At 69.0% G+C, this 114992-nt stretch carries 110 protein-coding genes (2 of these 110 only partly in view); 47 read left to right on the top strand and 63 right to left on the bottom strand.

The features are described from left to right. Positions 1-985 carry the 3' portion of a hypothetical protein gene (locus AORI_RS81380; protein WP_016338312.1) on the top strand. 47 nt of this gene lie to the left of the window's left edge, so only the last 985 of its 1032 coding nucleotides appear in the window; its start codon lies off the left edge, out of view; the stop codon is at positions 983-985. A 1-nt stretch (position 986) separates the two neighbouring features. Here AORI_RS81380 and AORI_RS81375 read toward each other — a convergent pair whose 3' ends face one another. From AORI_RS81375 to AORI_RS81365, 3 genes are read right to left on the bottom strand one after another with little or no spacing between them, the layout of a single operon-like run. After that, on the bottom strand, positions 987-1646 hold the full coding sequence (locus AORI_RS81375) for a response regulator (RefSeq protein ID WP_016338311.1): 660 nt from the start codon (positions 1644-1646) through the stop codon (positions 987-989). After that, positions 1643-2809: a MacS family sensor histidine kinase gene (gene macS, locus AORI_RS81370; protein ID WP_016338310.1), complete on the bottom strand. Its 1167-nt coding sequence runs from the start codon at positions 2807-2809 to the stop codon at positions 1643-1645. Before macS ends, AORI_RS81375 begins: the two co-directional genes overlap by 4 nt. Continuing rightward, positions 2806-4002: an AI-2E family transporter gene (locus AORI_RS81365; RefSeq protein ID WP_016338309.1), complete on the bottom strand. Its 1197-nt coding sequence runs from the start codon at positions 4000-4002 to the stop codon at positions 2806-2808. Before AORI_RS81365 ends, macS begins: the two co-directional genes overlap by 4 nt. 271 nt (positions 4003-4273) lie before the next feature. Between AORI_RS81365 and AORI_RS81360 the strand changes: the two genes are divergently transcribed. Together AORI_RS81360 and AORI_RS81355 are read left to right on the top strand one after the other, a co-directional pair. Continuing rightward, positions 4274-5281 carry a hypothetical protein gene (locus AORI_RS81360; protein ID WP_016338308.1) on the top strand — a complete coding sequence of 336 codons (1008 nt, stop codon included), beginning with the start codon at positions 4274-4276 and terminating at the stop codon, positions 5279-5281. A 214-nt stretch (positions 5282-5495) separates the two neighbouring features. Continuing rightward, complete coding sequence (locus AORI_RS81355; RefSeq protein WP_016338307.1) at positions 5496-8705, top strand: beta strand repeat-containing protein; 3210 nt, start codon at positions 5496-5498, stop codon at positions 8703-8705. A 74-nt stretch (positions 8706-8779) separates the two neighbouring features. Here the strand turns inward: AORI_RS81355 and AORI_RS81350 are convergent, their stop codons facing one another. Next, positions 8780-9970: an ROK family transcriptional regulator gene (locus tag AORI_RS81350; protein WP_016338306.1), complete on the bottom strand. Its 1191-nt coding sequence runs from the start codon at positions 9968-9970 to the stop codon at positions 8780-8782. A gap of 90 nt (positions 9971-10060) precedes the next feature. Here AORI_RS81350 and AORI_RS81345 point away from each other — a divergent pair, with 90 nt between their 5' ends. Further along, a complete protein-coding gene (locus AORI_RS81345) occupies positions 10061-11227 on the top strand; it encodes an MFS transporter (RefSeq protein WP_016338305.1) in 1167 nt (388 codons plus the stop codon). Here AORI_RS81345 and AORI_RS81340 read toward each other — a convergent pair. Beyond that, complete coding sequence (locus tag AORI_RS81340) at positions 11224-11994, bottom strand: dioxygenase family protein (RefSeq protein ID WP_016338304.1); 771 nt, start codon at positions 11992-11994, stop codon at positions 11224-11226. The two genes, AORI_RS81345 and AORI_RS81340, sit on opposite strands and share 4 nt — an antisense overlap. A gap of 60 nt (positions 11995-12054) precedes the next feature. Beyond that, positions 12055-12411: a hypothetical protein gene (locus tag AORI_RS81335; RefSeq protein ID WP_016338303.1), complete on the bottom strand. Its 357-nt coding sequence runs from the start codon at positions 12409-12411 to the stop codon at positions 12055-12057. 62 nt (positions 12412-12473) lie between these two features. On the opposite strand from AORI_RS81335, the gene AORI_RS81330 reads away from it, so the two are divergent. Beyond that, the gene (locus AORI_RS81330; RefSeq protein WP_016338302.1) at positions 12474-12935 is read left to right on the top strand and encodes a MarR family winged helix-turn-helix transcriptional regulator; all 462 of its coding nucleotides are present in this window, start codon (positions 12474-12476) and stop codon (positions 12933-12935) included. Here AORI_RS81330 and AORI_RS81325 read toward each other — a convergent pair. Next, complete coding sequence (locus AORI_RS81325; RefSeq protein ID WP_016338301.1) at positions 12911-13282, bottom strand: VOC family protein; 372 nt, start codon at positions 13280-13282, stop codon at positions 12911-12913. The two genes, AORI_RS81330 and AORI_RS81325, sit on opposite strands and share 25 nt — an antisense overlap. Positions 13283-13368: 86 nt before the next feature. Between AORI_RS81325 and AORI_RS81320 the strand changes: the two genes are divergently transcribed. Then, positions 13369-14322 carry a helix-turn-helix transcriptional regulator gene (locus tag AORI_RS81320; RefSeq protein ID WP_016338300.1) on the top strand — a complete coding sequence of 318 codons (954 nt, stop codon included), beginning with the start codon at positions 13369-13371 and terminating at the stop codon, positions 14320-14322. Positions 14323-14331: 9 nt separating this feature from the next. Here AORI_RS81320 and AORI_RS81315 read toward each other — a convergent pair whose 3' ends face one another. After that, on the bottom strand, positions 14332-15507 hold the full coding sequence (locus AORI_RS81315; RefSeq protein ID WP_016338299.1) for a serine hydrolase domain-containing protein: 1176 nt from the start codon (positions 15505-15507) through the stop codon (positions 14332-14334). Positions 15508-15543: 36 nt separating this feature from the next. Further along, entirely contained in the window at positions 15544-16224 is a 681-nt protein-coding gene (locus AORI_RS81310) for a TetR/AcrR family transcriptional regulator (RefSeq protein WP_016338298.1), read from the bottom strand. Positions 16225-16294: 70 nt separating this feature from the next. Here AORI_RS81310 and AORI_RS81305 point away from each other — a divergent pair, with 70 nt between their 5' ends. Further along, positions 16295-17410 (top strand): FAD-dependent oxidoreductase, encoded by a 1116-nt coding sequence (locus tag AORI_RS81305; protein ID WP_016338297.1) that lies wholly within the window; start codon positions 16295-16297, stop codon positions 17408-17410. Between the two features lie 177 nt (positions 17411-17587). Next, entirely contained in the window at positions 17588-18367 is a 780-nt protein-coding gene (locus AORI_RS81300; RefSeq protein WP_016338296.1) for an alpha/beta fold hydrolase, read from the top strand. On the opposite strand, the gene dnaB is transcribed toward AORI_RS81300, so the two are convergent. From dnaB to AORI_RS81240, 12 genes are all read right to left on the bottom strand, one after another. Continuing rightward, positions 18364-19773, bottom strand: a complete 1410-nt coding sequence (dnaB, locus tag AORI_RS81295) for a replicative DNA helicase (RefSeq protein ID WP_016338295.1) — start codon at positions 19771-19773, stop codon at positions 18364-18366. The genes AORI_RS81300 and dnaB overlap by 4 nt on opposite strands. A gap of 476 nt (positions 19774-20249) precedes the next feature. Then, a complete protein-coding gene (locus tag AORI_RS81290) occupies positions 20250-21047 on the bottom strand; it encodes an ESX secretion-associated protein EspG (protein ID WP_016338293.1) in 798 nt (265 codons plus the stop codon). Between the two features lie 96 nt (positions 21048-21143). Further along, complete coding sequence (locus AORI_RS81285; RefSeq protein WP_016338292.1) at positions 21144-22478, bottom strand: PPE domain-containing protein; 1335 nt, start codon at positions 22476-22478, stop codon at positions 21144-21146. Positions 22479-22481: 3 nt separating this feature from the next. Then, the gene (locus AORI_RS81280; RefSeq protein WP_016338291.1) at positions 22482-23081 is read right to left on the bottom strand and encodes a DUF3558 domain-containing protein; all 600 of its coding nucleotides are present in this window, start codon (positions 23079-23081) and stop codon (positions 22482-22484) included. Further along, the gene (locus tag AORI_RS81275; RefSeq protein ID WP_016338290.1) at positions 23081-23485 is read right to left on the bottom strand and encodes a hypothetical protein; all 405 of its coding nucleotides are present in this window, start codon (positions 23483-23485) and stop codon (positions 23081-23083) included. The genes AORI_RS81280 and AORI_RS81275 overlap by 1 nt, the downstream gene beginning before the upstream one ends. A 155-nt stretch (positions 23486-23640) precedes the next feature. Then, positions 23641-24096, bottom strand: coding sequence for a 50S ribosomal protein L9 (rplI, locus tag AORI_RS81270; protein ID WP_005168124.1), 456 nt, complete (start codon positions 24094-24096; stop codon positions 23641-23643). 12 nt (positions 24097-24108) lie between these two features. Next, positions 24109-24357, bottom strand: coding sequence for a 30S ribosomal protein S18 (gene rpsR / locus AORI_RS81265; protein WP_005168122.1), 249 nt, complete (start codon positions 24355-24357; stop codon positions 24109-24111). 77 nt (positions 24358-24434) lie between these two features. Next, a complete protein-coding gene (locus tag AORI_RS81260; protein WP_016338289.1) occupies positions 24435-24935 on the bottom strand; it encodes a single-stranded DNA-binding protein in 501 nt (166 codons plus the stop codon). A gap of 17 nt (positions 24936-24952) precedes the next feature. Next, positions 24953-25273, bottom strand: coding sequence for a 30S ribosomal protein S6 (gene rpsF / locus AORI_RS81255; RefSeq protein WP_016338288.1), 321 nt, complete (start codon positions 25271-25273; stop codon positions 24953-24955). Positions 25274-25351: 78 nt separating this feature from the next. After that, a complete protein-coding gene (locus tag AORI_RS81250) occupies positions 25352-26236 on the bottom strand; it encodes a hypothetical protein (RefSeq protein WP_016338287.1) in 885 nt (294 codons plus the stop codon). A 102-nt stretch (positions 26237-26338) separates the two neighbouring features. After that, positions 26339-27226, bottom strand: coding sequence for a hypothetical protein (locus AORI_RS81245; RefSeq protein ID WP_016338286.1), 888 nt, complete (start codon positions 27224-27226; stop codon positions 26339-26341). Between the two features lie 123 nt (positions 27227-27349). After that, the gene (locus AORI_RS81240; protein WP_016338285.1) at positions 27350-28150 is read right to left on the bottom strand and encodes a hypothetical protein; all 801 of its coding nucleotides are present in this window, start codon (positions 28148-28150) and stop codon (positions 27350-27352) included. A 174-nt stretch (positions 28151-28324) separates the two neighbouring features. Between AORI_RS81240 and AORI_RS81235 the strand changes: the two genes are divergently transcribed. From AORI_RS81235 to AORI_RS81225, 3 genes are all read left to right on the top strand, one after another. Continuing rightward, positions 28325-29104, top strand: a complete 780-nt coding sequence (locus AORI_RS81235; protein ID WP_016338284.1) for a deoxyribonuclease IV — start codon at positions 28325-28327, stop codon at positions 29102-29104. Between the two features lie 106 nt (positions 29105-29210). Then, entirely contained in the window at positions 29211-29720 is a 510-nt protein-coding gene (locus AORI_RS81230; protein ID WP_016338283.1) for a hypothetical protein, read from the top strand. Positions 29721-29764: 44 nt separating this feature from the next. Beyond that, positions 29765-30100, top strand: a complete 336-nt coding sequence (locus AORI_RS81225; RefSeq protein ID WP_016338282.1) for a hypothetical protein — start codon at positions 29765-29767, stop codon at positions 30098-30100. Here AORI_RS81225 and AORI_RS81220 read toward each other — a convergent pair. The 3 genes from AORI_RS81220 to AORI_RS81210 form a co-directional block, all read right to left on the bottom strand. Further along, positions 30057-31604, bottom strand: coding sequence for a glycosyltransferase family 87 protein (locus tag AORI_RS81220; RefSeq protein WP_016338281.1), 1548 nt, complete (start codon positions 31602-31604; stop codon positions 30057-30059). The genes AORI_RS81225 and AORI_RS81220 overlap by 44 nt on opposite strands. A 72-nt stretch (positions 31605-31676) precedes the next feature. After that, complete coding sequence (locus AORI_RS81215) at positions 31677-32021, bottom strand: hypothetical protein (RefSeq protein WP_016338280.1); 345 nt, start codon at positions 32019-32021, stop codon at positions 31677-31679. A gap of 69 nt (positions 32022-32090) precedes the next feature. Continuing rightward, the gene (locus AORI_RS81210; protein ID WP_016338279.1) at positions 32091-33158 is read right to left on the bottom strand and encodes an ROK family transcriptional regulator; all 1068 of its coding nucleotides are present in this window, start codon (positions 33156-33158) and stop codon (positions 32091-32093) included. Between the two features lie 55 nt (positions 33159-33213). Between AORI_RS81210 and AORI_RS81205 the strand changes: the two genes are divergently transcribed. Further along, complete coding sequence (locus tag AORI_RS81205; RefSeq protein WP_123798702.1) at positions 33214-34263, top strand: Gfo/Idh/MocA family oxidoreductase; 1050 nt, start codon at positions 33214-33216, stop codon at positions 34261-34263. On the opposite strand, the gene AORI_RS81200 is transcribed toward AORI_RS81205, so the two are convergent. The 3 genes from AORI_RS81200 to AORI_RS81190 all read right to left on the bottom strand — a co-directional run bounded on the left by AORI_RS81200 (position 34264) and on the right by AORI_RS81190 (position 40215). After that, positions 34264-36774 (bottom strand): transglycosylase domain-containing protein, encoded by a 2511-nt coding sequence (locus tag AORI_RS81200; protein WP_016338277.1) that lies wholly within the window; start codon positions 36772-36774, stop codon positions 34264-34266. Between the two features lie 161 nt (positions 36775-36935). Beyond that, on the bottom strand, positions 36936-39314 hold the full coding sequence (locus AORI_RS81195) for a transglycosylase domain-containing protein (RefSeq protein ID WP_016338276.1): 2379 nt from the start codon (positions 39312-39314) through the stop codon (positions 36936-36938). Positions 39315-39801: 487 nt separating this feature from the next. Further along, a complete protein-coding gene (locus AORI_RS81190; protein WP_043848473.1) occupies positions 39802-40215 on the bottom strand; it encodes a DUF5318 domain-containing protein in 414 nt (137 codons plus the stop codon). Between the two features lie 247 nt (positions 40216-40462). On the opposite strand from AORI_RS81190, the gene AORI_RS81185 reads away from it, so the two are divergent. After that, positions 40463-41008 (top strand): PadR family transcriptional regulator, encoded by a 546-nt coding sequence (locus tag AORI_RS81185; RefSeq protein WP_005168208.1) that lies wholly within the window; start codon positions 40463-40465, stop codon positions 41006-41008. A gap of 63 nt (positions 41009-41071) precedes the next feature. Further along, positions 41072-42154 carry an inositol-3-phosphate synthase gene (locus tag AORI_RS81180; RefSeq protein ID WP_016338274.1) on the top strand — a complete coding sequence of 361 codons (1083 nt, stop codon included), beginning with the start codon at positions 41072-41074 and terminating at the stop codon, positions 42152-42154. Positions 42155-42241: 87 nt separating this feature from the next. On the opposite strand, the gene AORI_RS81175 is transcribed toward AORI_RS81180, so the two are convergent. Further along, the gene (locus AORI_RS81175) at positions 42242-42877 is read right to left on the bottom strand and encodes an HAD family hydrolase (protein WP_016338273.1); all 636 of its coding nucleotides are present in this window, start codon (positions 42875-42877) and stop codon (positions 42242-42244) included. Positions 42878-43117: 240 nt separating this feature from the next. Here AORI_RS81175 and AORI_RS81170 point away from each other — a divergent pair, with 240 nt between their 5' ends. The 8 genes from AORI_RS81170 to AORI_RS81135 all read left to right on the top strand — a co-directional run bounded on the left by AORI_RS81170 (position 43118) and on the right by AORI_RS81135 (position 54141). Next, positions 43118-43576, top strand: coding sequence for a MarR family winged helix-turn-helix transcriptional regulator (locus AORI_RS81170; RefSeq protein ID WP_016338272.1), 459 nt, complete (start codon positions 43118-43120; stop codon positions 43574-43576). Beyond that, on the top strand, positions 43566-44783 hold the full coding sequence (locus AORI_RS81165; RefSeq protein ID WP_016338271.1) for an MFS transporter: 1218 nt from the start codon (positions 43566-43568) through the stop codon (positions 44781-44783). Before AORI_RS81170 ends, AORI_RS81165 begins: the two co-directional genes overlap by 11 nt. Before the next feature lie 98 nt (positions 44784-44881). Next, positions 44882-46924, top strand: coding sequence for a PhoX family protein (locus tag AORI_RS81160; RefSeq protein ID WP_016338270.1), 2043 nt, complete (start codon positions 44882-44884; stop codon positions 46922-46924). 179 nt (positions 46925-47103) lie between these two features. Beyond that, on the top strand, positions 47104-49206 hold the full coding sequence (locus tag AORI_RS81155) for a PhoX family protein (protein ID WP_016338269.1): 2103 nt from the start codon (positions 47104-47106) through the stop codon (positions 49204-49206). Between the two features lie 112 nt (positions 49207-49318). Next, the gene (locus AORI_RS81150; RefSeq protein ID WP_228688274.1) at positions 49319-50929 is read left to right on the top strand and encodes a DUF7850 domain-containing protein; all 1611 of its coding nucleotides are present in this window, start codon (positions 49319-49321) and stop codon (positions 50927-50929) included. A gap of 32 nt (positions 50930-50961) precedes the next feature. Beyond that, positions 50962-51579 carry a class I SAM-dependent DNA methyltransferase gene (locus AORI_RS81145; RefSeq protein WP_016338267.1) on the top strand — a complete coding sequence of 206 codons (618 nt, stop codon included), beginning with the start codon at positions 50962-50964 and terminating at the stop codon, positions 51577-51579. A gap of 52 nt (positions 51580-51631) precedes the next feature. Further along, entirely contained in the window at positions 51632-53359 is a 1728-nt protein-coding gene (locus tag AORI_RS81140; RefSeq protein ID WP_016338266.1) for an arabinofuranosyltransferase AftB family protein, read from the top strand. A gap of 95 nt (positions 53360-53454) precedes the next feature. Then, a complete protein-coding gene (locus AORI_RS81135; RefSeq protein ID WP_016338265.1) occupies positions 53455-54141 on the top strand; it encodes an SDR family oxidoreductase in 687 nt (228 codons plus the stop codon). Between the two features lie 231 nt (positions 54142-54372). Here AORI_RS81135 and AORI_RS81130 read toward each other — a convergent pair whose 3' ends face one another. From AORI_RS81130 to AORI_RS81120, 3 genes are read right to left on the bottom strand one after another with little or no spacing between them, the layout of a single operon-like run. Beyond that, positions 54373-55680 (bottom strand): amidohydrolase family protein, encoded by a 1308-nt coding sequence (locus AORI_RS81130; RefSeq protein WP_016338264.1) that lies wholly within the window; start codon positions 55678-55680, stop codon positions 54373-54375. A gap of 15 nt (positions 55681-55695) precedes the next feature. Beyond that, the gene (locus tag AORI_RS81125; protein ID WP_016338263.1) at positions 55696-56346 is read right to left on the bottom strand and encodes a response regulator; all 651 of its coding nucleotides are present in this window, start codon (positions 56344-56346) and stop codon (positions 55696-55698) included. After that, positions 56343-58118 (bottom strand): sensor histidine kinase, encoded by a 1776-nt coding sequence (locus tag AORI_RS81120; RefSeq protein WP_043848472.1) that lies wholly within the window; start codon positions 58116-58118, stop codon positions 56343-56345. The genes AORI_RS81125 and AORI_RS81120 overlap by 4 nt, the downstream gene beginning before the upstream one ends. 181 nt (positions 58119-58299) lie before the next feature. Here AORI_RS81120 and AORI_RS81115 point away from each other — a divergent pair, with 181 nt between their 5' ends. Both AORI_RS81115 and AORI_RS81110 read left to right on the top strand, forming a co-directional pair. Continuing rightward, a complete protein-coding gene (locus tag AORI_RS81115) occupies positions 58300-58995 on the top strand; it encodes an ABC transporter ATP-binding protein (RefSeq protein WP_016338261.1) in 696 nt (231 codons plus the stop codon). Then, positions 58995-61244, top strand: coding sequence for an FtsX-like permease family protein (locus AORI_RS81110; RefSeq protein ID WP_016338260.1), 2250 nt, complete (start codon positions 58995-58997; stop codon positions 61242-61244). Before AORI_RS81115 ends, AORI_RS81110 begins: the two co-directional genes overlap by 1 nt. 222 nt (positions 61245-61466) lie before the next feature. Here AORI_RS81110 and trmB read toward each other — a convergent pair whose 3' ends face one another. The 6 genes from trmB to AORI_RS81080 form a co-directional block, all read right to left on the bottom strand. Beyond that, positions 61467-62150, bottom strand: coding sequence for a tRNA (guanosine(46)-N7)-methyltransferase TrmB (gene trmB / locus AORI_RS81105; RefSeq protein WP_016338259.1), 684 nt, complete (start codon positions 62148-62150; stop codon positions 61467-61469). 166 nt (positions 62151-62316) lie between these two features. Continuing rightward, positions 62317-62868, bottom strand: coding sequence for a hypothetical protein (locus AORI_RS81100; RefSeq protein ID WP_016338258.1), 552 nt, complete (start codon positions 62866-62868; stop codon positions 62317-62319). Positions 62869-63028: 160 nt separating this feature from the next. Continuing rightward, on the bottom strand, positions 63029-63781 hold the full coding sequence (locus AORI_RS81095; protein ID WP_016338257.1) for an ABC transporter permease: 753 nt from the start codon (positions 63779-63781) through the stop codon (positions 63029-63031). Then, positions 63778-64698, bottom strand: coding sequence for an ABC transporter ATP-binding protein (locus AORI_RS81090; RefSeq protein ID WP_016338256.1), 921 nt, complete (start codon positions 64696-64698; stop codon positions 63778-63780). The genes AORI_RS81095 and AORI_RS81090 overlap by 4 nt, the downstream gene beginning before the upstream one ends. Before the next feature lie 151 nt (positions 64699-64849). After that, entirely contained in the window at positions 64850-65578 is a 729-nt protein-coding gene (locus tag AORI_RS81085) for an ABC transporter permease (protein ID WP_016338255.1), read from the bottom strand. 28 nt (positions 65579-65606) lie between these two features. Then, positions 65607-66545: an ABC transporter ATP-binding protein gene (locus AORI_RS81080; protein ID WP_016338254.1), complete on the bottom strand. Its 939-nt coding sequence runs from the start codon at positions 66543-66545 to the stop codon at positions 65607-65609. A 190-nt stretch (positions 66546-66735) separates the two neighbouring features. Between AORI_RS81080 and AORI_RS81075 the strand changes: the two genes are divergently transcribed. Beyond that, a complete protein-coding gene (locus AORI_RS81075; protein ID WP_016338253.1) occupies positions 66736-67314 on the top strand; it encodes a TetR/AcrR family transcriptional regulator in 579 nt (192 codons plus the stop codon). Further along, on the top strand, positions 67315-68226 hold the full coding sequence (locus AORI_RS81070; RefSeq protein WP_016338252.1) for an SDR family NAD(P)-dependent oxidoreductase: 912 nt from the start codon (positions 67315-67317) through the stop codon (positions 68224-68226). Between the two features lie 18 nt (positions 68227-68244). Here the strand turns inward: AORI_RS81070 and AORI_RS81065 are convergent, their stop codons facing one another. From AORI_RS81065 to AORI_RS81055, 3 genes are all read right to left on the bottom strand, one after another. Beyond that, entirely contained in the window at positions 68245-68658 is a 414-nt protein-coding gene (locus AORI_RS81065) for a VOC family protein (protein ID WP_016338251.1), read from the bottom strand. A 409-nt stretch (positions 68659-69067) separates the two neighbouring features. Then, the gene (locus tag AORI_RS81060) at positions 69068-69724 is read right to left on the bottom strand and encodes a response regulator (protein ID WP_005167029.1); all 657 of its coding nucleotides are present in this window, start codon (positions 69722-69724) and stop codon (positions 69068-69070) included. Beyond that, entirely contained in the window at positions 69721-70923 is a 1203-nt protein-coding gene (locus tag AORI_RS81055) for a sensor histidine kinase (protein WP_420806994.1), read from the bottom strand. Before AORI_RS81055 ends, AORI_RS81060 begins: the two co-directional genes overlap by 4 nt. Before the next feature lie 194 nt (positions 70924-71117). Here AORI_RS81055 and AORI_RS81050 point away from each other — a divergent pair, with 194 nt between their 5' ends. The 11 genes from AORI_RS81050 to AORI_RS81000 all read left to right on the top strand — a co-directional run bounded on the left by AORI_RS81050 (position 71118) and on the right by AORI_RS81000 (position 82667). Then, a complete protein-coding gene (locus tag AORI_RS81050; RefSeq protein ID WP_123799217.1) occupies positions 71118-72641 on the top strand; it encodes a dynamin family protein in 1524 nt (507 codons plus the stop codon). A 44-nt stretch (positions 72642-72685) separates the two neighbouring features. Beyond that, on the top strand, positions 72686-73165 hold the full coding sequence (locus AORI_RS81045; protein WP_016338247.1) for a YqeB family protein: 480 nt from the start codon (positions 72686-72688) through the stop codon (positions 73163-73165). Next, entirely contained in the window at positions 73162-73818 is a 657-nt protein-coding gene (locus AORI_RS81040; RefSeq protein ID WP_016338246.1) for a TetR/AcrR family transcriptional regulator, read from the top strand. Before AORI_RS81045 ends, AORI_RS81040 begins: the two co-directional genes overlap by 4 nt. 38 nt (positions 73819-73856) lie before the next feature. Beyond that, the gene (gene grpE, locus AORI_RS81035) at positions 73857-74342 is read left to right on the top strand and encodes a nucleotide exchange factor GrpE (RefSeq protein ID WP_016338245.1); all 486 of its coding nucleotides are present in this window, start codon (positions 73857-73859) and stop codon (positions 74340-74342) included. Continuing rightward, complete coding sequence (locus AORI_RS81030) at positions 74339-76174, top strand: dynamin family protein (protein WP_016338244.1); 1836 nt, start codon at positions 74339-74341, stop codon at positions 76172-76174. The genes grpE and AORI_RS81030 overlap by 4 nt, the downstream gene beginning before the upstream one ends. 91 nt (positions 76175-76265) lie before the next feature. Continuing rightward, positions 76266-76997, top strand: a complete 732-nt coding sequence (locus AORI_RS81025; RefSeq protein ID WP_016338243.1) for a hypothetical protein — start codon at positions 76266-76268, stop codon at positions 76995-76997. Positions 76998-77391: 394 nt separating this feature from the next. Continuing rightward, the gene (locus tag AORI_RS81020) at positions 77392-79215 is read left to right on the top strand and encodes a phosphoenolpyruvate carboxykinase (GTP) (RefSeq protein ID WP_016338242.1); all 1824 of its coding nucleotides are present in this window, start codon (positions 77392-77394) and stop codon (positions 79213-79215) included. A gap of 85 nt (positions 79216-79300) precedes the next feature. Further along, positions 79301-80173: an LLM class F420-dependent oxidoreductase gene (locus AORI_RS81015; protein ID WP_016338241.1), complete on the top strand. Its 873-nt coding sequence runs from the start codon at positions 79301-79303 to the stop codon at positions 80171-80173. Then, positions 80170-80775, top strand: a complete 606-nt coding sequence (locus AORI_RS81010) for an ABC transporter ATP-binding protein (RefSeq protein ID WP_016338240.1) — start codon at positions 80170-80172, stop codon at positions 80773-80775. The genes AORI_RS81015 and AORI_RS81010 overlap by 4 nt, the downstream gene beginning before the upstream one ends. Then, positions 80769-82016, top strand: coding sequence for a DUF6297 family protein (locus tag AORI_RS81005; RefSeq protein WP_016338239.1), 1248 nt, complete (start codon positions 80769-80771; stop codon positions 82014-82016). Before AORI_RS81010 ends, AORI_RS81005 begins: the two co-directional genes overlap by 7 nt. Positions 82017-82091: 75 nt before the next feature. Further along, positions 82092-82667, top strand: coding sequence for an EndoU domain-containing protein (locus tag AORI_RS81000; RefSeq protein WP_016338238.1), 576 nt, complete (start codon positions 82092-82094; stop codon positions 82665-82667). A 250-nt stretch (positions 82668-82917) separates the two neighbouring features. Here AORI_RS81000 and AORI_RS80995 read toward each other — a convergent pair whose 3' ends face one another. Further along, positions 82918-83193, bottom strand: coding sequence for a helix-turn-helix domain-containing protein (locus AORI_RS80995; RefSeq protein WP_016338237.1), 276 nt, complete (start codon positions 83191-83193; stop codon positions 82918-82920). A 304-nt stretch (positions 83194-83497) separates the two neighbouring features. Further along, positions 83498-85114 carry an alpha/beta hydrolase gene (locus tag AORI_RS80990; protein ID WP_016338236.1) on the bottom strand — a complete coding sequence of 539 codons (1617 nt, stop codon included), beginning with the start codon at positions 85112-85114 and terminating at the stop codon, positions 83498-83500. 204 nt (positions 85115-85318) lie between these two features. Between AORI_RS80990 and AORI_RS80985 the strand changes: the two genes are divergently transcribed. Together AORI_RS80985 and mctP are read left to right on the top strand one after the other, a co-directional pair. Further along, the gene (locus AORI_RS80985) at positions 85319-85597 is read left to right on the top strand and encodes a DUF3311 domain-containing protein (RefSeq protein ID WP_037334291.1); all 279 of its coding nucleotides are present in this window, start codon (positions 85319-85321) and stop codon (positions 85595-85597) included. Beyond that, on the top strand, positions 85594-87237 hold the full coding sequence (mctP, locus tag AORI_RS80980; RefSeq protein ID WP_016338234.1) for a monocarboxylate uptake permease MctP: 1644 nt from the start codon (positions 85594-85596) through the stop codon (positions 87235-87237). The genes AORI_RS80985 and mctP overlap by 4 nt, the downstream gene beginning before the upstream one ends. Here the strand turns inward: mctP and AORI_RS80975 are convergent, their stop codons facing one another. From AORI_RS80975 to AORI_RS80945, 8 genes are all read right to left on the bottom strand, one after another. Continuing rightward, positions 87238-87858 carry a hypothetical protein gene (locus tag AORI_RS80975; protein ID WP_016338233.1) on the bottom strand — a complete coding sequence of 207 codons (621 nt, stop codon included), beginning with the start codon at positions 87856-87858 and terminating at the stop codon, positions 87238-87240. 288 nt (positions 87859-88146) lie between these two features. After that, entirely contained in the window at positions 88147-89361 is a 1215-nt protein-coding gene (locus tag AORI_RS80970) for an RNA polymerase sigma factor (protein ID WP_016338232.1), read from the bottom strand. A gap of 7 nt (positions 89362-89368) precedes the next feature. Next, positions 89369-89725 (bottom strand): YciI family protein, encoded by a 357-nt coding sequence (locus tag AORI_RS80965; protein WP_016338231.1) that lies wholly within the window; start codon positions 89723-89725, stop codon positions 89369-89371. A 58-nt stretch (positions 89726-89783) separates the two neighbouring features. Beyond that, positions 89784-90059, bottom strand: a complete 276-nt coding sequence (locus AORI_RS80960) for a hypothetical protein (protein WP_016338230.1) — start codon at positions 90057-90059, stop codon at positions 89784-89786. A 1-nt stretch (position 90060) separates the two neighbouring features. Further along, positions 90061-90984, bottom strand: coding sequence for a bifunctional helix-turn-helix transcriptional regulator/GNAT family N-acetyltransferase (locus AORI_RS80955; RefSeq protein ID WP_016338229.1), 924 nt, complete (start codon positions 90982-90984; stop codon positions 90061-90063). Positions 90985-91218: 234 nt separating this feature from the next. After that, complete coding sequence (locus tag AORI_RS83975) at positions 91219-91368, bottom strand: hypothetical protein (RefSeq protein WP_007032374.1); 150 nt, start codon at positions 91366-91368, stop codon at positions 91219-91221. Between the two features lie 255 nt (positions 91369-91623). Beyond that, the gene (locus tag AORI_RS80950) at positions 91624-92814 is read right to left on the bottom strand and encodes an ATP-binding protein (protein ID WP_007032375.1); all 1191 of its coding nucleotides are present in this window, start codon (positions 92812-92814) and stop codon (positions 91624-91626) included. Between the two features lie 112 nt (positions 92815-92926). Next, a complete protein-coding gene (locus AORI_RS80945) occupies positions 92927-93688 on the bottom strand; it encodes a MerR family transcriptional regulator (protein WP_043848471.1) in 762 nt (253 codons plus the stop codon). 71 nt (positions 93689-93759) lie between these two features. On the opposite strand from AORI_RS80945, the gene AORI_RS80940 reads away from it, so the two are divergent. Next, a complete protein-coding gene (locus tag AORI_RS80940) occupies positions 93760-94791 on the top strand; it encodes a glycerophosphodiester phosphodiesterase family protein (protein ID WP_016338227.1) in 1032 nt (343 codons plus the stop codon). Positions 94792-94922: 131 nt separating this feature from the next. Then, positions 94923-95429, top strand: coding sequence for a DoxX family membrane protein (locus tag AORI_RS80935; RefSeq protein WP_016338226.1), 507 nt, complete (start codon positions 94923-94925; stop codon positions 95427-95429). Between the two features lie 87 nt (positions 95430-95516). Here AORI_RS80935 and AORI_RS80930 read toward each other — a convergent pair whose 3' ends face one another. From AORI_RS80930 to AORI_RS80915, 4 genes are all read right to left on the bottom strand, one after another. Further along, the gene (locus tag AORI_RS80930) at positions 95517-95888 is read right to left on the bottom strand and encodes a YciI family protein (protein WP_016338225.1); all 372 of its coding nucleotides are present in this window, start codon (positions 95886-95888) and stop codon (positions 95517-95519) included. Positions 95889-95987: 99 nt separating this feature from the next. Next, entirely contained in the window at positions 95988-96791 is an 804-nt protein-coding gene (locus AORI_RS80925; RefSeq protein WP_016338224.1) for an ABC transporter permease, read from the bottom strand. Then, the gene (locus AORI_RS80920; RefSeq protein WP_016338223.1) at positions 96788-97741 is read right to left on the bottom strand and encodes a daunorubicin resistance protein DrrA family ABC transporter ATP-binding protein; all 954 of its coding nucleotides are present in this window, start codon (positions 97739-97741) and stop codon (positions 96788-96790) included. Before AORI_RS80920 ends, AORI_RS80925 begins: the two co-directional genes overlap by 4 nt. Before the next feature lie 70 nt (positions 97742-97811). Next, a complete protein-coding gene (locus AORI_RS80915; RefSeq protein ID WP_037334323.1) occupies positions 97812-99101 on the bottom strand; it encodes an acetyl-CoA C-acetyltransferase in 1290 nt (429 codons plus the stop codon). 92 nt (positions 99102-99193) lie between these two features. Here AORI_RS80915 and AORI_RS80910 point away from each other — a divergent pair, with 92 nt between their 5' ends. After that, positions 99194-100528, top strand: coding sequence for a 3-oxoacyl-ACP reductase (locus AORI_RS80910; protein WP_016338221.1), 1335 nt, complete (start codon positions 99194-99196; stop codon positions 100526-100528). A 2-nt stretch (positions 100529-100530) separates the two neighbouring features. Next, positions 100531-101376, top strand: coding sequence for a MaoC family dehydratase (locus tag AORI_RS80905; RefSeq protein WP_043848470.1), 846 nt, complete (start codon positions 100531-100533; stop codon positions 101374-101376). Here AORI_RS80905 and AORI_RS80900 read toward each other — a convergent pair. Beyond that, positions 101359-102024, bottom strand: a complete 666-nt coding sequence (locus tag AORI_RS80900; RefSeq protein WP_016338219.1) for a TetR/AcrR family transcriptional regulator — start codon at positions 102022-102024, stop codon at positions 101359-101361. The two genes, AORI_RS80905 and AORI_RS80900, sit on opposite strands and share 18 nt — an antisense overlap. 128 nt (positions 102025-102152) lie before the next feature. Between AORI_RS80900 and AORI_RS80895 the strand changes: the two genes are divergently transcribed. Both AORI_RS80895 and AORI_RS80890 read left to right on the top strand, forming a co-directional pair. Then, on the top strand, positions 102153-102788 hold the full coding sequence (locus AORI_RS80895) for an SCP2 sterol-binding domain-containing protein (RefSeq protein WP_016338218.1): 636 nt from the start codon (positions 102153-102155) through the stop codon (positions 102786-102788). Between the two features lie 86 nt (positions 102789-102874). Beyond that, complete coding sequence (locus tag AORI_RS80890) at positions 102875-103465, top strand: SCP2 sterol-binding domain-containing protein (RefSeq protein WP_016338217.1); 591 nt, start codon at positions 102875-102877, stop codon at positions 103463-103465. On the opposite strand, the gene AORI_RS80885 is transcribed toward AORI_RS80890, so the two are convergent. The 8 genes from AORI_RS80885 to pdhA form a co-directional block, all read right to left on the bottom strand. Beyond that, a complete protein-coding gene (locus AORI_RS80885; RefSeq protein WP_016338216.1) occupies positions 103462-105204 on the bottom strand; it encodes an ATP-binding protein in 1743 nt (580 codons plus the stop codon). The genes AORI_RS80890 and AORI_RS80885 overlap by 4 nt on opposite strands. A 76-nt stretch (positions 105205-105280) precedes the next feature. After that, positions 105281-105763, bottom strand: a complete 483-nt coding sequence (locus tag AORI_RS80880) for an FxsA family protein (RefSeq protein WP_016338215.1) — start codon at positions 105761-105763, stop codon at positions 105281-105283. A gap of 44 nt (positions 105764-105807) precedes the next feature. Further along, entirely contained in the window at positions 105808-106308 is a 501-nt protein-coding gene (locus AORI_RS80875) for a P-loop NTPase family protein (RefSeq protein ID WP_016338214.1), read from the bottom strand. A 2-nt stretch (positions 106309-106310) separates the two neighbouring features. Beyond that, positions 106311-108254 (bottom strand): ABC transporter ATP-binding protein, encoded by a 1944-nt coding sequence (locus tag AORI_RS80870; RefSeq protein ID WP_123799212.1) that lies wholly within the window; start codon positions 108252-108254, stop codon positions 106311-106313. Positions 108255-108280: 26 nt separating this feature from the next. Further along, positions 108281-108850 carry a TetR/AcrR family transcriptional regulator gene (locus AORI_RS80865; protein ID WP_016338212.1) on the bottom strand — a complete coding sequence of 190 codons (570 nt, stop codon included), beginning with the start codon at positions 108848-108850 and terminating at the stop codon, positions 108281-108283. Between the two features lie 149 nt (positions 108851-108999). Further along, entirely contained in the window at positions 109000-110331 is a 1332-nt protein-coding gene (locus tag AORI_RS80860; RefSeq protein ID WP_016338211.1) for a dihydrolipoamide acetyltransferase family protein, read from the bottom strand. 16 nt (positions 110332-110347) lie between these two features. Beyond that, entirely contained in the window at positions 110348-111340 is a 993-nt protein-coding gene (locus AORI_RS80855; protein ID WP_016338210.1) for an alpha-ketoacid dehydrogenase subunit beta, read from the bottom strand. A 1-nt stretch (position 111341) separates the two neighbouring features. Then, the gene (gene pdhA / locus AORI_RS80850) at positions 111342-112547 is read right to left on the bottom strand and encodes a pyruvate dehydrogenase (acetyl-transferring) E1 component subunit alpha (RefSeq protein WP_016338209.1); all 1206 of its coding nucleotides are present in this window, start codon (positions 112545-112547) and stop codon (positions 111342-111344) included. A gap of 373 nt (positions 112548-112920) precedes the next feature. Here pdhA and AORI_RS80845 point away from each other — a divergent pair, with 373 nt between their 5' ends. Beyond that, positions 112921-114333, top strand: coding sequence for a M20/M25/M40 family metallo-hydrolase (locus tag AORI_RS80845; RefSeq protein ID WP_016338208.1), 1413 nt, complete (start codon positions 112921-112923; stop codon positions 114331-114333). An 84-nt stretch (positions 114334-114417) separates the two neighbouring features. After that, positions 114418-114992 carry the 5' portion of an alpha/beta fold hydrolase gene (locus AORI_RS80840; RefSeq protein ID WP_016338207.1) on the top strand. 283 nt of this gene lie beyond the right edge of the window, so the window shows 575 of its 858 coding nt (coding positions 1-575); its start codon is at positions 114418-114420; its stop codon lies beyond the right edge, outside the window.

The following is a 114992-nucleotide window of genomic DNA, read 5'->3' as shown; positions in this document are numbered from 1 at the left end:
GCCGGAAGCCGCCCCGGTGCCGACGGCCCCGCCGGCGTCGAAACTCGAAGGCGTCCCGGTGGACTACAGCGGGTTCCGGCTCGTCATGGCGACCTCGCCGGCCTCGATGCTCGATCCCGCCACCGGCGCGACCACCCCGCTGCCCGGCGCCCCGGCCGGTGACCGGGTCAACGACGTCATCCGGGTCGGCAAGTTCCCGGTCGTGCTGTCGGCAGGCCGCTGCGGGCCGTCGTGCCTGGAGCCGTCCGAGGTGCTCGTCTACGGCGATCCCGAGAACCAGCCGTGGAAACTCGGCAAGGCCCGTAGTGTCGCCCCGGCCGCCGACGAGAGCGGTGTCTGGCTGATCCGTGACGACGGCAACGACCTCTGCCGCCTGCAGTACGTCTCGCTGCTCGGCGTCGAGCGCGGGCGCGGGCGTCCGGCGAGCTGCACGATGGCGGTGCGCCAGGAGGTGCCGCAGGGCCTGCTGATCACGGTGAACACCGGGACGACGACCGCCGAGGACGTGCTGATCGACCCCGCCACCGGCCGCGCCGTGCACCAGTTCCCCCGGGTGCTGGCGATCACCAAGGACCGGATGCTGCTGGCCGAGCTGACCGAGTTCTCCGTGCTCGACCTGCGGAACAACCAGCGCATGCCGGTCAAGCGGCCGGTGGCCAACGGCAAACCGGGCCCGGTGGTGCCGAGCCGCGACGGCTACAAGGTCGCCGTGCTGTTCGGCGACCCGGCCTGGGCCGGGACGGCCACGCAGACCGCCGACGTCTGGGTGCTCGCCCTCGACACCCTGACCTGGACACACGCGCCCTCGACCCCGATCGCCACCGAGCTCAAACGGGCCGCGGTCGAGTGGACCGAGGACGACAGCCTGGTGCTCGCCACGGACGTCGTCGCGAGCTGGCGGCTCGACCGGCCACAGTGGACGGTCGTCAGAACGGCGTTGCCCGCCGAGCGGAACCGCTCGGTGGTGACGATCGGCCAGGGGTGAGCTACTCCTCGTCCAACCCGTGCTCGATGGCGTAGCGGGCGAGTTCGACGCGGTTGTGCAGCTGGAGTTTCCGCAGCGTCGACTGGACGTGGTTCTCCACCGTCCGATGCGAGAGCACGAGCTTCTCGGCGATCTGCCGCGCCGTCATCCCCTTCGCGACCAGGCGCAGGACGTCGGTCTCGCGTTCGGTCAGCCGCGGCGGCGCGGGCCCGTCGTCCGGCGCGTCGGCCATGCGGCGGTATTCGCCGAGGACGAGCCCGGCCAGCCCGGCGGTGAACACCGGGTCGCCGGCCGCGGTCCGCTTGACCGCGTCCACCAGTTCGCTCGCCGATGCCGATTTCACCAGGTAACCCGACGCTCCGGCCTTGACAGCCTCGAGGACGTCGCTGTGCTCGCCGCTCGCGGACAGCACGAGCACCTTCGTCGACGGCAGTTCCGCGGTGATCTCGCGGGTGGCGTCGACGCCCGACGTCTCGCCGAGGTTGAGGTCCATCAGCACGACGTCCGGCCGGACCGTCCGCGCGATCCGCACCGCGGCGGGCGCGTCCGGCGCGGTGGCCTTCACGTCGAACCCGTGCTCGGCCAGGTCGCGCGCGACGCCGTCCCGCCACATCGGATGGTCGTCGACCACCATCACCGAGACCTGAGGCGCTTCGGTCATCGCTTCCCCCTCGCCGCCACTGGAACCTTGACTTCCCATTCCGTGCCCTGGCCGGGCGCGGTGTCCAGGGCGGCACTGCCGCCCAGATCCCGCACCCGTCCCTTGATGGACTCCGCGATACCTAGATGTCCCTCGGCCGCCGCGCGTTCCAGGACACCGGGCGCGATTCCCGGGCCGTCGTCGCGGACGCTGACCACGACCTCGGTGCCCAGGTCCTCCAGCAGCACCCAAGCGTGCGCATCCTCGCCCGCGTGCTTCTCGACGTTCGACAGCGCCTCGCGCGCCACGGCCACCAGCTCCGCGGTCACGTGTTCGGGCAGCTGGACCTCGCCCGCGGGCGTCGAGACCTGCACGGACGGCGTCGCGAGCAGCTGCAGCGCGGCCCGGAGGTCGGTGGTCCCGTTCTCGCTCGGATGCGTCGGCTCGGTGGTGACCAGCGCCCGCAGCGCGATCTCCTGCTCACCGGCCAGTTTCGCCAGTTCGGCGGCCTCCCCGCCGAATTCGGCGCCGCGTTTGCGCACGCGCGCGAGCACCTGGAGGACGCTGTCGTGGATCGAGCGGGCGAGCCGCTCCCGTTCGGCCGTCGCGGCCTCCATGCGCAACGCCCTGGTCAGCGCGTCGGCCGACCGGCGGGCCATCGTCGCCGCGAGCCCGATCACGAACCCGCTCGCGGTGAGCAGGAAACCGTCCCTCGCGACGTCGACGTCGAACCGCCAGCGCACCAGCCCGGTGACCACCGAGACCACCAGTCCGGCCAGCACCCCGCCGAGCGCGCCGAACCGTGTCCCGGCGGCCGCGGGCGGAACCGCCGCCCACACCGTCGTGATGAGCGGGGTGTTGGCGTCGAACTGCGCGGTGGTCAGGATCCACGCCGAGGTGAACATGAGGGCGACGGTCAGCGCGAGATCGACGCAGACCAGCCACGGCCAGCGGCTCGACGGCCGCGCGTAGAACACGCTGCTCAGCACCGTCCACAGCGTCATCACGCCGAACGACGTCCACGCGAGCCACTTATTCGCGTAGCCGTCGTAATGGACGATGAACGAGCCGAGCGCGAAGAGCAGCGTCGTCACGCGAAGCACGATCACCCCGCGCCACAGCGGAGTGGCCGGGTCCCGCGTGCCGAGCGCCGAGACGGCGCGCCAGAGCGGGGGCTCGGTCATGACTTGGCTTCGGACTCTTCCCCGGGATCGTTCGGCTGCGCCGCCTGATCCCGCAGGACGTCGATCTCGGCCGGATCCGGATCGCGTTCGTGCAGCAGGGACCGGATACCGGCGTTGAGCACCGCGAGCAGCGGCACCGACAGCAGTGCCCCGGCGATCCCGGCGGCCACGAGACCGGCGGTGATCGCGAGCACCACGGCGAGCGGGTGCAGCTTCACCGCGCGGCCGAGCAGGATCGGCTGCAGCACGTGACTCTCCAGCTGCATGACGCCGATGACGATGGCCAGCACGATCAGCGCGCCGACGACGCCCTTCGTCACGAGCGCGATCAGGACCGCGACCGCGCCCGCGATCACCGCGCCGATGATCGGGATGAAGGCACCGAGGAACACCAGCGTCGCCAGCGGGATCACCAGCGGCACGCCGACGATCGCCAGGCCGATGCCGATGCCGACCGCGTCGACCACGGCCACCGCCGCCGTCGCGCGCACGTAGCTGACCAGCGACGCGAAGCCACGCCGCCCTGCGACGTCGACGCGGTTCCGCACCCGGCCCGGCACACCGCGGACCAGGAACTTCCAGATCTGGTCACCGCCGGAGAGGAAGAAGATGAGGATGAACAGCGTCAGGATGAAACCGGTGACGATCTCGCCGACCGTGCCCGCGGTGGTGAGCGCGGTGGTGGTGATCGACGCCTGGTTGTTCTGCAGGAAGCTGATCGCCTGGTTGATGAACTCCTGGATCTGCTCCTGGCGCAGGTGCAGCGGCCCGTCGATGAGCCAGACCTTGATCTGGTTGAGGCTCTCCGTCAGCTGTTTCTGCAGCTCCGGCAGACCGGAGGAGAACTGCGCGACGACGAACGTCAGCAGCCCGCCGAGCACCGCGAGGCCCGCGATCAGCACTATCCCGGCGGCCAGCCCGCGCGGGAATCTCAGCGCTGTCAGCTTGGAGACCGCCGGCGCGAGCAGCGCGGCGAGCAGCAGCGCGATCGACAACGGGATCACGACCACCGACAGATAGCCGATGAGGAACACGATGACGTAGAGCGCGGCGATCACCACGATGAAGCGCCACGACAACGCCGCGCCGATCCGCAGGCCGCGGGGCACGAGGTTGGTGACGTCTTCGGTGGATTCCGAAAGGAACGGGTTCGCCGGGTCGAATTCCGGCTGTTTGCGCTGGGGCTCGCTCACGCGGACACCGTATCGGTCCGAGGCGACGTTTCTTGAACATTCCGGGCAACGCGCGAGCGGCGAATTCGCCCGATGCGACGCTTGACACATCGTCCATGGATCGACTCGGGAGTAACCGCGCCTCGCCAGGCCTGATCACCGATCGTGATTTCGGGTTACACCGTGTGTTCTTCACACGATCGTGCCATCAAGGCCTTTCAAACTCGCGCAAGCCTTCCGCACTTTGCTTACCTCGGTCCCGCAACCACGAACCGAAGCGACAGGAGACCGAGTGACGAACGCGGCGAAGAACGAGAGGCGGGGCGCTGTGCGCTTCGGCCGTCTCGCTTCGCGTGCGCTGTTCGTGCTCGGTGGTGCCGTCGCCGGTTCCGCCGCCGCGTGGGCCGTTTCCGGCGCTTCCGCTTCCGCGGACATCGCCCCGGTGGTCTCCGCTCCCGAAACCAGCGTCACCCCGGTCACGGACGCCACCGCGGCCGGGCTGACCGACGTTTCCGGTGGCGCCTCGAAGTTCGCCGGCGACGTCGCCGGAGCGATGTGCGGCGAAGCCCACCAGGACGCCACCACGTGGTCGATGCCGGGCGAGAACGCGTCCGCTCCCGCGAAGCACCACTGCGGCGACATCCGCGCCGACCGGCACGAGGTCTCCACCCGCGTCAGCGACGCGGTCACCGACTTCGCCGACAACTCGGTGGTCACCCCGGTCAAGCGGACCCTCGGCGCCGTCGAGCACATCGTGCGCAAGCCGCAGGACACCCGTCAGGTGCTGGACGAGACCTTCGCCCCGTCGCCCGACTTCGGCCGCGACGTCTGGAATCTCCTGGACCCGCACGGACACGGTGACCTCGTCCCGGAACTCCCGGTCGGCGAATCCCCGGTGAACCCCGGCTCCCCGCTGGACACCGTCGGCGCCGGCGAGCAGGTCACCGACTTCGCGCACCTGGCGACGACGCAGTTCCCCGCTTCCGCCGAGACCGTCCTCCCGATGCCGGCCTTCGTGCAGTCGCACGATGCCTTCGACCAGGTCGAGGACGTTCCGTCGCGTGACGGTCACCGTGGTGACCTCCCGCGTCCGATCACCCCGGCGCCGCTTCCGGCCGCGCCTTCCTTCCCGACTGTCCCCGGCGGCTCCTCCCCCGGTGGTCACCTCGACGGCCTGACCCACGGCGTTCCCGCCTGGGTCGCCGCCGCCGTCGAGCGTTCCCTGACCGGCTACGCGCTGGCAGGCACGCGGTACATGCCGCTCACCCCGGGCTCGCAGCCCGGCGTCACTCCCGACTGAACACCTCCCTCCGCGGGGTAGCCGACGCGCCTCACGCCTCCCGATTCCGGGTTTGGCTTCGCGTCCGCTCCTGATCCCCCGCGAAACGGCGGTGCGCTCCGCTTTGAGAAATCACAGCCGCGCCCGCACTCGCTTAACCCCCCTCTGGTGCCGCGTTGTTCGAAGGCACCTCCTCAGACCCGAAAGGGAACCCGAAATGAAGGAGAAAAACCCCATGCAATCCTGGGCAAAGCGCGGACTCCAGACCGCGTTGGTCACGGGTGGGTTGTTGATGCTGGGCACCGGCATCGCCTCGGCTGACGAACACGTCAACCCCGACACCCCGGCCTCCCCGCTCGACGCGAACGTCACCGTTCCGGTCGAGATCGACAACAACGCCGTTGGCACGCCCCTCGGCCAGGCCGACCTCCCCGGCTACAAGGGCGAGATCAGCACCAAGGCCGTCACCAAGCCCGTCTCGGACGCGCTGGACTCGGCTTCGTCGCCCGGCGGCAGCACCGACGGCATCGGTGGAGGGCTCCCCAGCCTCTCCGGCAAGAACGCCGTCCCGGCGCCGCTGGCCGCCAAGGACTCCCGCCAGATCAGCGGCGGGCTGACCTCGGGTGGGTTCACCACCACGGACGACATCCTCAAGGGCAACAAGGTCGTCGGTGACGTCGTCGTCCCGATCCAGATCGTCGACAACGCCATCGGCGTGATCGGCGACGCCGAGGTCGAGGGCGGCACGCACGACCAGACCTGGTCGCACAACCAGGACATCGAGACCACCGGTGAGGACTCCAGCCTCGCCGGGAACGTCGTGTCCCTCGACTGGGCGCTGCCCGTGCAGATCGCCGGCAACGCCGGTGGGCTCGCCGGCGGCACCGGCCGCGTGGTCGGCGGTTCCGCCAGCCAGAGCACCACCGAGACCGGCAACATCACCACCGACGGCGAGGGCTCCGCCCTGTCCGGCAACGTGCTGGCCGGTCAGTTCGCCACCCCGGTCCAGGTCACCGGCAACGCCGCCTCCTGGATCATCGGCAACGCCAACAGCTCCGGCTACGAGGCCGAGACCGAAGCCACCTCCGGCGGCTGGATCGAGACCGACGGTGACGACTCCGCCCTCGGCGGCAACGTCGGCGCGGTGCCGATCGCCCTCCCGGCGAAGGTGAACGACAACGCGGCCGCCGCGTGGGGCTCGCTCGCGAACTCCAACAGCAGCTCCTCCGCGGACGCCACCGCCGGTGACACCACCCCCGGCTGGAGCAACGTCCCCAGCTACGTGCAGACCTCCGGCGAGGACTCGGCCGTCGCGGGTAACGCGATCGTGCCGCAGACCGCGGACGTCGCGAACGTCGGCGGCGTGGCCGCCAGCTGGATCGGCCTCGCCAACACCGGCAAGGACGGCGGCACCAGCCACTCGAGCGTCGTCGACGCCGGTGGCTTCGTCAGCAGCGAGGGCGAAGGCTCCGCGGGCGGCGGCAACATCGTCGACCCAGCCGTGGCCGCGCCCGTCGAGGTGACCTGCATCGCGGGCACCTACATCGGCAACGTGTCCTCGACCTCGTGCGAGAACACCGTCGACGCGAACGCCGGCAACGGCAGCCACACCACGGGTGACGACTCCACCCTCGCGGGCAACATCGTCAACACCCAGGCCGCGCTGGCCCCCGAGGTCTACGGCGTCGGTGGCTCGCACATCGGCCAGGCCGTCGCCGAGGCGACCGAGACCAAGACCGTGACCGCCGGCGGCTACGACGGCACCACGGGCAACGACTCGTCCGGCTCGGGCAACATCGTCCAGGTCCCGGCCGCGGTTCCGGCCGAGGTCTTCGGTGTCGGTGGCTCGTTCATCGGCCAGGGCACCGGCACCGCCGACGAGACCAAGGTCGTCTCCGGTGGCGGCGGCGGGAACACCGCCGACGACAACGGCTTCCTCAGCTCCAACCTGGGCACCGTGCCGGTTTCGCTGCCGGTGCAGGCGTTCGGGATCGGTGGCGCGTTCATCGGCCAGGGCCACGGCGGCGCCGACGGCGACACCACGTCCAACGCCGGACACGACGTCCACGCGACCGGTGACGGTGGCGCGGGCTCGGGCAACCTGGTCTACGGCCCGGTCTCCCTGCCGGTCCAGGCGCACAACTTCGCCGCGGTGCTCGGCGGGATCGCCTCGGGCAAGGGCACGAACCTCACCGACTCGAACGCGGGCGGCGACGCCACCGCGAACGGTGAAGAAGGCGCCCTGGCGGGCAACATCGTCCAGACGCCGATCGGTGGCGCGGTCCCGGTGACCGGGCACGGCATCGCCGGTGCGGGCATCGCCGAGGGCGAGAGCGTCAGCGACGTCCTTTCGGAGGCGGGCGGCGACGCCACCACCACCGGTGACGAAGGCGCGGTTTCGGGCAACATCATCGGCGCGCAGGCGCTGCCGATCGTGCCGGTCACCCACGACGCGGTCGCGGCGGCCGGCCTGGCCGACGCCGAGGGCGCCAACACCGTCGACGCCCTTTCGGGTGGGGACGTGGAGACCTCCGGTCTCGACGGATCGCTCTCGGGCAACATCCTCGACATCCCGGCCGCGGCCGACCCCGAGGTGTTCGGCAACGCCATCGCGGCGGCCGGCGGCGTGTCCGAGACCGAGGCGGACAGCATGATCACCGGCCAGGCCGGTGGCGACAGCATCACCGACGGCAGCGGAGAGGCCCTCTCGGGCTTCAACTTCCACCACCCGCTGGTCTTCGTGATCCCGGTGAACGAGCTCGAGATCCCGATCCTCGCGATCGCGGACGAGAACTCGACCGACAACACCGTGATCAACGACGAGGAGTACACCCGCGCCTTCACCGACACGGTGGGCTCGGAGATGCCGATCGACGCGCTGCCCACGCTGCCCTTCGGTTCGGTGCCGTCGATGAACGGTGCCGGCACCCTGCCGACCACCCCGGCGATCGGTGGCGCCCGCGCCGACGGTCCCCAGGTGGCGACCCTCCCGGTGCAGGTGGCCGGTCTGACCGCGCTGAAGCAGCTGGGTGCCATCCCGACGCAGCTGCCGAAGTCGGACCTGCCCGAGCTGCCCGGCACCCCGGCCCTCCCCGGTGTCCCGGCCCTGCCGAAGACCCCGGGTCTGCCCGGTGACGCCGCTCGTGCGGACGCCCCCAAGGTCGCGCAGCTGCCGGCCCTCCCGGCGCTGGGCAACGGCCTGCCCACGGGCAAGCTGCCGGTGCAGCTCCCGGCCGCGGGCAACCTGCCCACCGCGGGTGCGCTGCCCACCGCCGGTGCGCTGCCGGTGCAGCTGCCCACCACGGGCACCCTGCCCGCGGTGAACAGCACCCCGGCGATGCCGACCGCGCAGGTCCCGGCTCTGGCGGGCGTCGACTCGTCGCCGCTGAGCATGTTCCAGCGCTTCATCGGCACCCTGACCGGCAAGAAGTTCCACACCATGTGAACCTGCCAGTCGGCTAGCGCCACTGAATGAACCGAAGCGGGCCCGGGAGACACTCCCGGGCCCGCTTTGCGTGTTCAGCCCCTCGGGGTGAAAAGCGCGTCTTGCGCGGCGCCCATCGCGGTCAGCACCGCGCCTTCGAGCACCGCGCCCCCGCCGACGGTTCCCGCCCGCACCTCGGTCCGCAGCGGTGAGATCTCCGAGAGCCGCCTGCTCACCCGTGCCGCCAGCGCGTCGCCGCCCGCCCGCCCGATCTCCCCGCCGAGGACGAGGCAGCCCGGGTCCAGTACCGCGGTGACCGCGGCGGCGCCGATCGCGATCCGCTCCGCGACGATCTCCAGGAAGTCGTCGGCGTTCGAGTCGATCGCGTACCCGATGGCCGCTTCGGCCGCGGCGGCGTCGTCGGCCGGCGACGCCGGTATGCCGTGCGCGCGGGCCAGTTCGCAGAGCGCGGCGCTGCCCGCCAGCGTGTGGAAGCCGCCGTCGCAGTCGGTCGCGGTCGGGAGCCGTCCGGGGCCCAGCATCGGCAGGAACCCGATTTCGCCCGCGCCGCCCGACGCGCCCCGCCGCAGCGAACCGTCGAGGACGACGGCCGCGCCGACGCCGAAGCCGAGCCACAGCAGGACGAACGTGTCCCGGTCGCGGGCGGCGCCGAGGCGCTGTTCGGCGGCGGCCGCGAGGTTGACCTCGTTCTCCAGCAGCACCGGCACAGCCAGCCGCCGCCGGAGTTCGTCGACGAGTTTCCCGTGCCACGCGGGCAATCCCCCGGCGTGCCGCAGCCCGCCGGTCGCCGGGTCGACCAGGCCGGGGGCGCCGACGGCGATCGTGTGCAGCGCGGTCGCGCCCGCTTCGGTGGTGGTGGTCTTCAGCAGGGCGATCGCCCGCTCCACGGCCTCGTCGGTGTCGACGTCCAGGTCGAACGGCAGCGACGCCTCCGCGCGGGTCCGGCCCAGCAGGTCGGCGACCGAAACGGCGATGCCGTGGGTGCGGACGTCGAGCCCGGCGAGGTACGCGCGTTCGGCGACGATGCCGTACAGCTTCGCGTTCGGTCCGCGGCGGTCCGCGCCCGCCTCGCCGACGATCTCGATCAGGCCCGCGTCCCGCAGGCGCTCGACGAGGTCCGCGACGGTCGGCCGGGAAAGCCCGGTCAACGTCTTGAGCTGGGCGGCCGTCAGCGAGCCCTCGCGGTGGAGCAGGTCGAGGGCGAGGCGGTCGTTGATGGCACGCGCCGTGCTCGGGGAGGCGGACGGCGTCCGGATGACACTCACCGGCAGATCCTCCCAGAATTAATTATCAGGTTCCCTTCCTGATAGTTTACGCTGACGCCGTCGAGTCGTCTCATGGACCTTGGGGGCCCAGTGACCAACACAGTGGAAACCGTCGGCGGGCCGACGCGGCGGGTGCGGCAGGCGCGGGTCGCCATCGCCGCCGTCTTCGCCGTGCACGGCGCGGTGACCGGCAGTTTCGCCACCCGGATCCCGTGGATCCAGGAACACGCGGGGATCAGCGCGGGCCAGCTCGGCCTCGCGCTCGCCTTCCCCGCCATCGGCGCCTCGCTCACCATGCCGCTCGCCGCGCGGATCGGGCACCGGCTCGGCGGCAGGCTGGGGCTCCGGCTGCTGCTCGCGTACTGGACGCTGGCGCTGATCCTCCCGTCCCTGGCGGGAAACCTCGTCACCCTGTGTCTCGCGCTGTTCGTCATGGGCACCGCGGCGGGCACCTCGGACGTGCTGATGAACGCCCTCGGCGTCGACGTCGAGGAGAGGATGGGCAAGTCGGTCATGTCGGGGCTGCACGGCATGTGGACCACGGGCGCGCTCGTCGGCTCCGCGGCGGGCACGCTCGCCGCGCACGCCGGATTGGACGCCAGGATCCACTTCGTGATCGCGTCGGCCGTGCTCACCGTCGCCGGCGCGCTCATCTGCCAGGGCGTTTTCGACGTCCGCAGCGCGCCCGACGAGAATCCGCCGCCGAGGTTCGCGTTGCCGCCGAAATCGGCCGTGATCATCGGTGCCGTCGCGTTCTGTGCCGTCTTCGCCGAGGGGGCGAGCCTCGACTGGTCCGCCGTCTACCTGCGTGACGTGCTCGGCACCTCGCCGGGGATCGCGGCCGCGTCGACCACCGCCTTCACCTGCACGATGGCGGTCGCGCGCCTCTCGGGTGACGCGCTGGTCCGGCGGTTCGGCTCGGTCAACACCGTCCGCGCGGGCGGGGTGTTCGCGACCGCGGGTGGCCTGCTGGTCGTGTTCGCCGTCCATCCGGTGATGGCGATGGCCGGTTTCGCCCTGATCGGGCTCGGCGTCTCCGTCGTCGTTCCGCTCGCCTTCGCGGCGGCCGGACGCAGCGGGCCGACGCCGAGCCAGTCGATCGCGGGCGTCGCGACCATCACCTATTCGTCGGGTCTCGTCGCGCCGTCGCTCATCGGCGGGATCGCCGATCTGACGTCGCTGACGATCTCCTTCGCGGTGGTCACGCTGCTGGCGCTCGGTTTGGTGGCGGGCGCCGGCGTGCTGCGCTCCCGCTAGCCGAACTGGAGGGAACGCTTGGCGAGGCCGTGCCAATAACCGTCGATCACGGTCTCGCCTTTTCCTTCCGAAGAACTCGCGCCGAGCGAGACGAACAGCGGCGCGAAGTGTTCGATCCTGGGGTGCGCGATGGCCGCGGCGGGGGCCTTGCGCTGGAAGTCCAGCAACGCGTCGAGGTCGCCCTCGCGCAGGGTTTCCGCACCCCAGTGGTCGAATTCGCTCGACCACGACGGCGGGGCGCCGTCGGTGCCGTCGGTCTCGCGCAGCGCGCTCAGGTTGTGGGTGAAGAAACCGCTGCCGATGATCAGCACGCCTTCGTCGCGCAGCGGCGCGAGCTTCCGGCCGAGGTCGAACAGCTCCCGCGGGTCCAGCGACGGCATCGACACCTGCAGCACCGGGATGTCGGCGTCCGGGTACATCTCCACGAGCGGGACGTACGCGCCGTGATCGAGGCCGCGGTCGGGCGCGTCGTGGACCGGAGTGTGGGACGAGCGCAGGAGTTTGCGCACCTTGTCCGCCAGCTCGGGAGCGCCGGGCGCGGCGTATTCCACCTGGTAGTAGCGATCCGGGAAGCCCCAGAAGTCGTAGACCAGCGGCACCGTGGTGGTGGCGCCGAGGGTCAGCGGCGCCTCTTCCCAGTGCGCCGAGACGACGAGGATCGCCTTCGGCTTCTCGAGGTCCGCCGACCAGCCGGCGAGCTGGCTGGTCCAGGTGGCGTCGTCGGCGAGCGGCGGCGCGCCGTGGCTGAGGTAGAGCACCGGCGTCATGTCAGCTCCAGGTGTTTGAACTTTCAACTACCAGGATAGACGACGCCGTCGGCCTCCGCCTTATTCCCGGGCGAGGTTCGCCGCCATGCGTTCCAGTACGCCGACCGTCGCCCGGTACTCGTCGTCGCGGATGCCTTCGGTCACGCGAGCACGGAACTCGCCGACCTTGGTCTTCAGCCGGAGGTGTGCCGCCTGGCCTGCTTCGGTCAGGCCGTCCTCGTCGATCCAGCCGCGAAGGTGCAGGTCGGCGATGGTTTCCCGGAGATCTCCGAATGGCTTCAGAGCCTCCTCGGGCGACGCTCCCGTGTTCAGGACCTGCCAGTGTCGGCGGGTCAGCGATTCGGCGGCGAGGACGCGGTCCAGCGAAGATTCGAGAGCCTGGTGAAGGTGGGCGAACCAGAATCCGATGGGTTTCATGGATACTCCTCAAGTAGACGACAACTACATGTAAAAATACATGCACTTCGTGAGGACGGGCAATGACGGACGCCGTGGCCGACGTGGAACGCGCGATGATCGCCATCCGGCGAAGCCAGGCGAGGCGATCGCTGTCGAAACTCGCCCGCGACCGCGCCGAAACCATGCCGGACCAGGCGATACAGGGGCTCCTCGACGCCGTCGAAGCGGCCGAAGAGAGCGGCGAACCGGGCACCGTCACCAGCCTCGCGGCGGCATTGACCATCGACCAGCCGCGGGCGAGCCGCCTGGTCGCCCGCGCGGTCGAGGGTGGTTTCCTCCGGCGCGAAGCCGATCAGCGCGACGGCCGCCGCGCCGTCCTCGTGCTCACCGGAACCGGTCGCGCCGAAGTGACGCGGATGCACGAATTCCGCCGCTCGGTGTTCGCCGAGGCGATGGCGGACTGGCCGGACGGCGACCGTCGCGAGTTCGCGCGGCTGCTGACGGCGTTCGTCCGGAACTACGAGGCGCTCGGCGTGAAGTAGTTGACCAGGTTGCCGTCGGGGTCGCGGAACAGCAGCGACCGGTTCCCCCACGGCATGGTGGTCGGCTCCTGCACGATCTCGGCCAGATCCGCCAGCCGTTCGTACTCGCGGTCGACGTCCTCGACGCGGAATTCGAGGATCGCGGTCCGGTTCGCTTCGGGCACGGCGGCGCCCGCGCCGAACAGCCGCATCGTCTCGGCGCTGCCGATCGCCAAGGTGCACGACGGGCCGACGAGTTCGGCGAACTGCTCGGAGCGCCACCGCGCGTCGAGGCCGGTCGCCTTCTCGTAGAAACCGGCGAGACGGGCGGCGTCGTGGGTGATCACACGGACGGAAACGAACTGCACGATGGATCCTTTCGGGTGCCGGAAAGCGGGACACCGGCCACGCTAGGAGCAATACCGGGCAGAATCCGCCCGGTATTCTCCGGCCTGTGACCAGGCCCATCGCCCGTGTGCTCGCCCTGCTGGAGATCCTGCAGAGCGGCGGCACACGCACCGTCGCGGAGCTCGCCGAGCGGCTCGACGTGGACGAGCGCACCGTCCGCCGCTACGCCGAACACCTCGTCGACCTGGACATCCCGGTCCGCTCGGTGCGCGGCCGGTACGGCGGCTACCGGCTGGCCCCCGGCTACCGGATGCCGCCGCTGATGCTCACCGACGAGGAGGCGCTGGCCGTCCTGCTCGGCCTGGTCGCGGGGCGGCGGGCGGGACTGATCACCACGTCGGTCGCGGCCGTCGAGAGCGCGGTCGCGAAGGTCCGGCGGGTGCTTCCCGAAGCGCTGGGCCGCCGGTTGGCCGCGCTGCTGGAGACCGCCGACTTCACCGCTCCGGCCCGGAACGCCCTGTCGGCCGAGGCCGAGGTGCTGCTCACCGTCGCGGAGGCGGCGCGGGACCGGCGGCCGGTCGGGCTCGCGTATCTCGCCGGTCACGGCGGTGCGAGCGAACGCGTCGTCCATCCCTACGGCGTCGTGGCGCACTCCGGGCGGTGGTATCTGACCGGCTTCGACTCGGCCAGCGGCGAGGTCCGCACCTTCCGCGTCGACCGGATCCAGTCGGCCGAGACGCGGGCCGGGACCTTCGAGGCGCCGGACGGTTTCGATCCGGCCGAGCGAGTGCTGACCGCGCTGGCCGAGACGCCGTACCGGCACGACGTCTCCGTGCGGATCCAGGCGACGCACGAGGAGATCCGCGCCCTCTTCCCGCCGTCGGTGGCCACCCTCGAAACCGACGGCGACCGGGTGCGTGCCCGCATCCGGGCGCAGCGGCTGGACTGGATCCCGCCGCTGCTCGCCGCGCTCGACCGGCCGTTCGACATCGAACGGCCGGCCGAGCTCCGTGGACTGGTCGGCGCGCTGGCGGCCCGGCTGGCCGAGCGGGCGCGCTGACCGGCCCGTTCACTTACCGCAGAACACCGTCCGGACGAGCTTGTTCAGCGCCGCCGGGAACGCCTGCCCCGCGTTCGCGTCGTCCCCGCCGGTGACCGACGCGGTCAGCGTCTTGCTGCCGTCCGGCGTGCTGTACATCAGCGATCCGTAGCCGTTGAGGCCACCGTTGTGGTTGAGGACGACGCCGACACAGCCCGGGCCCAGGTCCTGCGAGAACTGACCGAGACCGTAGAAGCCGTAGAGGCTTTCGCTGCCGGGGTGCGTCACGCGCATCTCGGCCAGCAGCCAGGCCGGGAGCAGCTTTCCGCTCTGTAGCGCGGAAAAGTACGTCTGGAGGTCCTTGGTCGTCGAGATCATGTCACCGGCGCTGGAGATCCAGGTCGGGTTCTGGTGGGTGACGTCGATCGTCTTCCACTGACCGGCGTTTTCGTAGCGGTAGTAGGCGTGGGCGTACGGCTTGGGCATCCCGGCCCACGCCCCCGGCGACAAGGTGTCACGCAGCTTGAGCGGCCGCAGGATCCGCCGGTCCAGCTCGTCGGCGAAGGGACGGCCGCTGAGCTTCTCGACCAGCAGCCTGGCCACCACGTAGTTCGTGTTGGAGTAGCTCCAGCCCGCTCCCGGCGCGAACACCGCGGGCTTGGACACGGCCAGCCGCACCAGCTCCTCCGGCTGGTAGGTGTGGAACCGCTTGTCCACCCATTCCTGTCCGGCCCACGGGATCCCCGGCGTGACCGTGCCGTCCGGGTGGTACTGGCCGGTGTGGTTGAACAGTCCGCTGGTGTGCTGCAGCAGCATCCGCACGGTGATCCGCGGGTCGAGCCCGAACTGCGGAAGGAATCCGGCGACCGGGGTGTCGAGCCCGATCCGGCCCTCGGCCACCAGCTGCAGTACCAGGGTCGCGGTGAAGTTCTTCGTCGTGCTGCCGAGGCGGAAGTGGCCGTTCGTCGGCGGTTTCGCGGTGCCGCCCAGCTCGCGCACCCCGGCGCTGCCGGACCATTCGCCCCGCTCGTCACGGACGCGCAGCTGCATCCCGGCGAAGCCCGCGCCGACGAATTCCTGGACCGCCTGCCGCAGCTCCGGGCGATCCTGGCCGGCGGAGGCGACGGGCGCGGTGACGCCCGCCAGCAGCGCGGCGGCCAACGCGGTGAGACCGATGCGGCGGAAGGTCTTCAGTGTCTTGGTCATGGCGACCACGTTCGCGGGCCGCGCTGACATGGGGCGTCAGCCTGAGAGGCGGGCCTCGATGCCGTCGAGGAGGAAATCGAGGCCCATCCGGAAGGTCTCGTCGGCGTCCAGATGGACGGCGTCGCGGACGACCGTGGCCAGCGCGGGGAGATTCCCGCCGGCGAACGCCCGCGTCAGATAGGGCCCGAGCGTGGCCTGCCACCGCTGCTCGTCCAGCCCGGTGGCCCGTTCCGCGCGCCGTTCGGCGATCTCCCGGCGGACCGCGCCGATCGTGTACGCGTTGACCGCCGAGACAACCGGCATCGCGGCGTCCACGCTGACGTCGCCCAGTGCCGCCATCACGGCCTCGGCGGTGGCCAGCGCGTGCGGGCCCAGCTGGGGCCTGCCGCCCAGGAGGTCGGCGAGCCATTCGTGCCGGTGGACGGCGCGGCGCATCGCGTCGGCGAGCGACCGCAGCACCTCCCGCCAGCCGTCGCCGACCGGCCGGATTTCGGCGTGGGCGGCGTCGACCATCAGGTCGAGCAGCTCCTCCTTGTTCTCGATGTAGCCGTACAGTCGCATCGGGCCGACGTCCAGCGCGGTCGCGATCTTGCGCAGGGACACCGCGTCCAGGCCGTCCGCGTCGGCGAGCCGGATCGCCGCCCGCACGATCAGCTCCCGGCTCAACGGGGCCAGAGCGGGCCGTTCCGGCGGCTCCGGCCGCTCCCACACCACCATGGCGGTGACAATACATCGCATCGATCGATACAGTGTATTGGTCAATACACTGTATCGAGAGGTGTGGATCATGACCATCGCCATCGTCGGAGCGGGCCTCGGTGGCCTGGCCCTCGCCCGCGTCCTGCACGTCCACGGCATCGAGGCCGTCGTGTACGAACGGGAGTCGTCACGCGACGCCCGCGGCCAGGGCGGCATGCTCGACATCCACGCCGACACCGGGCAGCGGGCGCTGCGCGAAGCGGGTCTCATCGACCGGTTCTCGGCGATCGCCCGCGGCGAGGGCCAGGACATGCGGCTTCTGGAACCGGACGGCACCCTGCTGCTGCAGGAGGACACGCCGGACGACGCACCTTTCGAGCGCCCCGAAGTCGACCGGACCGATCTGCGTGACCTGCTGCTGGATTCGCTCCCCGGGCACACGGTGCGCTGGGGGCACGCGTTCGAATCCGCCGGGGACGGCGTCTCGCGCTTCGCGAATGGGCGCAGCGCGACGTACGACCTCCTGGTCGGTGCCGATGGCGCCAACTCGCGCGTGCGTGCCTTGCTCACCGACGCCCGTCCGGCGCATCTCGGCCACAACCTGGTGGAACTCCGCATCCCCGACATCGACCGCACTCATCCCGCCCTCGCGGCGATGGTCGGGCGCGGCACCTACTGGGTGCTCGGTGACGGGAAATCCCTCGCGGCGCAGCGCAACGGCGACGGCACCGTTCGCGTCGGCCTCAGCTTCTACGACACCGCCGAGGACTGGTTCACCACCAGCGGGATGCCGCTCGACGATCCGGCCGCCGCCCGGAAGTGGCTGATCGGGCGGCTCGACGGCTGGGACGCGCGGTTCACCTCGCTGATCGAGGCCTGCGACGACGTGGTCGTGCCGCGGTCGGTCACCGCCCTCCCGGTCGGCCTGACCTGGCCGTCGGCGCCGGACGTCACCCTGCTCGGCGATGCCGCGCATCTGATGCCGGCCGTGGGCGAGGGCGCCAACATGGCCCTGCTCGACGGCGCCCTGCTCGGCCTCGCGCTGGCCAGGAGGCCGGACGATTTCCCGTCCGCCGTCAAGGAGTACGAACGCGAGATGTTCGACCGCACCGGCGCCGCCGCCCGGATGTCCGAGCGGGTCCACGAACTCCTGACGGCTCCGGACGCTTCCCGGAAAATGCTCGCGTTTTTCCAACGAGACTGAGGCCAAGGTGCTATGAACGAACCCGCTCTACCACCGGCTGAGCACCCATCCCGGGGAGATGCGGCCGGTGGCGCGGCGGATGGGTCCCGAGGAGATGTCCGGAGCCGAGCAGCGCTACCCCGCCGTCCTCGACCGGTTCATCGGCATCGTCGCGGCGGGACTGATCAAGGAGTGACCATGCGCGAAGGTGTACTGGCCGGCGGTGCCCCGTACTTCGAGTTCGGCACGGGAAGCCCGCTCGTGGTCTTCCGGACGGTGCTGCCCGACTCGGCCAACCCCACCGGCGTCGCCCGCTGGGCGGAGGTGCGGTCCCTCAAACCGCTGGCCGCGCGGTTCACCGTGCTGACGGTCGGCAGGCGGCCTGGCCTCGAACCCGGCGTCACCATGGCCGATCTCGCCGCCCACCACGCCGAAGAGCTGCGGGAACGGTTCGACCGCCCGGTCGACGTGCTCGGCGTGTCCACGGCCGGTTGCCTGGCGCTGCAGTTCGCCGCCGACCATCCCGGCCTGGTGCGACGGCTGGTGGTCGGGGCCGCGGGCACCCGGCTCGGCTCGACCGGCCGCCGCGTCCAGCGCGCATACGCGGATCTCCTGGCCGCCGGACGGCACCGGGCGGCGGCCAGGGCGCTGGCGCCCACGGTCGCGGAAACCCGGCTCGGGCGGGCTCTGCTGGCCGGTCTGCTGGCGCTGACCTCCGGCCGCCCGGCGGACCCGAACGGCATGGTGGCCATGCTGCGGGCGGAAGACGCCTTCGACATCGAAGACCGGCTCGGCGAGATCACCGCGCCCACCTTGATGATCGCCGGCTCGCTGGACGCCCTCTACCCGCTCGAACTCGCCGAGCGGGTGGCCGACAAGACGCGCCGCGGCGATCTCAAGGTCTACCCGGGACGGCGGCACCACACCGTGATGAGCGATCGGCGCTTCACCAAGGACGTCTTCGAGTTCTTGCTTTAGTCGTGTGACAGGTCGACGAAGCGGCTGTAGTGCAGCTGGTGCGCCACGGTGATCGTCGCCGTCGGCCCGGCACGGTGCTTCGCGATGATCAGGTCCGCCTCGCCCGCCCGCGGGTCGTCCCGTTCCCAGGCGTCGGGGCGGTTGACCAGGATGACGAGGTCGGCGTCCTGCTCCAGCGAGCCGGACTCACGGAGGTCGGACAGCATCGGGCGTTTGTCGGTCCGCTGCTCGGGACCACGGTTCAGCTGGCTGATCGCGATCACCGGCACCTCGATCTCCTTCGCCAGCAGCTTCATCTGCCGCGAGAACTCCGAGACCTCCTGCTGCCGCGACTCGACGCGCTTACCCGAGGTCATCAGCTGGAGATAGTCGAGGACGACGAGTTTGAGATCGTTGCGCTGCTTGAGGCGCCGGGCCTTCGCGCGGATCTCCATCATCGTCATGTTCGGCGAGTCGTCGACGAACAGCGGCGCCTCGGAGACCTCGCTCATCCGGCGCGCGAGCCGGGTCCAGTCGTCGTCGGACATCTTGCCACCGCGCATATCCGCCAGGCGGATCCGAGCTTCGGCCGAGAGCATGCGCATAACGATCTCGGTCCTGCTCATTTCCAGCGAAAAGATCACGCTGGTCAGACCGTGTTTGATGGACGCCGAACGCGCGAAGTCGAGTCCCAAAGTCGATTTCCCGACACCGGGCCGGGCCGCGACGATGATCATCTGGCCGGGGTGCAGGCCGTTGGTCAGATCGTCGAAGTCGGCGAATCCGGTCGGGATGCCCTGCGACTGCCCGCCGCGCGACGCGATCGCGTCGATCTCGTCCATGGTCGGCTGGAGCAGCTCTTCCAGCGCGACGTAGTCCTCGCTGGTACGCCGCTCGGTGACGTCGTAGATCGCGGCCTGCGCGCGGTCGACGACCTCGTCGATGTTCGCGCCGTCGGCCGCGGCCGCGCCGTAGCCGTACTGCACGATCCGGGTGCCCGCCTCGACCAGACGCCGCAGCACCGCCTTCTCGGAGACGATCTCGGCGTAGTACCCGGCGTTCGCCGCCGTCGGCACCGTCGCGATCAGGGTGTGCAGATAGGGGGCGCCGCCGACGCGGCCCAGCTCGCCTCGGCGTTCCAGCTCGGCGGAGACGGTGATCGGGTCGGCGGGTTCGCCTCGGCCGTAGAGGTCGAGGATGACGTCGTAGATCGCTTGATGGGCGGGGCGGTAGAAGTCGTCGGGGCCGAGGGCTTCGATGACGTCGGCGACGGCGTCCTTCGACAGCAGCATGCCGCCGAGCACGGATTGCTCGGCCGCGATGTCCTGCGGAGGCTGACGGTCGTACTCGCCGCCACGCGGACCGGGGTCGCTGGGACCCGGGTCGGACTCCGCGTACATCGGATTGCGGTCGTCGGTCAGCGCCACCGCTGCTGCCACCTCCTCAAGACATCGAACACGCGTTCGATTATGCCAGAATTTCCCCGGTTGGTCCGCCTGTGCCCGTCCGCCCCTCCCGCGGCTTCGGGCCCTCCCCTGTCTTCCCCTTGTCGGCCGGTCGACCACCACGGTGTGTACCGGCCCGGCGGGCACGCTAGGCCCCCCGAAAGGACGAGCGCAATTTCGCCTGGGGACCGCCCTGTGGACAACCTGGGGATGACTGCGGGCATCCCTTCACAGGTGGCCGAAACCCTGTGTACAACTTGTGGGCAACGCTGGGATGGTCTGACAAAAGCGCTGGTCAACCCCTGTGGAGAGACTGTGGAGAACTTTATTCATCTCGCGACGGCGTGTCGGGCAAAACTCGTCGTTCGGCGTGTCGCACGCGGGCGCACAGGGGTGCCCTGTGGATGAATGCTACGGAGGGTAGAGGGGTGACCCCGCCGGGCTGAACGGGCCCGAACTCAGGACGCGAACAACCTGCCCTGTGCGCTCCGTAGTCGTTCCGCGAGAACCTGCTGGTCGGCGGGTGTGAAGGCGATCCTCGGCTCGCCACTTCCCGGTACCTCTTCGGTCAGCCACCGGCCCTCGGTCGTATCGATGTAGTTCACCGGGCGTTCGATCCGCTGCCGCGCGCCGCTCCGGCCGCGGGCCGCGACGTAGAGGCTTCCACTCCCCAAACGGCGTAGCGCGAGAATGCGGCGAAGCTCGTCGGCCTCCTGGCTCCCGGTGCTCTGCCGCCCACTGCGAAGCACCTCGAAGCCCTCGTCCTGCGCCGTCGACGACGAGCGCGGAGCCTCGACCTGACTCTTCGGCACGGCGATCGGACGGCCGCGTCCCGGCGCGAGCTTCGGGATCTGGTCGAGGAACTCGGTGAGCAGCTCTTCGGGCCGCACGGAGGCCAGCGCGACACCGTCGTGCTCGCTGTGCCGGGCGAGCACGAAACCCTCGCCGCCGGCGCTCCCCGCGAGCAGGCTGAAGCTCAGCGCCTTGCCCTCGAACCCGCCGTCGACCCAGCCGTAGTACTCCAGCGACGGCCTGGCGATCGCTTCGAGCGTCGCCTTGAAACCGGGGTGCAGTCCTCGTGCGCCGAAGAGGCCCTGGCTCGCCAGTTCCTCGTTGGTCCGCTCGTCCTCGGCCCGCTGCGCGTCCTCGTCGTACCAGGTCGGCGTCTCCGACAGGATCGTGTGCGGTTCGCCGCCTCGGCGGCGGATCAGCGTGATGAGGGTGCCGGTCGTGATCGTGACCTGTTTGTCCAGCACCGGAACTGCCCCCTAGTCGTTCTGTTCGTCCAGCCCGGAACAAGACAAGCCGGGCGCGGCCCCAATCTTGGCACGCGCCCGGCCTGCTCGTGATAGCTACTCGCCGATCACCGGCGGTGCGGTGAGTTCGTCGGTTCCGAAGATCTCGTTGGGGTCGTCGCCGACGAGGAACTTGGCGCTGCGCTCCTCGTCTTCGCCGCCCTTACCCCGGGCGCCACCGGCTCCCATACCGCCCATGCCGCCCATCATTCCGCCCGCGCCACGGCCCGCTCCGGATCCGGCGCCACCGGCGCCGCCGCCCATTCCGGCGCCACCCATGGCACCCGCGTTGCCGGGCAGGGCCGCGCCACTTCCGCCACCGGGGCCGAAGCCGCCACCGGGACCGAATCCACCGTCCGGGCCGAAGCCGCCCGCACCGGGGATGTCGGTGCCGCCGAAGCCACCGCCGCCGCCTCCGCCGCCACCCGGACCGAAGCCACCGGCGCCGGGGATCTTCGGTGGGGTGTAGCCGGACGCGTTCGTCCCGTCGTCCCAGGACGGCGGCTTGTAGTTGCTGCCGGGGATGTTCGGGTTGTACTGCCCGCCCGGCAGGTTCGAGCCCGGCAGGTTCGAGCCGGGGAGATTCGACCCTGGCAGGTTGCTGCCCGGAAGGTTCGAGCCGGGCGTGCCGATACCCGGCATGTTCGAACCGGGGATGTTCGGCGTGCCCGAACCGGGGATGCTCGGCATCGAACCGGGCGGCGTCGAGATGCCCGGCATCCCGTTGTGCCCGTTCCGGTCGCCCTGGCCGTTCCCGTTGCCGTCCTTGTCCTTGCCGTTTCCGCCGCCGCTGACGTCGACGTTGGTGTTCTGCCCCTCCATTTTGCTGTAGGTGGGCAGCTTCTTGCCGTTCTCGGAACTGGCCTTGAAGTACTCGTTGAACGCGTCGACGTTCGCTTGACCCTTTTGGTTGTAGTCCCGGATCGCGCGGTCGGTGTCGGTGGTCCACGGGGTGATGGAGTTGAGCAGGTTGTTCTTCGGCGGTTCCTTCGGGACCTGCTGCACCTTCGCCTTCACCGTGGTGAAGGCGGTGTTCTGCTCGCCGAGGTACTTGTCGGAGTCCACCAGCTTCTTGCCGGAGTCCTCCATCCACGCCCGCAGCGGATGCGCGCCCGACTGCTGCGCGGCTTCGGCGCTCTTACCGGTCCAGGCGGCGTCCATCTCCTTCGACAGGTTGTCGATGGTGGTCAGCCTGTCCTGGTAGCCGGCCTTGAGCCGGGTCGCCGCGGCCTGGCCCTCCTGGATCGACCCGGTACCGGGACCGGTGACGATCTTCTCCCAGATGTGGTAGCAGTCGATCTTGCGATCGCCGCCGGACGCTTCGAAGTCGCCGGATTTCGTGGTCGCCAGGTTGTAGGCCGAATACCCGGCGATGATCGGCAGCAGGAACACGGGTCAGCCCTCCTTCAACGTCTCGATCATCGCTTCCCCCACTTTGAGCGCGACCGGGCACGGATCACTCGCGCCGGGTCCGTTGTCGTACTGCACCAGGATGTTCACGGAGAGCTGGTCGGTCACGCCGACGAAAAGACCGCATTTGCCGTTCTTGCGGTGGTCGAGCGACGCGGCGTACACCGCCGGGTAGCCCGCGACCTCGGTCGGCTCGAAGTACTCGTTGTTGGCCTTCGTGTCGTAAACGTCGCTCAGGCCGTTCTTGTTCGCGAGCACCGGGCTGATCTCGATCTGGTTCAGCTTGTCGTCGGCGGCGAAGATCGAGCAGCCGGGTCCGGCGCTCGTGGTCCGCCGCTCGCCTTCGCCGAGGCCGAGCTCGGTCCGCTTCGCCGCGGAAAGCGCGGCGCAGGCGTCGCTCTCGATCGACGAGGTCTTCAGCGGGTTCGACACCTTGGGCGCGGAGCCGGACGAGCCGCTCGACTCGCTCGAGGCGCCGGCCCCGGTCGTGTAGGAAGGCTCCGACGAGGCGGTGCCGTTCTTGGTGCCGGAACAGCCGGCGACCAGCGCGCCCGCGGCCAGGAGGAGAACGAGGGAACGTCGCATCACACGGCCTTGTGCTTGTTGAGCGAAGCCTGCGTTTCGGCCTCGTTCGTGGCGATCTTCTGCTTCGCGGCGGTCAGCTGGTCGATGTAGTTCTTGACGTAGTCCTGCATCTTCTGGTTCTGCTCCAGGAACGCCTTGCCCGACGGGTTGGCGAGCTTCTCCCAGTCCCCGCTCGCGAACTCCTTGCCGGGCGCCTTGACGTTCGCCATCAGGTTCGCGTCGGCGTAGTCCCGCTTGAGCTCGGCCTGCAGGTCCGTCCACTTCTTGATGATGCCGTCGATCTTGTCCTTGTCGAAGGTGAACCCGCCGCCGCCTCCGCCCGACGCCGGCTTGTCCGGGTTGGCCGGTGCGGACACCGTGACCTTCTCCTGCCGGTTCTGCTCGGCGTTGCTGTCGTAAGCCATTGCGTCCAGATCTCCCCGTGCCTCGACGTCGAGTCTCGATAATGCCTCGATCCCCCGTCAAGCTTAAGACGTCGCCTGGTGGGGTGCGGTTCCCCGTAAAACAAAGGGCGGGACACCTCCGGAATGGAGACGTCCCGCCCTGTGCCGAAGCGGTGTTACTTGGCCTTGACCTCGAGCCGCACGTCGACGCGGACGTCGGGGTGCAGACGGGCGCCGACCGAGTGCTTGCCCACGGTCTTGATGTGGTCCTTCAGCTCGATGACGCGCTTGTCGAGCAGCGGGCCACCCGCGGCCTTGATCGCGTCCACGATCTCGGCGGTGGTGATCGAACCGAAGAGCTTCTTCGAGCCCTCGGCCGCCTTGCCGCTCAGCTGGATGGCGCCGAGGCCCTCCAGGGTCGCCTTGATCTCCTTGGCGTGGTCGAGGTCGCGGATGCGACGGCTCTCCTGCGCCCGCTTGATCGTGCGCACGTTCTTCTCCGCGCCCTTGGTGGCCACGATGGCGTAGCCGCGGGGGAGCAGGTAGTTGCGTGCGTAGCCGTCCTTGACCTCGACGATGTCGCCGGGCCCACCGAGGTTGGCGACGTCGGTGGTGAGAATGATCTTCGCCATTGACGTGCCTCCTTAGCGCGCGGTCGAGGTGTAGGGCAGCAGCGCCATTTCGCGGGAGTTCTTGACCGCGATGGCGATGTCACGCTGGTGCTGGCTGCAGTTGCCGGTCACCCGGCGGGCACGGATCTTCCCGCGGTCGGAGATGTACTTCCGAAGCAGGTTGGTGTCCTTGTAGTCGATGTTCTCCGGGCGGCCCTTCTTCTCGGCCTTGCAGAACACGCAGACCTTCTTCTTGGGCTTGCGGATGGGTGGCTTGGCCACGGTATTACTCCTGAATTTCTACGTAGTGGTTGTCTCGAGGCGTCTCGCGGAGCTGTTCGCCCGCGGTGGACGCCGGATCAGAAGGGCGGCTCGTCGGAGAAACCGCCGCCACCGCCACCGGCGGGCGGGGCGGAACCCCACGGGTCGTCGGCGGGCGGGGCGCTCTGGCCACCGCCGCCACCACCGAAGCCGCCGCCACCGCCACCGGTGCCACGGCTGACCTTGTTCACCTTGGCGGTGGCGTAGCGCAGCGACGGGCCGATCTCGTCGACCTCGAGCTCGACGACGGTGCGCTTCTCGCCTTCCTTGGTCTCGAAGGACCGCTGCTTGAGGCGCCCCTGCACGACGACTCGCGCGCCACGCGTCAGCGACTCGGCGACGTTCTCGGCCGCCTGACGCCAGATGTTGCAGCGCAGGAACAGGGCCTCGCCGTCCTTCCACTCACCGGACTGACGGTCCAGCGTGCGCGGGGTGGACGCGACGGTGAAGTTCGCGACCGCCGCACCGGAAGGGGTGAAGCGAAGCTCCGGGTCGGACGTGAGGTTGCCGATCACCGTGATGACGGTGTCTCCAGCCATCGGGAAAGTCCTTCGGCTCAGGCCTTGGCGGCGGCGGTCGCGGCGCGCTTGATCTCGCGGCGCATGACCTTGGTGCGGAGCACGGTCTCCTGCAGCGAGAGCTGACGGTCCAGCTCCTTGACCGCTTCCGAAGTCGAGTTCAGGTCGAGGAGCGCGTAGATGCCCTCGGCGTGCTTCTTGATCTCGTAGGACAGCCGGCGACGGCCCCAGACGTCGACCTTCTCGACGCTTCCGCCCGAAGTGCGGATCACGTTGAGGAAGTTGTCCAGGGTCGGGGCCACCGTACGCTCGTCGAGCGTGGGGTCCAGGATGACCATTACCTCGTAATGGCGTGACACAACCACTCACCTCCTATGGGCTCGCGGCCACGGACTGTCCGTGGCAGGAGGGTTTGTCCAGGTAAGCGTACCTGGCGGTCAGGCGACGCGGCGCAGCACCCAGGTGCGGACCAGCGCGGCGGTCACCCCGGCGAGCACGAGCACCGCGAGCAGCATCGGCAGCTGGACGTCGCCGCCGGGCATGCCGTCGGTCGCGAGCGCTTCGGCGTTGCCCGCGTTGCGGACGTCGGGACCCTGCCCCGCCTGGCCCTCGGTGCCGTACTGCGGGGCACCCTCGCCGGGGAGCGGGCTGTTGGCCGGGTAGCGCACGCCCGGCGCCACCGCGACACCCGGCTGCGCGACCGGCAGGTTGCCGTAATCGCGCGGCGGGGCGTAGCCGGTGCCGTTGTTGCTGCCGCCGGGCAGCAGGCCCGGCGAGGACGGGAGGCCGTGGGTGCCGCCGCCGTTGCCGCCCTGCTGCGGGGCGGTGGTGCCCGGCGCCGGCAGGGTGGGCGCGACGTAGTTCGTGGCGACCGTGGTCAGCCCGCAGCTGCCGGCGACCTTGTGCTCGATGGAGTTCAGCGTCTTTTCGGGGTTCAGCCCGAGGCCCCAGGACTTGGTGTCCTTGACCGCCTGGCGCACGGCCGCGCCGATCGCCTTGCCGTCGACCGAACCGCCCGCGGCGTTCGGGACCGCGCCGACGTTGATGGTGTTGACCTTCGCGATGTCGTTCGCGGCGACGTCGTACAGCGCCAGCGTGCCCGCTTCCCGCGCGCCCGCCCGCACCAGTTCCTTGACCGAGGTGCCGGTGATCGCGACGGTGTCGCCCATCCCGCCGTTCACGGTGCCGCTGCACGCGTTCGCCAGCGTGGTGGCCGCCGAGGCGGTCCCGGCCGTCAGGAGCGCGCCGCCGGTGACCATGGTCGCGAGTGCGGTGACGGTGAGCGCCTTGCGGGTGGTCTGCCAGATGGTGGTCTTCCGCACGGGCGCGATCCTCCGGGGTCGGTGGGGGCGTGAAGCAGTGCATGAGGAATCACTGCAACGGGGATAACGAGGGAGTGATCAGAAAGATACTAGGCGGTAGGACTAACTTGTAGCGGCCATTCGGCGGAGGACCCAGGTGCGCACGAGGCCCGCGCTGACTCCGGAGAGTGCCAAAACGGCGATCAGCAGCGGCAGTTTCCCGTCCTGAGTGAATCCGTCGCTCACACTCGGTAGCGCTTCGGCCTGTCCCGCGTTCTGGACGTCCGGGTTCCCGGGCTGGTTCTCGGTCTCGATGCCGAACTGGGGCGCGTAACCCGGGATCTGCCCGCCGTACCGGAGGCCCGGCGACGGGCTGAAAAGACCGGCCGTCGCCATCGGGATGGAGCTGTAGTCGCGCATCGGGGCGTAGCCCGTGCTGATGCCCCACGGCAGGCCGCCGAAGTTCGGGGTGAAGGTGCCGGGCAGGAGCGGGCTGTTCGCCGCAGGGATGCCGGCCGCTGGGGCGCCACCCTGCGCGGGAGCACCCGGTCCGCCGGTCTGCGGCCCACCGCTGCCCGGTGTTCCGGGAGCGGGCTTCCCGGGCTGAGGCTGGGTTCCGGGGGCGGGCTGGCCGCCGCCGGTCAGAGCCTGGGTGGTGCCGGTGACCGCGCCGTTCAGCGTTTCCGCGGCGGGCGCGCCGACGACCGGGACCGGCGCGACGACGGTGTTCACCACGGTCACCGTCACCTTGCAGACCGTGCCGAGCAGCGCGTTGATCGTGCCCGTGAGCACCCCCGATACCGGTCCGGCCTGGCCGAGGTTGAGCGGGATGCCGAGCAGCGGGGTCTTGCCGAGGATCGTGTCGCCGGTCTTCGCGGTCACCGAGCCGCCGCAGGTGGCGGTCTTGGTCTCCGCGGCGGCGGCCGTGCCGGGCATGGCGAGGGCGGCCGAGCCCGCGAGAATGAAGGCCGACGCACCCAGGGCCGTCGCCCTCCGTGTCCGTTCGCGCATGCCTTCGACTCCTCCGTCGTCGGGGTCACCTACCCGGACAACGACGCTAATGGAGACAAGTAACGCCCGCTCACTCGAAGAGGTCAGGCATTCGAGTGGAAGCGGGCGTCACTGACGGTGAAATCAGGCGGGCTTGCCCCGCAGCCAGGCGCGGACCAGAGCCGCGGCGACGACGGCCAGCGCCAGCACCGCGAGCAGCAGCGGCAGCTTGGCCGGGGCGACCGGCGCCTGGACGGCCTGCGCGTTGCCGGTGTCCTTCTCGTCGACGGTGGGCGGCGGCACCTCGCCGGGGATGATCTCGGTGATCACCGGCGCCTGGACGAAGCTGCCGGGCAGCAGTGCCGCGTTGCTGATCAGGCCGGCGATCGAGTCGCCGCCGATGCCGGTGGAGGAACCCGGGGCGGTCTCGACCGGGAGTTCGCTGCCCGGACCGCCGGGCTGACCCGGCTTCGGAGGCTCCGGCTTGGGCGGCTCCGGGTCCTCGGGCGGGTTCGGACCGGGTGGGATCTCCGGGACACCCGGGATCTCCTCGACGACGCCTTGGGTCAGGTTCCCGACCGCGTTCACCGCGCCCTGCGCCGGTGTGCAGACACCCTGCGCGACGAGGTCGCCTGCCGCGTTGTCGGTGAGACCGGTCGTCTTGACCAGATCGCCGACCGGCAGCGAGAGCAGGGGCTTCCGGCCCTCGGCGGTCTTGGCCTTCGAATCGAGGCCGACCGTCAGCGCTTCGGACGAACCGAGCGGGGCACCCGCGTCGAGAACGAGACCGTCGGCCGACTTCCCGTTCTGCAGCGTCGACGCGCAATCACCGGAAAGGGTCGGGCTCGGTTCCTCGGCGGCCGTCGCGGTCATCGGGAACGCGAGTCCGGCCGTGACCGAAAGCGCGAATCCCCAAGCCGTGATCCGCCCGGCAGTCTTCCCCATCGAGTTCGTCCTCCGCCCCTCAAAGACCCACGCGGTTTAACGGAACGCGCTCACGCTACCCCACGAGCGTGACCATCCGGTCCGCGACGGCGAAAAACCCGCGAGGGTAACTCCGCCTTCCTCCCCACCACCGCCCTCAACGGAGGAGCTTCGCTCCGCGTAGATTCCTTCAACATGAAAATCGGTGCCCATGTCCGCGACGACGATCCCCTCTCCGCGGTCGCCGAGCGCGAAGCCGAGGTCCTCCAGTTCTTCCTTTCCGACCCGCAGGGCTGGAAGGCTCCCAAACCCCACCCGCACGGCGAAGCGATCAAGGAATCGCCGGTCGAGGTGTTCATCCACTCGCCGTACCTGATCAATGTGGCGTCGATGAACAACCGCATCCGCATCCCGTCGCGGAAGAACGTCACGCAGCACGCGAACGGTGCCGCCGCGATCGGCGCGAAAGGGCTCGTCGTGCACGGCGGCCACGTCGGTTCCGGGGAAGACGTCGAAGAAGGCCTCGTCAACTGGCGCAAGCTTTTCGAGCGGGAACAGGAAAAGGGCGGCTTCGCCGTGCCGATCCTGATCGAGAACACCGCGGGCGGCGACAACGCGATGACCCGCGACCTCGACACGATCGCCCGGCTCTGGGACAAGGTCGGCGAATTCGGCGCGGGTTTCTGTTTCGACACCTGCCACGCGTACGCGGCGGGCTGGGATCTGACCGAGGCGGTCAAGAAGGTCAAGGCCATCACCGGCCGGATCGACCTCGTGCACCTCAACAACTCGCGCGACGAGTTCGGTTCCACGCGGGACCGGCACGCCAACGTGGTCGGCGGCGACGGCACGATCGATCCCGAGGTGCTGGCCGCGGTCGCGGCCGAAGCGGGCGCTCCGGTGGTCGTCGAGACTCCGTCGGACGGGCAGGCGGCGGACATCGCCTTCGTCCGGGAGCGCGTCGCGTCCGCCTAGGGCTACTCGCGCGGGAGGCCGTTCCCTCTCCAGCGGGAGGGCCGGGCACGCCGATCGAGGAAGGCTCGATTCCAGCCGGGACACACCCGGTACTGGAGGGAAAGCCATGAAGCTCAAGGCCAAGATCGCCGCCGTCGCAGTGCTCGCCGTCGCCGCGGGAACGCTGGGGGCGACCCAGGCGACGGCGACACAGGCGGCGGGGTCCGCGGTCATCGGGTCGGCGGGCGGGCCGCTGACGTTCCCCGCTTACGAAGGCGAGCCGGTCCGATTCGACTTCGCCGCTTTCGGGGAACCCGGGAAGTCTTCCGGCCGGTTCCACGTGAATCACCTGACGAAGGACGGCAAGCTCGTCGCCGATTTCGAGGGCAAGGTCGACTGCGTCTCGCGTGACGGCGACCTCGCCGTCTTGACCGGCGTGATCGAACGCGCCGACATCCCCGCCTTCCCGGTGAACGTGGTCGGCCGCCGCGTCGGTTTCTCGGTGCGGGACGTGCCGCGCGGCCACGACCGGATCGGCTGGAGCTGGGGGTACGGCGGTTTCGAGCAGGACGTCCTGCCCTGCACCGGCCCGGTGCCGTTCTTCGAAACGAGCACGGGCGGCTACCTCGTGCGCTGAATCGGCTTGACCCTCACGCGGCGGGAGGGTCGAACCTGTGCCGCATGAAGAATCGGACCGTGTACCGGGCGGAGGACGGCGAGCACGTCGGCTACGTCGTCCCCGCGCCGGAAACCCGTTGGCAGGCACTGACCGTTTTCGGCTACCCGCTCGGCGGGCCCGCCGCCTTCGACGACTCCGTCGCGTTGCTGGAGGCGGAGGGCCTGGCGATCCTCGCCGAGCGCTGGTCGGTCAGGCACGGCGAAGACTGGTTCGCCTGCAGGCTCGTCGAGACCTCGCCCGAAGCCGTCGTCGTGCGGATCGAAGACTTCGGGGCCGAGGACTTCGGCAAGCACATCAGGCTCGAACGTCCTGGACCTGAGGTGTTGAAGCGTGCTTGACCGCGCGTAGGTCGGGGGCGCCGTCGAGGAATCCGCCGATCGGATCGTCGTCCCCGGCGAGGCGGACCGGGTCTTTGCGCGGCTGGTAGACGTCGCGGATCACCAGCGCGCAAAGGCCGATCACCGCCAGATCGCGGATCACGACGGCGCCCAGGAACCAGTCCTGCGGCAGGCCTTTGTTGTCGACGCCGAGGTAGTACATCATCCGCGGCGCCCAGACCAGCGCGTCGAGGATCATCCAGCCGAGCAGCAGCCGCCAGCGCGGGATCGCGAGCACCGCCAGCGGGACCAGCCACAGCGAGTACTGCGGGCTCCACACCTTGTTGGTCAGCAGGAACGCGGCCACCACGAGGAAGGCGAGCTGGCCGAGCCGCGGACGGCGCGGCGCCTTCAGCGCGACGTAGCCGATACCGGCGCAGGCGGCGAGGAAAAGTATCGCGACGACGGCGTTGAGCACGACCGGTGTCTCGCCCGTGGCGAGCTTCCCGTCGAATCCGGCCCAGCCGGAAAGGTGGGAGATCACGTTGTAGAGCGAGTCCGGGTCCATCGGGCGCACCGTGTTGAGCCGGAAGAACTCCCACCAGCCGGTCGGCGCGGCGAGCGCGAACGGGACGTTGACCACGACGAACGTCGCCACGGCGAGCCCGGCGGTGAGCGCCCACTGTTTGACCTTGCCCGCGCGCAGGCACAGGAAAAGCAACGGGATGAGCAGGAGCAGCGGATACAGCTTCGCCGCCGCGCCGAGCCCGAGCAGGAAGCCCGCGACCTCGGGCCGTCGCCGCGCCCACGCGAGCAGCGCGGTCGCGGTGAACGCGGTCGCGATGGCGTCGAAGTTGGTGAAGACGTGCACCAGCACCAGCGGCGAGATCGCGACCAGCGCGGCGTCCCACGGGCGGCGTTTCAGCGATCGGCCGGTCGCCCACACCGTCACGAGCCAGGCCAGCGCGAGCCACAGTGCCGAGATGTTGAAGTACACGGCCACCGGGAGCGCGCCGGGCAGCCAGCCCGCTTCCGCGACCGAGAGCCAGGCTTCGGTGAGCTTCGCGTTGATCCACTGGAACAGCCCGGTCGCCACCGGGTACTCCATGTACCGCGTGGTCTCCTTCGCCGTTCCTTCGTTTTCGGTCCACGAAGTCACGTACGGGAAGGTGTCCGGATCGTTCAGCCGCTCGGAGCTGTAGAGCGGGACGATGTCCGAGTAACACATCGCGACGAACGGGCGGCCTGCCCGCCAGTCGAGCTGGTGGGTGCCGGAGTCGTCGGTGTACTGCTGGATGCACGACGCCTTGCCGAACCACGAGAGCACCAGCGCGAGGCAGGCCAGCAGCAGCCCGACCCGCTGCGGCGACCAGAACCAGTGCCGCCCCACGGCCGCGTGCTCGCCGAGCGGGCCGCCGATCGGCCGGGTCGCCGCGGCCACGAGCGGTTCGTTCCAGCTCGGGATGACCCGCTCGCCGGGGGTGAGGGAGAGCGGAGCCTCGGGCTGGGGCGTCTGGTCGGGCACGTGGCGGATGTTAGCGCCTATCCGGGTGACCACCCGGTGATGTCGCCGCTCTCGTAGAACCCGGCCGGCGATCTACTGGTGTCCGCACGCCCACTTCCAGGTGGCGTCCCCGTATGCCTTGGCCGCGGTGTCGGGGTCCTTGCCGCGAGCCGGCATCGCCGTCCGGTCGGCCATTTCAGGTGTCAGAACGGTGCGGGCGAGCCCGCTGATCGCCAGCGCGGATCCCGCGCTGCAGAAATTTTTCGCCGCCTCGAACATCTCGTCATAGGTGCGCGGGGAGTTCGGTACGAAGCCTGCGCTCTTCATTGCGGCCGTCCACTGGGCCTTGGGATCGGGTGGGGACACGGCGGTGCTGCATCCGGACAGCAGAACCCCGCAGGTCACGGTGATGGTCGCGATGATCGTCCTGGCGCGCAACTGACTCCCTTTGCTACCGAATGTCGATGCAAGGTCGTCGTGGGAGCATCGTCCGTTACAAACGGCTTCCTAGGTGATGTCGCCGCTCTCGTAGAACCCCGCCAGCACCTCCGCCGCCGCGCCGAACGCCACGACGTCGTCGCCCATCTCGTCGAGATCGACCTGGATCCGTTGCCAGTGCGGCAAAGGCAGGAGCTCGCGCAGCCGCGCGGCGACGGTGTCGCGGTACACCTCGGGTGCCGCGCGGACCGAACGGCCGGTGAGCACGACACGTTCGAGGTCGAGCACCTGGACGAGGTCGGCGAGCCCGATCGCCAGCAGTCCCGCCGCCTCCTCCGTGGTCGCCGCCGCGTTGTGCAGCACCTCCACGCAACCGCGGCGGCCGCACGCGCAGCGCGGTCCGTCGAAGGCGAGCGTCGTGTGCCCGAACTCGCCGGCGTTGGTCCGCGGTCCTCGGTACAGCCTGCCGTCGATCAGCAGCCCGACGCCGATCCCGGTCCCGACGAGCACGACGGCGGTCGCGGCCTGGTCGCCTTCCGGCCAGTGCTGGGCGAAGGCGGCGGCGTTGGTGTTCTTGTCGAGCCGCACGGGCAGCCCGGTGCGTTTCGCGAGCAGGTCGCGCAGGGGCACGTCGTGCCAGCCCGGCATGTTCGTGGCGTCCCGGACCACTCCTTCGTGGTGATCGAGCGGGCCGACACTGCCGACACCGAGGCCGAGGACACCCTCGACGCCGTCGAGCAGCGCTTCGGCCGCTTCGCCGAGGGCGGAGACGGCCTCGGCGGGGGTGAATCCCGGGGTCAGCGGCCCGCCGCGCGACGCGACGATCTTGCCGGTCAGGTCGGTCATGACCACCCGGAAGGAGTCCCGGTCGAGCTGGGCGCCGAGCGCGTGCCGGGCGTCCGCGCGGACGCGCAGCAGGGTGCGTGGCTTGCCGACACCGGTCGCGGGCTGGCGTTCTTCGTCCAGCAGGCCGGCTTCGAGCAGTTCGGGGACGATCTTCGAGACGGCCTGCTGGGTGAGCCGGGTGCGCTCGGCGAGTTCGACGCGGCTGAGACCGCCCGCGCGCAGGATATGCGTGAGCAGCAGTGTCCGATTGTGCTGGCGCAGGCCGCGCAGATTGACCCCGGTCTCCGGCATAGCGCGCATCCTGCCATGACTGGCTGATTACGCAACACTGTTGTTTAATGGGGTCATGGCTGACTTGCGAGTGGGGATCTTCGGATACGGCACCGGCGGGCGCGTCTTCCACGCGCCGCTGGTCGACGCGACACCGGGGCTGACCCCGGCCGCCATCGTCACCTCGAACCCGGACCGGGTCGCGCAGGCGCGCGCCGACTACCCGGCCGCCGACGTGCTGCCCGACGCGGACGCGTTGTTCGCGAAGGCAGGCGAGCTGGACCTGGTCGTCGTCAGCACGCCGAACCGCACCCACGTTCCGCTCGCGCTCCGGGCGATCGAGGCGAGTCTGCCCGTCGTCGTCGACAAGCCCTTCGCGCCGACGGCGGCCGAAGCGTCGAAGGTCGTCGAAGCCGCGAAGGCCAAGGGTGTCGGGCTGACGGTGTTCCAGAACCGCCGGTTCGACTCGGACTTCCTCACCGTCCGGAAGGTCCTCGAAACCGGACGCCTCGGCGACGTCTTCCGCTTCGAGTCACGCTACGACCGCTGGGTGCCGAAGCCGCGGGACAACTGGCGCGAGTTCGGCGACCCCGCCGAGGCGGGCGGGCTCCTCTACGACCTCGGCGCGCACATCGTCGACCAGGCGCTGCAGCTGTTCGGCCCGGTCTCCGAGGTCTACGCGGAGGTCGACAGGCGCCGCGCCGGGGTGTCGGTCGACGACGACGCCTTCGTCGCCCTTCAGCACACCAACGGCGTGCGTTCGCACCTGTGGGCGTCCGCGCTCGCGGGCACCCGGAACCCGCGATTCCGCGTGCTCGGCGACAAGGCGACCTTCACGAAGTACGGCCTCGACGTCCAGGAGCCGCAGATCAAGGACGGCCTGCGGCCCGGCGACCCCGGCTGGGGCGTCGAACCGGAGTCGGACGCGGGCGTGCTCGGCGTGAACGAAGACGTCGAGACCGTGCCCACCGAGGTCGGCCGCTACGAGGACTTCTACGCGCAGGTGCGCGACGCGCTGCTCGGCAAGGGCGGCTTCCCGGTCGATCCCGCCTCCGCCGTCGAGACGCTCCGGGTCATCGAAGCCGCTCACCTCGCGGGTGCCGAACGGCGCGTCGTCACCCTCTAGCTATTCGGTATCGCCTCTGCCGCCCCGGCCCGGCGGGCCTCCGTTGCCGCCCTCTTCGTTGTTCTCACTGGACGAAGGCGGGTTCTTCGAGCTGGAAGGCGGATCCTCTTCGTTCCGCGAAGACGAAGATCCGGTCGACGGTCCCGTCGACGGCGTGCCGGTCTCGGTCGAGCCCTCGTCGTCGTCCGGCGGGGTCTGCGTCGACGGGACGGTGTTGTTGTCGTCCCCGCCGATGATCTTGACCTTGCCGAAGCGCTCCGCCGGTTTCCCGTTCAGGTACAGGGAAAGGAACTTCTGCCAGATCGGGCCGGCGATGGTCGAACCGAAGATCGACTTGCCGTTCTTGCCCTTCAGCGCCTTGTCACCGTCGCCACCGACCCACACCGCGGCCGAGATCGACGGCGTGTAGCCGACCATCCAGGTCTGCGAGTTGGCGTCCTTCGCCGACGCGGGCTCGCCCGGCCGGTAGGTGTGCTGCTGGGTCCCGGTCTTCCCGGCGCACTCGTGGTTGTTGGGGCACTTGAGCTTCGAGAACGGGACGACCCCCTTGAGCGACTCGGTGACGTTGCCGGCGATCTGCTTGCTCTTGTCGGCGTCGTCGGCGAAAGCGGGCTTCGCCTCTTCCGGAGCGGAGTACGCGGCCTCGTCCTGCGAGTTGGTCACCTTGACGACGAAGTGCTTGTCCCGCCGCTGTCCTTCACCCGCGAAGGTGGCGTACGCGGCGGCCATGTCCTCCGGGGTGATGACCGTCTTGCCGCCACCGAGCGCGATGTTGTTGTCGGCGAACAGTTCGGAGCTGCCGTCGGGGGCGGGTTTCACCCCGGCGTCCTTGGCCGCCTGTGCCACCGGCCCGGGTTTGGTCACGTTCACGACCATGTCGTAGAACACCGTGTTGGCCGATCGCTGCATCGCCTCGGACACCGTGCACTGCTGCGAACAGGTGCTGCCGGGACCGGCGTTCCGGATCGTCTGCTTCCCGAACTGCCGGTTGTTGGAGCCGTCGAACGTCGAGTTGATGCCGCCCTTGCCGAGCTGCATGTACGCGGTGAGGTCGAACGGCTTCATCGACGAGCCGGGGTTCTGCGGTGTGTTCGCCCAGTCACGGCCCTTTTGGTCCTTGCCGTTGGGCCCCTTCACGATGGTCGGGCCACCGTAGTACGCCTTCACGCCACCGGTTTTGGGATCGATCGCGACGAGTGCGTTGAGCAGGTTCTCGTCGGTCTGGCCCTTCATCCCGTCGGCCACCGCCTGCTCGGCCGCGGCCTGCGCCTTCGGGTCGATGGTCGTGTAGACCTTGTAGCCGCCCCGGTAGTAGACGTCGTCGGTGATGCCGTTCGCGGCGAGCTCTTCCTTGACCTTGTCGCGGATGAACGGGTTGACCACGCCGGCCTGCTGCTTGTCCTCCTGCGGGATCGGCGTCGGGAACTGCAGGTTCGCGCGGTCGGCGGCGGAGAGGAAACCGTTCTGCACCATCCGGTTCAGCGCGACGGTCCAGCGTTCGTTCGCCACCTTCGGGTTTTCCGAGCGGCCCGGCTGCTGGATGAGGCCCGCGAGCAGCGCCGCCTCGGAGGCGTTGAGCTCGCCGGCGGGCTTGCCGAAGAACGCCTGCGCGGCCGACTCGATCCCGTACGCACCGCGCCCGAAGTAGATGATGTTCAGGTACGCCGTGATGATGTCCTTCTTCTCGTACGTCTGGTTCATCTTGAAGGACTTGGCGAGTTCGGTCCATTTACGCGCGAGCGACGATTCGTCGTCCCCGCTGGCGACCTTGATGTACTGCTGGGAGATGGTCGAACCACCGCCCTTGCCCGCGGTCACCTGGTTGTAGACCGCGCGCAGGATGCCGCCGATGTCGAAGCCGGAGTTCGTCTCGAAGGAGGCGTCCTCGGTGGCGATCACGGCCTTCTTGACGATGTCCGGGATCTGCTCCGGCGTCAGGATCTGCCGGTTGCCGCCCTTGGGGACGTCCTTGCCCATCTCGGTGTTGTCGGCGTAGTAGTACGTCACCGCCTGGCCTTGCGTGGCCGCGACGGACTGCGGCGACGGCACGTCGACGGCGAAGTAGGTGATCACGAACGCGATCGCCGGGATGACGACGAACAGGCAGAACAGTGCGAGCAGCACCCGCCGGATCCGTCTCCACCGGCGCTTCTTGCGCTGGGCCGGGGTGAGGATCGGCTTCCCGTTCTCGTCGGTCTCCGGGCCGTACTGCTCGTCCTCGTACGGCTCTTCGTACCCGCGATCGGTGGTGCCGTTGTGCTCGTGATGCGTGATGAGGTCCGGCTCGTGCTGCGGCGCGACCGGCGGCCGCTGCGGACGGCGCGGGGGCGGCTGCTGCTGGGACGGACCCTGGCGCTGCCACGGTGCCTGCCCCTGGGGGCCGGGTCCCGGCCGCTGCCCGTATCCCGGCGGCGGACCGGCGGGACGACGGGGCGGTCCGGCCGGGCGTTGCGGACGACGGGCGGGGTCAGGGTCCTGACCTGGCCATCCGCCGTGGGGATCGTCGTTCACTGGGACGTCCTCCGAACCTTCCGTGGGTGAGCGCGGTCCTGCGGTCGCAGGTCTCCTTCTAGTAAAGACGTGCCGGATCGGTTCAGGTTCACCGATGCGACGAAAAAAGGTGTGCCGGGCACTCGCCCGGCACACCCTTCGTCACGTGCTCAGCCCGACCGTCACGGATCTTCGCCGTTCGGGAACAACGGATCCGAAGTCCCCGGTCCCGGCCTCGTCCAGCTCGGTTTGCTCGGCTTGGTCGGCTTGCCGGTGTCCGTCGGCTCGGTCGGCTCGGTGGGAGTCGTCGGCGTCGGGGTGGTCGTCGGCGTCTCGGGCGGCGTCGACGTCTCCGGCGGCTTCTGTGCCGTGGTCGTCGGCACGTAGCGCGCGTCCTTGCCGATCGGCTTGACGCTCTCGAACTTCTCCGACGGCTTGCCGGTCATGTACCGGGACATGAAGTCTTCCCAGATCGGGCCGGCGATGGTCCGGCCGTAGACCGGCTTGTTGTTCTTGTCGTGCAGCGGCTTGTTGCCGTCGCCGCCGACCCACACCGCGGTCGAGATGCTCGGCGTGTAGCCCACCATCCAGGTCTGCGCGTTGCGGTCGCGATAGCTCGCCGGGTCGCTGTCCTTGAAGTCGTACTGCTGTGTCCCGGTCTTGCCCGCGCAGTCGTGCCCCTTCGGGCACTTGAGCTTCGAGTACGGGATGACCTCTTCGAGCGCGTCGGTGACGTTGCCGGCGATCTGCTTGCTCTTGGCGGCGTCGTCGCTGAAGGCGGGAGCGCCCTTGGGGGCCGTCTCGTCGAACTCGACCTCGTCCTGGGAGTTGGTCAGCTTCGCGACGAAGTGCTGCTTCTGCCGGACGCCTTCACCGGCGAAGGTGGCGAACCCGGCCGCCATGTCCTCCGCGGTGGTGACCGTGCCACCACCGCCGAGCGCGATGTTGATGTCGGGGCTCAGCTTCGCCTTGCCGCCGTCGGCCTCCACCATCACGCCGGCTTCCTTCGCGGCCTTCGCCACCGGGTCGATCTTCGTCTCGTTGCGGACCATGTCGTAGAACACGGTGTTCGCGGAGACCTTCATCGCCTCGGCGACCGTGCACTGCGGCCCGCAGTTGGAGCTCTCGCCCGCGTTCCGGATCGTGCGGCCGTCGAACTTCCGGTTGTTGGAGCCGTCGAAGGTCTCGCCGAGACCCTTGCCCATCTTGAGGAAGGCGGTCAGGTCGAAGGCCTTGAACGCCGAACCGGGGTTGTGCGGCACGTTCGCCCAGTCGATGGCCTGGACGTCCTGGCCCTGCGCGTTCTTCGTCCAGTCCGGGCCGCCCCAGTACGCGACCACGCCGCCGGTCTTGGGGTCGATCGCGACCAGCGCGTTCAGGATGTTCTCGTCCGTCTGGCCCTTCATCCCCTCGGCGACGGACTCCTCGGCCATCTTCTGCGCCTTGGGGTCGATCGTCGTGGTGATCTTGTAGCCACCCTGGTGCAGCCGGTCCTGGTCGTAGCCGCGGGCCTCGAGTTCGTCGATCACCCGGTTGCGGATGTGCAGGCTCAGCGTGCCGGCGTCGTCGGCCTTCGCCTGCGCCTTCGGGATCGGCTTCGGGAACGTGGCGGTGGCACGCGCACCCGGGTCGAGCCACTTGTTCGCCACCATCTGGTCCATCACGAAGGTCCACCGCCTGGTGGCGTAAGCCTCGTTCTCCGACCGGCTCGGGCCCTGGATCAGACCGGCGAGCAGGGCCGCCTCGGACGCGTTGAGCTCCTTGGCCGGCTTCTTGAAGTAGGCCTGCGCGGCCGCTTCGATGCCGTTCGCGCCGCGACCGAAGTAGATGGTGTTGAGGTAGGCGGTGATAATCTCCTCTTTGGACATCTGGTTGTTCATCTTGAAGGATTTCGCCAGCTCGGTCCATTTACGGGTGAGCGTCGGCGCCTCGTTGGCCGTGGCCTTCTTGATGTACTGCTGGGAGATCGTCGAACCGCCGCCCTGGCCGCCGGTGACGTTGTTGTAGACCGCGCGCAGGATGCCGCCGACGTCGAAGCCGGAGTTGGTCTCGAACGACGAGTCCTCGGCCGCGTACACGGCCTTCTTGACCACGTCCGGGACCTCGCCCGGCTGCAGCAGGTACCGGCTTCCGCCGCTGGCGGGCGCGATCTTGCCCATCGGGCTGCCGTCGGCGTACATCAGCGTGATCGGCTGGCTCTGCAGGCTCGCGACACTTTCCTGCGACGGGACGTCCACCAGGAAGTAGGTGATGACGAACGCGATCGCGGGCACCACGACGAACAGGCCGAACATCGCGTAGAGGACCCGGCGGACGATCCGCCAGCGGCGCTTCTTGCGCTGCTTCGGCGTGAGGACCTTCTTCTTGCCGTCCTCTTCGTCTTCGGACGGCTCGTCGTACGCGTCTTCGCCCTCGGCGCCGAGAGCGGTGCTTTCGTGACGATCGTCATAGCGGTCGTCGTACGGGTCGTAGCCGTACGGGTCTTCGGTGCCGTTGTGCGCGTGATGCGTGATGAGCTCGGGCTCGCGCTCGTACGGTTCCGGCTCGACCGGCCGGACCATCGCGGTCGCCTGGTCGGCCGGTGCCGGAGGACGGCGGTTGCCGGGCGGGGGCGGCGGCGGGCGGTGCCCGGCGGCCCCCTGGCGGGACCGCTGGTCACCGGCGGGGCCCCGTCCTCCCGGCGGCGGGGGTCCTTGCCTGCGCGGGGGCATGCCGTTGGCGCGGCGCGGGGCCGCGGGACGGCGGGGTTCGTTGTCGGAGGGCCACTCCGGGCCGCCGGCGTCGCCGCCCGGCCACTGCGGATCGTTCGCGGACCGGGGCGGGGCCGAGCGGGGGGTGCCGTTCGGAGGTGTCCGGCGCTGCGGGCGGCGCGGCGGTTCTTCGCTCGGCCAGCCCGGATCGTCGGCTTCGCCCGGCCATTGGGCACGGCGAGGTGCATCAGGCTCCTGGCCAGGCCAGGAGCGCTTGCGGTCGTCGTTCACGAATGGGCCTCCCAGACCGGCGCTTCGGGGGACGCCGCTCTGTGGTCAACTGCGTTTTCGATACCTGTCACTGACCCGCTGTCCTCTGCGACCGGGTCCGTGGCCGGGTGGTTCCCGGTTCTCCTGTTCCGAGGACGTAGGACCGCACCAGGTGGTTCCAGTGACAGCTCCGGCAGACCTCGACTTCGTAGACGGTGAACTCCGCGAAGAGCCCGTCCATCCGCATCAGTTCCTCCGGTGTCTTGGCCGATCCGGCGGCGTGCTTGAGCTCGTCGCCGTACACCCAGGACACCAGGGTCAGTTCCTCCCGATGACAGACCGGGCAGTCCTGCTCGCCTGGTCGGCCGTGGAATTTCGCGGCCCGCAGGAGGTACGGGCCCGCGTCGCAGACGTCGTATGTGCCGACCCGTCCGGAGTGGACGCCCTTGAGCAGCGCGCGCCGCTGTAAGGCGTAGTCCACGACCTGCCGCTGGTTTCGCACGCCAACAGAGTACGGGCTCTTGCTGTGTGGTCCACGCCCCGTTCTCGGGGAGACGGTCCGCGCACGGTCGGACACGCCGACGATTCGATAACTCTCCGGTGAATTTCGTCCGGATCCACCGGACCACGATCGGGTTAGCTACGCCACTTCGATGTATCGGCGCGATATAGTGGGCCGGTAGGTTGACCGAGCCGGTCACGGTGGCCAACGCGACCGGTCGCGGTTTGTTCCCGGAAGGGGGTGCGGTGTGCTGGAGCTCGCGATCTTGGGGCTGCTGCACGAGACCCCCATGCACGGTTACGTGCTGCGCAAACGTTTGCATGAGACGCTCGGGATGTTCCGGACGTTCTCGTACGGCTCGCTGTACCCGACCTTGCGCCGGTTGCTTCGCGCCGGTTACCTCGTCGAGGAGCTCGAAGAGGTGGAAGACCGGGCGTGGGCACGCCGGGGCAAGCGGGTGTACAAGCTCACCGCCGAGGGCAAGGAACGGTTCGCCGAACTGCTCGGCGACGCCGGGCCGCAGACGTGGGACGACGAAGGCTTCGGCGTCCACCTGGCGTTCTTTTCGAGGACACCGGCCGACGTCAGGATGCGAATCCTGGAAGGCCGTCGTCGTCGGGTCGAGGAACGCCGAGAAGGACTTCGGACGGCAATGGCGCGGGCCGAGGAGAAGATCGACCGCTACACCCGTGAGCTGCACCGGCTCGGGCTGGAGTCCAGTGAGCGGGAGGTGCGCTGGCTCAACGAGCTGATCGCGCACGAACAGGCCGAGCAGCGAGGACCGGAGACCTGAGGCGCTCCGCGGTCCCGGCTGCGCATTACCTACAACTGTTGGACTAATGAAGGAGAAACCGGCATGGGCGAGAACCGCCGCGTTCGGGTGGCCATCGTGGGCGTCGGCAACTGTGCGGCCTCGCTGGTCCAGGGCGTTCAGTACTACCGCGACGCGGATGCCGGCACCCGCGTGCCCGGGTTGATGCACGTCGTGTTCGGGGAGTACCACGTCCGCGACATCGAGTTCGTCGCCGCGTTCGACGTGGACGCCAAGAAGGTCAGCCGTGACCTGTCCGAGGCGATCTTCGCCTCGGAGAACAACACGATCAAGATCGCGGACGTGCCGCCGCTGGGTGTCACCGTGCAGCGCGGTCACACCTACGACGGTCTCGGTCGCTTCTACCGCGAGACCATCGAGGAGTCCGACGAGACCCCCGTCGACGTCGTCGCCGCGCTGCGCGAGGCCGAGGTCGACGTGCTCGTCTCCTACCTGCCGGTGGGTTCCGAAGAGGCCGACAAGTTCTACGCGCAGGCGTGCATCGACGCCGGTGTGGCGTTCGTCAACGCGCTGCCGGTGTTCATCGCCTCCGACCCGGAGTGGGCGGAGAAGTTCCGCGCGGCCGGCGTCCCGATCGTCGGTGACGACATCAAGTCCCAGGTCGGGGCCACCATCACGCACCGCGTGCTGGCGAAGCTGTTCGAAGACCGCGGCGTCCAGCTCGACCGGACGATGCAGCTCAACGTGGGCGGGAACATGGACTTCCTGAACATGAAGGAGCTGGAGCGGCTCGAGTCGAAGAAGATCTCGAAGACCCAGTCGGTCACCTCGCAGGTCGACCGCGAGCTCGGCAAGGGCAACGTCCACATCGGGCCGTCCGACTACGTGCAGTGGCTCGACGACCGCAAGTGGGCCTACGTCCGGCTCGAAGGCCGTGCCTTCGGCGACGTGCCGCTGAACCTGGAGTACAAGCTCGAGGTGTGGGACTCGCCGAACTCGGCGGGCATCATCATCGACGCCGTGCGCGCCGCGAAGATCGCGAAGGACCGCGGCATCGGCGGCCCGATCCTCTCGGCTTCCTCGTACTTCATGAAGTCGCCGCCGGAGCAGTACGACGACGCGACGGCCCGCGACGCGGTGGAGAAGTTCATCGCCGGCGAGGCGTGACCCTCCCGGTCGCTCAAGTGTCATGAAAGGGTCGTTCCTGACGTTTTTCGTCAGGAACGACCCTTTCATGACATCCGGGACCGGGCTTCAGTCCTCCTGAAGCGCCGACGGCAGGTCCGTGATCACCGGGACCACCGTCGTCTGCTCCAGCACGGCCGGATCCGGCGGGAAATGCGGATTCGGCACCGCGTACACCGTCATCCCCGCCGCCAGCGCCGCGCGCAGCCCGTTCGTGGTGTCCTCCACGGCCGCGCAGTTCTTCGGCTCCGCGCCCAGCAGCTCGGCCGCCTTCAGATACACGTCGGGCGCCGGCTTCCCCGCTCCGACCTGCTCCGACGACACCGCCGTCGGCACCGGCAGCCGCGTGATGTCGAGGAACGCCTTGATCAGCAGCGGCGGCGACGAACTCGCGATCGCCACCGGCCAGTGCTTCGCGACCTCGCGGACGACGCCCGGCGCGCCCGGGATGATCGGCGGCTTCTCCGCGTACCGCCGTGCCATCCGGTCGATCACCACCTGCGCCACATCCGAGGGCCGGAGCTGGACGCCGAGGTCGTGCGCCAGGTAGGCGGCCCATTCCGGGGTGCTCATCCCCTGCATGGCCCTGGTCGATTCCTCCCGCCAGGTGCCGTGGAACTCGTGGACGACCGCCCGGCGGACCTCGTCCCACATCTTTTCCGAATCCACCAGGACACCGTCGAGATCGAAGATCACCGCTTCCACACCTTCAACCCTAGGCGCTGTCCTGCGGGCCTGCCCGCGGTCTTCGCGCCCAGGTGGCCCCTGACGGCACGGGCGGATGCGGCCGAGTGCGACCCGGTACGAGGCCGATCCGGCCGCACCGTCAGGAACCACCTGGATCACGAAGCCCATCGAACAGGCCCACAGGACAGCGCCTGGGCGCTGGAAACCTGTGCGGCAGATTACTTAGCCATGCTCAGTAATTTTAGTTAGCATGGCTAAGTGACCACGAAAGTCGCCGAGCTCGCCCACCGGCTCCGCCCGCTGGTGTTCCGGCTGTACTACCTCGTCCGCCGGGAGACCCCGCAGGTGCAGCTCACCCTCACGCAGGGTTCGGTGCTGTCGGAGCTGCTCAACGGCGGTCCCCGCCGGATGAGCACGCTCGCCGACCTGGAGCGGGTCCGGATGCCGACGATGACCGACGTCGTCCGCCGTCTCGAACGGCTGGGCCTGGTCAGCCGCCGCCGCGATCCCGCCGATGGCCGCGCCGTGCTCGTCGAGGTCACCGAGGTCGGGCAGCGCTTCCATCGCCGGTTGATCGTCGCGAGGGAGGAGTTCCTGCGTGAGCGGCTCCTCGAACTCGACGAGACCGACCGCGTCGCGATCGAAGCCGCGCTCCCCGCCCTCACCAGGTTGCTGCACGAAGACAAGAAGGAGGAACTGATCCGCGATGAGCGCTGAGCCCCACTCGAGCCTGTTGCACGCCGTCAAAGGACAGCCCAAACAGGTATGGATCACCGCGTTCGCCGCGGTCATCGCGTTCATGGGCATCGGGCTGGTCGACCCGATCCTGCTGTCGATCGCGGAAGGCCTGAAGGCGACGCCGTCCGAAGTGACCCTGCTGTTCTCCAGCTACCTCGGCGTCCAGGCGGTCGCCATGCTGGTGACCGGCGCGATGACCGCCCGGTTCGGGGCCAAGCGGACCGTGGTCGCCGGGCTGACGCTGGTCGTCGTCGCCACCGCGCTGTGTGCCGCGTCCGGGTCGATCGAGCAGCTCATCGGGCTGCGCGCGGTCTGGGGCCTCGGCAACGCCTTCTTCATCGCGACCGCGCTTTCGGTGATCGTCGGCGCCGCGACCGGCGGCCAGGCGGGCGCGATCCTGCTGTACGAAGCCGCGCTCGGGGTCGGCCTCGCGGTCGGCCCGCTGCTGGGCGCTCTGCTCGGCAGCATCTCGTGGCGTGGCCCGTTCCTCGGCACTTCGGTGCTGATGCTGTGCGGTCTCGTGCTCTGCTCGATCTTCCTGACCGCCGACGCGAAGGAGAAGCGGCCGAAGATCCGCCTGCTCGACCCGTTCCGGGCGCTGAAGCACGGCGGGCTGCTGCGCACCTCGATCGGTTCCGCGCTGTACACGGCCGCGTTCTTCGTGGTGCTGGCCTGGTCGCCGTTCGTGCTGGAGTGGAGCGCCGTCGCCGTCGGCCTGATCTTCTGCGGCTGGGGCCTTTCGGTCGCCGTCGCGGGGGTGGTGCTGGCGCCGAAACTCGCCGCGAAGCTCGGCGAGCGGCACGCGACCGTGGTCGCCGTGTTCGGTTACGCCGTGCTGCTGCTGATCATGGCGATCCCGAGCAAGCCGGTGCTGGTGGTCGGCATCATCCTGTCCGGTCTGGTGTCCGGCCTGCTCAACACGCTGTTCACCGGCACGGCCATGTCGATCAGCGGCGCCCCGCGTCCGGTCGCGAGCGCCGGGTACAACTTCTGCCGCTGGCTCGGCGGCGCGGTCGCCGCGACCGTCGTCGGTCACCTGGCCGAGTGGTTCGGCGCGAAGCAGGCGCCGTTCGTGATCGCCGCGATCCTGTGCGTCCTCGCCGGTGCCCTGCTGACGATCCGCGAGAAGACCGCCGACCCGCACACCATCCCGGCCGAAGCGGTCCTCGTCGGCGAAGAGATGTAAATCGGAACAACGGGTGAACACCGGACCAACGAGGGGTTTCCTCTCGTTGGTCCGGTGCCTTAGCGTCGACTTCCCGAACTGCCTGACCGGAGGTCCGCGTGAAGTTCCTTCCGTTGCTGGCCGGCCACTCACCAAGCCGGGCGTCAGTGACCTGTACCTATCGCTGTGGCGACGCGTGCTTCCACGACGCGCCGAACACCTCGGACAACCCCACCTTCGCCGACGTGCTCGGCGCGGTGAGCCGCCGAGGCGCGCTGAAGGCGACGGCCGTCGTCGCACTGGCCGCCGGAACGCCGCTCGCGCTCGCGGCGCCGGTGTCCGCCGCTCCCGAGGGGCGGCCGAAACCGCCGCCCGGCACCGACTACCAGCGGGTTCAGCCGAACACGCTCGACGCCGTCGTGGTGCCCGAGGGCTACGAGCAGGGCATCGTGATCCGCTGGGGTGACGCGGTGCTGCCCGGCGCGCCGGAGTTCGACTTCGACCACCAGACCGCCGAGGCGCAGGCGAAGCAGTTCGGCTACAACTGCGACTTCGCCGCGCTGCTGCCGCTCGACCACTGGGGCCTCACTTCGCTCCTGGTCACGAACCACGAGTACACCTCGGAAGAGTTCATGTTCCGCGGGTACGACAAGGACAACCCGACCGAGGAACAGGTCAAGATCGCGTGGGCGGCCCACGGCCTGACCGTCGTCCAGGTGTCGCGCGGACGCGACACCGGGCACCTGCGGCCGAAGATGTCCCGCTACAACCGGCGGATCACGCTGCACACGCCGTTCAAGGTGACCGGGCCAGCCGCCGGCAGCGACCTGCTCAAAACCGCCGCCGATCCCACCGGCACGGTGGTGCTGGGCACGATGAACAACTGTGCGGGCGGCGTCACGCCGTGGGGCACGATCCTGTCCGGCGAGGAGAACATCAACCAGTACTTCGGGAACGCCGAAACGGTGGCCGACCCCGTGAAGCGCAAGCGCTACGCGCGGTACGGCATCAAGGGCACCGCGACCACCCGCAAATGGGAGCGGTTCGACGCGCGCTGGGACATCGCCAGGGAACCGAACGAGGCCCACCGCTTCGGCTGGGTGATCGAGCTGGACCCGAACGATCCCGACAGCACCCCGGTCAAGCACACGCATCTCGGGCGGTTCAAGCACGAGACGGCGAACATCCGTGTCGCCAAGGACGGCCGCGTGGTCGCCTACTCCGGCGACGACGAACGCTTCGAGTACATCTACAAGTTCATCTCGAAGGGCCGGATGAAGCCGGGGAACAGCGCGCATGCCCGGCGCCACAACATGACCCTGCTCGACGACGGCACGCTCTACGTCGGCCGGTTCACCGGCGACAGCCCGGTCGCCGAGATCGACGGCACCGGGAAACTGCCCAGCGACGGCGAATTCGACGGCGGCGGCGAGTGGATCCCGCTGGCGTCCGGCAACAAGTCCTTTGTGGACGGAATGACCGCCGAAGAGGTGTACGTCTTCACCCGCGAGGCGGCCGACCGGGTCGGCGCCACCAAGATGGACCGCCCGGAGGACATCCAGGCCCATCCGTACACCGGCCGCATCTACTGCGCGCTCAGCAACAACGTCGAGCGCGGCAACCCCGGCAAGGAAGGCGCCACCGAGCCCAACCCACGGCTGAACAACAAGCACGGCCAGGTGCTGGAACTCGAAGAACGGCGCGGGGACGCGCTCGCGCTGACGTTCAGCTGGCGGCTCTTCCTGGTGTGCGGCGACCCGGCCTCGCCGGACACCTACTTCGCCGGCTTCCCCAAGGACCAGGTCTCGCCGATCTCCAGCCCCGACAACGTGGCCTTCGACCGGCACGGCAACCTCTGGATCTCCACCGACTCGGCGGGCGCGCTCGGCATCAACGACGGCCTCTACTCCGTGCCGCTGGAGGGGCGCAACCGCGGCGAGCTGAAGCTGTTCCTCACCGTGCCTCGCGGTGCGGAGACCTGCGGGCCGATCGTCGAGCGGAAGATCGTCACGGTCTGTGTCCAGCATCCGGGTGAAGTGGACGGCGCGAACGCCGACAAACCGGCCTCCCATTGGCCGGACGGCGGGGAAACCCAGCCTCGTCCCTCCGTGGTGGCGGTGTGGAAACCGGGCAGGCATGGCCTGGAAGACATCGGTTCCTAGTCGAAAAGCAACGATCTAGCAGTACTTTTGGTCGATGGCGCGCTGCCGGGTCCGGCAGCGCGCCATCGCTCGTTCGCGCGCTGTTCATCTTCTGGCCAGAGCTGGATCGTTTTGGTCGCTTAACGTCACGGCGTTCCCCCGACTGGACTACGTGTACCCACCGCGACCATGGAGGCCCTGTGTCCTTCGAGCCTCAGCGGCTCCTGCCGTTGATCACCTCCCACCCCGGTGGCCGCTCCGCGGTCACCTGCGAGTACCGCTGCGGCAACGCGTGCGCCCACCCCGAGCCGAACACGTCGGACAACGAGTACTTCGGCGACGTCGTCAAGAACATGCTGTCCCGTCGTGGCGCGCTGAAGGCCGGCGCCGTGATGGCCGCGGCCGCCGGTGGATTCGCCGCGCTGTCCGGCACGGCCGCCGCCGAGACCCCGGCTGCCGTTTCCGCCGCGGGCCACGGCAAGCCGGGCCGCCCCGGGCGTCCGGTGCCGGGCACCGACTTCGAAGCGGTGCCGCCGAACAAGCTCGACGCGGTCACCATCCCCGAGGGCTACGAACAGCGCGTCGTCATCCGCTGGGGCGACGCCGTCGAATTCGGCGCCCCGAAGTTCGACTTCCACAAGCAGACCGCGGCCGCGCAGGCGAAGCAGTTCGGCTACAACTGCGACTTCGTCGGCCTGATCCCGCAGGATCCGCTGGGCATCCGCAACCTGCTGGTGGTGAACCACGAGTACACCACCGAGGTCCACATGTTCCCGGTCGACCAGTACGACCCGGCGAACCCGACCGAGGAGCAGGTCAAGATCGCGTGGGCCGCGCACGGCCTTTCGGTCGTCCAGGCCTTCCGTGACCCGATCGGTGGCGCCCTGCGCGTGACGCCGAGCCCGTTCAACCGGCGTATCACGCTGAACACCGCCTTCGAGGTGCGCGGCCCGGCCGCCGGATCGAAGTACCTCAAGACCTCCGCGGACCCGACCGGCCGCAAGGTCTTCGGCACGCAGAACAACTGCGCCGGCGGCGTGACCCCTTGGGGCACGGTGCTTTCCGGCGAGGAGAACGTCAACCAGTACTTCGCCAACGCGGCGAGCGTCACCGACCCGGTCGCCGCCGCGCGGCTGAAGCGGTACGGCTTCTCCGGCACCGCCAGCACCCGTAAGTGGGAGCGGTTCGACAAGCGCTGGGACCTCGCGCAGGAGCCCAACGAGGCCAACCGCTTCGGCTGGGTCGTCGAGATCGACCCGAACGACCCGAACTCGGCGCCGATCAAGCACACCGCGCTCGGCCGCTTCAAGCACGAGGCCGCGAACATCAAGATCACCAAGGACGGCCGCGTCGCCGTCTACTCCGGTGACGACGAGCGCTTCGAGTACATCTACAAGTTCGTCTCCAAGGGCAAGTACAAGCCGGGCAAGAGCGCGCACGCGCGTCGCCACAACTCGGCGCTGCTCGACGACGGCACCCTGTACGTCGCCCGCTTTACCGGCGACAGCCCGGCTTCCGAGATCGACGGCACCGGGAAACTGCCCTCGGACGGCGAATTCGACGGTGTCGGCGAGTGGATCCCGCTGGCGTCGGGCAACAAGTCCTTTGTGGACGGCCTCACCGCCGAAGAGGTCTACGTCTTCACCCGCGAGGCGGCGGACAAGGTCCAGCCGACCAAGATGGACCGGCCCGAGGACATCGAGCCGAACCCGGTCAACGGCCGGATCTACGCCGCGCTGACCAACAACAGCCAGCGCGGCCCCGCGGGCAAGGCGAACGTCGACGAGGCGAACCCGCGGCCGAACAACCGCAACGGCCACGTCCTGGAATGGGAGGAGAACGGCGGCGACGCGGCGTCGACGAAGTTCTCCTGGCGGCTCCTGCTGGTCTGCGGTGACCCGAAGACGGCGGACACCTACTTCGGCGGCTTCCCGAAGGATCAGGTCAGCCCGATCTCCTGCCCGGACAACGTCGCGTTCGACCGGCACGGCAACCTGTGGATCTCCACCGACGGCAACGCGCTCGGCGCCAACGACGGCCTGTTCTCCGTGCCGGTCGACGGTCCGGAACGCGGGCACGTCAAGCAGTTCCTGTCGGTGCCGGTCGGCGCGGAATGCTGCGGCCCGGTGGTGACCGACCACCTGGTGCTCATCGCCGTGCAGCACCCCGGTGAGGACGCGCCCAACTCCGGAACCCCGGCCTCGCACTGGCCCGACGGCGGAACCACCCAGCCGCGTCCGTCGATCGTGTCGGTGTGGAAGAAGGGCCGCTGGGGCCAGGTCGGCCGCATCGGCGTCAAGTAGTGGCTTCCGGCGCCCCGATCACTCTCGGCGAGACTTGTTCTGCCTGATCGGGGCGCCGGACGACACCGTTCGGTGATGACGGAAGCCCGCCGCGCTCATTAGCTTCAGCCCTGTGAAAAGGGCACTGGTGTTCATGACGGCGGGCGCGCTCGTCTTCGGCTTCGTCCCTTCCTACGCGCAGGCGACGGCGGTCCCGTCCGGCTGCACCGGCGGTGCCGCGCCGAACCCGAGCGTCGAGCAGGGCAGCCCGCCCGCCGGGTACACGTTCAGCCCGGCCGCCCCGGTGCCGCCGGGCACGCCGAGGAGCAAGCAGCCGCGGCTGTCGACGGCGAGTGGCTACCAGCCCGACGGCGGCAGATACGCCCTGATCGCGACCCCGGACAAGATGGTCAGCACCGCCTACGCGGCGCTGAAGTTCGTGCCCGGCGCCGTCTACACGCTGACCGACTGGACCGGCACGAACCTCCAGCGCACGGACGCCGTCCAAGAAACGGGCCTGCGGTTCTACGACGGGTCCGGCAAGGTCGTCCTGGAGAACAAGCTCAAGGTCACGCACGCCGTGGAAAGCGACGGCGCGCTGGCGCGGCAGGACTTCCCGCCGTCCACCGCCCCGCCGTCGGCCGGCTCCGTGAAGTTCTTCGCCGCCACCGACCGCAACTGGGTCATGTGGGACTGCGTCCACCTGCAGGTCGCGTCGTTCTCGGCGAAGGCGGAGGTGCGGGATCCGGCGAGCGGCGCCTGGGGCGCCACGGCCACCATCGAGGCGGGCACCACCGCGAACTACCGGTTCACCGTCACCAACGACGGCACCACGACGCTGACCGACATCAAGGTCGAAGACCCGTACTGCGACGTGAAGCCCACGCCGATCGCGAGCCTCGAAAGCGGCAAGTCCGCGACCGTCACCTGCGACCACAAGAACGTCACCGAAGCGGACAACGGCCACGTCAGCACGGTGACCGTCTCCAGCGGCACCCTGCCGAAGAAGACCGCGACCACCACCATCAAGGTCACCCCGCCGCCCGCGATCGACGAGATCGGCGAGTTCGTCTGGGACGACGTCGACCGGAACGGCCTGCAGGACGCCGGGGAGCCGGGCGTTCAGGGCGTGAAGGTGACGTTGAAGGACGCGTCGGGCAAGGCGCTCGGGACGATCACCACGGACGCCGGCGGCAAGTACCGCTTCACCAAGCTGAAGGACGGCATCTACCAGGTCTGCTTCGACATCGCCGGGCTTCCGTTCACGTACACGGCCAAGGACGCGGGCGACGACACGAAGGATTCGGACGCCGACCCGGCGACCGGCTGCACCGCGACCACCACCGTCGGCCCTCGTAAACGCGTGGATCTGACGCTCGCGGCCGGGCTGAACGCGCCGACGAGCAGGCTGGGCGACTTCGTGTGGCTGGACAAGGACGAAGACGGCCTCCAGAGCCGCGACGAACTCGGCGTCCCGGACGTGAAGGTGACTTTGAAGGACGCGTCGGGCAAGGAGGCCGGCTCGGCCGTCACCGGGCCGGACGGTCGATACGCCTTCGAGCGGCTGGCTCCGGGCTCGTACCAGGTGTGCTTCGACGCCGGCTCGCGGCAGCTGACCCGATCGGGCGCCGCGCACCACAACGGCACGGATTCGGCGGCGGATCCCGCGACCGGGTGCACGCCGGTGGCCTCGCTGGCGGCGCCGGAGGATCTGACGAGGGACGCCGGGCTCCTCGAACCGTGAATTGTCGGTGGGTGCCGCTAGCGTCGCCCACCGTGACCTCACATCTCGACGCCACCCGCGAGTCCTACGACACCGTCGCCGAGAACTACGCCGCGCTGATCGGCCCACGTTTCGACCAGGAGCCGATCAGCCGCGCGATGCTGGCCGCGTTCGCCGAGCAGGTACGCGGGCCGGTCGTCGACGTCGGCTGCGGTCCCGGCCACGTCACCGCCCACCTGGCGTCGCTCGGCCTCGACGTCTCGGGGGTCGACTTGTCGCCGAAAATGATCGACGTGGCCCGTCGGCAGTTCCCTGAACAGCGGTTTTCCGTCGGCTCGATGACGGCCTTGGATTTCCGCGACGGCTCGTTGGGCGGTCTCGTCGCCTGGTGGTCGATCTTCCATCTGCCGCCGGAGGTGCTTCCCGGCGTCTTCGCGGAGTTCCGCCGCACGCTCGCGCCCGGAGGCCGTCTGCTGGTCGGATTCCACGTCGGTGACGAGCGGCTGAGCCCGGAAACGGCGTACGGCCACCCGGTCAGCTACGACGCCTACCTGCTGGATCCCGGCCGGATCGCCGACCAGCTGGGCGAGGCCGGCTTCGAGGTCACCGCGCGGCTGACCATGGAAGGGAGGAAATGGCCACAAGCCTGTCTGTCCGCCCGCGCGGTTTGACGCGCGGCCCGCGGACCTGATCTCCTGCGCACGCAACCGAGCGGGCGGGGCCATGACGCAGACGAACACGACCACGGGTGAGAACACGCCCGACTGGCCTTCGCGCGCCTGGTTCCGCCGGCCGTCGACCTGGACGTGGTTCGGCTTCGGCCTGGTGCTGATGGTCTACGCCGACCTGGCCTGGCGCCGTCGCTGGATGAGCGACGACGGGCTGATCGTGCTGCGCACGGTCCGCCAGATCCTCGCCGGCAACGGGCCGGTGTTCAACATCGGCGAACGCGTCGAGACGAACACCAGTCCTTTGTGGACGGCGGTGCTGAGCGTGCTCGGGCCGCTTCCCGGAGTGCCGCTGGAGTGGATCTCCGTGGTCACCGGTCTGGCCTTCTCGGTCGCCGGGCTGTTCTTCGGCCTGGACGGTGCCCGGCGGCTCTACCAGCCGCTGGCGTTCCACGGACTCGCGCCCGCCGGGGCGCTGGTGGTCTGCGCGCTGCCGCCGTTCCGCGACTTCGCGACGTCCGGGCTGGAAACCGGCCTGATCACGTTGTGGCTGGGCGGCACCTGGTGGCTGCTCGTCCGTCGTGCGTCCACAATGGACTATCTGCGGACCTGGCCGGTCGCGGTGGTCGCCGGGCTCGGGCCGTTGGTGCGGCCGGATCTAGCGCTGTTCAGCGTCGTCGCCTTGGTGGCGTTGCTCGTGCTGGTGCGGCCGGGACGCCGTCGCGCGCTGGGCCTGCTGGCCGTGGCGGGCGCGCTCCCGCTGGCGTATCAGGTCTTCCGCATGGGCTACTACGGTCTGCTGACGCCGAACACCGCCCTGGTCAAGGAAGCGTCGGAGGCGAACTGGACCCGCGGCTGGGCCTACCTGGTCGATCTTGTCCAGCCGTACTGGCTGTGGCTGCCGTTGCTGGTGCTCGCCGTCGCGGCCGTCACGATCTCGTCCACTGTGGACAAGACGTTCGTGGTGCTCACCGCGGTCCCGCTCGTCGGCGCGGTGCTGCTCGCGGGATACGTGATCCGCGTCGGCGGGGATTTCATGCACGGCCGCATGCTGCTCCCGGCGCTGTTCTGCCTGCTGTTGCCCGTGCTGGCCTTACCGGTGACGAGACTGACCGTGGCGTTCCTGGTCGTCGTCGGGATCTGGGCGTTCGTGGCCGCCGCGTCGCTTCGTCCGGAGTCCTCGGCTTCTCCGCGCGCCGTCGGCGTCACGGACGAGCGAGCGTTCTGGTCGCGGTCGACCGGGCACGAACACCCGGTCCTGGCCGACGACTACGCCGACCACCCGTTGATGCCGTCGGCGCTGGACGCCATCCACGGCGTGACCAGCCCGGCGGTGCTGGTCCAGGACTACGCGACCAGGCGCTGGTACGCGTATCCGACGGACCGGCCGTATGTGACCGTCGCGGCGGACAGCATGGGCGCCCTCGGCCTGCTGATCCCGCTCGACATGCGGCTGCGCGACGGCTACGGCCTCGCCAACCCGTTCGCCGCGCATTCGACTTCGCTTCCCAACGGCCGCCCCGGTCACCAGAAATGGCTGCCGCCGGTCTGGGAGCTGGCGAACTCCGCCCGCCTCCCGATCGCCGAGGGCGGCCCGGCCCGCGCCGAGGACGTCGCCGCCGCCCGAGCCGCCCTCGACTGCCCGGCCCTTCGCGCGATCGACGCTTCGGTACGCGACCCGCTCACCGCCGCCCGCTTCGCGGACAACCTCGCCGGTTCGTTCACGCGCGGCTCCGTGCGGTTCCCGCGGGTGGCGACCCCTCCCGTCGTGTGCGCCCCCTGATCACGCGAGTTACGCCTCCAATCACGCGAGATCGCCCTCCAATCACGCGAGACACGCTTTCGATCACGCGAGACCGCCGTACTAGCGTGGCGGCCATGGCTGATCTCCCCCTGGCTCTCGTCACCGGCGCCACCCGCGGCATCGGTGCCGCGGTCGCCCGCGCGCTCGCTCCGACCCACCGGCTGCTGCTCGGCGGTCGCGACGCCGACGCGCTCGGCGAGCTCGCGGGCACGCTGCCCGACGCCCGGCCGTGGCCGATCGACCTCACCGACGACGAGGCACTGGAAATGGCGACGGCCGAATTCGGCGAGCTGGACGTGCTGGTGCACTCGGCGGGCGTGGCGCGGCTCGGCACGGTCGAGACCGCGACCGACGACGACTGGCGGGCGAACTTCGAGGTCAACGTGCTCGGGGTGGTCACGCTGACCAGGCGGCTGCTGCCCGCGCTGCGTGCTTCGAAGGGGCACGTCGTCGTGATCAACTCGGGTGCCGGACAGAACGCCCGCCCGGGCTGGGGCCCGTACGCCGCGAGCAAATTCGCCGTCCGCGCCTTCGCCGACTCGCTGCGGGAGGAGGAGTCCACGCTTCGGGTGACGTCGATCTACCCCGGCCGCACGGACACCGAAATGCAGCAGGCGATCATCGCCGACGAAGGCCGCGCGTACGAGCCGGAACGCTTCCTGCGCCCCGAATCCGTGGCGTCCGCCGTCCTCGCCGCGGTCTCCGCGACCGGAGACGCGCACCCGACCGAGGTGATCCTTCGGCCGCGGGGCCTGGTCTGACGCGGCTTCGTTCTCTGCTGGCCGCTCGTGTGCCCCCAATGTGGCATCGGAGCCACTCAACGTCCCCAATGCCACATCGGGCGCACGAGCCCCAGCTCAGTTGTCCACAGTCGTGCCCCATTGTGGACAACCAGCCCCTGAGCAGCACTTTTCCGCAGGCCCCGCCCCCGATCCCCGATAGACTGGCTTCGGGGCCGCCCCCTGGGACGGGTGGGGGGCTGGGTAGGTGAGTCAAGAGCGAAGGCGTGCGGAGGTGTCGGCGACTTCGGCTTGCACCTGGGCGCGGTCCACCCGCAGGGATTCGCCGTCGCCGACGACCTGTTCGCCCGCGACCCACACGTCGCGCACGCGGCGCGAGCCCGCGGCCCACACCAAGTTCGAGAGCAGCTGCACGTCCGGCACGTCGATGCCGGCCGCGAAGGCCGGGTCGTCGAGGTCGACGTGCACCATGTCCGCCCACCGGCCGGTTTCCAGCGCGCCGATGTCGGTCCGGCCCAGCGCGTCCGCGCCGCCGCGGGTGCCGAGCAGGAACGCGTCGGCCGCGGTCAGCACGGTCGAGTCGCCGGTCGCGAGCCGCGCGAACATCGCCGAGAGCTGCAGCTCCTCCCACAGGTCGATGTCGTCGTTCGACGCTGGGCCGTCCGTGCCGAGCCCGATGGCGACGCCCGCCTTCCGCAGCTCCGTCACGCGCGCGATGCCCGAAGCGAGCTTCGCGTTCGAGCCCGGGCAGTGCGCCATCCCGACACCGCGTGCGGCGAACAGCGCGATGTCCTCGTCGGACAGGTGGATGGCGTGCGCGGCCAGCGTCCGGCCCCGCAGCATCCCGACCTTCTCCAGCAGCGCGGGCACCGAGCCGTGCGCTTCACGCTGCTTGACGTCTTCGAGCGCCGCCTCGGCCACGTGGATCTGTACCAGCGCGCCCCGCTCGGCCGCCGATTCCGCGGTCGCCCGCAACGCCTCCTCGTTCAGCATGTACGCCGAGTGCGGCCCGTAGCCGACCTCGATCCGCTCGCCAGGCCCGAACCGCAGGCCGTCGGTGTCGATCCAGCGTTCGATGCTCTTCAGCATCGCGCGCCAGTCCATCCCGGGCAGCTCCATGATCGGCGGACCCAGCACCACGCGGCCACCGGTGGTGAGCACCGCGTCGGCGAGCTGCTCGCCTTCGAAATACATCTCCGCGCTCGTCGTGACACCGTGCCGCAACATCTCGACCGAGCCCAGCAGCATGCCGGTGCGGATGTCGGCCGGCTTCAGCTTCGCCTCGGTCGGCCAGATGATTTCGGTCAGCCACGGCAGCAGCGGCAGGTCGCCGCCCATCCCGCGCAGCAGCGTCATCGGGCTGTGCGCGTGCGCGTTGACCAGACCGGGCAGGAGGATGCCGCTCAACCGGGTCACGGGAGCGGACGTTCCGGGCGCCTCGGAAGCGGGACCGACATGGGCGATACGCCCCGCCTCGTCCACGTCGACCACGGCGTCACGCAGCAACGAGCAGGCGGGGTCGGCGGGGAGAACGACGGGAGCGTGGAAACGGCGTTGCATGAACCGAGCTTACGGTTAGTCCACCACTCCGCTCCGCCACGCCCACGCCGCGATCTCCACCCGGTTCCGCGCACCGACCTTCCCCTGCACAGAGGCCAAATGCGTCTTCACCGTCGACAGCGACAGGAACAGCTCCGCCCCGATCTCGGTGTTCGTCAGCCCCTTCGCGGCCGCCTTCACGACGTCCAGTTCCCGCGCGGTCAGCGGCTCCGAAGGCGGGCTGACGTCGCGTTTCACCGCCCCACCGTCGAAATGCTTCAGCAGCCGAACGGTGATCTGCGGCGAGACCAGCGCGTCCCCGCGCGCGGCCGCGCGCACGGCTTCGATCAGCAGCGCCGGCCCGGCGTCCTTCAACAGAAAACCGCTCGCACCGTTCCGCAGCGCGGTGTGCACGTATTCGTCGAGGTCGAACGTCGTGACCACCACCACCTTCAGCGGATCGGACACGTCCGGGCCCGCCAGCTGCTTGGTGACCTCGAGCCCGTCGATGCCGGGCATACGGATGTCCAGCAGGCAGACGTCCGGCCGCAGTTCGCGCGCCTTCGCGACCGCTGAGACGCCGTCCGCCACATCGGCGACCACCTCGATGTCGTCCTGCGCGTCCAGGATCATCCGGAAGCCGATCCGCACCATGTCCTGGTCGTCGGCGATCAATACCCGGATCACTCTTCTCCTTCAAGTGGTAGCCACGCTTCGACGCGCCATCCGCCGCCCGGCGCCCGCCCGGCGGAGAGCCGGCCGTGCAGCAGGGCGACCCGTTCGCGCATGCCGATCAGACCGTAGCCGCCCGACCCGCCCGCCGGACGCCGCTGGGGCTCCTGTCCGTCATCGGTCACCTGGAGGTGCAGCTCGTTCCCGGTCACCTCGGCGATGACCAGCGCCTCCGTCGCCCCCGACGCGTGCTTGCCGACGTTCGTCAGCGACTCCTGCACCAGCCGCAACGCCGACCGCCCCACCTCGTGCGGCACGTTCGACGGCAGTTCGAGCTTCATCGACGTCTTCACGCCGTGGTTCGACCGTTCGATCAGCGTCCGCAGGTCGGCGGCGAGATCGGTGGTGGCCTGTTCGCTGAACTCGCTGCTCCCGGCCGGGGCGTCGCCGCGCATGCTCCGCACGAGCCGCCGCATCGCCGCCAGCGCTTCCACCCCCGCGTCCTCGATTCGGCCCATCGCCTCGACCGCGACCTGCGGATTCTTCTCGCCCATCATCTTCGCCGCCTGCGCCTGCACGACGATCCCGGTGACGTGGTGGGCGACGACGTCGTGCAGTTCCCGCGCCAGCGCCATCCGTTCCGACGTCTGCGCGTCGGTGATCGCCGACTGGATGACCTGCGTGCGCTCCGAATCCCGCGAACGCAACGCCAGGCCGACCGCCACCGAGATGCCGAGCAACAGCACCGCGGCCACGGCGAGGCCGGCGATCTCGTCCGGGTCGGTCATCAGCTTGGGGCCCGGCCGTTTGGTGTTGAGGATCGAGGCCACGGCGACCACGGCCGAAAGCCCCACGATCCGGGACACGGCCTTGCTCAGCCCGACCGCCCGGACCAGGGTGACGACCAGCCCCATCCCCGCGACGATCTGCGTCCCCGGCACCCCACCAGGCGTGGCGTAGTCGTAGCGGAGCCGGAGGAACGGCGTCACCAAAGCCGAAAGCAGCATGACCGCGGTGAGCGCGACCATCGCGTCGGCGGGCCGCCGCGGCGCCGCGACCGCGATGATCGCCGCGACGATCGAGCAGACCAGGATCGGGAAGCCGTGCGCCCCGCTCTCGTAGGTGAAGCCGAACTCCAGGAGCAGCGCCACACCCAGCAGCCCGATGAGCGGCCACTGGCCCATCACCAGCTTGTTGAGCTTCTGCAGCTTCTCGTAGCGTTTCGGATGTGCCGCGCGGTCCCGCCCGGGGATTGCGAAGAGCAGCGTGCCGCCCAGCAGGATGCCGCCGAACAGCATCGCCTGCGCCATGGTGCCGTTCGACTCGCTGCCGTGGTAGTACCGGCCGGACACCGCGGTCAACGTGGCCAGCACCAGGCCGGAGATCACGGCGAAGGCGACCCCCGGCCGCGTCCGGCGCGCGGCGTAGAACAGGATCTCGACCCCCGCCACCACTTCGGTGATGGACAGATGCGCGAGCACGCTCGAGTAGGTCGGGATGTTGAAGTACCGGACGACCAGTGTGTACGCCACGAGCACGACCGAGGCCGCGACGGCGGCGACGGCGGCCCGTTTCTGCGCCCAGAGCGCGCAGAACACCATCGCGAAAATGCCCGGGAACAGCAGGAGATCGATGCCGCGCGGGCCCGTGTCGTCGAAAGCCGCGTCGGTCACGAAGACCAGGTCGAACACGAGCGCGGCCAGCAGGACGACGGCGGGCATACCGATACGTCGCGCGAGCGCACTCACCCGCGCGGGGAACTTGTTCTGGGCCGGACCTGCTGTCACACCGTGACGGTAGAGGATCGGCCGCCGTCCGCACCTTGGCCGACCGGCCCGAGCCGGGTCGGCCGATCGGCCGATGCGCGGGTGATCAGCACTGGCCGTCTGCCCGAAGTGGACACAGGTGGTTCACCGCGAAGCTCTTCCCCGAAGCAGAACACACAGTGACTGACTAGGGAGAATCACGGTGGTGGATCCACAGTGGACAGGGCAGCCGGTGCTTTCGGGCCGCGGGCTGGTGAAGCGGTACGGCACACAGCACGCGCTGGCCGGGATCGACATCGACATCCAGGCGGGTGACGCGGTCGCCATCGTCGGGCCCTCCGGCTCGGGCAAGACCTCCCTGCTGCACGTGCTCGCCGGGATCCTCCGCGCCGACTCCGGGCAGATCTTCCTGGCCGGACAGCGCGTCGACCAGCTCAACGAGCGCAAGCGCAGCGAACTGCGGCGCACCGAGTTCGGCTTCGTGTTCCAGTCCGGGATGCTCGTCGCCGAACTGAGCGCCGAGGAGAACGTCGCGCTGCCGTCGCTGCTGGGTGGCAAGGGCCGCAAGGAATCCATCGAAGCCGGCCGCGAATGGCTGGCGAAGCTCGGCCTCGCGGGCAAGGAGAAGCGCCGCCCCGGCGAGCTTTCCGGCGGTGAGGCGCAACGCGTCGCGATCGCCCGCGCGCTGACGCACCGGCCGAAGGTGATCTTCGCCGACGAGCCGACCGGCGCGCTCGACACCCGCACCGGCCGCGCCACCATGGACGCGCTGCTCGCCGCGGCCGCCGACAGCGGCGCCGCGGTGATCGTGGTGACCCACGACCGCGAGCTCGCCGAAGCCATGCCGCGCACCGTCTCCATCCGGGACGGCCTGATCGCGACGAGGCTGGCCGCCTGATGAACAGCTTCCAGCTGGCCATGCGGGTGCTCCGGGTCGACCGCCGGACCCGCACGTCGGCCATCCTCACCGCGGTCGGGGTCGCCGTCGCGACCAGTCTGGTGCTCCTGCTCGCCTCTCTTCCCGGTGCCACGCAGGCCCGTTCCCAGCGGGCGATCTGGCAGGACATCGGCAGCTACTACTCCCAATCCGGGGAGAGCCAGCGTCCGGCGCCGCTGCTGATGGCGTCGAACAAGGACTACTCGGGCGACCGCGAGATCATCCGCGTCGACATCGCCCTGACCGGCACCTCACCGATGCTCAGCCTGCCGCCCGGCATCCCGAGGCTGCCCGGCCCCGGCGAGTCGATCGTTTCCCCCGAACTCGGGAAACTGATCCAGTCCGCGCCGAAGGAGCAGCTCGGCGACCGGTTCGGCAAACTCGTCGACGCGCTCGGTCCCGAATCCCTGATGTACCCGGAGCAGCTGGTCGCCGTCGTCGGCCACACCCCGGAGTCGATGCCGCAGACGGCGCTCGCCGCGGACGGCTTCCCCAACAAGCAGGCGAAGCCCGATCCGCTGCTCGAACTGCTCGCCTGGGTCGGCGTGATCGTCCTGCTCGTGCCGAGCCTGGTGCTCGTCGCGTCTTCGGCCAGGCTCACCGCCGCCCGGCGTGAGCTGCGGATGGCCGCGCTGCGACTGGCGGGGGCGACCCCGGGCCAGGTGACGAAGATCGTCGCCGCCGAGACGGCGTTGTCCGCCACCGTCGGCGCGCTGCTCGGCATCCTGGTGGCGCCCGCGCTGCAAGGGCTCTCGACGTTCGTCCCGTGGGGCGGCGGCACCTGGCTCGCGTCGGACTTCAGCCTGTCGGTCGGCTCGACCATCGCGGTCGCCGTCGCGATCCCGCTGCTGGTCGTCTTCGCCGGGGTCCTCGGCATCCGCCGGGTGCTGAAGACGCCGCTGTTCGCCGCTTCGGCGCACGCTCGCAAGCCGCTGCACTGGTGGCGGCTGCTCGCGGTCCCGGTGGCCGGCGCGTTCTTCCTCTTCGCGGTCACGCAGGACAACGCCAGCCTGCCGATGGTGATGCTCGGCCTGTTCCTGCTGGTCGGCTCGGCCGCGATCATCGGACCCTGGGTCACCTCGGCGGTCGGTGGCACGTTCGTCCGCATCTGGCGCAAACCGGCGTCGCTGCTGGCCGGACGCAGGCTTCGCGACGACCCGAAGAGCGCCTACCGCGCCACCGCGGGTGTCGTGCTCGCCGTTTTCACCGGCTCGATGGCGCTCACCCTGCTGCCCTCGTTCGAGTCGATGGCGGGCGGCGGCCGGACCTTCAAGGACAACGTCCTCTACGCCCAGTCCGACGCGACCCAGGCGCGGCAGGTCGCCGACCAGACCAACGCGTCCCTCGCCCGCTACGGCATCACCGAGAAGGCCGTCTCGGTCGGGCAGGTGTACCTGTCCACCGGCGAGCCGGGCACCCGCTCACAGAATCTGAACCGGGCCTTCGTGATGACCTGCGAGGACGCCTCGAAACTCCTGCGGGTGAACCTCGGCGGCTCCTGCCAACCGGGACCCGCGATCTACAGCAGGTACGCCATCAACCCGGCGGAATACCGCGTGCTGTCGGAGTACGACAAGGCCGGTCCGCCGCTGGACTCGAAGGCGCCCGTGCACCTCTTCCCGCAGGGTGACGAGGACACGTCCAGCACGATCGTCATCGACCCGGCCCTGGTGCCCGCGGGTGTCACGCCGGAGCGCTTCGACGTGATCGTGCCGACGACCCCGCAGAACGCCGAGACCGTGCGGACCGCCCTGGTCGGCGCCGCTCCCGGCCAGGAGGTCGGCAGCCGCGGCCTGCACCTGATCGGTCAGCAGCAGGAACTCGGCGACCTGCGCCGGGTCACCGTCATCGGCCTGATCGCCGCCGGGGTGCTCGCCGGCTGCAGCGCGGCCGTGGCGACCGCGGGTTCGGTGATGGACCGCCGCCGCACCTTCGGGGCGCTCATCGCGGCCGGGACACCGGTCCGGGTGCTGGCGAGGGCGTTGCGGATGGAAGCGGCCCTGCCCGCGATGGTGGCCACCCTCGGCGCGGGTGCGGTCGGGATCGGCGTCGGCATGGGGCTCTACAGCCTGGTCGAGAAGGACGCAGTCGTGCTGAGCCCCTGGCTGCTGGCGCCCGTGGTGCTGGGAATCGGGGTGGCGCTGCTCGGGGCATCCGTCTCGACCCCGGCGCTCAAGCGGGTGCAGTCGGAGCCCCTGGCCGACGAGTAGGAAAAAGGTTCGCCCGAATGGCGTCATGGCGCCCGGGCGGGCAGGTCTCGTGGGTGGAGTCGGTGGTGATCACACCTACGAGGCCGGGTGCCCGGTCGTCTCTCTGTCGGGGGAGGGACGAACGGGCACCGGGGACGCGCAGGGGGCGTTCCAAGGTGCGGGGGTGTGAAGAAAGGGCCGGTCAGGGACGTGGGGACGTCCTGACCGGCCCTTTCTGTGTGCTCAGACCCGCTCGAAGATCAGGTCGTGCGAAATACGGCCCTCGACGTCGGCGCGGTTCTCGAACTTCGTGATCGGCCGCCACTCCGGCCGCGGCGCCCAGCCGCCGGGCTCGCCGGCGTGACGGTTGCGCAGGAGCGGCTCGGCCGAGCAGACCTCCATCATCTGCTCGGCGTAGTTCTCCCAGTCGGTCGCCATGTGGAAGGTCCCGCCCGGCGCGAGCCGCGAGGCCACCAGCGCCACGAACTCGGGCTGCACGATCCGCCGCTTGTGGTGCCGCTTCTTCGGCCACGGGTCCGGGAAGAACAGCCGGACGCCGGACAGCGAGCCCGGCTCCACGTGCGAGGTCAGCAGCACGACGGCGTCACCGTGCATCAGCCGCAGGTTCTCCACCCCGAGCTTCTCGGCACGCAGCATCAGCTGGCCGAGGCCCGGGTCGTACACCTCGACCGCGACGTAGTTGAGTTCCGGCGCGGCGGCGGCGAGCTGGGACGTGGTCTCGCCCATGCCCGAACCGATCTCCACCATCACCGGGGCGTGCCTGCCGAACCAGTCGTCGAAGTCCACCGGTCCTTCGGGCAGTTCGCCGACGGTGCGGCCGAGCGACGGCCAGAGTTCGTTCCAGGCGCGCTGCTGCCCGACGGTCATCCGGCCGCCGCGTTTGACATAGCTGACCACGCTGCGCATCCGTGGCTGGTCCTCGTTTTCCACCAGCCCATTAAACGCGGCGGCAGTGTTCATCGGCGAACCCGCATCCGCGATCACGTCGGCAGGGCGATGCGCTGGGGCCTTCGGCCGGGCGGGTTCCGCTTTGGCTGATTTCCGGATTGCGCCTTCAGCTCCGCCCAGCGACCTACCTGACGGCTTCGAACTCCCCCAGCCGCGAGCGCAGCCCGGCGAATCCGCCGACCGCGATCGGGGCGGGCGTCGGGCTGGAATGCGCGGGGAGAACGTCGATCCAGCCGTCGTGGCGGCTGGTGTTCAGCACCGTGGTCGGGATCGAATGCCCCGACGCGCCGCGTTCGGAAGGCATGAACTCCCAGTAGCCGGATTCGCCGTCCGCGGCCCACGGCACGAATTCCCAACCGGGCCGCCTGCCGAGCAGGCCGGCGATGCGATCTTCGATGCGGAAACCGAGCTCCCGCGATTCGAGTCGTCCTTCCACGACGGCGCGAAGCCACCAAGGCGCGGGAATTTCTCCGTGCATTCCGCTCGACGCGCGGTACAACGCGACGACGAGATCTTCGGGAGCGCGATGCACCCAGGCGCGGCGGATATCCGACGGCCGGGTCGCGGACGCCACCGTGCGAGGGAGTTCGATCGCCTGTGACCATTCGAGGTCGAGCATGGGCTCGAGCCGGGGCTGCATACTTTCCGTGCGGGCTTGCGGGATCGTGCGTTCCACTCCCTGACCGGAATCCACCGTCAAGGATCACCTCCGGGGCCGAGAGCCGAGAAATAGGCTCATCCCGAGCATCGCCCGGTCAGGAACAGTATGTCCGCTTCCTGTGAGAGAAGCCACAGGCTCTTAACGTGGACTTAACTCCTTTGGCCGCGGTAAAAGCTCACGCATCCCTTCGATGGGTGATCATCAGTCCGGCCGCATAAACAATCACGCAGATCGCACCGAAATAAGCCAAATAGCCCCACGGCCCCAACGGTGGTTCGAGTTTCAACATCGAAACCGTCAGATCCGGCCCCGAAAACTGATTCGCCGCGAAGAACGGCATCCACTGGTAGATGTCGTCGCCCACTTTCGGGATCAGCATGACGAGTCCCTCGAGCAGCTGAGTCCAGGCCAGTGCGAACCCGAGCGCGAACGCGGGGCTGCGGAACAGCAGCCCTAGGCCGACGCCGAGCAGACCGGTCAGGAAGAAGGTCAGGCCCTGGCCCGCCACCGCGCGCCAGTCGGCGCCCGAAGCCAGCCCCAGGTCGGCGGCCGGTTTGATCAAGTACGCGATCGCCCACGAGCCGAAGCCCACCAGCAGGCCGATCAGCCCCGAGAACACCCCGACGACGGCGCCCTTCGCCAGCAAGGCGGGCACGCGCGAGGGCACCGCCTGGAAGGTGAGCTTCATCGTGCCCCAGTTGAACTCCGTCGCTGCCGCGAGGATGGCGAGGACCAGCACCACGGTGCGGCCCAGCGCGCTGGCGACCTGCGTCGAGTTGACGCCCGTCTGGCCTTCGAGCGGGACGAAACCGAAGAAGAGCGCGGTGTAGGCGAGCGCGATCACGACCGCGATGGCCGCGCACCACCAGGGCATGCGGGTGCTCAGCAGTTTGATCCGCTCCGCGCGCAGCATGTTCGCCGCGGTCATCCGACGACCTCCGGGACCTGGCCGGCGCCGTACTCGACGGCCTCGGCGGTGAGTTGCATGTACGCCTGTTCGAGCGAGCCGGTGAGCGGCTTCAGCTCGTGGAGGGTCGCGCCCGCGGCGAACGCGAGTTCGCCGATGTGGTCGCTGTCCATTTCGGACACGACGAGCGCGCCGTCCTCCTCGCGGAATTCGGCGCCCTTCTCGGTCAGCGCCTTCCGCAGTTCGGCCAGATGCGGGCTGCGGACCCGTACGCCGAGACCCTTCGCACGGCCGACGAAGTCTTCCATCGTGCCCTGGTAGATCAGCTTCCCGCGCCCGATCACGACGAGGTCCTGTGCGGTCTGCGCCATCTCCGGCAGCAGGTGGCTGGACACGAACACGGTGCGGCCCTCGGCGGCGAGCGCGTGCATCAGCTTCCTGATCCAGACGATGCCCTCGGGGTCGAGCCCGTTCACCGGCTCGTCGAACAGCAGTACCCGGGGGTCGCCGAGCAGCGCCGTGGCGATCCCGAGCCGCTGCGACATCCCGAGCGAGAACTGCCCGGCCCGTTTGCGGGCGACCGGCTCCAGCCCGACCAGCCGGAGCACCTCGTCGACGCGCTTGTCCGGCAGGCCGTTGGTCGCGGCGACCCAGCGGAGGTGCTCGCGGGCGGTGCGGCCCGGATGGCGCCAGGTGGCGTCGATCATGCCGCCGACCGTCCGAAGTGGATCATGCAGCTCGCGATAGGCCTTGCCGTCGATCGTCACCGTGCCCGACGTGGGGTTGTCGAGCCCCAGCATCATCCGCATGGTGGTGGACTTCCCCGCCCCGTTGGGGCCGAGGAACCCGGTCACCCGTCCTGCTTCGGCGGTGAAGGAAAGGTCGTCGACGGCGAGCTTGTCGCCGTAGCGTTTCGTGAGTCCGGTGGCCTCGATCATCAGCCCTCCCTCCGGTGGATTCCGACAGTACGCGGGAAAGGACCGGGCTGCCCCCCGATAGGCGGCCCGGTCCTTGTTCCCCTTTTTTCTCCCCGTCCGGACGTCTCGCTCCCCCGAGTGGGACGTCCGGCCTTCTCCCCTGTGGAAGTCCTTACGCGTCGCGCTTGTTCGCGACGACCAGCGAGATGACCAGCAGCACCAGCGCGAAACCGGCGAAGTAGGCCAGCGAGCCGGCCTGGCTCAACGGAGCGTCCGCCGCGGCGGGGCCCCCGGTGAGGAACCGGTCGGCGACGTGGAACGGCATCCAGTCGTAGATGTCCTTGCCGATCTTCGGGATGAGCTGGATCAGGTTCTCCACCGCGAGGGCGTAGATCAGCACGAGCGAGATGGCGCCGGCGCTGTGCCGGATCAGGATGCCGACGGCGATCGCGATCACCGAGGCGAGGGCGAACACCACGCCCACCCCGGCGACACTGATCCACTCCGCGGTGGTGTTCAGCATGAGGTCTTCAGGCCGCATGACCGAAGCGAGGCCCCAGGCGCCGAACGCGGCGACCTCGCCGATCACGAGCGACAACATCGCGACCACGCCGGTCTTGGCCAGCAGCGCCGAAGTGCGGTTCGGCACGGCCTGGAAGGTGGTCCGGATGGTGCCGAAGCGGTATTCGGTGGTCACCGAAAGCGCGGCGAGCACCATGATCACGGCCATGCCGAAGCCGTAACCGAACTGGGTGAGGCTGACGTCGGTGAGTTCCCCGGCGGGCGCGGCACCCGAGATGATGGCGGCGAAGCCGATCACGACCGCGAGTGCGGCCAGCGCGCACCACCAGGGCGAGCGGGTGGTGAACAGCTTGATGCGTTCCACGGCGAGCAGAGTCATGGCTTTTCTTTCCTCGAAGAGTGGCTGGCTACTGGGCGGCGGTGACCACTTCGGCGGCTTCCGCTTCGAGACCGGTGTGGTACTCGACGGAATCGCCGGTGATCTGCATGAAGGCCTGCTCCAGGGAGCCGGTCTGCGGGCTGAGCTCGTGCAGCACGATCTGGTTGGCCGCGGCGATCTCGCCGATCTTGTCACTGTCCAAACCGGACACCACGATCGCGTGATCGGCGTCGGTGACCTGAGCGCTCGCCTGCGTCAGCGCGGAGCGCAACGCGGGCAGCTGCGGCGACCGGACCTTGACCGTGTTCTCGGCGGCCCGCGCCACGAAGTCCTCGGTGGAGGACTGGGAGATCAGCCGCCCCTTGCCGATCACGACCAGGTGGCTCGCGGTCAGCGCCATCTCCGAAAGCAAGTGCGAGGAAACGAATACCGTGCGGCCTTCGTCGGCCAGCCGGTGCATGAACTTCCGGATCCAGAGGATGCCTTCGGGGTCGAGGCCGTTGACGGGCTCGTCGAAGAGAAGGACCTCCGGGTCGCCCAGCAGTGCCGCCGCGATCCCCAGTCGCTGCGACATGCCGAGGGAGAAACCGCCGGCGCGCTTTCCGGCGACGCTGGTGAGCCCGACGATCTCGAGCACCTCGTCGACCCGGCTCTCCGCGATCTTGTTGGACTTCGCCATCCACCGCAGATGCGCCCGCGCCGACCGGTTGGGGTGCACCCATTTGGCGTCCAGCAGTGCGCCGACGGTCCGCAGCGGTTCCTTGAGGTCGCGGTAGAGCTTGCCGCCGATGCGCACCTGGCCCGAGGTCGGGTTGTCGAGGCCGAGGATCATCCGCATGGTCGTGGACTTGCCCGCCCCGTTGGGGCCGAGGAACCCGGTGACCTCACCCGCCGCGACGGAGAAGGACAGGTCGTTCACCGCCAGTGTCTTGCCGTACCGCTTGGTGAGGCCCGCTGCCTCGATCATGTCTGCTCCCCTCGGCGACTGCGAGAACAATCGTCGTCCATGTGGGTGGCCGAGCGCGTCATCCTGAGGTGCCAACCTGATACCCGACCTGAGACGTAGCTTGCCGTCTTCCGGCGGCGTACGCGATCGGTGATACCCCTGAGAGTGACCCTGATTCGCCAGGGTTAATGAACCGTGGTTCAATAATCGCATGGCGAGGCCCCGGAGCATCACGGACGAACGATTGCTGACCGCGGCGGGAACCGTGATCGGCATGGTCGGGCCGGGTTTCACGCTGGCCCAGGTGGCGGCGGAGGCCGGGGTGGCGGTCGGCACCGTCGCCCAGCGGTTCGGTTCGAAGAACGGTCTCCTGCTGGCGTTGAGCCGGGAGAACACGCGCTCCGTCGTGGAAGCGATGCGGGAATGCGGTGAGCTGGCCGATCCCGTGGAAGCGCTACGGGCGGCGGTCGTCGTGGTCTACGAGGGCCTTGGCGACGCGCGGACCGCGGCGAACCATCTCGGGCAGCTGGGGGTGGACATCGGCGATCCGGGGCTGCGTGCGCTGCTCGGTGAACATTTCACCGCCGTGGAAGCGGAATTGCGGAAGCTCGTGCGCGTCGCGACGCGTGACCTGCCGGGCGCGCCCGGTGTCGTCCGCGCCGCGCGAGTGCTGCTGGGGGTGGCGAACGGGGCCGCGCTGGACTGGTCGATCCGGCCGAAGGGCCGGATCACCGAACGGTTGGGGCAAGACGTGGACGCGGTGCTGACCGCGTGGAAGGGAGTGTCCTGAATGGACCGGAAAGTGGCCGTGGTCACGGGGGCGACGCGGGGATGTGGCCGGGCGATCGCGGTGGAACTGGGCAGGCTCGGCTGGACGGTGTTCGTCACCGGCCGCACGACGCGGGAGCACCAGTCCCCGATGAAGCGTTCGGAGACGATCGAAGACACCGCTGAGCTCGTCGACGCGGCGGGCGGCCGGGGGATCCCCGTCCGGACCGACTTCACCGTCGTGTCCGATGTGGACGCGCTGAAGGCGCGGATCGAGTCCGAAGTGGACGGCCGGATCGACGTCCTGGTCGACGACGTCTGGGGCGGCGACCAGTTCGCGGATTTCGAGGGGGCGTACTGGGACTCCAGCCTCGACGACGCGCTCACGCTGGTGCACAACGCGATCGACACGCATCTGATCGCGCTGCACCGGCTGCTCCCGCTGGTGGTGAAGCGGGAGGGCGGGCTGGTCCTCGAGGTCACCGACGGCGACCACGACGAGTACGTCGGCGCGGGGATCCCGTATTTCCTCGCGAAATGCGGGATCCGCGCGATCGGCAGGGCGCTCGGCGCCGAGCTGAAGAAGTACGGCTGCGTCGGCATGACCGTCACACCGGGCTTCCTGCGTTCGGAAGCCATGCTCGACTACTTCAAGGTCACCGAGGAGACGTGGCGTGACGCGGTCGGCAAGGCCGCGCCGGTCGATTTCGCGATCTCGGAGACCCCGGCGCTGCTCGGGCGCGGTGTCGCGAAGCTGGCGACCGACCCGGAGGTCTCGCGGTTCGCGGGCAAGACGCTGGCGTCGTGGACGTTGATGAACGAGTACGGCCTCACCGACGTCGACGGCTCGCGTCCCGACTTCGGCAAGTGGATGGCCGAAGTCCGGGACACGGGCAAGGACCCGGCGACGGCGGATCACTCGCTGTACCGCTGAGTCCGTGCTGGTCGGGGGCTACTTCCTCCCGGCCAGCACGTCCAGGTAGTGCTGGTTGAACATGACGCCGAGGACGTTGCCGAACGGGTCCACGACGGCCGCGGTCACGAAGCCCGGCCCTCGCTCGATGATCGGCTCGTACTCCTTCGCGCCCTTCTCCAGCAGCTTCGCGAAGGCCTCCTCGACGTTGTCGACGGCCCAGTTCGCGATGGCCCCGCCGGGGCCGGGCTGGGCCGACGGCGGCCGGAAGTCCCCGCGGACCAGGCCGAACTCGTGCTGGTAGTCGCCGATCCGGAACTCGGCGTACGCCGGCGTGCCGTCGGGGCCGTTGCGGACGAAGTACGGGTCGAGTCCGAAGAGGCCGGAGTACCACTCGATCGCGGCGGTCAGGTCGTCGGCGTAGAACGTGGTGGTGGTGAGACCTCGCAGCATTTCCTTCTCCTCAGGTAGTGGCTCTGAGAACAAGGATCCACCGCAAAGTGCTCACCGAATGACCACTTTTCCGAACTCACGTGATTGAAGGCGGAACACGCCCGAGCCGGCTCCGCACCGCGTGTTCCGGCGAGAATCACGCGAGTTACGCCTCCGATCACGCGAGTTACGCCTCCAAGCACGCGTGATCCGGTTTTCGAAGGGACTCGTGAGTGGCGAGACTTGCTCTGCGACACCACCAGTCACAGCAGGTGCGCGTGAAGGCCCCCTTCCCTCGGCTCAGCCGAGGAAACTCGACCTTCACACCTTCCCCAAGTACATGAAGGCCCCCTTCCTTGCGTCAGGCGCAAGGAAGGGGGCCTTCATGTACTTGCATGAGCGAGCGAGTGTGACAGTGGCGCAGTGAGGCTCAGGTGACCCCGGGACGCGCCAGCCCGGTCTCGTAGGCGAGCACCACGGCCTGCACCCGGTCGCGCAGGTCCAGCTTCGACAGGATCCGCCCGACGTGCGTCTTCACCGTCGCCTCGGACAGGAACAGCGTCTCGGCGATCTCCAGGTTCGAGAGGCCCTTCGCGATCAGCACGAGCACCTCCCGCTCCCGTTCGGTGAGGACGTCCAGCTCGGCCGCGTCGCGCATCGGCTTCCCGCCGCCGCCGACGAACCGGTCGAGCAGCCGCCTGGTCACCGACGGCGAGACCACGGCGTCGCCCGAAGCGACCGCCCGCAGCGCCGACACCAGGTGATCCGGCTGCGTGTCCTTCAGCAGGAAACCGCTGGCGCCGCCCTGCAACGCCGAATAGACGTACTCGTCCAGATCGAACGTCGTCATCACGAGCACTCGCGCCGTCCCGGCCTCGACGATCCGCTTCGTCGCTTCGACCCCGTCCAGCACCGGCATCCGGACGTCCATCAGCACGACGTCGGGCCGCAGTTCCTCGGCCAGCCGGATGGCCTGCGCGCCGTCACCCGCCTCACCGACGACATCGATGTCGGCCTGCGCGCCCAGGACCATCCGGAACCCGACGCGCATCAATTCCTGGTCGTCGACGACCACCACCCGTATCACGTCGCCAACCTAACCGGGAGCCTCGCGTGCACCTGCCACCCTCCACCGGGAGCGGGGCCGACCTCCAGCGTGCCGCCGAAGACGTTCGCCCGTTCCCTCATTCCGATCAATCCGTTCCCACCGGGGACGGTGAGCTTTCGCGGCGGCGCGGTGTGCGCCGCCACCTTCGTCGCCACGGGCACCAGCTGTTTCGCGCGGCCGGCGCCGTCGTCGGTGACCTTGACGTCGATCACGTCGGCCTCGCGGCGCACCACCACCTCGGCCTGCGCGCCCTGGCCGGCGTGTTTCAGCGTGTTCGTCAGCGATTCCTGCACGATCCGGTACACGCCGAGGGAGACACCGGCGGGCAGCCCGGCCAGCGCTTCCGGCCCGATCGCCAGCGTCACCGGCACCCCCGCCTGGCGGATCCGGTCCGCCAGGTCGGTCAGCGCGGTGGCGTCCGGCTGCGGCACCCGCGGCTCGTCGTCGCCGTCGCTGCGGAGCACGTCCAGCAGGCGCCGCAGTTCGGCGAGCGCGCCGCGGCCGGTCTCCGAAATCGTCTGCAGGGCCCGTTTCGCCATCTCGGGATTCCCGTCGACCGCGTAGGACGCGCCGTCGGCCTGCACGACCATCACGCTCACCGCGTGCGCGACGACGTCGTGCAGCTCACGGGCGATGCGTCCGCGCTCCTCGCCGACGGCGATCCTGGTCGCCTGGTCCCGTTCCGTCTCAAGCAGATGCAACCTGGCTTCCACCTCCTCGTGATAGGCGCGCCTCGCGCCGGCGAACTCACCGAGCGTCCAGCACAGCGCGGTGGAGAAAAGGGCGATGATCGCCAGGATCCACACGTCCTCCGGTGTGTCGATCCACAGCTGGAGCCCCGAAACGACGACGGTCGCCAGCAGGTACAGCAGCCCCTGTTTGCGCCCGACGTACACCAGCACCGAGTAGATGCTGATCATCATCGCGAACGCGCTGGCCGCGCCCAGCTCCAGCGCGCTGTGCGGGATGCCGATCAGCAGCAGGAGATACGCCGACCACAGCGTCGCCTTCCGCCGGAAGACCAGCGGGGCGACCATCGCGATGTCCAGCGGCAGGACCACGTACCAGGGCGGCATCGGGACTTCGGGAGTCTCGGCCGCCGCCACGAAGAACAGCAGGTCCGTGAGCAGCAGGGCGACGGCGATGAAGCTGTCCCCGGCCATGGGGTGGGCACGCATCCAGAGGCTTAACCGTCGCACCTGGTAACACTATGTCGGGCGATGCCGTTCGCGCGTCGGTCGCCGGTACCACCTTCGGTGCGACCCGAGGATGAGCGGCATGGCACGATTCTCCTCGGCGTGCTCGACGACTGGGAGGGGTGGGCGCCGTGACCTCAGCGACGGAGCAGGGCCGTCTCGCCGGTCCGTTGTCGATGTCGGTGGCGAATCTCTGCCATCGCCTCCAGCCCCAGGTGTCCGCGCGGACCGCGGCGGGCTTCGCCGAAGTACTGCGCAGGCTGGGCGGCCCGCTGCAGGTCGCCGTCGCGGGCCGGATCAAATCGGGGAAGTCCACCCTGGTCAACGCCCTGATCGGGCGCCGGGTCGCGCCGACCGACGTCGGCGAGTGCACCCGGCTGGTCACCCGGTTCCAGTACGGCACGGTCGACCGCGTCGAGATCGTCTTCAACGACGGCCGCAAACAGGTGCTGCCCTTCTCCGCCGACGGGATGATCCCGGCCGAGCTGGGCATCGACATCGACCAGGTCTCGCATATCGAGGCGTATCTCACCAACGCGGTCCTGCAGGGCATGACCGTCATCGACACCCCGGGCCTCGGCTCGCTCGACGCCGCTTCGGTGTCGCGGACCGAGGAGCTGCTGGGCGCGGCGAAGCACCGCAAGCCCGACGATGACGACGAGGAGGAAGAAGGCTCCGACGAGCTGGACGACACCTCGCGCAACGCCGTCGCGGGCGCGGAGGCCGTGCTCTACGTGGTCACGCAGGGCGTGCGCGCCGACGACCAGCAGGCGCTGGCCGCGTTCACCGCCGCGACCGCGAGCCGCGACGCGGGCCCGGTCAACGCGATCGCGGTGCTCAACAAGGCGGACACCATCGCGCCGGAGTCGGTCGAAGGCTCGGGCGGCGACGTGTGGAAGGCCGCGACGCTGCTGTCGGAGAAGCAGGCCTCGACGCTGAAGCCCCGCGTCGCGGACGTGCTGCCGGTGATCGGGCTGATCGCGGAGTCGGCCGAGTCCGGCGGGTTCACCTCCCCCGACGCCGAGGCGCTGCGCCAGCTGGCCGAGATGGACGACGACATCCTCGAGACCATGCTGATCTCGGCGGACATCTTCACCAGCTGGGAATGCGACGTCGCGGCGGGCACCCGGCTGCGGCTGCTGGAGAAACTGGACCTGTTCGGCATCCGGTACGCCGTCGAGGCGATCCGCAAGGAACCCGAGATCACCGCGGGCTCGCTGCGGCGGAAGCTGCTCGACGCCTCCGGGCTCGAAGCCGTCCGCCAGCGGCTGAGCATCGTCTTCGCCGCCCGCGCCGATGGCATCAAGGCCGCCGCCGCGCTCGCTTCGGTCACCGCGCTGGCCCACGCGTCCGGCGATCCGGCCGAGCGGCAGCGCGTCCACGACGCGATCGAGGTCCTGCTCGCCAAGCCCGAGGCGCATCAGCTGCGGCTGCTCGAAGCGCTCACGCTGGTCGCGTCCGGCGCGGTCGACATGCCCGAGGACCTGTCCGAGGAGGTGCTGCGGGTCGGGAGCAACGCCGACATCGGCGCCCAGCTCGGCAAGCCGGGCGCTCCCCGCGCCGAGCTCGCCGCTCACGCCCTCGAACGCGCCGGCTGGTGGCGCTCCTTCGCGTCCTTCGGCGCGACGCCCGCCCAGAGCCGCGTCGCGCACGTCGTGCACCGGGCCTACTTCCTCATCTGGCAGCAGATTCGCGACTGACCTCCCGCATTGATAAACCGAGCGCTCGGTCTAATAATGAGCGCATGGAAACGATCGTCGACGAGCCCCAGTGGCTGCGCACGGCCTCCTGGATCGGCTGCCCGCTGGCGGGGGCGGCCCTCGGCTGGTTCCTCCAGTCGATCTCGGGCTGGGTGGCGTCCCTGAGCTGGGTCCCGTTCAAGGGCCCGTTCAAGCTCGTCTCGGAGATCCCCCAGCCTTGGGGCACGGTCACCGGGATCGGCGTCGGTCTCGTCGCCGGCCTGCTGTTCGCCGCGGTCTGGGCGCACGAGCGGCTGATCGTCAAGGTGACGCCGGCCCGCATCACGCTCACCACCAAGGGCCGCAGCCGCGCGTACGAAGCCGAGCTGGAAGCCGTCTTCCTCGACGGCAAGGAGCTCGTCCTCCTCGCCGCCGACGGCAGGGAACTGGTGCGGCAGAAGGGCGACGTCGACCGCAAAGCCGTCGCCAAGGCCTTCCTCGACCACGGCTACCCGTGGCTCGACGAGGCGCCGGCGGTGAAATGAGGACGGTCGATCCCGCCAAGCGCGAGGCCAAACGCCGCGCGATCCTCGACGCCGCCGCCGGCTGTTTCGCGATGAAGGGCTTCGAGAAGACCACGACGGCGGAGATCTGCCGCGCGGCGGGCATCAGCACCGGCAGCCTGTTCCACTACTTCCCGAACAAACGCGCGGTGTTCGTCGGCATCTTCGAGCAGGACGCCGACGAGACCGCGGCGCTGCTCGCGGCGGCCGGGGATATCGAGGATCCGTGGGAGTCGGTCCTCCACGTCGTCGTCCAGGTGTCCGAACAACTTCTGCACCCGGTCGCGGCCAAGCTCGTCCTCGAGGTCGCCGCGCAGTGCTCCCGCGACGCCGACCTCGCCCGGCTCATCCAGGGCAACGACCGCGCCCTGCGCGACGGGCTCACCCGCCTCGTGACGCGGGCGGTGGACGCGGGCCGGATCGACCCCGGGTTGCCCCCGCGGACGGTGGCCAGCTGGCTCGTCGCGTTGGTCGACGCGCCGCTTTCCCGCGTGATTCTGGAGCCGGACCTCGATCCGGCGGCGGAACTCGCGGTGATGAAGGAGCTGATCGCCAGATTCCTTCGTCCCGTTCTGGCGATTCCGGCCCCGGCGGCCGGGCGGGTGGCCGACACTGGTGAAATCTCTCCGGGCTGATCGGTAAGCCCGGGACATCAGTTACGGGGGTCGAATCGGTGGGTGCCTGGCTGCGCAAGAAGGCGGTCGACGAGGAAAATCCGGACGATGTGCCGACCGGCCAGATCTCGGCGGCGATCATCGCCGAAGCGGACGGCGAGACTTCGCGATCCGAGGGAACCACGGAGGTCGAAGCCGCGTCGAAACCCGATGTGGAGTCCACGACCACGGGTCCGGCCGACCTCGAACAGGCTCTCGCCGACAGGCAGGCACTGATCCAGATGTGCCTGTACGCCCTCGATCGCGCCCGCAGCGGCGGTGTCGTCGAGCGGCTCGAACACGGTCTCGCCGCGATCGGCGTCCGTGCCCTGCGTCCGGACGGCGAGCGGTTCGACCCCGCCGTGCACGAGGCGGGCGGCGCGGTCGCCACCGAGGATCCGGCACTCGAAGGGCTCGTCGCGGAGACCGAGGTCGTCGGTTTCGCCGATCACGACCGGGTGCTGCGCGCGCCGATCGTCATCGTCTACGCGAAGAAGGCACAGTGACCGCTCCGAGCGCGGCGGCCAATCTTCCCGCGGTCGTGAAGAGCACTCGCGAACAGCTGCTCACCGTCGTCCGCGAAGCCGATCCCCAGGCCGCGAAATGGGTCGAGGACATCCGGAAGGCGCGGCCGAAGAAGCCGTCGGTCGTGGTGGTCGGCGAGACCAACCGCGGCAAGAGCTCGCTCGTGAACGCACTCCTGTCCATGCCGGGACTGTCCCCTGTGGACGCCGACGTCGCCACGGCGACGTATCTCGTCTTCGAGCACGCCGAGCAGTGGTCCGCGCAGGCCTGCTACCCGGGCCAGCTGGCACCGGTGCCGATCAACCTGAACGACCTGATCCACTGGGTCTCGGCCGCGCACGAGCTGCCGGAAGGGCAGATCCCGCCGCGGTACGTCGAGGTCTCCGGCCCGGTCCCGCTGCTCGAGCGGGTGTCCATTGTGGATACCCCGGGCGTCGGCGGGCTCGATTCGATGCACGGCGAGCTGGCGAAGGAGGCCGCCGCGGGCGCCACCGCGCTGCTGTTCGTCGTCGACTCCTCCTCACCGTTCACCGCGCAGGAGCTCCAGTTCCTGCACGACATGGGTGAACGCGTCGAGACCGTGTTGTTCGCGCTGACCAAGACCGACCAGTTCCGCGGCTGGCGCGAGGTGCTCGAAGCCGACCGGCGGCTGCTCGCCGAGCACGCCCCCCGGTTCGCCGACGCGGTGTTCCACCCGGTGTCCGCGCGCATGTTCGAGACGGCGGCCAAGGCCCCGAACGAGCAGATGGCCATGATGCTGCGCGAGAAGGCGGGTATCGCCGCGCTGCAGGGCGCGTTGCAGGAGATGCTGGTCGGCCGGTCGGCGATGCTGGGCGAGGCCAACACCCTACGGGCGCTGTCGAGCGCGCTCGGCGAACTCAAGGCGAAACTGCAGGCGGAGAGCCGCGCGCTGTCCGCCGGCGAGGCCGAGGCGGAGCAGTTGCGCCAGCGCCGGGACGATCTGACCACCGAGCGCCGGTCTTCGACCCGCGGCTGGCAGCTGAAACTGCGCGCGGAGATCCAGCGGACCCGTGTCGAGGTCGGGCACGAGACCAGCAGGCAGATGCGCGACGCGTCGACCCACTTCCGCCAGCGGATCGACGGCGCGAAACGGGACGAGCTCGCCGCGCTGCCCCAGCAGGTCGACATCGCGCTGCAGACGACGTCGCAGCGGATCTCGATGCTGCTCTCCCAGCGGCTCAACCAGGTCACCAACGTCGCGCTTTCGGAGCTGTTCTCGGCCGAAGAGCTCGACATCATCCGCGGCCAGTTCGCCAGGGCGGGCGGCCCGCCGGTCGTGCTGCGCCCGCCGGACAAGAAGCCGCCGACGGCCGAGGACAAACTGCTCATCTTCATGGGGGTTTCCGGCGGTCTCGGCGCCGGGAAGGTCGCCGCGCTCCCGCTGGCCGGCGTCGCGATCCTGAACCCGGTGATCCTGCCCGCCACGATCGTCATCGGGCTCGGCGCCGGCTGGTGGATGGCGCGGACCCGCAAACACGCGTCGGACAAGCAGCACATGAAGCAATGGCTGGTCGAGGCGATCGCCGACGCGCGATCCACGTTGGACCAGCTCGTCGCGGAACAGCTGATCGAAGCCGAACAGCAGCTTTCGATGGCGCTCGACGAAGCCCTCGGCCGCCGCATCGACGCGATCGAGGCGGAGCTGAAGGAAGTCGACAAGACGATCAAGATGGGCGCGCAGGAACGGGCGAAGAAGATCTCGGTCGTCGCGAAGCGCCTGAAGGACGTCTCGGACGGCCGGGACCGCGCTGAGGCACTGCTCGGTCGCATTCGGTCACTGCGCGACGCCTGACCAGGGTGGTCCTGTTGTGGACCGGAACCGAACCGGCTTACGGTGAGTCTTAAGCTTCGACACACCAGCAGGTCAACGAGGGGGTTATCCCATGTGGGTCGACGAGAGCGGCGGCACGGACACCGAATCGGGCTCCACCGAAGCGGTCACCGTCCACGTCGACGGCGAGGAGTACCAGGCCGAGCTCAACTACGACCTCGACAAGGACGGCGTGAACGACGCCGCGGTCATCCAGCACGAGGACGGCACCGGCCAGGCGTTCGTCGACAGCGACGGTGACGGCGAGGCCGACCAGTACGCGGTGCTCGACGAGAACGGCAAGGTCGTCCAGGAAGCCGTCTACGACGAGGCGTCCGGCTCCTGGGTCGAAGCGGGTGGCGGCGGCAACGACGACGGTTCCGACGCGGGTACCAGCGGCACCATGCACGCCGACATGCCCAGCGGCGACGTCGAGGTCGGCCCGCCGACCGTCGACACCAACAACGACGGGACTCCGGACACCGCCATCGTCCACACCGAGGACGGCCGCACGATCGCCTTCACCGACAAGGACGGCGACGGCAGCGCGGACATCGCGGTGGAGACCGACGCCTCCGGCAACTCCAAGACCTACGAGCACACCGGCCCCGGCCAGTGGACCGAGGTCGGCAGTGGCCTGGTCAGCAACGACATCGACTCGGCCTTCACGAGCGCTCCGGCGGCCGAAGGCAACACGGCAGCCGACCCGGCGGGCGACGCCGCGTGGGGTGGCGAGGGCACCGAAACACTCGAAGGAGTGGCGAAGATCGATTCCGCCACCGGTCAGTGGATCAGCCCGAACTGAATCCTGAAATGGCCTGGACCAATACAAGAATGGTTTAGTCCATTTTACCGGCAATAAATGTAATCCTGGTCACAGGGCAGCCCGGCACGAGACCTCGTGCCGGGTTTTCTCATGTCCGATTCGTCCGAGGGCTGTGCGATCGATCACCGGAAGAATTTTTGCGTATGGCCCATTCCGGTGATACTGAATCGATTCCCTTATCGTTCTTGTGAGAGAACCGACAGGTCAGCTCTCGGTTACCTGCCGGTCATCCGGCTACTCTCGGGGAATCCCAAAACCTGCACGCCGGTCTTCTCGCCGGTGTGCGAAGCCATTCGGTCGCCGGCATCGAAGCCCGCATCGGAACAGCGTCGTTCCCGGTGTGGGCTTCTGCCGTCGGAAGTCAGGAGAAGAGATGACCGCAGTCGCCATCCCCGGACTGGAAAATGCGCCGACGACGCACAGTGGCGTGCTGTCCTGGGTCCGAGAGGTCGCCGAACTGACCACTCCGGACCGCGTGGTGTGGGTCGACGGGTCCGACGAAGAGGCCGCCCGGATCAACGCCGAGCTGGTCTCCGCCGGCACGTTCGTGCAGCTCGACGCGAAGCCCAACTCGTACTGGGCGGCTTCCGACCCGAATGACGTCGCCCGCGTCGAAGAGCGCACCTTCATCTGTTCCGAGAACGAAGAGGACGCCGGTCCCACCAACAACTGGATGGACCCGGCCGAGATGAAGGCCACGATGACCGAGCTGTACCGCGGGTGCATGCGCGGTCGCACGATGTACGTCATCCCCTTCTGCATGGGTCCCCTGGGCGCCGACGACCCCAAGCTCGGCATCGAAATCACCGACTTCGCCTACGTCGTCGCCTCCATGCGCGTGATGACCCGCGCCGGCAAGGCCGCGCTGGACAAGTTCGTCACCGAGGACGGCACCGAGCGCGAGTTCGTCCCGGCCCTGCACTCCGTCGGCGCGCCGCTGGAGCCGGGCCAGGAGGACGTCTCCTGGCCGTGCAACACCACCAAGTACATCTCGCATTTCCCCGAGACGCGCGAGATCTGGAGCTACGGCTCCGGCTACGGCGGCAACTCGCTGCTCGGCAAGAAGTGCTACTCGCTGCGCATCGGCTCGGTCATCGCCCGCGACGAGGGCTGGCTGGCCGAGCACATGCTGATCCTCAAGCTGATCTCGCCCGAGGACAAGGTCCACTACGTCGCGGCGGCGTTCCCGAGCGCTTGCGGCAAGACCAACCTCGCCATGCTGCAGCCGACCATCCCCGGCTGGCGCGCCGAGACCCTCGGTGACGACATCGCGTGGATGCGGTTCGGCGAGGACGGCCGCCTGTACGCGGTGAACCCCGAGTTCGGCTTCTTCGGCGTCGCGCCGGGCACCGACTGGCACACCAACCCCAACGCGATGCGCACCATCGAAAAGGGCAACACGGTCTACACGAACGTCGCGCTCACCGACGACGGCGACGTCTGGTGGGAGGGCATGGGCGACAAGCCCGAGCACGCCACCTCCTGGAAGAAGCAGGACTGGACGCCGGAGTCGGAAGAGAAGGCCGCGCACCCGAACTCGCGCTACTGCACCCCGATGTCGCAGTGCCCGATCCTCGCGCCGGAGTGGGACGACCCGAAGGGCGTGCCGATCTCGGCGATCCTCTTCGGCGGCCGCCGCAAGACCACGGTCCCGCTGGTGAACGAGGCCCGCGACTGGCAGCACGGCGTGTTCATGGGCGCCACCATGTCGTCGGAGACCACCGCGGCCGCCGCCGGCGCGGTCGGCAACGTGCGCCGCGACCCGATGGCCATGCTGCCGTTCCTCGGCTACCACGCCGGTGACTACTTCAAGCACTGGCTGGACCTCGGCAAGAACGCCGACGCGAACAAGCTGCCGAAGATCTTCTACGTCAACTGGTTCCGCCGTGGCGACGACGGCCGCTTCCTGTGGCCGGGCTTCGGCGAGAACTCGCGGATCCTGAAGTGGGTCATCGACCGCGTCGAGGGCAAGGGCAACGCGAACGAGACCCCGGTCGGCTTCGTGCCGAACGCCGAGGACCTCGACACCGAGGGCCTCAAGGAGCCGCTGGCCGACATCCAGGCCGCGCTGGACGTCTCCGCCGAAGAGTGGCGTCAGGAGCTGCCGCTCATCGAGGAGTGGTTCGAGAAGATCGGCGACAAGGTCCCGTCGTCGCTGCGTGACGAGCTGGACGCGCTGAAGCAGCGCCTCGGCTGATCGCCCGAACGCCGGAGAAGGCCTCATCCTCGGAGTCATTCCCGAGGATGAGGCCTTCTTCTTGCCCGCTCGGTACCGTGGCCGCATGGTCGAATTCGGCGTCAACATGGTCGTCCCGGAAAGCCGTGCCGCGTGGGTCGAAAAGTGCCGCAAGGCCGAGGATCTCGGCTTCGACGTGATCGGTGCGGCCGACCATCTCGGCATGGCACCGCCGTTCCCGGCCCTCGTGCTCGCCGCCGAGGTGACGGACCGCCCTCGGCTCAACACCTTCGTCATCAACACCGCCTTCTACAACCCGGTGCTGCTGGCCCGCGACGTCACCGGCACGGACCAATTCACCGAAGGCAGGCTGGAGCTCGGCCTGGGGGCCGGTTACGTGAAGGCCGAATTCGAAGCGGCGGGAATGGAGTTCCCGCGTGCGGGCAAACGCGTGGACCATCTCGAAAACACCATCAAAGTGCTGAAAAGGCTCTATGCCGACGAAAACCACAAACCACCGACGGTGCAGAAACCCGGCCCGCCGCTGATGATCGCCGGCCGTGGCGACAGGCTCCTCAGCCTCGCCGCCGAACACGCCGACATCATCGGCTTCACCGGCACGGCGGCCGTTCCCGACGGTGGCGCGCTCGCCGTCGACGACGCGGCCGGAATCGAAGAGCGGGTGAACTTCGTCCGCGGGAAACTGAACGGCCGCACGGTCGAATTCAACATCCTCTCGCATTTCGTCGCCGTGGTCGAAGATCGGCGACAGGGATTGGAAAGCCTGCGGGAGCTGCTCGACGGGAAGCTCACCGTCGACCAGCTCGCCGAACTGCCGACGGCCCTGGTCGGCACCCACGAGCAGATCGCCGAACAGATCCTGGCGCATCGCGAACGCTTCGGTTTCACCTACTTCACCGTGCTGGAGCACAACATGGAGGCGCTCGCGCCGGTGATCGAATCCTTGCGCGGCCAATGATCGACGTACGCGGGCTCGGCGTCCAGGCCGGGGAGCACTGGTTGTTCGACGGCCTCGACTTCGAGGTCGAAGCGGGCGAATGCGCGGTCATCGTCGGCCCCAACGGGGTCGGGAAATCGACCCTGCTGCGGTGCCTGTACGGAACGCAGACGCCGCAGCGCGGCCGGGTCGTCGTCGCGGGCGGGAAACCCGACGAACGCGATGTTTCCTTCCGCCGCAAGGTTTCCGTGCTGTTCGACGATTCCGACTTCTTCGCCGAGCTGACCCCGCTCCAGCATCTCGAACTGCTGGAGGGTTCGTTCGGCGCCGATCTCGGCGATCACGACGCGCTCCTCGCGGACGCCGGGCTCGCCGAGCGGGCGAAGGTCACCGCGGGCAAGTTCTCGGCCGGGCAACGCCGCCGGCTGCTGCTCCTCGGCGCGACGGCGCGACCGCACGACGTCCTCCTGCTCGACGAGCCGGAGCGGGCGCTCGACGTCGCCGGGAAGGAATGGCTGACGTCGTTGATCAAGCGTTCGACCTCCGCCGGAGCCGCCGTCGTCGTGGCCACGCATCATCCGCCGCTGCTCGAAGCGGCCGACTCCACCCTCGAGTTGTGGTGACCACGAAAGCCCCCACGCATGTCCCGGGACGACAGCGCTTCGGCGGACTGCTCAACGGCGACTACCAGACCTTCCTGGCACTGTTCGGTTTCGGTGCGCTGTTCACCGCCTTCCAGAATCTGCCGAAGCTCCGCGATTTCCTCTTTGGACAGTCCGTTGTGGACTTTCCGGCGGTCTTCGGGTTGCTGATCGTGCTGTGCGCGATGTTCTGGCGCGGTCTGCTCCGCCGCGGCTTCGTCTGGGCCGAACCGGCGGCCCTGACGTGGATGGACTTCGCCCGTGTCGACAGGCGCCGCGTCGTGGTCAAGCGGATGTGGACGCTCTGGGCCGGGCTGGTCCTGGTGGTCGGCTACACCGGCGCGCTGGTCACCGCGATCGGTGGCGGGGCGAAGGACGTGTGGATCGCGATGTCGGCGTTGACCGCCTCCGGCGCGATCCTGGCCGCCGTCACCGCGCGGCGGACGGCGATCCGCGGGGAAACGCTCGCGCCGGTCGTGCTCGCGGTCGCCGGCCTGGCGTTCGCGGCCGCGGGCCTGGGCCCGGTCGCCGTCGAGGTGCTGGCCGGTGCCCTGTTCGTGGTGGCGGTCGCGGTGGCTTTCGGCGGCGAGCCGATGTCCGGGGTCGGCCGTCAGGAGCTCGTCGACGGCTGGAACGCGCGGCTCCTGCGGGCGATGGCCGCGGTCTTCATGGATCCCATGCTGCTGATCCCGGAGTCGAAGCCGGTGCCGTGGCTGTCGCTGCGGCGTCCGACGACGCTGCGGCTCGCCTGGGCCGGGGTGCTCGGCCGGGCGCGCTACGCGGCGGCGAGTGTGGTGATCGCGTGCCTGGTGGGTGTCGCGCACCTGGCCTTCCCGGCGATCCCCGCGGCGGCGCTGTTCACGCTCGGCGCGTACGCGGCGCTCGTTCCGTTCGTCGGCGGACTCGGCGAACTGTGGCGCAACCCCGGCCGCAGGCGGTGGCTCGGCGCGTCCGACTGGGAGTTGCGGCTGGTCAACGGGCTGGTGATCGCGCTGCTCGGGCTCGCCTGGGGGATCCTGCTCGGCCTGGTGACCCTGCTCCTCGGGGTGGCACCGGTCTGGCCGGTGTGGCTCGCGATCCCGCTCGCGGTCTTCGCCGCGTTGCGGACGGCGACCCGGCCGCCGATGAACTACGACGTCAGCGGCGGGGCGGCCGGGCTGCAGGCCTTGCGCGGGGTCGACGTGCTCGTCGTCGGCGCCGTCTTGCTCAGCGTGATCGCCTGAGGTCACCCGTTCCCGCGTTCGGATCATCCGGATACTCCGAACGCGGGTTACCCTCGATGCGACGAAAGGAGCACGATGGGCGGCGGGCACGCACCGGGAAAGGGGCGGCGGGCGACCAGCGAGTTCCCCGCGGGCTGGACCGACGAGCAGATCATCGCGGTGATCAAGGACGTCGCGAACGATCCGAGCGAACCCCGCCTCAGACTCCACAACGGCCGCTGGCGCTGCGCCGGCGAACGGTACGGCGTGCACCTGATCGTGCTGGTCGAAGACAACGGCCACGTCAAGACGGGCTATCCGGTGGCGGGCCCCGGCGTGGTCCGCAACCCCGACACCGCCGCCGACCCGGCGAACCCGACCGTCGCCGACCTCGCCGCCGGCCGGATCAGTTTCTTCGGCGACAGCCTGCTCGACCAGATCGGCGACCGGATCGCACCGGACCTCCTGGCCTTCTACCGCACGCTGCACTGGTCGGGCGAGTGGGAAGAACTGGCCGACGTCCTCGTCGCGCACGCGATGCACGAGAACCTGCACCTCGGCGTGGACGAATACGCCACCTTGGACAGCCTGCTGAACAGCTTCGACCTGCCGATCGACGGCTTCCTATACCTGAACGACCGGGCACACGCCCTGGCCGCCCTGCGCCCCTGATCTCGGCGTCACCCGCGTACCCCACCCCCCACCCATCCCTGGGGGGCGCGCCCTGCACCAGCGTATCGGCGGTGGGGGACGGGAACGGGGTGGAACGTGATCGGGGGCGGTAGTTGTCCACAACGGCGGGGCCCTGTGGAAAGTGGGACGAAGGGGACCTTGACCGCATGCGATGCGGCGAAAGCGTCCTTCACCCGCTTCTCGTGTACGCCCACCGCCCACCGCTCATGAAGCGGTGCGGAAGCCCTCGTCAACTCGCTTCGGCGACCTCTTCGGCGCCGCCCTCGGCGGCCGAACGCAGCGCGTCCAGCGGCAGCGCGACGGCGTCCGCGATCGCCATCACCGTGAAGAAGGCGGGCGTCGGGATCCGGCCGGTCTCGATCTTCCGGAGCGTCTCCACCGAGATCCCGGCCTCCGCCGCGACCTCGACCATGCTCCGCGACGACGCCGCGCGCGCGTCCCGGAGCGCCAGCCCCAGCCGCTCGCCGCGCTCGCGTTCCTCATCCGTCAACGGCACTCGCACCATGAGCCCAATACTAATACCGCTCACGGCCACCTGTGCCGATCGGCCGCACTCGCGCACGCCGCGCGTCTGTGTTCCCAGTCCGTGAAGGCCTCCTTAAGGGACCCAGAGTCCCTCAAGGAGGCCTTCACGGACAAAGTCCGGTAGGTCCTTAAGGCACCTGAACAGTTTCCGAATCGACCCACCCGACCCAGGCCGCACAGAGTTACCCCCAGCCTGTGGACAACTCTGTGCACAGGTGGTGGACAACCCCAAGAAAAGGGCCCCGCCGAGCCGAAACTCGACGGGGCCACAATCCCTAGTGGCTTCAGGCGCCCGCGGGCACCGGAAGTGGGAGTCCGGGGAGGCTCTGGTCGTTCGGCACCTTGCCGTCGACGAGGAAGTCCTCCACGACCTTGTCCACACCCGCGTTGCCGCCGGCGTAGATACCGTGGTCGCCTTCACCGGTCACGGTGATCATCCGCGAACCGGCGAACGCGCGGTGCGCACGGGTCGCGCCCTCGATCGGGGTCGCCGGGTCGTTCACCGACTGGACGATCAGCACCGGCGGGACGCCGCGGCCGTCGAGCTTCGGCAGGTCGACCGGCTTGTTCTTCCAGAAGATGCACGGCTGGATCAGCCAGCCCGCGCCGAGCAGCGGCAGATCACGGTCGATCAGCTTCTGCGACTGGCGGATGACGCTGTTCCGGTTGCCGTACCACGGGCCCTCGTTGCAGGGGATGGTCCAGAAGCTGGCGTTGTACGAGTCGCCGTCGGTCGGGACGAACAGCGGCTGCGGGCCGATGACGCCGTCACCGTCGACCGTCTCGGCCTTGACCTTCTGCGCGGCCGAGGACTTCTGCTGCTGCGTCGAGGTGCCCTCGGTCAGCGTCTTCAGGTTGACCAGGTAGTCGGCCAGCGCCGGGAAGTTGCGCTTCGAGTAGAGGTACGAAGCGATGGTCGAGTCGAGGGCGTTGGCCGAAACCGGGACGCCGTCCACCTCCACCGGGTTCTGGGTCAGCGCGAAGCGGACCTTCTCGTACGTCTGGCGGGCGGCCTCACCGGTCTTGCCGAAGCCGTAGAGCTTGTCGTACTTGCCCATCCACGGCAGGAAGTCCTGACGCCAGCGGCGCTCGAAGCCGAGCGGCTGCCCGTCGAACGAGTTCTGCCAGGTGGTGGTGAACTCGGTCGAGGAGTCGAGCAGGAAGCGGCCGGTCCGGGTGGGGAACTGCTGCGCGTAGTGCGCGCCCATCCAGGTGCCCGCCGAGTAGCCGACCCAGTTGATCTTGTCGCGGCCCAGGAGGACACGCAGCAGGTCGATGTCGCGGATGGTCTGGGCGGTGTTGATGAGCGGGCCCAGCTCGCCGGACTTCACCTGGCACGAGTCCGCCGCGTACTTGGTGGCGTCCAGGATCAGGTTGAGGTTCGCCCGGCTGCGGTCGCGCGGGTCCAGGTCGGAGCCGGTGCCGATCGCGTTGCCGCAGGTGATGTTGGTGCTCTTGCCGGTGCCGCGCGGGTCGAGACCGATGATCTCCTGGTTCGCGCGCAGCTTCGTCTGGTTACGCAGGCGAGCCGGGAAGTTACGGCCCGGAGCGCCGGGGCCACCCGGGTTCGTGATGACACTGGCCGTCGCTTTGCCGCTGGTGGCGGCGAGGCGGCTGACGGCGATCGTCAGGTCGATGGCCTCGTTCGTCTTGTACCAGTTGCGCGGCGCGCGGTAGGTCGCACACTCGATGTTCTCGGCCCCCGGAGGCGGCGCGGACGGCAGCTCGCTGGCGGTGCACTTGTGCCAGTCCAGCTTCTGGTCCGCGTACTTCGCCGGAATGTTGGTGGAGTTCAGCGGCTGCTGCCCGGCAGCCTCCGGACCTGCGAACGCAGGCGTGAACCCGGCCAGCATGGTGCCGGCGACAGCCGGGATCACCACCGCATAGCGGAGTTTCTTCATCCGATGCCCCTTTGATGTTGCGTGCGAAGTTCCTGTTCGCGACTTGCGGCTATTGATATCCGCCGGGGACTCCGACGGCAACCGCCCTTCGTCGTATGAGGTGGCGCTGATCAAATCGATATCCGGCACGCGTGACCCGGGCGGGTGAGAGGTTCTAGGGTCATCGGGTCGATCCGGGGGTACGGGAACGTTAGGTGAGGTCCGATGGCGTCAGGTAAGGCAGACGGGAAGGTGAGGGGTTTTCAGTTCAGCCCCTGGAACCTCCTGTTGATCATCCCGTTGCTGGTGCTGATCACGTCCTTGTTCAATTCGGACGGTCCCCGGCTGTTCGGGATGCCGTTCTTCTACTGGTTCCAATTCGTGTTCGTGGCGGTCGGCGTCCTGTGCACTTGGATCGTCTACGTGATGACCAAGGACAAGCCGACCAGTGAGCGTCCCGACCGGCTGTCCGTGGACGAGCTCGACGAGGGGGACGTCAAGTGACCGACATCCAATGGCCCGAGCTGATCATCTTCACGATCCTCTTCGCGGTGGTCACCGTGCTCGGCTTCGTCGCTTCGCGCTGGAAGGCCGGCAACACCCTCGACCACCTGGACGAATGGGGTCTCGGCGGCCGCAAGTTCGGCTCGTGGATCACCTGGTTCCTGCTCGGCGGTGACCTCTACACGGCTTACACGTTCGTGGCCGTCCCGGCGCTGATGTTCAGTGCCGGCGCGATGGGCCTGTTCGCGCTGCCGTACACGATCATCGTCTACCCGATCGTGTTGATGCCGGCGCTGCGCATGTGGTCGGTCTCGCGCGTCCGCGGTTACGTCACGCCCGCCGACTTCGTCCGCGGCCGGTTCGGTTCGCCGACGCTGGCACTGCTGATCGCGATCACCGGCATCGTCGCGACGATGCCGTACATCGCGCTGCAGCTCGTCGGCCTCGAGGCGGTCCTGCGGACCATGGGCATCAACGGCTCCGGCATCGTCGGCCACCTGCCGCTGCTGGTCGCCTTCATCATCCTGGCGGTCTACACCTACCAGTCGGGCCTTCGCGCGCCCGCGCTGATCGCGTTCGTCAAAGACATCCTGATCTACCTGGTGATCATCGTCGCGATCATCTACCTGCCCTCGAAGCTCGGTGGCTGGTCGGCGATCTTCGACGCGGCCGACGCGAAATTCGACAAGACGCCGTCGCCGGCGGACGGCATCCTGCTCAACACCAACAACCAGTTGCAGTACGCCACGCTGGCGCTCGGTTCGGCGCTCGCGCTGTTCCTGTATCCGCACTCGCTCACCAGCGTGCTCGCCTCGCGCGGCCGCAGCGTGATCAAGCGGAACATGGTCGCGCTCCCGGCGTACTCGCTGGTCTTGGGCCTGCTGGCGCTGCTCGGCTACGTCGCGATCAGCGCCTCGGTCAAGCCGATCACCAACAACGCCACCGGCAAGCCCGACACGAACACCGTGGTCCCGGTGCTGTTCGACTCGCAGTTCTCGTCGTGGTTCGCCGGGATCGCGTTCGCCGCGATCGGCATCGGCGCGCTGGTGCCCGCGGCGATTATGTCGATCGCGGCGGCCAACCTGTGGACCCGCAACATCTACAAGGAGTACATCAAGAAGGACGCGACGCCGGGCCAGGAGGCGAAGCAGGCCAAGCTCGCTTCGCTGATCGTGAAGTTCGGCGCGGTGGCGTTCATCCTGTTCATCGACCCGCAGTTCTCGATCGACCTGCAGCTCATCGGCGGTGTGCTGATCCTGCAGACGTTGCCCGCGGTGGCTATCTCGCTCTACACGCGGTGGTTCCATCGCTGGGGCCTGATCGCCGGCTGGGTGGTCGGCATCGGGTGGGGCATGATCATGCTCTACAACATCCCGAACCCGGCGACCGGCAAGGCGCATTTCGGTGGCTCGGCGCTGAAGCTCGGGGACCTGTCGATCTTCGGCTGGCACCCGCTCAGCGGCTCACAGCTGCAGATCTACGTCGGGTTCGTGGCGCTGATCGCGAACCTGCTGGTCGCGGTGATCTTCACGGTGATCGCGCGGCGGCTGAAGGTCTTCAACGGCACGGACGACACCGAGGCCGAGGACTACCACGCCGACGAACACGACAAGGATCTCCGCGAAATCGGCGTCCACTAGTCACCGCATCGAAGGGGCCGCGTCCTGCCGGGACGCGGCCCTTTTCGTGGCCGCGGTCGCCGCCAGGTAGAGGGTGAGGCCGTTCAGCAGATGCCAGAGGAAGTGCGTTCCGGCGGGGAAGCTCCCGCAGACCGTGTGGTCGGCCGTGCGGAACGAAAGGGACACTCCGAAAACGCCCGCGGCGAGGGCGAACCTGCGGCGGTGTTCACCCCTGAGGACGACCGCGAAGATCACGAGCCCGAGCAAGGCCGAGAGGTACAGCCCGCCGCCCAGCGACGCGACGACGGCGGTGAAGGCGAGGAACACGGGGATGCCGAGCCACGACAGCCCGCGGCGGACGCCGAAGAACAGATGCGGGAACACGGCGGCGTAGTACAGGACGAACACCAGGATGAAGCCGGTGTCGGCGGCCGCGGACCAGCGGGTGGCGAGCAGGTGGAAGGCCGTGCTGCCGAGGAACACGAGCCCGATGAGGACGGCGAAGACGCGGCCCCTCGGCTGCCGCCAGACCGCGATCGCCGCGATCAGGAACGCGAGATTGCTGAGACTGTTGAGCGCCTCGCCCCAGAGGCCGGGGGCGAGCCGTTCGCAATAGCCGTCGACGTACGCCGTCCAGTTCACTCCCCCAGGTAACCGTGCCCGCGTGAACTGAGGGTGTCTTCCGCGCTGGACGTGTCACCCGCCGGATCTCCGAGTCCTGAAGGGACCCTTTGAGACGCTCAACGTCCCAAAGGCCCCTTCGAGACACCCACGCCGAGTTGTCCACATCCACCCGCCGTTGTGGACAACTCGGCCCCCTGGACCGCCGGACCCCACCCCGCGTCACCCCCTCCCGATACGCTGGTGCGGGGCGCGCCCCCCTGGGAGCGGTGGGGGTGGGGTACGCGCGGGGAAGCGAAAAAAGTCTGGTCAATCGGGTGAGCAGGCCGCCAGGCGCCGGGTCAGGAAACGCCGCTGCGGTTCCGAGCAGGGCAGCGCGAGCGCTCGCCGGTAGTGCTCGGCGGCCCGCCCGGGGTCGCCGGCCCGCAGCCACAGCGCGCCGAGGACGGCGGGTAGCAGCGTGTAGTCCGGCAGGTCGGCCTCGACGGCTTCGAGTTCGGCGATCCCGGCCGCCGCACCGTCCACCATCGAAAGCGCGATCGCGCGATTCAGCCGCGCCACCGGCGACGGCCGCAGCGCCAGCAGGTCGTCGTACAGGCCGACGATCCGGCGCCAGTCCGGCGACGAAGCCGTGCCGTGGCACAGCGCGATCGCCGCTTCGACGTGATACGCCGACATCTCCGGCCCGGTGCACGCCCGCTCGAACAGCCGCGTCCCCTCGGCGATCATCGCGTGATCCCAGCGGTCGCGGTCCTGCTCCTCGATCAGCAACAGGTCACCGTCCCGGTCGACCCGCGCGGGCAGCCTGCTCCCCTGCAACAGCATCAGCGCGACCAGCGCCCGCACCCTCGGCAGATCCGTCTTCGGCTCGGCCAGCAGCAGCCGCCCCAGCCGGATCGCCTCGCCGCACAGTTCGCCGCGCACCGCGACCTCGCCGGTGGTCGCGTCATAGCCCTCGTTGAACAGCAGATAGAGCACGGCCAGCACACTGTCCACTCTGGACTCAAGCGCGTCCGGACCCGGCAGGGTGAGCGGCTTCCCCGACTCCCGCAGCCATTTCTTCGCCCGCACGAGCCGCTGCGCCACGGTCGCGGGTTTCGTCAGCAGGGCCGCCGCGATCTCGTTCACCCCGAGCCCGCCGACGGTCTTCAGCGTCAGCGCCACCTGCGAGACCTTCGGCAGCGCGGGATGGCAGCACAGCAACATCAACACGAGTTCGTCGTCCGTACGCCCGTCGGCTTCGTGGCCGTTCAGCTCCACGAGCCGCGGTAGCAGCGCGCGCAAGGTCTGTTCGCGCCGGACGACGTCCATCGCCCGGTTCCTCGCCGCCCGGAACAGCCAACCGCGCGGATTGTCCGGCACGCCGCTCTGCGGCCAGGTCCGCAGCGCCTGCTCCAGCGCGTCGGCGACGGCCTCCTCGGCCAGGTCCAGGCGTTCGGGGCCGAGCGCCCTGGCCAGCGTGGCGACGATCCGCCCGGCACTGTGCCGGAACAGGTGCTCCACCACACCGGCCGGGCGGCTCATGACGGACTCAGTCCTCACAACCGCGTTCGCCGATCTTGCGCACCTCGATCGGCCCGAACCTCAGATGCGGATGCGTCGCGAAGATCTTCTCCGCCTGGTCGAGGTCCACGGCCTCGATCACCTGATAGCCGCCGACGATCTCGGTGGCTTCGGTGTGCGGCCCGTCGGTCGCGCCGACCTCGCCGCCGGAACCGCGCAGCACCCGGCCGCCCCTCGACAGCCCGCCACCGCCGACGAAACGGCCTTCCTTCGTGCGTTCGTCCGCCCAGGCGATGTAGCTCTCGAGCACGCGTTGCGCCTCGTCGGGGCCGAGGTGATCGTGCGAATCCGACTGGGACCGCAGGAAACCGACGTAGTTGGGCATGGTGTCCTCCTTGGGGAATCGATGGCCCCTAGACGAACGAGCCCCCGGCGAATCGACATCAATAACGGAAGAGCCGGTCGTGCAGTTCACGCTGCCGCGCGAACCAGGCACTAAGCCTGGTCCGGCGGCGACGGCGTTTCAACACCTGCTGGACTTCGCGCACACAGGGTTCTTCAGGCGCGAAGGATTTCCCGGTCAGCAGGACGGCGTAGTGGCCGTCCGGGCAGCGGCCGGAAACGGAGATCATGCCCGGGGTCAGGTCGTCGACGAAATCGATCGAGCCGATCCCGACCACGGACCGCCGATCGCAGACGGGGCAGTAGACGACGAACACGTCACAGCTCCAGCCGCCAGGTCTGCCCGGTCAGCTCGTAACCGAAGCCCGTGATCGTCTCTTCGCTCACCAGCTGAAAGCCGGCCTTCCGGTAGATCGCCCGCGCCGCCTCCAGCAACGAGACCGTCCAGAGCTCCATCGCCGGGTAGCCCGCCGCCCTCGCGAACTCGACGCATTCGGTGACCAGGCGTTTCCCGACACCCCGCCCTCGTGCGGCCGGTTCGAGGAGCAACATCCGCAGCTTCGCGGTGACGCCGTCTTCGGCGGGCATGCAGAAGATGCTGCCGACACGCTCGCCGTCGAGTTCGGCGATCCAGCCCGCTTGGCGCGGATCGCCGCGCCTGTCGACGTACTCCGCGACGACGCGGGCGACGAGTGCTTCGAAGCGTTCGTCCCAGCCGTACTCGCGGGAGTAGAGGGCGCCGTGGCGGTGGACCACCCAGCCGAAGTCACCCGGCCGGGGCGGGCGCAGGACCAGCGTGGGATCCGCGGCGCGCTCGCCGACCAGCGAGGTGATCGTGTCCATGGCACCGAGCAGCCGTCGCTGCTCGTCGTCCCCGAACCGGCCGAGGAGAGTGCCGATCCTGCCCACCGACCGTTCGTCGAGGACGGCGAAGGCCTTGCGGCCGTTCTCGGTCAGCCGGACGATCTGACGGCGGGCGTCCTCGTCGCTGCGTTCACGGGTGAGCAGGCCGCGCCCCTCGAGCCTCGCGAGCAGCCTGCTCGCGTACCCGGCGTCGAGGTCGAGACGTTTGCGCAGGTCGGTGACCTGGGTCTGATCCTGCTGCGCGAGTTCGAAGATGACCCTGGCTTCGCTCAGGGAGTACTCGGCGTCGGCCGGCCCTTCGTCGAGGACGCCGATCACGCCGGTGTACAGGCGGTTGAAGGCCCGGACGGTCGCCACCCGGTCTGCGGATCGATTCATTTGACCACCTCAACAGATTCGTTGACGAAGTCAAGTGTTACTCCGCGAAGCGGTGAAGGCAAGAAATCTTTCGGGTCCGGACATATGGAAACCCCGTGATGCTGCCAGGTCGGGGGTCCGCCAGCATCACGGGGTCGTAGTGGGTATCGACGCCGCGTTCCGCGGCGTTACACCTCACGCACTATGTGTCGTAGGTCACTCGAATGGGCGACACCTACAACGGTTGTTGTCGGGTCAGCGCATGTGCGTGTGACGCGCCTGGGAGATAGCGATGAGCTCCTGACGAACGGTCGCGGTGGCCGCGGTGTCGATCGCCCGGTTCAGCGCCCGGCGAGTGCGAGCCTCGGCGCGACGGGCACGGAGCTTGGCGGCGATGTTGTTCATCGGTTTTTGTCATCCCCTTGGGAGTAGGTCTTGCGTCTTCGTGGCTGTGCTCCTAGTATGCACCCTTTTTCACAAGGAAGCCAACGATTATCCGGTGACTTGGCACACCTGCCGATGAATCATCGGCAACATGAGCGTAAAACCGGAGAGATTTGGTGGCGCCGGTCACTTCTTGATAACGCCGACGGCGCGACGAAGGGACGGTAGGAGTCTCTACCGCTTTCTAGAGCTGAAGCTATAAAGCCTGAGAGAGGCTTAGTCCCGGCCGAGCAGGTAGTGGCCGAAGTGCGGGACGGTGAACGCGATGTGCCCGCGCTCGGCGGAGTACACCAGGCCCTTCTTCATCAGGCTGTCCCGCGCCGGCGACAGCGAGGAAGGCTTCCGCCCCAGGTAGACGGCCACATCGGCGGTCCCGGCGGATTCGTCCCGGCCCTGCGTCAGCTCCGCCATCGCGAGCAGGTACTCGCGTTCCGCGGGCGTCGCGCGTTCGTAGCGGGAGCCGAAGAAGCCGACCGCGAGCTCGGACTCGGCCTCCGGCGCGGCGACCTGGACGTCCTTCACGGTGATGGGGTCCGCCGGCGCGGCGTCCCAGGCGGCCTTGCCGTAGGCCTGGATGAAGTACGGATAGCCGCCGGACGCGTCGAACAGGGCGTCCAACGCCTCCGGTTCGATACCCGCGTCCTCACGTTCGATCGGCGCCATCACCGCGAGGTCGGCGTCTTCGCGCTCCAGCCGGTCGATGCGCGCGTAGCGGAAGAGGCGTTCCGAGTACGACTTCGACGCCGAAAGGACGGCGGGCACGTGTGGCAGTCCCGCGCCGACCACGACCAGCGGCGCCCCGGACTGCGAGAGTTCGTGGCAGGCGGCGCAGAGCGCGGAAACGTCCTCCGGCAGCAGATCTTGGATCTCGTCGATCAGCAGCGCGACCCCGGTGCCGACGTCGGCCGCCAGCTCCGCGACCTCGGTGAACAGCTCGACCAGGTCGATCTCGATGTCGCCGGAATCGGCGCGGCCCTGTGCGGCGGGCACGTCGATGCCGGGCTGCCAGCGGTCACGGAGCTTCGCGTCTGGTTTGTTGGCGCGCAGCGCGAACGCCTTGAGCACACCGAGCACCTGCTCGACCCGGTCCGGCGCGCGATGCCGTACGGCGAGGTCGCGGATCGCGCGGTGCAACGCGGCCGAGAGGGGCCGTCTCAGTTCGGTGTCCGGACGGGCCTCGATCTTGCCTGCGCCCCAGCCGTGCTTGATGGCCCTGGAGCGCAGCTCGCCCAGCAATACGGTCTTTCCCACACCACGCAGGCCGGTCAGCATCAGGCTGCGTTCGGGTCTCCCCCGCGCGACCCGTTCGAGCACGACCTCGAAGGCCTGGAGCTCGCGGACGCGACCTGCCAGCTCGGGTGGCCGTTGGCCGGCACCCGGGGCGAAGGGGTTGCGGATGGGATCCACTCTTCCACGCTATCGGCGTTTCTAGCGTCGGTCCGATATTCCGCCATAGAGGGATAGGCGTGTCGCGGCGGGTTACTCCGAGTGGACGGGTCTGCAGCCCCGTCCCTCGTTCTTACTCACTCAGGTTGCGTTCCGCGTAGATCTTCATCGCGTCACGGATGTATTCCGCGGTACCCGCGCCGTGCTTCTCGTCGTACTGCCCGTAGCGCGGGTCGTCGACGTACAGCTGCCCGAGGCCGGCGAAGTAGCCCTTCGACACGGCCCGCACGGCCGGCCGGAGCCACTCGTACAGCCGCCGCGTGATCGCCTGGGCCTCGTCGCCGTCGGCGGGCAGGCCCTGCGCGCGGGCCTCGCCGAACGCGGCCGCGATGTCCTTCTGTTCCTGCTGGTGCGCCTTCTTGTCCTCGGCGCTCAGCGACTTCCACCACCGGTCACCCTGCTTGTAGGCGTCGGCGCCCCAGCGTTCGGTGACCTCCTTCTCGTACTTCGTGTGGTCGAAGCCGTCGAACACTTCCGTTGCCATCAGTTGTTCACCTCTCTCCGTCTTCTTCAAGGTCGTTTTGACCGATTCGATCTGCCGTCCGAGCCGCTGTCGCTCCTGCTCCAGCCACTTCAGGTGCGTGCGAAGCGCCGCTGTCGTGTCCTGCTCCCCTTCGAGGACTTCGCCGATCGCGGGCAGGCTCAGCCCGAGTTCGCGAAGCAGCAGGATCCGTTGCAGCCGCACCAGCGCGTCCTGGTCGTAGTAGCGGTATCCGTTGCTCCCCACCCGGCTCGGTTCGAGCAGCCCGATGTCGCCGTAGTGGCGCAGCGTGCGGCTCGTGGTCCCGGCCGAGCGGGCGATGTCCTGGATCGACCACTCCGTCTCGTTCGACATGTCCACGAAGGTAGAGGTTGACGTTGCGTCAAAGTCAATCGAAGTTCACCCGACCGTGGCATGGTTCACGGATGAAGACATTCGCGCTGGTCATGGCCGCTGCGCTGACCTTGACGACGGCCGGGGTCGCCGACGCGCAGCCGCGTCGCGCCTTCGACATCCAGGCCCACCGCGGCGGCCTCGGCCTCACGGTCGAGAGCACGCTCGCGTCCTTCGGCAAGGCGATGGAGCTGGGGGTGACCACGCTCGAACTCGACCTCCAGATCACCAAGGACGGTCGCGAGGTGATCACCCACGACCGCAAGACGACGCCCGCGAAGTGCCGCGACACCGCGCCCGCGACGCCCGGCGACCCGGCGTACCCGTACGTCGGCAAATACGTGAAGGACCTGACGTTCGCGCAGGTCCGCACGCTGGACTGCGGTTCGATCCGCCAGCCCGCCCATCCCGGCCAGACGCTCTCCCCCGGCGCCAGGATGCCGACGCTCGCCGAGCTGTTCCAACTCGCCAGGGACCACCACGCGTGGGGGATCAAGTTCAACATCGAGACCAAGGTCGAGGCCGCCGCGCCGCACGAGACGGCCCCGCGTGAGCAGTTCGTCCAGCGGGCGGTGCGCGAGATCGTGCGCGGCGGGTTCGCGCGCAACGTCTCGATCCAGAGCTTCGACTGGGGCGCGCTGATGCGGTTCCGCGAGGTCGCGCCGTGGATCCCGACGGTCGCGCTCACCCAGCCCGAGTTCCTGCAGGTCGGGCAGCCGGGCAAATCGCCGTGGCTCGGCGGGCTGGACATCGACGACTTCGGCGGCAGCCCCGTCCGCGCGGTGAAATCGTTCGGCGCGAGCGCGCTCTCGCCGGTGCACGGCAACCCGCAGGGCGGCAAGGTCGGCGACCCCGACTACCGGCCGTTCACCACGAAGGCTCTGGTCACCGAGGCGCACCGGGCGGGGATCAAGGTCGTGCCCTGGACGATCGACGACCCGGCCACCATGCACAAACTCATCGACGACGGCGTCGACGGCATCATCACCGACTACCCGGACCGGCTGCGGCAGGTCGCGGCCGACCGCGGCTTCAAGCTGCCGAAGGCGTATCGGGCCCGCTAGCGAAATCTAGCGCTTTCTAGCACCAGAGAAATATTCCGGGATACACCGTTAGCGCGGTTCGGCGCGGTGGCGGGCGGGAAGACTGGGGTTAGGTTTGTTTCCCGGGTCCGGATCCAGAAAGGTTTACGACCGTGATTCTCCGTCGCGTCGCACGTCCGCTCCTCGCCGCGATCTTCATCTCCGGCGGGATCGGCGCGCTGAAGGACACCCAGGGGCACGCCAAAGCCGCGGAGCCGTTCCTCACCGAGTCCTTCGACAAGCTGGAGGGCGTGGTGCCGGAATCGGTGCCGCGCGATCCCGCCACCCTCGTCCGGATCGACGCCGCGGTGAAGGTCGGCGCCGGGGTCGCGCTCGCCGCGGGCAAGGCGCCGCGCCTGGCCTCGCTACTGCTGCTCGGCAGCCTGGTCCCGACCACGCTGGCCGCGCACCGGTTCTGGGAGATCAAGGAACCGGCCGAGCGTCAGCAGCAGCAGATCCAGTTCATCAAGAACGCCGGCCTCGCCGGTGGCCTGCTGCTCGCCGCCGCCGACACGGCGGGCAAGCCGTCGCTCGGCTGGCGCGCCAAGCGGGCTGCCGCCAAGACGGAGAAGCGCGCCGAGAAGCTGGCGAAGAAGGCCGAGAAGGCCATCGCGAAGTAGCTCGCCCTCAGCGAAATGTCATGAACGACCCTTTCCTGACGAAAAACGTCAGGAAAGGGTCGTTCATGACATTCGCGAGATACGGCCTCACCCGGTGAAGGCCTCGATGTCCTCCGCCTCGACGACGGTGCGGACCTCGACCTCGATCTCCTCGAACAGCTCCGCGTAGGTCTCCGCGAACGCGACGGCCTCCGCCAGGTCCTTGGCGTTGATCAGCGCGAACCCGCCGATGACCTCCTTGGCCTCGGTGAACGGGCCGTCGGTCGCGGTGATCTTGCCGCCGCGCGCCTTGCGGACCCTCGCGCCCCGCTCGGAGGGATGCACACCCTCCGCCGTGATGAGGATGCCCTTCTCGAACGAGTCCTCGATGAAGGCGCCCATCTTCTCGATGAACTCCTTGCTGGGGTTCCAGGCCTCCGGGGCGCTCTCGTCCAGCCGGTGCATCATCAGAAACCGCATCGTCGCTCCTCAGTGTCTTGGCGGGGCTGTTTCTACCCCGCCTTCACCGACGCGTCGAGCGGCTCGACGGCGGTTCGACATTTCGACACAAAAGTTTTCTCAGCGGCTCGCGACCTTCTTGTACTGGGCCGTCGCCAGCGGCGCGAAGATCGCGATGATGGCGATGCAGCACAGGATCGCGTACAGCGAGGCGTTCTCGGCGGGCCAGCCCGTCGGGGGTGCGCCGAAGCGGTTCCCGAAGAGGTCACGGGCCGAGTTGATCACCGCGGTGAACGGGTTCCAGTCGGCGATCGTCTTCAGCACGCCCGGCAGCTTGTCCGCCGGGACGAACGCCGTCGAGATGAAGCTCAACGGGAACATCCACATCAGCCCGGCGCTCTGCGCCACCTCGACACTGCGCGCGACGAGTCCGATCCACGCGCCGACCCAGGACAGCGCCCAGGCGAACATCAGCATCACCAGGTAACCGAGCACGGCGTCGAGGAAGCTGCCGCGGATCCGCCAGCCGACCAGCAGCCCGCACAGCGACATGACGACCAGCGCGACCACGCTGATCACCAGGTCGGACGTCGTCCGGCCGAAGATCACCGCGAGCCGCGAGATCGGCAGCGAACGGAACCTGTCGATGATGCCCTTCTGCAGGTCGTTCGCGAACCCGATCACGGTGAACGCCGAGTTGAACGCGACCGTCTGCGCGAAGATGCCGGCGATCAGGAACTCCCGGTACGCGAGTCCGCCGGCCTCCCCGCCGATGGCGTCGCCGAAGACGTACGCGAACAGCAGCACGAACATGATCGGCTGCAGCGTCGCCGCCATCAGCCAGTCCGGGTTGCGCTGGACGTTCTTCAGGTTCCGCCAGGTGATCACGCCACCGTCGGAAAAGGCCTTCGCGACCGCGCTCACTTCTTCTCCCCCTCGTCCGTGGCGTGCCCTGTCAGCGAAAGGAAGACGTCGTCGAGCGTCGGCCGGTGCAGCGCGACGTCCTGGACGGCGACACCTTGCGCGTCCAGCCGCCGCAACGCTTCGATCAGCGCCTTCGGCCCGCCCTCGACCAGGACGTCGACCTTGCGGGTGTGCTCGTCGACCGACGGCGTGCCCGAGCCGACCTCGGTGAGCACCTGCGTGGTCATGGCGAGGTCGCTCGTGTTCGCCACGACGAGCTCCAGCCGCTCGCCGCCGATCTCCTGCTTGAGCTCGTCGGCGGTGCCGCGCGCGATGACCTTCCCCTTGTCGATCACCACGATCGAGTCGGCGAGCTGATCCGCCTCCTCCAGGTACTGCGTCGTCAGCAGCACGGTGGTGCCGTCGGCGACGAGTTCCTTGATGACCTCCCAGGTGTCGATCCGGCCGCGCGGATCGAGCCCGGTGGTCGGTTCGTCGAGGATCACCACGGTCGGCTCGGCGACCAGCGCACCCGCCAGGTCGAGCCGCCGCCGCATCCCGCCGGAATACGTCTTGGCGGGACGATCCGCCGCGTCCTCCAGCCGGAACCGGGCGAGCAGCTCACGTGCCCGCGACTTCGCCGCGGCCTTCTTGCTCCCGTACAGCCTGCCGACCATGTACAGGTTCTCGAAGCCGGTGAGGTTCTCGTCCACGGCGGCGTACTGCCCGGACAGCCCGATCGACCGCCGGACGGCGTCGGGCTGGGCCAGCACGTCGTGCCCGGCCACCTCCGCCTCGCCCGAATCCGGGCGGAGCAGCGTGGTCAGGATGCGGACCGTCGTCGTTTTGCCGGCGCCGTTCGGCCCCAGCAGGCCCAGCACCTTGCCCGTCGGGATCGACAGATCGACCCCGTCGAGCGCCCGGGTGGACCCATAGGTTTTGACCAGCGCTTTCGCCTGAACCGCGAACATGCGGTCAACCTAGACCCCGGCACCGACAAAGGCACCGGGGTTTTTCCCGGATCCGCTTCGGGCGAACGGCTTACTTCTCCAGGATGGCCGTCACGCCCTGGCCGCCCGCGGCGCAGATCGAGATGAGTCCGCGGCCGGATCCCTTCTCGCTCAACAGCTTCGCGAGGGTGGCGACGATGCGGCCACCGGTCGCGGCGAACGGGTGCCCGGCCGCCAGTGACGAGCCGTTGACGTTCAGCTTCGCCCGATCGATGGAGCCGAGCGGTTCGTCGAGACCCAGCTTCGACTTCGCGAACTGCGGGTCCTCCCACGCCTTGAGGGTGGCGAGCACCTGCGAGGCGAAGGCCTCGTGGATCTCGTAGAAGTCGAAGTCCTGCAGGGTGAGCCCGGCGCGCGTGAGCATCTGCGGGACGGCGTACGCGGGCGCCATCAGCAGGCCTTCGTCGCCGTGGACGTAGTCGACGGCCGCGGTCTGCGAGAACGTCAGGTACGCCAGCACCGGCAGCTTGCGCGCCTTCGCCCACTGCTCGGTCGCGAGCAGGACGGTCGACGCGCCGTCGGACAGCGGCGTCGAGTTGCCCGCGGTCATCGTGCCGTCAGGGCCACCGAAGGCGGGCTTCAGCTTCGCGAGCTTCTCGACGCTGGAGTCCGGCCGCAGGTTCTGGTCGCGCGCCAGCTTGAGGTACGGCGTCACCAGGTCGTCGAAGAAGCCCTTGTCGTACGCGGCTCCGAGCCGCTGGTGGCTGGTGGCGGCGAGTTCGTCCTGCGCCTCGCGCGTGATCTCCCAGACCTTCGCGGTCAGCGCGGCGTGCTCGCCCATCGACAGGCCCGTGCGCGGCTCGGAGTTGCGCGGGATCTCGGGGACGATGTGGCCGGGGCGCAGCTTCGCGGCCAGCTTCAGCCGGTCGGGGAGCGTCTTCGCGGCGTTGAGCTGCACGAGGATCTGGCGAAGGTCGTCGTTGACCGCCAGCGGCGCGTCGGACGTGGTGTCGACGCCGCCCGCGATGGCCGAGTCGATCTGGCCGAGGGCGATCTTGTTGGCGACGTTGATGATCGCCTGGAGGCCGGTGCCGCAGGCCATCTGCACGTCGGAGGCCGGGGTGGCGGGGTTCAGCCTGCTGCCGAGGACGCTTTCGCGGGCGAGGTTGAAGTCGCGGGCGTGCTTGAGCACCGCGCCGGCGGCGACCTCGCCGATCACCTCGTCCTGCAGGGAGAAGCGGCTGACCAGGCCGTCGAGGGCGGCCGTGAACATGTCTTGGTTCGACGCTTTCGCGTACGGACCGTTCGAGCGGGCGAAGGGGATCCGGTTGCCGCCGATGATCGCGACCTTGCGCACGGGTGCCGTCCTTTTCGTGGCCATTTTTTCCACTCCTCCGTAGGCTCTCTCACACTGTAACCTACTAGCGAGTAGGTTAGACTGCGACGTGACGCAAACTGCACGGGAGGCACGTAATGGCTGACAGGTACCAGCAGTTCACGAAATCCCCGGTGGGGAAGTTCGTGGTGCCGAAGCTCGGCCTGCCGAACCCCGCGACGCTCCGCCGATACAAGCCCGGCCAGCCCGCTCTCGAGGGTCCCGCACTTCTGGGCGCCGCGCCGGGCGGTCGTCTCGAAAAGGTGATCGAGGCGCAGCTGCACCGCGCGGGTATCGAGGTCATCTCGGCCGCGACGGACAGGCACGCCGCGCTCGTCTTCGACGCGACAGGTGTGAAGGACCCGAAGCAGCTCCGCGAGGTCTACAACTTCTTCCACCCGGTGATCCGGAGCGTCGGTCCGTCGGGCCGCGTCGTCGTTCTCGGGACGCCGCCGGAGCTGGCCGAAGGCAACGAGCGGATCGCCCAGCGCGCGCTCGAAGGCTTCGTCCGTTCCGTCGGTAAGGAGCTGAAGCGCGGCGCGACCGCTCAGCTCGTGTACGTCGCCGAAGGAGCCGAAGAGGCTACTGAGTCCACGCTCCGGTTCCTGCTCTCGTCGAAGTCCGCCTTCGTCGACGCCCAGGTCATCCGCGTCGGCACCGAGACCAAGACCGCCTCCGCACCCGCCGACTGGACGAAGCCCCTCGAAGGCAAGGTCGCCCTGGTCACCGGTGCCTCCCGCGGTATCGGCGCCGCCATCGCCGAAGTGCTCGGCCGCGACGGCGCCCACGTCGTCGCGCTCGACATCCCCGCACAGGGCGCGGACCTGTCGAAGGTGGCCAACAAGGTCGGCGGCTCGGCGCTGCAGATGGACATCACCGCCGCCGACGCGCCCGAGAAGCTCGCCGAGTACCTCGTCACCCGCCACGGCGGCGTCGACATCGTCGTGCACAACGCGGGCATCACGCGCGACAAGACGCTGGGCAACATGACCGAAGGCGGCTGGGACTCGGTGATCGCGGTCAACCTCGCCTCGCAGCTCGCGGTGAACGAGAAGCTGCTCACGGACAAGGTGCTGCGCGAGAACGGCCGCATCATCGGCGTCTCCTCGATCGCCGGCATCGCGGGCAACGTCGGCCAGACCAACTACGCCACCAGCAAGGCGGGCGTCATCGGCATGGTGAACGTCGGCGCGCCGAAGCTCGCCGAATACGGCGGCACGATCAACGCCGTCGCGCCCGGCTTCATCGAGACCAAGATGACCGCCGCCGTGCCGCTGTTCATCCGCGAAGCCGGGCGGCGGCTGTCCAGCCTCGGCCAGGGCGGGCTTCCGGTCGACGTCGCCGAGACGATCGCCTGGTACGCGAACCCGGCTTCGGCCGCGGTCAACGGCAACGTGGTCCGCGTCTGCGGCCAGGCACTGCTGGGGGCGTGAACATGGCGGTCAAGGAACTCCACGAGTCGCCGAGCCTGTCTTCGTTGTACCCCAAGGCGTTGCTCGGCTCGCTGCGCAAAAGCGGCGGGAACACGCTGCCGTCGACCGAATTCGTCCGCGAGGGCGTCGTCGTCGACCCGGCCCATCTCGCCGCGTACAACCAGGTGTGCGGATTCCGGCTCGACGACGTGCTCCCGGCGACGTATCCGCACATCCTCGCCTTCCCGCTGCAGATGGCGCTGATGACCGAGGACGACTTCCCGTTCCCGTTGCTGGGCATGGTGCACGTCGCGAACCGGATCACCCAGCACCGGCAGCTGCGGCTCGACGAGTCGTTCACCCTGCGCGTGCGCGCCGAGGATCTGCGCCCGCACGAGAAGGGCAAGCAGTTCGACGTGATCAGCGAACTGCTCGTCAACGACAGTCCTGTGTGGACGGACGTCAGCACGTACCTGCGCCGCGGTGGCGGCAGTGGCGAGAAGGCCTCACGCGGTCAGCTCTCGCAGCCCTCGCCCACTGCGATCTGGCACGTGCCCGGCGACATCGGCCGCCGCTACGCCGAGGTCTCCGGCGACCGCAACCCGATCCACCTGCACCCGATCACCGCGAAGGCGTTCGGCTTCCCGTCCGCGATCGCGCACGGCATGTGGACGAAGGCGCACGCGCTCGCGGCGTTCGAAGGCAGGCTGCCGGAGGCGTTCACCGTCGACGTCAAGTTCAAGCAGCCGGTCCTGCTGCCCGCCAAGGCCGCTTTCACCACGTGGAGTGAAGGTGGCGGCTGGGCATTCGAGCTGTGGAACGCGCGCAAGCCGAAGCCGCACCTGGAGGGCTCAGTCGTCGCTCTCTGACGGCTTCCAGATCTCGCCCTCGACCAGGTCGTTGAACCCGAGCCAGACCAGGTTCATCAGCCACGAGGCGAGTACGCCGTCGGAGACATCGGGGTGGTCGAGCGCCCAGTCGGCCAGCGACTCGGCCGCCCCGACCAGCGCGGCGGACAGCCCGGCGCCGGAGAACTCGGCCTGCTCGCCGAGGCCCTTGCGGGTGCCGGCGGAGACGACCAGCGCGGCGACCAGTTCGATCGCGCGGGTGCGCATGTCGGTGATCTCCGCGGCGAAGGTGCCGCCGACGGTCATGGCCTGGCGGTGCAGCACCGTCCAGGACTCGCGGTAGTCGGCGACGAAGCGGTAGAACGCGCGCAGGCCGTGCCAAAGCTGCATGTCGGGCGGCAGATCGGGTTTGATCCCGTCCTGCACCGCCTCCAGCAGGCGGGTGGCTTCGCGGCGGATGCACGCGCCGAAGAGGTCTTCCTTGGAGCCGAGGTAGGTGTAGATCATCGGCTTGGACACGCCGGCGACCTCGGAGATCTCGTCCATCGACGCGGAGTGATAGCCGTAGCGCGAGAACACCGAGACCGCTGCGTCCAGGATCTGGCGTTCCCGCACCGCTCTCGGCAGCCTTTTGGCGCGTTCGGCGGGACGCGGCACTTCCTCGGACAACTCAAGACCTCCCATTAGTTCGCGTAAGACGCTACCGGGCTACCACCGTCGTGGGTGATTTCGGCACGCTTGCCCGCCTACCTACTGGCGGGTAGCCTTACGCCTTGGTAGGTGGAACTGGAGGGAAGATGACCGAGATCGTGGGGCTGACCGGCCGCGCGCTGGTCGACGCGCTGGAACGGATCGAGCCGGATTCGGCCGAAGCGCACTCTCTCGACGTCAACGAGGTCGCGGGCGCCATCGACCCGAAGGACCTCGGCAAGGACGACGTCCGGCGGCTGCTCACCGCGCTGGGACGCCTGGCGGAGTCCGCGCCCGCTTTCGACCTCCGCAAGGTCGACCCGGTCCGGTTCGCGAACCTCGTCGCCCGCGCCTCGCGCACGCAACTCGAGAGCGTCGTCGCCGAACGGCCGCTCCGGGAGCGCGTGCTGCGCGAGATCTTCGACCGCATGGGCGCCCACATCCGGCAGGACCGCGCGAAGACGCTGCACGCCGTCGTCCACTGGCGGCTTTCCGGCGGCACCGGCGACGGCGGTTACGACCGCTACGAAACGGTGATCTCGCACGGCGAGTGCACCGTCAGCCGCGACATGAAGGAGAAGCCGAGGGTGACGATCACGATCGCGCCCGTCGATTTCTTCCGGCTCATCACCCATCAGGCGACACCCGCTGTGCTATTCGTCACCGGAAAGATCAAAGTAAAAGGTGACCTGGCATTCGCGGCGGGCCTGATCGGTTTCTTCGACCTGCCGAAGCCGTCCTGAACCCGGCCGAGCAGATACACTTCCGTGCCGTGCCCCGAAATTCCCCGAACCGGCGCTGGCGGGACAAGGTACGCCTTTCCCGTCCGTTGCGGCTGCACAAGACGCGCACCGGTGGCGAGCACGTCATCAACGCGTTCGCGGAGAAGCTCGAGCTCGCCAAACTGAGCCCCGAGCAGTTCACGCAGGTGCTGGAAACCCTGCACATGCTGGGCGAAACCGGTGCGGGCATTGAGCTGAGCTCACTGGAGACCGAGGTGCTGGTCGACGTCGTGCAACGGGCGTCACGGGAGCAGCTCAAGGCGATCGCCGATCACCCGGAACTGCGTTCGGCGTTCCTCGACGAGATTTTCCGCAGAATGTCGGATCATTTCGTTCCCGAACGCGCGCGACATGTCGACTTCGTCGTCGCATGGCGTTTCACCGATGGTGACGGAGAAGACGGTTTCGATCGTTTTCAAACGGTCATCGAGGACGGCGTCTGCGTTTCGAGCACGGATCTCGCGCGCACTCCGGACACCACCATCACCCTTTCCGTCGACGACTTCATCCGGATGGCGACCGGCAACGCGGCGGTGGCGGCGATGTTCGTGACGGGCAAGGTCAAGGTGAAGGGCGAGTACGCGCCTGCCGTGCGGTTCAGCGGGTACTTCGACATCCCGAAGCCGAGCGGCGCCTAGCCACTTGTTTCGTCGAGAGTCCGCTGCCGTGTCCGGCGGTAGCGGACGTTCGGACTGCGCAGATTCTTCTCTGTCGCCTCGATCAGGCCTTGGCGAAGAAGAACGCCGATCCACCGGGACACTGTCCGGTCAGGAAGCCCTGTCTCCGCGACCAAATCGGCACGGCTCGCTTCCTTTTCGTCCAGCGCCGAAAGAATCTCCTCACGGCGATCGGCACGGCGTTGTTCCCGGACCGGGCCGTCGACGGACGCTGGAACAACGTCGTCGGCGAGCGTGTAGTGCGCGTACCGCCGCCCGCCGGCAGGGACGAGCAGGCCGCGGGCGACCAGGTCGCCGAGTTCTTCGGTAGCGACACGGGAGTCCAGGTCGTTCGCGTTGCGGTAAGCCTGATTGTTGAGTGTTTCGCCGTGGAACAACATCGCGAGACCATGGCATTGACTGTCGGTCAGTCCATGTTCGTGAAGTGACGCGATCCACTGGACGGCGCCGTCTCCCATCAGTGTGTGATTGGGGAACGTGGCCGAGAACGTGGAGATGTCATCGGCGAACCGCGGTGGACTGAGCTTGGCGTCTCGCATGGCGGCCAGCATCGCCGGAATTCCGGAGCCGCGATTTTCGCAGATCGGACGGTCCGAGCCGGGCAGTGGCGTGTCTTCCAGGACCTTCAGCAAGGTCGCGTTGCGAGCCGAGGAGGTGCCTTCCACGCCGAGATTTTCCTCGCGAACCGACCCGTAGAGGCCTCCGGGATTGCGAATGACGAGGCGGTCGGGATACATCTCGACCTGCACTTGAGTTCCCTGCGACGGGCCGGAGTAGTCGCGATGGACCAAGGCGTTCACCACTGCCTCGCGTAGAGCCGTTTCGGGATACTCCCAAGTCTCGGCTCGCCCCGCGCCACGAATCGTGGATCGACGCTTCATGTTGCGGCGAAGAGCGACAAGGGCTTCGTCGACGATCGCCGGGATCGGTCCTTCTGCCGCGATGTTGTCGATGAACCTCGTGCCACTTCGAGGGTCTGGTCCCGACTTGGTCGGGTAGTGGACGAAGGTCAGCATGAGCTGAGGGAAGAACTCCTGCGGATATTCGCCCAACGAGAGGAGCCCGGCCAAGGACAGCTCGTCTCCGACGAGGATCTTCGCGCGACGCAGCGCCGAGGTGTCGTCGAGGTTCGCGAAGGCCCTGCCGCGGTGACGGCGGAGGCGGCTCAGAAAGGTACTGGTCAGGGCTCCGTCGAGGTTCGCGACCGTGGTGCCGGGGACGGGCTGCTCGTCGTCTCGGGGTTGACCACGGTTCGCCAGCATCAACTGGACCTCGTAGGGACTCAGTTTCCTGTCTCCATCGGCGACCCTGATGAAGCTGCCCTGTGTCATGCCGGTGCCGCGGTTGTACGCGGGTTTGCTGCCGGCGGGCAGTTCGGCGATCTCGGCCACCACCAGATCAGCGTCTTCGAAGCGGTGCGTCCCGATCAGCGGTCGGAGAGGGGGCTCCAGGTTCTCCGAACACATCGCGGCCAGATCGGCCTCCAGCTTCGCCGCATCTCGGACGCCGGTCGCTTCGAACCCCTGGGTTTCGTCGAGGCCGAGGATCAGTACGCCGCCGTTGGTGTTGGCGAAGGCGGAGAGTGTCTCGCGGACGCTCTTGGGCAGCTTCGTCTCTGCGCGTTTTGCCTCCACGAACGCATGATCACCGCCTAGTACGCGGAGATTCGCGATGATCTCGATGAGTTCTTCGTGGAGCATGTCGCCGTCCTAGCTTCGCCACTAGCTTCGCCACTAGCAGTGTAGTGGCGAAGCTAGTGGCGAAGTCGAGCGGCGTCTAGCCCTCGACGATGCGGCCCTCGATCACCGGCGGCTGCTTCTTGGTGGCCTCCGCGGGCGGCGTGTCCGTGACGACCTCGCTGTCCACGACCATCACCGGCCCGCGAGCGCGGTTCGCGAACTTGACCGCCCGGCGCTGCATCCGCTTCTGCCACACCTTGCGCGCGACACTCCGCGTCGGCGGCAGGATGAACAGCAGGCCGATGACGTCGCTGACGAAACCGGGCAGCAGGATCAGCAGGCCGCCGAGCCCGATCAGCATCCCGTCGGTGAGTTCCTTCTCCGCGTCGGCCGGACGGCCGAGCCGCGCGGACTCGGCGAACGCACGGAAGGCGCGGCCGCCTTCACGGCGCGCGAGCCAGGAGCCGACGAACGCGCCGGCGAAGAGCAGCGCGATCGTGCCGAGGACGCCAACGGCCGAGCCCACCGCCCACACGGCGGCGATCTCGGCGACGACATAGAGCAGGAACGCGACAGCCATACCTGGACAACGTACGGGTTGCCCGTTTTGCTCCCAACCCCCGGTCAGCCGATCCGGCGAAGGAACTCCTCCGCCTCACGTGGCCTGGTCAGCACGATCCGCCGCGCGTGCGCCCCTTGCTCCGCCAGCCTTCGCACCGTCCGCTCCCGGTAGTGCTTGGGCCAGCGCCAGACGTAGGAATAGAACTCCGGATCCAGCCTTTCGGGGCAGCCGGGTGCCTGCTTGTCCTGGCCGAGATCGCGCAGGCACCGCACGAGCACTCGGCGTAGGCAGACGCGGCGCGGGTAGTCGAGGAAGACGATCGTGTCCGCTCTCGGGAGGCGGAGATGCATCGACGCCCCATAGTTGCCGTCGATCACCCAGGCGTCGGACGCGATGACCTCCTGTTGCGCGGCGTGGAACTCGGCGTCCGGCGCCGGTGTCCACCCCGGCCGCCAGTAGAGCCCGTCGAGGTGGGTGACCGGCAGGCCGAGCGCGGCGCCGAGCCGTCGCGAGAACGTCGACTTCCCGGCGCCGCTGCAACCGACGACCATGATCCGCCGCACGGTCAGGCCTCGTCGAGGTACGCGGCGGCTTGCAACGTGAACAGTTCGGCGTAGCCGGCCTCCGCCGCCATCAGCTCGTCGTGTGTCCCGTATTCGGCGACCTTTCCGTGCTCCAGCAACAGGATCCGCTCCGCCTGCCGCACGGTGGAGAACCGGTGCGAGATGTACAGCGTCGTGCGTCCCTCCGAAAGCTCCCGCAGCCGCGAGAAGAGGTCGTGCTCGGCCTGGGCGTCCAGCGCGGAGGTCGGTTCGTCGAGGATCAGGATCGGCGCTTCTCGCAGGAATGCCCTGGCCAGCGCGATCTTCTGCCATTCGCCACCGGAGAGGCTGACACCCTGGTCGAACCAGCGGCCGAGCGGCGTGTCGTAGCCGCTGGGCAGGCGCTCGATCCGCTCGTCGGCACCGGCGCGTTTCGCCGACGTCTCGATCCGTTCCCGGTCGACGAGGTGCGTCAGGTCGCCGAGCCCGATGTTCTCGGCGGCGGTGCCCTGGTAGGTCACGTAATCCTGGAACATCGCACTGATCTGCCGCCGCAATTCCACCGGGTCGTACTCGCGGATGTCGACGTCGTCGAGCAGGATCCGCCCGCCCGTCGGGTCGTACAGCCGGCACAGCAGTTTGAACAGCGTCGATTTCCCGGCCCCGTTGCGGCCGACGACGGCGACGGTTTCACCCGGCCGGATCTCGAAGCTCACGCCGTCGAGGGCGGGATCAGCCGCTCCCGGATAGGTGAAGGACACTTCCTCGAACCGGATGTGTCCCTCCACAGTGGACGGAAGCGGCCGCGGCTCCGAAGGCGCGACGATCTCCGGTTTCGTCCCGAGGAAGCGATACAGCGTGTCGAGATAGAGATTGTTCTCGTACATCCCGGAAAACGCGGTGAACAGACCCTGCACGGACGTCTGCACCGACGCCGCGGCCGCCGTGTACAGCGCGAGGTCGCCGAGGGTGAGCCTGCCGCCGACGGCCTCCAGCGCGATGTACAGCGCGATCGCGGATCCGGCCGCGGTGCTGAGCAGACCCCACGATGTCGAGCTGACGCTGCGCTTGCGGGTCAGTGTCCGCTGACGGTCGTAGAAGACCTGCCCGAGCCGCTGGAAGCGGTCGACGAAGTACGGACCGAGGCCGAAGAGCTTGGTCTCCTTGGCATACGTGTCCGTGGTGACCAAGGAGTTCAGGTAGTCCATCCGCCGTTTCAGCGGCGACATCATCAAGGTCAGCCAGAACGCGCGGGCGCCGTACTTCGACTGCGAGATGAACGCGGGGATCGGCGCCACCAGCGCGACGAGCGCCAGCAGCGGGCTGATCGAGACCAGCAGGGCGATCATGCTGCCGAACGTGATCACCGTCCGGATCAGGCCCAACGCCGAGTTCATCATCGACAGCGGCCGGGTCGGCGCCTCCTGCGAGGCCTGACGCAACATGTCGTAGGACGCGGAACCCTCGAAATACGAGAGATGCAGCGCGCTCGCGTGATCCATCACCTGATGGCGGATGGTCAGCGTCATCCGTTCCTGCAGCAGCGACTGGCCATAGGTGGTCAGCGCCTGCGAAACCGCGGTGAGCACGAGGATGCCGAACTGGAAGAGGGCGACACCGACGATCGCGCTCTTCGTCCCGTGCCCCTGGATCGCCGCGACCACCGAGTCGATCAGCAGCTTCGCGATGTACGCGGTCGCCGTCGGGAGGAGACCGGAAAGCAGCGTCACCAGGGTGATCACGATGGTCAGGACCGGGCTCGCCTGCCAGGTCAGCTTCGCGACCTTCGGCAAGCCACGGACCGTACCCGTGACGTTGACCCACATGCGGTTGAGCCGGGACTTGAGGTCTTTCGGAACGGCTTCGGGTTCGGGCTCCGGGATGTCGACCGGGCCGGTCAGCCCGCTGTCGGGCACCGTCGACGGCGGACGACGGCGCCTGCCGCCACGCGCCATGAACAGTTCCAGGCCGCCTCCCCCACCGGGCGGGCCGATCACGCGGCCGCCAAGGCGCCGTTGAGGAACACGTCGACGAGCTCCATCGTGGTCGGCTCGTCACCGGTCTCGCTGAACCGGACCCGGCCGCTGAACAGCAGCGACAGGAAGAGCGCCGCGGACTGCGACGGGGGCAGGCGGAGCCGGTCCTTCTCCGGTTCGAACAGCTCGGCCATGGCGTCGCGCATGGCGCTCATCGACTCCTTGCGCCGGTCGTGGCGATCGTCGTGGCGATGCTCCAGCCGCCTGCCGGAGCCGTGCATGACCGCCATGAGCGCGCCCATGCGCTGGAGGTGCGCGCTGAGCGCGTCGGCCGCCTCGATGAGCCTGTCGTCGAGGGTCTGGTCGAGGTCGATGACCGCGATCGCGTCGAGGACCTGGTCGGGCTTCAGCGCTTCGGCGAAGCAGGTGGCGAACAGTTCGTCCTTGTCCTTGAACACGCGGAAGACGGTGCCTTCGCCGATGCCCGCGGCGCGCGCGATCTGGCTCGACGTGACGCCGGTGCCGTGTTCCACCAGCAAAGGCAGCACGGACTGGACGATCATCCGGCGCCGCTCGTCGGCACTCATCCCCGGCGCTCTCCGCCGGGTGGTGGTTTCTGTCATGCCTCCAGTGTGCGGAGTGAGCACTCACTCCGTCAATTGAATAAGGCCGAAGTCCGTGAAGGCCTCCTTCCCTACCTTGAGAGTAGGGAAGGAGGCCTTCACGGACTTTTGGGTCAGTAGGTGATCGCGACCGCCGGGTCGGCCAGCAGAGCGCCGACGTCGGCCAGGAACTCCGAGCCCTGCTGCCCGTCGACCACGCGGTGGTCGAAGCTCAGCGAAAGCTGGAGCACCTTGCGCACCTTGATCTCGCCGTCGACCACCCACGGGGTGTCCTTGATCGCGCCGAGGCACAGGATCGCGGACTCGCCGGGGTTGATGATCGGCGTACCGGTGTCGACCCCGAAGACGCCGACGTTGGTGATGGTGATCGTGCCGCCGAGCATGGCCGCCGGAGTGGTCTTGCCCTCGCGGGCGACGTCGGTCAGCTCGGTGAGCGCGATCGCGAGTTCCTTGAGGGACATCGAATCCGCGTCACGGACCTTGGGCACGACGAGCCCGCGCGGGGTGGCCGCGGCGATCCCGAGGTGCACGTAGTCCTTGTAGACGATCTCCTGCGCCGCCTCGTCCCACACCGCGTTGACGTCCGGAGTGCGCTTGGCCGCCAGGCAGACGGCCTTCGCCGCGAAGGTCAGCGGGGTGACCTTGACCCCGGCGAACTCGCGCGACTTCTTCAGCTTCTCCCGGAATTCCATCATCGGCGTGACGTCGATGGTCAGGAACTCCGTGACATGCGGGGCGGTGTAGGCGCTCTGCACCATCGCGGCGGCGGTGGCCTTGCGGACGCCCTTGATCGGGACACGGCGTTCCCGGGTCGCGGGGTCGTAGCCGCTGTCCGAATCGGACACAGTGGACACAGCGGCCGAACCGTTGGCGGCCGCCTGCACGTCGTCACGGGTGATGACGCCGCCGTCGGCGGTGCCGGTGAGCGCGTGCAGATCGACGCCGAGGTCCTTGGCGAGCTTGCGCACCGGCGGCTTCGCCAGCGGCACGTACCCGCCCTTCGGCTTCGAAGCCGAAGCGGGCTCGGGCGCCACGGCCACCGGAGCGGGAGCAGGGGCAGGGGCGGGAGCCGCGCCCTTCCGCGCCCGGCGCTGCGTGACGACGGCCTTGGAGCCGTAGCCGACCAGCGGCTTCATCTCCTCTTCCGCCGGCTCTTCCGCCGCGGGCGCGGCCGCGGGTGCCGGGGCCGCCTTGCCGCCGGGGTCGACGTCGATGGTGAGGATCGGCGCGCCGACCTCCACCGTCTGGCCCGGCTCGACGAGCAGTTCGGTGATCACGCCCGCCCACGGGATGGGCAGTTCGACGGCGGCCTTCGCGGTCTCGACCTCGACGACGATCTGGTTCACCGTCACGGTGTCACCCGGCTTGACCTGCCAGGCGATGATGTCGGCCTCGGTCAGCCCCTCCGCCGTGTCGGCCAGGGGGAATTGTTTGTACTCGGGCATTTCAGCGATTTCCCCCTTACCAGGCGAGCGAACGGTCGACGGTGTGCAGCACCCGGTCCAGGTCGGGGAGGTAGTGCTCCTCGAGCTTGGCGGGCGGGTACGGCGTGTCGAATCCGGTCACCCGCAGCACGGGGGCTTCCAGCGAGTAGAAGCATTCCTGCTGCACGCGCGCGGCGATCTCCGAGGTCAGCGACGATTCCGACGGCGCCTCGCTCAGCGCGATGAGCCGTCCGGTCTTGCGCACCGACTCGAACACCGGCTCCAGGTCGAGCGGGGACAGCGTCCGCAGGTCGATGACCTCCAGCGACTTGCCCTCGTCCTCGGCGGCGGTCGCCGCGTCGAGCGCGACCTTCACCGACGGGCCGTATGCGACGACGGTGGCCGTGGTGCCCTCGCGGACCACGCGGGACTTGAACAGCTCGTCCGGCGTGGCTTCGGTGTCGACCTCGGACTTCATCGCGCCCGAGTGGTACAGCTTCTTCGGCTCGAAGAACAGGATCGGGTCGTCGGATTTGATCGCCTGCTGGATGCCCCAGTAGGCGTCGACGGCGTTCGAAACCGAAACGACCTTCAGGCCGGGGATGTGCGCGAACAGCGACTCCGGCGACTCCGAGTGGTGCTCGACCGCGCCGATGCCGCCACCGAACGGCACCCGGATCACGATGGGCATCTTGATCTTGCCCTGCGTCCGGTAATGCAGCTTCGCGACCTGGCTGGAGATCTGGTCGAAGCCCGGGAAGATGAAGCCTTCGAACTGGATTTCGCACACCGGGCGGAAACCGCGGACGGCGAGGCCGACCGCGGTGCCGATAATGCCCGACTCCGCGAGCGGCGTGTCCAGCACGCGCTGCTCGCCGAAGTCCTTCTGCAGGCCGTCGGTGATGCGGAAGACGCCGCCGAGCTTGCCGACGTCTTCACCCATGATCAGGACCTTCGGGTCCTCTTCCATGGCGCGACGGAGGCCGAGGTTGAGGGCCTTGCCGATGGTGAGTTTCTGGAGGTCGGCCATTTCAGTGCTCACCCGCCCCGACGAAACCGTCCATGTAGGACAGGAACTCTTCGCGCTGCTTGTCCAGCAGCGGCGTGGACTCCGCGTACACGTTGGAGAAGATCCGGTCCGGTGGCGGTTCCGGCATGTTGAAGCAGTAATCGCGCAGCTCGGCCGCGAACGCGTCCGAATCGGCCTGCACCTGGTCGAAGAACGCCTGGTCGGCGCCGCCACCGCGGGCGAGGTACGCCCGGACGCGCTCGATCGGGTCCTTCAGCTTCCACTCCTCCAGCTCGTCGGAGAGCCGGTAGCGGGTGGGGTCGTCGGTGGTGGTGTGCGCGTCCATCCGATAGGTGAACGCCTCGATCAGCACCGGGCCGTTGCCGTGTCGGCACTCCTCCAGAGCCCAGCGGGAGACCGCGAGGCAGGCGAGGACGTCGTTGCCGTCCACGCGGATGCCGGGGAAGCCGTAGCCGCGGGCGCGCTGGTACAGCGGCAGGCGCGACTGGCGCTCGGTGGGCTCCGAGATCGCCCACTGGTTGTTCTGGCAGAAGAACACGAGCGGCGCGTCGTAGACGGCGGCCCAGACGAAGCCTTCGTGCACGTCGCCCTGCGAAGTCGCCCCGTCACCGAAGTAACAGATGGTCGCTTCGCTGTCGTCGTCGCCGACCTTGCCTTCGAACTTCTGGCCCATCGCGTAACCGGCGGCGTTGAGCACCTGGTTGCCGATCACGATGGTGTACGGGTGGAAGCCGTGGGCCTTGTAGTCCCAGCCGCTGTGGTCGGTGCAGCGGAAGATGCCGAGCACCTCTTTGAGGTCGACGCCTCGGGTGTACGCGACACCGTGCTCGCGGTAGCTGGGGAACGCCATGTCCCCCTTCCGCAGCGCGCGGCCGGAGCCGATCTGCGCGGCCTCCTGCCCGAGCAGCGGCACCCAGATGCCGAGCTGGCCCTGGCGCTGCATCGCGTTGGCCTCGCGGTCCGCGCGGCGGACCAGCACCATGTCGCGGTACAGGCCCTTGAGGGCCTCGGCGTCGATGTCGTCGACGTAGCGGTCGAATTGCGGCGAGGCGACCCGTTCGCCTTCGGGGGTGAGCAGCTGAGTCAGCTCAGCGCCACCTTCGCTCGTTGCTCGCAAACCGGCGATCACCTGTTCGGGGGAAGGCTGCGCCGCTACGGCGGCGGGACCATCTCCAGGCTCCGGGTGCGTCCAGTGTTCGGACGGCATGCGCTGCTCTCCTTGATGTCGGCGCCTCTGGCGGCCACTTGTGGCGGCCACAGTGACTGCGCCGGCGGGGACCAGCGCGTCGGATCTGAAGCGCTGGGTCACCGTCGGCGTTGACGGTTCGTGCGGACATCCTGGCATGCCGGATGCCGTTTTGGTCAGTCTCGGATGCTGATTTGTTGCTGAGAAAGGGTGCCTGATCAGGGAAAATGCTAGGAAGCCCGAGTGTGGGGCCGCCGAAAGTAGGGAATTCACCCGCGGGCCGACCAGCGGACGACGCACCCGGACGGGTGTCCTGTCCGGTGCGTGCGATGACGATCCGTGCCCGCCACTGTGATCCATCCCACTCCCCGGCACCCGTGGCAGGATGGCGGACGTGGAGCAGAAATCCGTACGCGAAACCGTGGTTTCGAACTGGACGAACGACGTCCTTCCCAGCCTGTCCGGCCTGGTGGCGATCCCCGCCTTGTCGCCGGCGTTCGACGCCGAGTGGGCGAAGACGGGCCATCTCGCCGCCGCCGTCGAGCACGTCCGCTCCTGGATCGCCGCGCGGGAGATCCCCGGCGCGACGCTCGAGGTCGTGGAGCTCGAAGGCCGCAGCCCGCTGCTGGTCGTCGACATCCCGGCGACGTCCGAAGCCGCCGACAAGGGCACCGTGCTGATGTACGGGCACCTCGACAAGCAGCCCCCGGTCGGCGGCTGGTCCGAGGGCCTCGACCCGTGGACGCCGGTGATCCGCGACGGCAGGCTGTACGGCCGCGGCGCGGTCGACGACGGCTACTCCGGCTACGCGGCGACGACGGCGATCGAGGCCGTGCGCGCCGCCGGTGGCGAGCACTCCCGCGCGGTCGTGCTGCTGGAGACCGGTGAGGAATCCGGCAGCCCGGATCTGCCCGCCTACGTCGAGCACCTGAAGGAGAAGCTCGGCGCGGTCTCGCTGGTCGTCTGCCTCGACGCCGGCGGAACCGACTACAAGCGCCTGTGGCTGACCACCAGCCTGCGCGGCATGCTGCACGTCAACGTCACCGTGAAGGTGCTCGAGTCGGCGCAGCACTCCGGCATGGCCAGCGGCATCGTGGCGAGCTCGTTCCGCGTCCTGCGTGTCCTGCTCGACCGGATCGAGAACGCCGAAACCGGCGAGATCAAGCTCGCCGAGCTCAGCGTCGACATCCCGGAGAACCGCGTCGAGGACGCTCGCGGTGTCGTCGAGATCGCGCCCGGCGCGGCGAAGACGCTCTTCCCGGTGATCGGCCGGACGGTCTCCGACGACGATCTGGAACTGCTGCTCAACAACTCGTGGCGGCCGACGCTGTCGGTGATCGGCGCGGAGGGCTTCCCGCTCCCGGCCGACGCGGGCAACGTGCTGCGCGACAGCACCACGCTCACCCTGAGCTTCCGCCTGCCGCCGACCGCCGACGCGCAGGCCGCGATGGAGGCGGTCCGCCGCGTGCTCACCACCGACGTGCCGTACGACGCTTCGGTGGAGCTCGGCGACTTCCAGGCCGAGAACGGCTGGAACGCTCCGGACACCGCGCCGTGGCTCGACGAGGTGCTGCACCACGTCAGCGGCGAGGTCTTCGGCGAGCCGCACAAGAGTTTCGGCATGGGCGGGTCGATCCCGTTCATGGGGCTGCTCGGCGAGAAGTACCCGGACGCGCAGTTCGTGGTCACCGGCGCCTGTGGACCGGACTCGAACATCCACGTGCCGGACGAGTGGCTGAACATCGACTTCGCGCAGCGGGTCACCGAGGCGGTCGCGCACATCCTGGACGCGCACGCGCGGAGCTGATCTTCCGGCTCACGCTGCAATGAAAGGTCCTTTCCTAGCAAAATTTGCCAGGAAAGGACCTTTCATCGCACGCGCGGGAGGATCATGTTCGAGGGGTTCGAGCTCGAAAACGTCGACACCGGCGAAGTGACCCTCAGGGTTCGCCACGGCGGATCGGGGCCACCCCTCGTCCTCCTGCACGGACATCCCCGAACCCACACCACCTGGTACGACGTCGCCCCGCGGCTCGCGGACGCGTTCACCGTCGTCTGCCCGGATCTCCCCGGCTACGGCCAGTCCTCGAAACCCGAGACCACCGAAGACCACTCGGCGCACTCGAAACGCGCCATGGCCAGACATATCGTCGCGCTCATGCGGCATCTCGGCCACGAGCGGTTCGCCGTCGCCGGCCACGATCGAGGCAGTTATGTGGCGCACCGGCTGGCCATGGACCATCCCGAAGCGGTCACCAAGCTGGTCATCCTCGACGGCGTCCCGATCGGTGAGGCGCTCGCGCGGGCCGACGCGGACTTCGCGCGGAAATGGTGGCATTGGTTCTTCTTCGGCCAGCTCGCGAAACCCGCCGAGCGGGTGATCAACGCCGACCCGGACGCCTGGTACGGCGGTGATCCCGAAGCCATGGGCGCCGAGAACCACGCCGACTTCCTGCGCGCGATCCA

The organism is Amycolatopsis keratiniphila, assembly GCF_000400635.2.
Classification (GTDB): Bacteria; Actinomycetota; Actinomycetes; order Mycobacteriales; family Pseudonocardiaceae; genus Amycolatopsis; species Amycolatopsis keratiniphila.
Note: the sequence above shows the minus strand (reverse complement) of the source record. Positions and strands in the feature narration are given on the sequence as shown.

What these genes read in the sequence shown, in the direction of transcription:
- AORI_RS81330 (WP_016338302.1), top strand. Translation starts at nt 12,474, where the DNA reads ATGACGGACGCCGTGGCCGACGTGGAACGCGCGATGATCGCCATCCGG.
- AORI_RS81015 (WP_016338241.1), top strand. Translation starts at nt 79,301, where the DNA reads ATGGTCGAATTCGGCGTCAACATGGTCGTCCCGGAAAGCCGTGCCGCG.
- AORI_RS81305 (WP_016338297.1), top strand. Translation starts at nt 16,295, where the DNA reads ATGACCATCGCCATCGTCGGAGCGGGCCTCGGTGGCCTGGCCCTCGCC.
- AORI_RS80910 (WP_016338221.1), top strand. Translation starts at nt 99,194, where the DNA reads ATGGCTGACAGGTACCAGCAGTTCACGAAATCCCCGGTGGGGAAGTTC.
- AORI_RS81355 (WP_016338307.1), top strand. Translation starts at nt 5,496, where the DNA reads ATGCAATCCTGGGCAAAGCGCGGACTCCAGACCGCGTTGGTCACGGGT.
- AORI_RS81275 (WP_016338290.1), bottom strand. Translation starts at nt 23,485, where the DNA reads ATGGCTTACGACAGCAACGCCGAGCAGAACCGGCAGGAGAAGGTCACG.
- AORI_RS80940 (WP_016338227.1), top strand. Translation starts at nt 93,760, where the DNA reads ATGAAGACATTCGCGCTGGTCATGGCCGCTGCGCTGACCTTGACGACG.
- AORI_RS81210 (WP_016338279.1), bottom strand. Translation starts at nt 33,158, where the DNA reads ATGCCGGAGACCGGGGTCAATCTGCGCGGCCTGCGCCAGCACAATCGG.
- AORI_RS80895 (WP_016338218.1), top strand. Translation starts at nt 102,153, where the DNA reads ATGACCGAGATCGTGGGGCTGACCGGCCGCGCGCTGGTCGACGCGCTG.
- AORI_RS80860 (WP_016338211.1), bottom strand. Translation starts at nt 110,331, where the DNA reads ATGCCCGAGTACAAACAATTCCCCCTGGCCGACACGGCGGAGGGGCTG.
- AORI_RS81075 (WP_016338253.1), top strand. Translation starts at nt 66,736, where the DNA reads ATGGCGAGGCCCCGGAGCATCACGGACGAACGATTGCTGACCGCGGCG.
- AORI_RS81140 (WP_016338266.1), top strand. Translation starts at nt 51,632, where the DNA reads ATGACGCAGACGAACACGACCACGGGTGAGAACACGCCCGACTGGCCT.
- rplI (WP_005168124.1), bottom strand. Translation starts at nt 24,096, where the DNA reads ATGGCGAAGATCATTCTCACCACCGACGTCGCCAACCTCGGTGGGCCC.
- AORI_RS81080 (WP_016338254.1), bottom strand. Translation starts at nt 66,545, where the DNA reads ATGATCGAGGCAGCGGGCCTCACCAAGCGGTACGGCAAGACACTGGCG.
- AORI_RS80985 (WP_037334291.1), top strand. Translation starts at nt 85,319, where the DNA reads ATGGCGTCAGGTAAGGCAGACGGGAAGGTGAGGGGTTTTCAGTTCAGC.
- AORI_RS81235 (WP_016338284.1), top strand. Translation starts at nt 28,325, where the DNA reads ATGAAAATCGGTGCCCATGTCCGCGACGACGATCCCCTCTCCGCGGTC.
- trmB (WP_016338259.1), bottom strand. Translation starts at nt 62,150, where the DNA reads ATGCGCAGCGTGGTCAGCTATGTCAAACGCGGCGGCCGGATGACCGTC.
- AORI_RS81335 (WP_016338303.1), bottom strand. Translation starts at nt 12,411, where the DNA reads ATGAAACCCATCGGATTCTGGTTCGCCCACCTTCACCAGGCTCTCGAA.
- AORI_RS81375 (WP_016338311.1), bottom strand. Translation starts at nt 1,646, where the DNA reads ATGACCGAAGCGCCTCAGGTCTCGGTGATGGTGGTCGACGACCATCCG.
- AORI_RS81230 (WP_016338283.1), top strand. Translation starts at nt 29,211, where the DNA reads ATGAAGCTCAAGGCCAAGATCGCCGCCGTCGCAGTGCTCGCCGTCGCC.
- AORI_RS80990 (WP_016338236.1), bottom strand. Translation starts at nt 85,114, where the DNA reads ATGAAGAAACTCCGCTATGCGGTGGTGATCCCGGCTGTCGCCGGCACC.
- AORI_RS81055 (WP_420806994.1), bottom strand. Translation starts at nt 70,923, where the DNA reads ATGCGTGCCCACCCCATGGCCGGGGACAGCTTCATCGCCGTCGCCCTG.
- AORI_RS80915 (WP_037334323.1), bottom strand. Translation starts at nt 99,101, where the DNA reads ATGGCCACGAAAAGGACGGCACCCGTGCGCAAGGTCGCGATCATCGGC.
- AORI_RS80920 (WP_016338223.1), bottom strand. Translation starts at nt 97,741, where the DNA reads ATGTTCGCGGTTCAGGCGAAAGCGCTGGTCAAAACCTATGGGTCCACC.
- AORI_RS81065 (WP_016338251.1), bottom strand. Translation starts at nt 68,658, where the DNA reads ATGCTGCGAGGTCTCACCACCACCACGTTCTACGCCGACGACCTGACC.
- AORI_RS81000 (WP_016338238.1), top strand. Translation starts at nt 82,092, where the DNA reads ATGGGCGGCGGGCACGCACCGGGAAAGGGGCGGCGGGCGACCAGCGAG.
- AORI_RS81045 (WP_016338247.1), top strand. Translation starts at nt 72,686, where the DNA reads ATGGAAACGATCGTCGACGAGCCCCAGTGGCTGCGCACGGCCTCCTGG.
- AORI_RS81095 (WP_016338257.1), bottom strand. Translation starts at nt 63,781, where the DNA reads ATGACCGCGGCGAACATGCTGCGCGCGGAGCGGATCAAACTGCTGAGC.
- AORI_RS81025 (WP_016338243.1), top strand. Translation starts at nt 76,266, where the DNA reads ATGTGGGTCGACGAGAGCGGCGGCACGGACACCGAATCGGGCTCCACC.
- AORI_RS81020 (WP_016338242.1), top strand. Translation starts at nt 77,392, where the DNA reads ATGACCGCAGTCGCCATCCCCGGACTGGAAAATGCGCCGACGACGCAC.
- AORI_RS80905 (WP_043848470.1), top strand. Translation starts at nt 100,531, where the DNA reads ATGGCGGTCAAGGAACTCCACGAGTCGCCGAGCCTGTCTTCGTTGTAC.
- AORI_RS81310 (WP_016338298.1), bottom strand. Translation starts at nt 16,224, where the DNA reads ATGGTGGTGTGGGAGCGGCCGGAGCCGCCGGAACGGCCCGCTCTGGCC.
- AORI_RS81180 (WP_016338274.1), top strand. Translation starts at nt 41,072, where the DNA reads ATGGGCGAGAACCGCCGCGTTCGGGTGGCCATCGTGGGCGTCGGCAAC.
- AORI_RS81050 (WP_123799217.1), top strand. Translation starts at nt 71,118, where the DNA reads ATGTCGGTGGCGAATCTCTGCCATCGCCTCCAGCCCCAGGTGTCCGCG.
- AORI_RS81205 (WP_123798702.1), top strand. Translation starts at nt 33,214, where the DNA reads ATGGCTGACTTGCGAGTGGGGATCTTCGGATACGGCACCGGCGGGCGC.
- AORI_RS81110 (WP_016338260.1), top strand. Translation starts at nt 58,995, where the DNA reads ATGAACAGCTTCCAGCTGGCCATGCGGGTGCTCCGGGTCGACCGCCGG.
- AORI_RS81280 (WP_016338291.1), bottom strand. Translation starts at nt 23,081, where the DNA reads ATGCGACGTTCCCTCGTTCTCCTCCTGGCCGCGGGCGCGCTGGTCGCC.
- AORI_RS80945 (WP_043848471.1), bottom strand. Translation starts at nt 93,688, where the DNA reads ATGTCGAACGAGACGGAGTGGTCGATCCAGGACATCGCCCGCTCGGCC.
- AORI_RS80955 (WP_016338229.1), bottom strand. Translation starts at nt 90,984, where the DNA reads ATGAATCGATCCGCAGACCGGGTGGCGACCGTCCGGGCCTTCAACCGC.
- AORI_RS81260 (WP_016338289.1), bottom strand. Translation starts at nt 24,935, where the DNA reads ATGGCTGGAGACACCGTCATCACGGTGATCGGCAACCTCACGTCCGAC.
- AORI_RS81240 (WP_016338285.1), bottom strand. Translation starts at nt 28,150, where the DNA reads ATGGGGAAGACTGCCGGGCGGATCACGGCTTGGGGATTCGCGCTTTCG.
- AORI_RS81085 (WP_016338255.1), bottom strand. Translation starts at nt 65,578, where the DNA reads ATGACTCTGCTCGCCGTGGAACGCATCAAGCTGTTCACCACCCGCTCG.
- AORI_RS81315 (WP_016338299.1), bottom strand. Translation starts at nt 15,507, where the DNA reads ATGACCAAGACACTGAAGACCTTCCGCCGCATCGGTCTCACCGCGTTG.
- AORI_RS80970 (WP_016338232.1), bottom strand. Translation starts at nt 89,361, where the DNA reads ATGAGCCGCCCGGCCGGTGTGGTGGAGCACCTGTTCCGGCACAGTGCC.
- AORI_RS81090 (WP_016338256.1), bottom strand. Translation starts at nt 64,698, where the DNA reads ATGATCGAGGCCACCGGACTCACGAAACGCTACGGCGACAAGCTCGCC.
- pdhA (WP_016338209.1), bottom strand. Translation starts at nt 112,547, where the DNA reads ATGCCGTCCGAACACTGGACGCACCCGGAGCCTGGAGATGGTCCCGCC.
- AORI_RS81130 (WP_016338264.1), bottom strand. Translation starts at nt 55,680, where the DNA reads ATGCAACGCCGTTTCCACGCTCCCGTCGTTCTCCCCGCCGACCCCGCC.
- AORI_RS81195 (WP_016338276.1), bottom strand. Translation starts at nt 39,314, where the DNA reads ATGGTCCGGCCGGTCGAGCCGGAACCGTACGAGCGCGAGCCCGAGCTC.
- AORI_RS81070 (WP_016338252.1), top strand. Translation starts at nt 67,315, where the DNA reads ATGGACCGGAAAGTGGCCGTGGTCACGGGGGCGACGCGGGGATGTGGC.
- AORI_RS80855 (WP_016338210.1), bottom strand. Translation starts at nt 111,340, where the DNA reads ATGGCCGACCTCCAGAAACTCACCATCGGCAAGGCCCTCAACCTCGGC.
- AORI_RS80995 (WP_016338237.1), bottom strand. Translation starts at nt 83,193, where the DNA reads ATGGTGCGAGTGCCGTTGACGGATGAGGAACGCGAGCGCGGCGAGCGG.
- AORI_RS80930 (WP_016338225.1), bottom strand. Translation starts at nt 95,888, where the DNA reads ATGCGGTTTCTGATGATGCACCGGCTGGACGAGAGCGCCCCGGAGGCC.
- AORI_RS81010 (WP_016338240.1), top strand. Translation starts at nt 80,170, where the DNA reads ATGATCGACGTACGCGGGCTCGGCGTCCAGGCCGGGGAGCACTGGTTG.
- AORI_RS81165 (WP_016338271.1), top strand. Translation starts at nt 43,566, where the DNA reads ATGAGCGCTGAGCCCCACTCGAGCCTGTTGCACGCCGTCAAAGGACAG.
- AORI_RS80865 (WP_016338212.1), bottom strand. Translation starts at nt 108,850, where the DNA reads ATGAGTGCCGACGAGCGGCGCCGGATGATCGTCCAGTCCGTGCTGCCT.
- AORI_RS81245 (WP_016338286.1), bottom strand. Translation starts at nt 27,226, where the DNA reads ATGCGCGAACGGACACGGAGGGCGACGGCCCTGGGTGCGTCGGCCTTC.
- AORI_RS81340 (WP_016338304.1), bottom strand. Translation starts at nt 11,994, where the DNA reads ATGACGCCGGTGCTCTACCTCAGCCACGGCGCGCCGCCGCTCGCCGAC.
- AORI_RS81300 (WP_016338296.1), top strand. Translation starts at nt 17,588, where the DNA reads ATGCGCGAAGGTGTACTGGCCGGCGGTGCCCCGTACTTCGAGTTCGGC.
- macS (WP_016338310.1), bottom strand. Translation starts at nt 2,809, where the DNA reads ATGACCGAGCCCCCGCTCTGGCGCGCCGTCTCGGCGCTCGGCACGCGG.
- AORI_RS83975 (WP_007032374.1), bottom strand. Translation starts at nt 91,368, where the DNA reads ATGAACAACATCGCCGCCAAGCTCCGTGCCCGTCGCGCCGAGGCTCGC.
- AORI_RS80880 (WP_016338215.1), bottom strand. Translation starts at nt 105,763, where the DNA reads ATGGCTGTCGCGTTCCTGCTCTATGTCGTCGCCGAGATCGCCGCCGTG.
- AORI_RS80885 (WP_016338216.1), bottom strand. Translation starts at nt 105,204, where the DNA reads ATGCTCCACGAAGAACTCATCGAGATCATCGCGAATCTCCGCGTACTA.
- AORI_RS81225 (WP_016338282.1), top strand. Translation starts at nt 29,765, where the DNA reads ATGAAGAATCGGACCGTGTACCGGGCGGAGGACGGCGAGCACGTCGGC.
- AORI_RS80965 (WP_016338231.1), bottom strand. Translation starts at nt 89,725, where the DNA reads ATGCCCAACTACGTCGGTTTCCTGCGGTCCCAGTCGGATTCGCACGAT.
- AORI_RS81135 (WP_016338265.1), top strand. Translation starts at nt 53,455, where the DNA reads ATGGCTGATCTCCCCCTGGCTCTCGTCACCGGCGCCACCCGCGGCATC.
- AORI_RS81040 (WP_016338246.1), top strand. Translation starts at nt 73,162, where the DNA reads ATGAGGACGGTCGATCCCGCCAAGCGCGAGGCCAAACGCCGCGCGATC.